This is a genomic window from Isoptericola maris (assembly GCF_048065335.1).
Taxonomy (GTDB): domain Bacteria; phylum Actinomycetota; class Actinomycetes; order Actinomycetales; family Cellulomonadaceae; genus Isoptericola; species Isoptericola rhizosphaerae.
In genome coordinates, this window is sequence record NZ_JBLUNY010000001.1 from 55,896 (window position 1) to 169,952 (window position 114,057).

A 114,057-nucleotide genomic window follows, 5' to 3' on the forward strand; every position below is an offset into this window, starting at 1 on the left:
ATCGCCTCGATCTGCGAGGCGCTGCCCGCCGACGCCGTCGGTGAGGTGTTCCTCGAGGTTCCGCACCGCGAGGACCGCTGGACCCTCGCTGCGCCGGCCGGGGTGCGGGTCACCTGGCTGGCTCGCGAGGAGGCCGAGCACGGCACGCACCTCGTGCCCGCCGTCCAGGAGGCGGCCGACCGCATGCTGGCGATGGGCGTGCGGGCGACGGCCGGCGAGGCGCCCGCGACTCCGGACCTGGAGGACGTCGACGTCGACCACGGCATCCTCTGGGAGGTGCCGGTGGACGCCTCGGGCAGGCCGCTGGCGCAGGACACGGTGCTGTACGCCTGGCTGGCAGGCGAGGCGGGCGTCATCAAGACGCTGCGTCGCTACCTGGTCGGCACCAAGGGCGTGGACCGCAGGTCCGTGGCCTTCATGGGCTACTGGCGGCGCGGTCGCGCCGAGTGCTGAGCCGGTCGCGGACCGGTCGTGCCGCTCACCGCTGGTAGGTCCCGGTGAGCGTCGCCCGCGCGAGCGTGTGGAAGTAGGCGTTGAACGCGGCGTGGACGTTCGTGTTCTCGGGCGTCAGCTCCAGGGAGTCCACGTCGAGGGCGTGCACGGCGAAGATGTAGCGGTGCGCGTGGTCCCCGGGAGGGGGGCCGGCGCCCTCGAAGCCCTGCGCGCCGCCGTCGGACGTGAGTTGGAACGCGCCGTCGGGCAGGCCCGAGCCGTCGGCCGCTCCCGCGCCGCGAGGCAGCGAGGTCACCGAGGTCGGCAGATCGAGGACGTGCCAGTGCCAGTAGCCCGACGGCGTGGGGGCGTCCGCGTCGAAGCAGCTCACCACGAACGACCTCGTGGCCGCGGGGAAGCCGGACCAGGACAGCTCCGGCGAGATGTTGCCGCCGTCGACCGCGTGGTCCGACGACATCGGTTCGCCGGGCGAGACCTCCGGGCTGGTCAGCTCGAACGTCGCGGGGACGGGCAGGAGCGAGTAGGGGTCGGGGGGCACGGGGCGGGTGAAGTCCATGCCACCACTGTGGTGGTGACCGCGGCTCGCGGCAACGCGGCCGAGACGGCGACCCGGGTGCTGAAACGGGTGCCGCGACGGGTGCTCGGCGTCCGCGGTCCGTGGTAGCGTCAATCCAACAAACCGACCGGCCGGTACGGCTGGCCCCGTGTCGCGACGCCGCGACGCGAGATCGACGACGACGTTCGAGAGGTGGCGCGGTGCGCAGGTTCGCAGGGAAGGTCGCGCTCGTCACGGGCGCGAGCCGGGGCATCGGCCTCGCGGTGGCGCACCGGCTCGTGGCCGAGGGCGGGCAGGTCGTGCTCACGGGGCGCAAGCCGGAGGCGCTCGAGGAGGCGGTGGCGGCGCTCGGCGCTGACAACGCCTCCGCCGTCGCCGGCAAGGTCGACGACGCCGCGCACCGCGAGCAGGTCTTCGCCCACGTGGTCGAGCGGTACGGGCGCCTTGACCACCTGGTCAACAACGCGGGGATCAACCCCGCCTGGGGCCCGGTGCTCGAGGTGGAGCCGTCGGTCGTGCGCAAGATCCTCGACGTCAACGTGGTCGCCGCCCTCGAGTGGACGCGCGACGCCGTCGCCGCCGGTCTCCGGTCGTCGATCGTCAATACCGCCTCGATCTCCGGCACCTCCACGAGCCCCAACATCGCCTTCTACGGCGTCTCGAAGGCCGCGCTGATCAACCTCACCGGACAGCTCGCCCAGGAGCTCGCGCCCCGGTTGCGTGTCAACGCCGTCGCCCCGGCCGTCGTCAAGACGCACCTGTCGCGTGCGCTGTACGAGGGGCGCGAGGACGACGTGGCGGCCGGCTACCCCCTGGGCCGCCTCGGTGTGCCCGACGACGTGGCCGGGGCGATCGCGTTCCTGCTCTCCGACGACGCGGCCTGGATCACCGGCCAGACACTCCGGATCGACGGTGGCGCGTCCATCGTGCCCGTCGGGTGAAGGATGGACCCATGAAGACCACCCACGTCGCCGACTCGGTCCTGCAGGCCGCCCTCGACCTCTTCGCCACCCAGGGCTATGCGACCACGAGCGTCCAGCAGATCGTCGAGGCCGCCGGCGTCACCAAGGGCGCCATGTATCACTACTTCCAGTCGAAGGACGATCTCCTCTTCGCGATCTACGACCGCATGCTGTCGTTGCAGAAGCGGCACCTCGAGGAGATCGTCGCGCGCGGTGGCGCCACGACGGACGTCCTGCGCACGGTGTGCGTCGACGTCGTCGAGACCTCCATCGACCTGCTGGCCGAGGGCACCGTGTTCTTCCGGAGCATGCACATGCTCAAGGACCCTCGGCGCAAGGACGTCATCCAGCGGCGGCGCGAGTACCACGACGAGTTCGCCGCGCTCATCGCCCAGGGCCAGGCCGAGGGAGCCCTGCGGACCGACGTCCCGCGGTCCGTGCTCATCGCCCACTTCTTCTCCGACGTGCACTACCTGTCCTACTGGTACTCGCCGTCGGGTCCCGAGACCAAGACAGAGGTCGCGAACCAGCTGACCGACCTCTTCCTGCGCAGCATCACCGTGGAGAACTGATGACCGAGACCATGCGCGCCTGGCGCGTCACCCGCAACGGCGAACCGACCGAGGTCATGAGCCTCGACGAGGTCGACCGCCCCGAGCCCGGGCCGGGGGAGGTGCTCGTCCGCACCCGTGCCGTGGCCGTGAACTTCCCCGACGTCCTGCTCGCCCGTGGTACCTACCAGGTGCGCCCGGAGCTGCCCTTCGTGCCGGGCATCGAGCTGTGCGGCGATGTCGTCGCGCTCGGCGAGGGGGTCGACCGCTCCGGCCGCGTGGCCGTGGGCCAGCGCGTCGTGGGGTCGGCCATCGGGGTGCTGTCCGAGTTCGCGGTGCTGCCGGCGGAGTCGTGCCGGCTCGCCCCGGACTCGCTCGACGACGCCCAGGCCGCAGCACTCACCATCGCCTACCAGACCGCCTGGTTCGGGCTGCACCGCCGTGCGGGGCTGGCGTCCGGCGAGACGCTCCTCGTCCACGCCGCCGCGGGCGGCGTGGGCACCGCCGCCTGCCAGCTCGGCGCGGCGGCCGGTGCGATGGTGATCGGTGTCGTGGGCAGCGAGGCCAAGGCCGACGTCGCCCGCACGGCCGGGGCCGAGCACGTCCTGGTCCGCTCCGGTGATCTGGCAGCTCAGGTCAAGGAGCTGACCGGCGGCGCCGGCGCCGACGTGGTCTTCGACCCGGTCGGTGGCGCGTCGTTCGAGGCGTCGACCAAGTGCATCGCGTTCGAGGGCAGGATCGTCGTCGTCGGTTTCGCGAGCGGCGAGGTCGCCCCGGTCCGCGCGAACCACGCGCTGGTGAAGAACTACGGCGTGCTGGGGCTGCACTGGGCGCTCTACCAGCAGCGCGATCCCGCCCTCGTCGACGCGGCGCACGCGGAGCTGACCCGGCTGGCGGGCTCGGGCGCCGTGGTGCCCGTCGTGGCCGACGTCGTGCCGTTCGACCGTGCGCCTGACGCGGTCCGCCGCCTCGCCGAGGGCGCCACGACGGGGCGCCTGGTCGTCCGCGTGGCCGCCTGACCCGGCTCGGCCCACCCAGATCCACTCGTGCGAAGGAGCACCGTGACCACTGACCTCACCGACCGCGTCGCGATCGTCACGGGCGGTGCCCGGGGGATCGGCGCCGCCTACGTCCGGGCGCTGCACGACGCCGGCGCTCGCGTCCTCGTCGCCGACCTGCTGGAGACGGAGGGGGCCGCGCTCGCGCACGAGCTGGGGGAGCGTGCCCGGTTCGCGGTCCTGGACGTGACCGACGAGGACGGCTGGACGCGTGTGGTCGACGACACGGTCGCGAGCTGGGGCGCCGTGGACGTGCTGATCAACAACGCCGGGATCGCCAACGCCGGCCCGATCGAGCACTACCCACGCACGAAGTGGGACGCCGTCATCGCGGTGAACCTCACCGGGACCTATCTCGGCTGCCGAGCGGTCGTCCCGGCGATGAAGGCCGCGGGCCGCGGCTCGATCATCAACATCTCGTCCGTCGAGGGGATGCGCGGCAGCACCCACCTGCACGGCTACGTGGCCTCGAAGTTCGGGGTGCGGGGTCTGACGAAGTCGCTGGCCGTCGAGCTCGGCGCGGACGGGATCCGCGTCAACTCGGTGCACCCGGGCTTCATCGACACGGAGATGACGGCGAAGATCGACCCGTCCGGGCTGCCGATCCCGCTGCGACGGGACGGGCGTGCCGAGGACCTGACGGGCACGGTGCTCTACCTGGCCGGGGAGGCGTCCGCCTACGTGACCGGGGCGGAGATCGTGGTCGACGGCGGCATGATCAACGGCGTGGGCCACCTCTGACCTTCTGGTCTGCGCTCTGACCTGCGCAGACGCTGTCCCTGAGCCACCCACGTCACAGCCGTGCAACAACTGTCAGAATGACATACCGTCCAGTCGGTTTATGCGCTAGTGTGTGACGCACCCGACACGAAGAGGTGCCGATGTCCAGCAACACTCCGCGACTCCAGGTCGACGGACTCACGGTCGCGTTCGGTGGTCTCACCGCGCTCGACGACGTCAGCTTCACCGTGGGCGACACCGAGACAGTGGCGCTCATCGGTCCGAACGGCGCCGGCAAGACGACGGTGTTCAACGCCGTCTGCTCGCTGGTGAAGCCCCGCGCCGGAAACCTGCGCATCGACGGCCGGCCCGCGCCCACGGCCCCGACCGGGCTGGCCGCGCGCGGTGTCTCGCGCACCCTGCAGGGACTCGGCCTGTTCGCCGGGATGACGGTCCTCGAGAACGTGCTCGTGCCGCTGGTCGGTCCTGAAAGGCCGTCCGTCTCGCCCGCCGAGGCGGCATCGGCGGTGCTTGAACGGCTCGGTCTGTCGGCGCAGGCGGGCACACCCGTCGACGCCTTGCCGTACCCGGAGCGCAAGCGTGTCGCGCTGGCGAGGGCGCTCGTCACGCGGCCGCGCCTGCTGCTCCTCGACGAACCCGCCGGCGGCCTGGGTGCCGAGGACATCGACGACCTCGCGGAGATCGTCCGCGGGCTCTCCTCGGACGGTTGCTCGGTGCTCCTGGTGGAGCACCACGTGGACTTCGTCATGGACGTCGCGGACCGCGTCGTCGTCCTCGACTTCGGGCGGGTGGTGGCCTGCGGGACACCCGACGAGGTGCGGTCCGACCCGGCCGTCGAGGCCGCCTACCTGGGGCTGGAGGCTGCGGCATGACCACCCCGACCGAGACCCCCGCGTCCACGACGACGCGCACGATGCTCGCGGTCGACGGCCTCACGGTCGGCTACGCGGGCGCCCCGGTGATCGACGGCATGCGCCTCGAGGTCCCCCACGGCGCCGTCGTCGCGCTGCTGGGTGCGAACGGGGCCGGCAAGACGACGCTGCTGCGGACGATCTCCGGCCTCGTCCCGCCGCGCGCGGGACGGATCGAGCTGGACGGGCAGGATCTCTCGGCACTCAGCGTCGAGGACCGTGTCCGGCAAGGGCTGGCCCAGGTGCCCGAGGGTCGCAGCGTCGTCTCCGAGCTGACGGTCGAGGAGAACCTGCACCTCGGCGCGCTCTGGAAGATCCCGGGCCGCGCGGCACGGCGCGACGCCGTGGCCGAGGTGTACGAGACCTTCGAGCCGCTCGCGCGCCGCCGGCGCAGCATGGGCCACCAGCTGTCCGGCGGCGAGCGGCAGATGCTCGCCCTCGCCCGGGCTCTCGTCGCCCGCCCGCGCGTGCTGCTCCTCGACGAACCGTCGCTCGGCCTCGCGCCGCGCGTCGTCGCCCAGCTGTTCTCGATCCTGCGGGACACCGCGGGACGCACCGGGCTGACCGTGCTGCTCGCCGAGCAGAACGTCACCAGCGCACTCTCGATCGCCGACCGCGGCGTCGTGCTCGGCCTGGGGGAGATCGTCGCCGACGCCCCGGCTGCCGAGATCGCCGCCGACCCTGCCCTCCGGCACGCCTACCTGGGGTTCTGATGGATCGTCTCGCCTTCCTCCTCGCCACGGGCCTCGCCCGCGGCCTCGTCATCGCGCTCTTCGCCCTGTCGCTGGTCATCATCTGGCGTGCGGCCCGCATCGTGAACTTCGCCCAGGCCGCCATGGCGATCGTCGCGGTCTACGTCGCCTTCGCCGTGACCCAGGCCACCGGATCCTTCTGGCTCGGCCTGGCCGCAGCGCTCGTCACCGGCGCGCTCGTCGGCGCCGTCGTCGAACGCTGGCTCATCCGGCTCGTACCCAGCGGCACGCCGCTGCCCGGCATGATCGTGGCGATCGGGCTGGTGATGATCCTCCAGTCCGCCATCAGCATCATCTTCGGCCCGAAGCACCGGCCCATGGCCGCGCCCTTCAGCGAGCAGCCGTTCACCGTCGGCGGCGTCGCCGTGCTCTCGCCCTACGACCTGTTCATCCTCCTCGTCGCGCTCGGCGTGGTCGCCGCCCTCGGCCTGCTCTTCAACGGCACCACGCTCGGGCTGCAGATGCGTGCGTCGGCGATGGCGCCGGAGGTGTCCCGGCTGCTGGGGGTCCGGGTGCCGCGCATGATCACCCTGGGCTGGATGCTGTCGTCCGGCGTCGCGGCCCTCGCCGTGCTGCTCCTCGTCCCCACCGAGCTCGGGCTCAACGCCCACAGCGCGGACATCCTGTTCGTCCACGCCTTCACGGTGGCGGTGCTGGGCGGGCTCGACTCGCCGAGCGGCGCGCTCGTCGGCGGGATCGTCGTCGGGATCCTCATCAGCCTGGTCACCGGGTTCCTCGGCGCCGGGCTCGCGCCGATCGCGGTGCTCGTCCTGCTCACCGTCGTCCTCCTCGTCCGGCCGGGCGGCATCTTCGCAGCCAAGGAGGCGCGAACCGCATGACCGCCATCATCAGCTCTCGGACCCGCGGGATCGTGCTGCGTGCACTCGCGCTCACCGTTCTCGCGCTGGCCGCGACGTTCCTGCTCGACTCGTACCGGAACTACCAGCTCGCCGTGGTCGCCGCCGTCTTCTGCGCGACGGCCGGGCTCACGCTGCTGGTGGGCCTCACCGGACAGCTCTCCCTCGGCCATGCCGTCCTGATGGCCTGCGGCGGCTACGGCTACGCCCTGGCCGCGGGACTCGCCGCCGAGGCGGACCTCAGCGGGATCCTGCGCTTCGCTCTCGGGATCCTCGGAGCGGTGGTCGTCGCCGGAGGCGTCGGTGGGCTCCTCGGGCTCGCCGGAGCACGGCTGCGCGGTCCATACCTGGCAGGCCTGACGCTGGCGCTCGTCATCGCGTTGCCGGCCTTCGCCTCGCAGGTCCCCGGCCTGGGCGGCGACCAGGGCCGCAGCGTCCCCTTCGAACCCGTCCCGGACTGGCTCGCCCCGGTGCTGTTCAGCACCGAGCAGTGGCACGCGTGGATCGCCGTCCTCGTCGCGGCCGTCGCGGTCACCCCGCTGGCCGTCCTGCGGTCCGGGAAGGCCGGCCTGCGCATGCGGGCGGTCCACGGCGACGAGGTCGCCGCACGCCTGGCCGGCATCTCACCCGGCCGCGTCAAGACGAACGCCTTCGTCGCGGGTGCGCTCTCGGCCGGTCTCGGTGGTGCGGTGCTCGCGATCGCCACTCAGACGGTCAGCCCGGGGGGCTACGACCTCGCCTTCTCGCTCCTGCTGCTCGTGGCCGTCGTCATCGGCGGGCTCGGCAGCATCGGGGGAGCCGCCGTGGGCGCCGTGCTGGTGGTCCTGCTGCCGTGGCTCATCGACACCCTCACCACGTCGGTGGGCCTGCCCGCCGACCTCGAGCAGCGGCTCTCCGGGAACCTCGTGGTCCTCGTCTTCGGAGCGTTGCTCGTCCTCGTCACCGTCGTCTGGCCCGGCGGGCTGTCTCATGCCTTCGCCGGACGCTTCGCTTCCCTGTCCGCGCGGCTCCGCCGGCGGTCCGACCAGCACGCCCCGCAATCACTCACAGAGAGGTGACTCCCATGCGGACCACTCACACCACACCGCGCAACCGCGCTCGTACCGTCGTCGCGGCCACCGGTGCCGTCGCCGTCGGCCTCACCCTGTCCGCCTGCGGCGGTGCCGACGAGGCGACACCCGGTGTCTCCGAGGACACCGTCACCGTCGGCACCCACCAGCCGCTGACCGGCCCGGCCGCCGCCGGGTACTCCTCGATCTCCGCCGCCACCAGCGCGTACTTCGACTACGTCAACGCCAACGGTGGTGTCCACGGCCGCTCCATCGAGTACATCGTCAAGGACGACGGCTACAACCCGGCGAACACGCAGACGGTGGTGCGCGAGCTCGTGCAGCAGGACGACGTCTTCGCCGTCCTCAACGGACTCGGGACCCCGACGCACTCGTCGGTGCTCGACTTCCTCAACCAGAACGAGGTCCCGGACCTGTTCGTGTCCTCCGGGTCGACCGCGTGGAACGACCCGGAGGCCTACCCCTACACCTTCGGCTACAACGCGGACTACCTCGTCGAGGGCTCGGCGCTCGCCCAGTACGCCAGCGACGAGCACCCCGACGAGAAGGTCTGCCTGCTGGGCCAGGACGACGACTACGGCGAGACGATGCTCGCCGGTGCGCAGATCGTCCTCGGCGACGACGGAGTGGCCGCGTACGAGACGTACGAGACCTCCAACCAGGACGTCACCGCGCAGATCGGTGCCCTGCAGTCGGCCGGCTGCGAGGTCGTGATGCTCGCGACCGTGAACGGCTTCTCGGCCCTGGCGGTCGGCACCGCCGCGCAGATGGGGTTCATGCCCACCTGGATGGCCTCCTCGGCCGGGGGCGACTACCCGACGCTCGTCGAGTTCCTCGGTGAGGACGTCGCGCCCCAGCTCCTCCAGGGCTTCGTGTCTGTGAACTACCTGCCGTTCAGCCCGGACGGTGAGTGGGTGGAGCTCTTCCAGCAGATCAACGACGAGTACAACGACGGAGCGTCGTTCGACGGCAACACGGTGTTCGGCATGGGCGTCGCGTACGCCTTCACCGAGGCGCTCGCCAAGGCCGGCGAGGACCCGACGCGGGAGGCCCTGGTCGAGGTGCTCGAGTCCGGTGAGCTGGTCGGCAACGGGATCGTCCCGCTCGCGTACTCCGCCGAGAACCACGCCGGGTACGACGCCGCGGGGATCACCATGGTCGACGGCGGCGTGCAGGACTTCGTCGGGACGACCTACCGCCTCGAGGGGGAGTCCGTGACGCCGATCGAGCCCGAGCAGATCGCGCTCGAGGACGACGGCATCCCGGTCGAGTGACCTGACGCGGCCTCTCCGGGCAGCGCACGACGGCCCGCCTCCCTCGAGGGAGGCGGGCCGTCGTCGTGGTGCGAGCGGGTCAGGCGCGGAGCTGCGCTCTGCCCAGCGACGCCAGGTGGACCTCGTCGGGGCCGTCGGCGATGCGCAGGGCGCGCGCACCGGCGAACATCTCCGCCAGGGGCTGGTCGGCGGAGAGGCCGGCCGCGCCGAAGATCTGCATGGCACGGTCCAGGATCTGCTGGACCGCGCGCGGCACCGCGATCTTGATCGACTGGATCTCCGTCATCGCCTTCCGGTTCCCCACGGTGTCCATCAGCCACGCGGTCTTGAGCACGAGCAGGCGCAGCGCCTCCAGCTCGACGCGGGCCTCGGCCGCCCACTGGCGCACCACGCCCTGCTCGGACAGCGGCACGCCGAACGCCGAGCGGCTCCGTGCGCGCTCGGCGGCAAGGGCGACCGCTCGCTCGGCGGTGCCGAGAGCACGCATGCAGTGGTGGATGCGCCCCGGGCCGAGGCGGGCCTGGGCCATCGCGAAGCCCCCGCCCTCGGTGCCGAGCAGGTTCTCCACCGGGACGCGGACGTCGTCGAACACCACCTCGGCGTGGCCGCCGTGGTCGCGGTCGTCGTAGCCGAAGACCGTGAGCGGACGGACGATCCGCACCCCGGGCGTGTCGCGCGGGACGAGGATCATCGACTGCTGCTGATGCCGCGAGGCCTGCGGGTCGGTCTTGCCCATCACGATGAGCAACCGACAGTCGGGGCTCATGGCACCGGTCGACCACCACTTGCGACCGCTGATCACGTACTCGTCGCCGTCGCGCCGGATCCGGGTGCCGATCTGCGAGGCGTCCGACGACGCGACGTCGGGCTCGGTCATGCAGAACGCGGAGCGGATGTCCGCCTCGAGCAGCGGGGCCAGCCAGCGCTCCTGCTGCGCCGGCGTGCCGAACTTCTCCAGGAGCTCCATGTTGCCGGTGTCCGGGGCGGAGCAGTTGAGCGCCACCGGTGCGAGCCGGGTGCTCCAGCCGGTGAGCTCGGCCAGGGGGGCGTACTGGAGGTTGGTCAGCCCGGCACCGAGCTCGGACGGCAGGAACAGGTTCCACAGGCCCTCGGCGCGCGCCTTGGCGCGCAGCTCGGCGACGACAGGTCGGAAGGTCCAGTCGTCGGGGCTCGCGGCGAGCTGGGCGTCGAGGACCGGCTCGGCCGGCAGCACGTGGGTGTGCACGAACGCGCGGACCTGCTCGGTCAGCTCGGCGGTGCGGGTGTCGGGGGAGAAGTCCATCAGGTGCTCCTGGGTCGGGCCGCCGCACGGGCGAGGCCGTCGGCGGCGAGCGGGGCGACGAGGTCGCCGATGGTGTCGAACCCGTCGCCGACGGTCTCGCCGGCGCGGTAGCGGTAGTGGATCCCCTCGAGGATCACCGCGAGCTTGTACGCGGCGAAGGCGCGGTACCACCACAGGTCCGGCGGCGTCGTCCCGGTGCGGGCCGCATAGGCGTCGACGAGCTCGTCGAAGGTGGGGTAGCCGACGTCGGGGACGACGGCGCTCGCGGCGACCGCTCCCGCGGAGAGCGAGCGGATGTCCCAGTAGAGCCCGAGGAGGCCGAGGTCGACCAGCGGGTCACCGAGGGTGGCCATCTCCCAGTCGAGCACCGCGGCGATCGTGGGGCGGTCGGGCGTGCCGCTGACGAGGGCGTTGTCCAGCCGGTAGTCGCCGTGCACGATGCCGGTCCGCCCCGAGTCGGGGACGTGGGTCGCGAGCCGTTCCTGCAGCTCGTCCAGGGCGGGCAGGTCGCGCGACCGGGACGCGTCGTACTGCCGGCGCCAGGTGGTGAGCTGCCGGGCGAGGTACCCGTCGGGTCGGCCGAAGTCAGCCAGGCCGACCGTCCTCGGGTCCACGGTGTGCAGGTCGGCGAGCGTCTGGGCGAGCGTGATGCCGAGCCGGTAGAGGCCTGCGGCCGTGAACCCGGAGTTCTGCTCGGGACGGGACAGCACCTCGCCCTCGACCCGTTCCATGACGAAGAAGGTCGTCCCGGTGACCTCGCACCGCTCGGTGTCGTCGACGACGTCCACGGTGGCGGGCACCGGGACGTCGCTGGTGCCCAGGGCGGAGATCACCCGGTGCTCGCGGCGCATGTCGTGCGCGCTCGAGAGCACGTGGCCCAGCGGTGGTCGGCGCAGCACGAGGGGCAGCGCGGCACCGTCGATCCGGTACGTCAGGTTGCTCCGTCCGCCGGCGATGACCTCGGCGGTCAAGGGGCTCTCGGGGCCGGACGCCAGCTCGGGGTGCTCGCGTGCCAGCCAGGTGCTCAGGCCGGTACGGTCCAGGCCGGGCACGTCGGTCATCGATGACCTCGCCTTCCTGCTCAGGCCCGACGTCGGTGCCGGGTGCGAGGAGCATACCGCGCGGTCGGTATGTGAGCGAACCGGGCGCCGGTCGCCCGACGTCGCCACCGTGCTCGAGCCTCTCGAGGAGGCCGCCGCCACCCCGACGGCGTGGCCGCGCTTCGTGGACGACTGCGACGCCGTCGTGGCGGAGGCTGCGCGGCGGGGGCGGGACCGGGGTGACGGTGCTCTGGTTCCGGAGCGACGAGGGGCCTGAGGGCTTCTACCGGCGGATGGGATTCGAGCCCGCCGGCGAGCTCTTCGGCCAGGCGCTGGGCGTCAAGGAGGTCCCTGTCGCGGTCGGGGACGCCTAGGAGAGCAGCTGCTGCTCGACGGCGGAGCGGACCCCGTCGGGGACGGGGACGGGGCGTTCGGTGGTCGCGTCGACGAACACGTGGGTGAACCGGCCGACGGCTACGGGCTTCTCGTCGCCCGCGAGCAGGATGGGCAGGTCCCAGGTCACGCTCGTCGTCCCGAGGCGTTCGACACCGATCGCGACCTCCAGGTCGGCCGGGTAGGCCACCGGCGCGGTGAACTCGCACGACGACGCGACGCAGTACCCGCGGACGACCCCGGCGGGGTCGAGGCCCGCCTCGCGGATCATCCACGTGTTCACCGCGGTGTCCATGGCCTGGTAGTAGACCGTGTTGTTGACGTGGCCGTACTGGTCGTTGTCGTTCCAGCGCAGGGCGAAGGGGTGGTGGACGCGGGGCATCGGGTCTCCTGTGTGTGGTCTCGGTTGTTCGGTCAGGCCACGCGCAGCAGGTGGCGGAAGGCCGAGCGTGCGGCGTCCGGGCTCGGGGGCTCGCCCGTGATGAGGTCGGCGTACGTGAACGACTCCGACACGCGCACGCACAGGTAGGCGAGAGCGTGCGGGTCGATCGCGCCGTCGAACGGCTGGTCACCCAGGTGGGTGCGGATCAGCCACTCGGTCGTGGCGAGGTAGCGCTGCTGGATGGGGCTCGCCTTGGTGGTGAGCAGCCGCAGCGCGCGGGCGGGCTCGCGGGTCAGGAAGACGCGGAAGTAGTGCGCCTCGATCAGGTCCGTCGCGAACCGGGAGAGCAGCGCGGCCACGTGCTCGGCGCCGCCGGCGTCGTGGGCGGCGCGCTCGGCCTGGAGCAGCGTCGGGACGGCGAGGGACCACAGCACCTCGGTGAGCAGGGCGTCGCGGTTGCCCACCCAGCGGAACACCGAGGTCCGGTCGACGCCCAGGTCTGCCGCGAGGCCGCCCATGTCGATGCGCTGACCTGAGACGAACGTCTCACGCGCACGCTCGAACGTGCGCAGGGCGTCGCCGTGCACGCTGGGCTCGAGGCGCGCGGAGAGCCTGGTCGGTGCGGCCTGCAGGCCCACGGAGGCGATCTGCGCGGTCGTCGTCAGCATGCGGGCAGCCTAGCGCCGCCGACCGAGGTGCGTGCAACATCTGGCAGAATGATGCACACTGACGCCACAGATCGACGTTGATCGGAGCAGAGATGACCCTCACCACCCCGGCAGCCCCTGCCGGCCTCACCGTGCCGGGCGTCCTGGACGCGGACTTCTACGGCTTCCAGGACCTCCTGACACCCGTCGAGCAGGAGGCCGTGGGCCGCGTCCGCGACTTCATGGAGAGCCAGGTGCGGCCTCTCGCGGACGACTACTGGGAGCGCGCGGAGTGCCCGGTGCACCTCTTCAAGCCGTTCGCGGAGCTCGGCTCCGTCGGCGCTGCCTGGCCGGAGACGGCCCAGTTCGAGAACTCCGCCGTCTTCCGGGGCTGGGTCGGCATGGAGCTCGCTCGTGTCGACTCCTCCTTCTGCACCTTCATCGGTGTCTCCAGCGGCCTGGCGATGAGCTCGATCGGTCTGGGCGGTTCGCCGGAGCAGCGCGAGCAGTGGCTCCCGCCGATGGCGCGCGGGGACCTCATCGGCGCCTTCGGGCTCACGGAGCCGCTGTCCGGCTCGGACACCGCCCGGGGGCTGCGCACCACCGCGACCCGCCACGGCGACACCTGGGTGCTGAACGGCTCCAAGCGCTGGATCGGCAACGCCACGTTCGCCGACGTCGTCGTCGTCTGGGCCAAGGACACGGCCGACGACCAGGTCAAGGGCTTCATCGTGCGCAAGGGCACGCCCGGTTTCACCGCCACGAAGATCGAGCGCAAGCAGTCGCTGCGCATCGTGCAGAACGCGGACATCACGCTCGACGGCGTGGAGGTCGCCGAGTCGGACCGCCTGCAGGGGATCGACAGCTTCAAGGACCTCGCCAACGTGCTGCGTGTGACGCGCGACGGCGTCTCCTGGCAGGCGCTGGGCACCATGATCGGCGCCTACGAGGCCGCCGTGCGGTACACCAAGGAGCGCGAGCAGTTCGGCAACCCGATCGCCTCGTACCAGCTCGTCCAGGACAAGCTCGCCACGGCGCTGGGCAACATCACGGCGAGCCTCGGCATGTGCGTGCGCCTTGCGCAGATGCAGGACGAGGGCACCCAGCGCGACCAGCACGCCGCGCTGGCCAAGGCGTTCGTCACCACGCGCATGCGCGAGACCGTCGCCCTGTCCCGCGAGGTCTGCGGCGGCAACGGCATCACCCTCGACACCGGCGTGGTGCGCTACTTCGCCGACGCGGAGGCCGTCTACACCTTCGAGGGCACCCGGGACATGAACCACCTCATCGTGGGCCGCTCGATCACCGGCCACGCGGCCTTCGTCTGAGAAAGGATCCACATCATGACCGAGGCCTACATCGTGGCCACTGCCCGTTCGCCGATCGGACGGGCCTACAAGGGGTCGCTGCGTGAGATGCGCGCCGACGATCTCGCCACACAGATGGTCCGCGCGGCACTCGACAAGGTGCCGTCGCTCGACCCGACGCGTATCGACGACCTCATCCTCGGCTGCGGGCTGCCGGGCGGCGAGCAGGGCATGAACATGGGCCGCATCGTCGCCGTGCTGTCCGGGCTCGACGGGGTGCCCGGCACCACCGTGACCCGCTACTGCTCGTCCAGCGTGCAGTCCACCCGCATGGCGTTCCACGCCATCAAGGCGGGCGAGGGCGACGTGTTCGTCTCCGCCGGCGCCGAGTCCGTCAGCCGAATGGTCAAGGGCTCCAGCGACTACATCGAGGGCCAGGACCTGGAGAACCCGCGCTTCGCCGGGGCCACCGAGCGCACGGCCAAGCGTGCCGTCGGGGAGGTGCCGGTCTGGACGGACCCGCGCGCCGATGGCGAGCTGCCCGACGCCTACATCGCCATGGGGCAGACGGCGGAGAACCTGGCTTCCGTGCACGGCATCAGCCGCGCCGAGCAGGACGCCTTCGCGGCCCGTTCCCAGCAGCGTGCCGAGCAGGCGATCGCGGACGGCTTCTGGTCGCGCGAGATCACCCCGGTGACCCTGCCGGACGGCAGCGTCGTCGCCGCCGACGACGGCCCGCGGCCCGGGACCACCGTGGAGAAGCTGGCAGGGCTGGACCCGGTGTTCCGTCCCGACGGCACCGTGACGGCAGGCAACGCCTGCCCGCTCAACGACGGCGCCGCGGCGCTCGTCATCGTCTCGGGGCGCGTCGTCGAGGAGCTCGGCCTGCAGCCGATCGCCCGGATCGTGTCCACGGGCGTGACCGGGCTGTCCCCGGAGATCATGGGGCTCGGTCCGGTCGAGGCGAGCCGTCAGGCGCTCGCGCGGGCCGGGCTCGGCATCGACGACATGGACCTCGTCGAGATCAACGAGGCGTTCGCCGCGCAGGTCATCCCGTCGGCCCGCGAGCTCGGCATCGACGAGGCCAAGCTCAACGTGCACGGCGGGGCCATCGCCGTCGGGCACCCGTTCGGCATGACCGGTGCTCGCATCACCACCACGCTCCTGAACGGTCTGGAAGCGACCGGCGGCCGCTACGGGCTGGAGACCATGTGCGTCGGTGGGGGACAGGGCATGGCGATGGTGCTCGAACGCGTCTGAGGCGGGTATCGCGATCGCTGGCACGGGCTGGACGTCGTGCCGATCACCGGCCCTCGAGTTCCCGCGTCCGCGCTCTGAGCACGTCAAGTTCGCAGCCCGGGGCGTCCGGGTCGAAGCCGTGCTCGATCAGCCAGCGCGACGCCAGCAGGCTACGCAGCGACCACCAGGCGCGGATCGCGCCCCGGTCCGCGCCGTCGCCGTAGCCGGCGAGCAGGTCGTCCACGCGTTCCTCGTGCCCGAGCGTGAGGGTGGCGAGGTCGAACATGGCGTCGCCGGGCGCCGCCTCGGACCAGTCGATGACGCCGGTGACCTCGTCGTCGTCGACGAACACGTGGGAGATCTGCAGGTCGCCGTGGACGAACACCGGTTCCCACGGCCGCAGCGCGGCCTCGGCGATCTCGCGGTTGCGCCGGATCGTCTCGGCGGGCAGGACGGCGTGGGCGAGCAACCACGCGCACTCCCGGTCGAGATCCGCCGCCACGTCGTCGGGCTGACGGCCCGGCCACGGTGGCAACGGCGCGTCGTGCAGCCTCCGGACGGCGGCGCCTGCCGCGGCCCACGCCGCAGGTGACGCCGTGGACGGTTCACCGAGAGCACCGAGCGCGGTGCCGGGCACGGCGGCGATCGCCAGCACGGGCCTTTGGTACCAGAGGACCGCCGGGGTCGGGACCGGTGCCATCGCCATGGCCCGCATCTCGACCTCGGCGTGCGCCGGGTCGCCGTCGACCTTGAGGAACGTCTTGCCGACGCGCAGGGTCGCGCGCTGGTTGTGGGCGACGACGACCTCGACCGCTTCCATTCCGCCATCCTGACGAGAACGACCGCCGATGTCGCCGGATTTACGCTCGCCTCAGAGCCAGTCCCCGTCGCGCATGAGGGTCCGCCCAGTCATCTCGTCCACCTCGCGCCACGCCTGGATCCGTAGCGGTCGCAGGACGAGGTAGACGTAGCCGTCCGGGTCCCTGCGGGGGTCCCAGTCCGCCTGGGCGGCATATCCCTCGGCGAGTTCCGCCGGCGCGTCCGCCACCGGCACGGCCTGATCGAGCACGGCGTCGACGAGCACCACGTCGCGGGTCTCGCCCAGAGCGAGCCGGGTCGTGGCGGTGGCGGCGATGCTGCGCGCCGTGCGGGACGATCCTGGCAGGGCCAGGACCACCTGTCCGTCCAGCCAGACCAGCGACAGCGGGACCATGTATGGGTGTACCGCGCCGTCGTCGTCTGACGACGCCGTGGCGACCCAGGCGTCGCGGGCCGGGCTCCGCAGCATGGCCAGGGTGTCGACGAGGCGCTGTTCACGGGTGCGGGGGGCCGGCTGTGGGAGGTGTGGCATGGGGGGGGTCATCCTACCCGACCCGATCCGGGTCGGGCAGGACGGACTCTCACGCCTCCGGGACGTACAGCGCCAGCGTCTGCGCGATGAGCGCGGGCTTCTCGGCGCCCTCGAGCTCGATCGTGACGGTGGAGGCCAGCCGGATGCCCTGCCCGGCGGGTTCAGCGCCGGTGATCTCGACGGTCGCTCGCACGCGCCCGCCGGCCGGCACCGGGGTGAGGAAGCGGACCTTGTCGAGGCCGTAGTTCACGGCCATCGCGGTCTGTCCGACCTCGACGAGCTCGCCGGTGAGCTTCGGCAGCAGCGACAGGGTGAGGTATCCGTGGGCGATGGTGCCGCCGAACGGCCCGGCGGCGGCGCGCTCGGCGTCCAGGTGGATCCACTGGTGGTCCTCGGTAGCGTCCGCGAACGCGGTGATGCGGGGCTGCTCGACGGCGAACCACTCGCCGGTGGCCTTCTGGCCGACGGCGTCGGCGAGCGCGGCGGGGTTCTCGATCTGGATGACGTCGCTCATGCTCGCGGACCTCCCGCCACGTACAGCACCTGGCCGCTGGTGAAGGAGGCCTCCTCGGAGCAGAAGAACGACGCCGCGGCGGCGATGTCCTCGGGCTGCCCGACGCGTCCCACGGGCACCTCCTTGGCCATGTGCGCCAGGAAGTCCTCCAGGGGCACGCCGACCCGCTCGGCGGTCTCGGCGATCATGTCGGTGGCGATGACGCCGGGCGCGATGGCGTTGGCGGTGACACCGAACTTGCCGAGCTCGATCGCCAACGTCTTGGTGAAGCCCTGCATGCCGGCCTTGGCGGCGGCGTAGTTGGCCTGGCCGCGGTTGCCGAGCGCGGAGGTGCTGGACAGGTTGACGATCCGGCCCCAGCCGGCGTCGATCATGTGCTTCTGCACGGCGCGTGTCACGAGGAACGCGCCACGCAGATGGACCCCGAGCACGGCGTCCCAGTCGTCGGTGGACATCTTGAACAGCAGGTTGTCGCGCAGGATGCCCGCGTTGTTGACCAGGACGGTCGGCGCGCCGAGCTCGGCGACCACGCGCTCGACGGCGGCGGTGACGGACTCCTCGTCGGCGACGTCGACGCCGACGCCGATCGCGCGGTGACCGTCCGCGGTGAGCTTCGCGGCGGTCTCGGCGGCGACGTCCTCGAGCAGGTCGAGCACGGCCACGGCGTAGCCGTCGGAGGCGAGTCGGGCCGCGGTGGCGGCGCCGATGCCGCGGGCGCCGCCGGTGACGATCGCGACGCGTGCGGTGGGGGAGGTCATGCGGTCTTCCTCTCGTCGAAGGTGATCAGCTGGCGCAGCTCCTCGCCGGCGGCGAGGCGGTCCAGCGCGCGGGGCAGCTCGTCGAGCCCGATGCGGGCCGAGACGAGTCGTTCCAGCGGCAGTCGTCCTGCTCGCCAGAGTTCCACGTAGCGGGGGATGTCGCGGCTCGGGACGGCCGAGCCGAGGTAGGAGCCGACGACGGTGCGCGCCTCGGCGGTCAGGCTCAGCGGGGAGATGCTGGCGCGTTGGTCCGGGCCGGGCAGACCGACGGTGACGGTCGTGCCGCCGGGGGCGGTCAGGGCGTAGGCGGTCTCGAAGGCGCGGGGGTTCCCGGCGGCCTCCACCACGACGGGGGCACGGAGACCTTCGTCGAGAGCCTCGGCGGGGGTGAGGGCGCGGGCGCCCAGCTCACGGGCGAGGTCGAGCTTGGCGGGCACGGTGTCGACGCCGACCACCTCGTGCCCGAGCGCCCGGGCGACCAGCAGTGCGGCCATGCCGACACCACCGAGCCCGACGACGGCGACGGTCGCGCCCGCGGCCGGTCGGCCCGCGTTGAGCACGGCGCCGCCGCCGGTGAGCACCGCGCAACCGAGCAGCGCGGCGACGTCGGCGGGGACGTCGTCGGGCACGGGGACCACGGACGTGGCCGACACGACGGCGTGGGTGGCGAACGCGCTCACACCGAGGTGGTGGTGCACGTCGGCGCCGTCGCGGTGCAGGCGGCGCACGCCGCCGACGAGCTCGCCGGCCGCGTTGGCGGCGGAGCCCACGGAGCAGGGCAGCCGGCCGTCGGTGGCGCACTCCGCGCACTCCCCGCAGCGGGGCAGGAAGGTCATGACGACGCGGGTGCCGACGGCGATCCCGGTGCTGTCGAGCCCGGTGCCAACGCCGTCGCCCGCGGCCTCGACGATCCCGGCGGCCTCGTGGCCGAGCAGCATCGGCGTGGGGCGCACCCGGTTGCCGTCGACGACGGACAGGTCCGAGTGGCACAGGCCGGCCGCCTCGATGCGGACGGCGATCTCGCCGGGTCCGGGCGGGTCGAGCTCGAGCGGCCCGACGGTGAGCGGGCGCGACTCGGCCCAAGGTGCGGGTGCTCCGCAGCGTTCCAGCACGGCGCCGATGATCTGCACGGTACGACCTCCTCGTCGTCGGGTGTCCGGGAACGGGCACTCCTCACAGCATACCGACCGCGCGGTATGGAGAAAACCTGGACGCCGTCGCAGGTGTGTGACGACCACGAGTCGCCGCACCTGGGCGCTCGCGTCGCTGGGTGGGTTGCGTGCTTGTTCGCCAGATCGCAGCGTGCATGTTCGGTAGAACGGTGCGTGTTTGACCAGTAGAATACTACGCATCTGTCCAATAGGGTCTGTATAGCCTGGTCAGGAGGCATCGATGGCATACCTTCCCCGCGTGGTCGACGACACCCTGCGAGAGATGCTCGGGGGTACTCGTGCGATCGCGATCGAGGGCCCTCGTGCCGTCGGGAAGACAGCCAGCGCGGCGCGGGTTGCGGCGAGTGTCGTGGGCCTCGACGATCCGGACACGCGCATGATCGTCTCGGCGGATCGGCGCCGCTATCTGGCCGGGCTCGATTCTCCGGTCCTCGTCGACGAGTGGCAGCGCGATCCGCCCGTCTGGGATGCCGTGCGCCGGATCGTCGATGACGACCCGCAGCCTGGGAGGTTCGTCCTCACCGGGAGCGCGAATCCGCGCGATACCCACATCCACTCCGGGGCGGGGCGGTTCATCCGCTTGCGGATGCGGCCGTTGTCGTTCGCGGAACGGCACCCGGGCATGGCCACGGTCTCGCTCCGCGACATCTGGGAGGGTGGCGACGAGATCTCCGGCAGGTCTGACGTGACATTGGCGGACTATGCCCGGGAGATCGTCGACTCGGGTTTTCCCGGCATCAGGGCAGAACCACCGACGGTTCGCCGCAGGGCCGTCGCTGACTACGTGTCCCACGCGCTGGAGCACGAGGTTCCTGAGCTCGGAGGGGTTCGCCGCCGTCCGAGGTCTCTCCATGAGTGGCTCCGCGCCTACGCGGCCGCGACATCGACGACCGCTACCTTCGAGGCCATCGCGGCCGCGGTCGACCGCGCTCAGCCACCCAGCCGGACGACGATCAATGACTTCCGTGACGTCCTCCAGCGGCTGTGGCTCCTCGATGAGGTGCCTGCCTGGAATCCCGGAACCATCCGTCTGAACCGCTTGGGTCGCGTGCCGAAGCATCACCTGGCCGATCCGGCTCTGGCGGCTGCCCTGTTGCAGTTGAGCGCAGGCCGGCTGATCGAGGGACGCTCTCTCGGAGGGGCGCAGGACTCGCTCAGGGACGGTCCTCTCTTCAGCACCTTCTTCGAGTCGTTGGTCGTCCAGAGCATCCGCACCTACGCCGCTGCACTTGAGCTCGAGGTCTCCCATCTGCGGATGCATCGCGGTGAGCGGGAGATCGATCTCGTCCTTCATGCGGGCGACGGACGTGCGATCGCCATCGAGGTCAAGCTCGGCCAGGCGGCCGACGATCACGACGTCCGCCACCTCAACTGGTTGTTCGAGCAGATGGGCGAGGACCTCGTCGCTCGCATCGTCGTCACGACCGGGCCCGCGGCGTATCGGCGAGGCGACGGTGTGGCCGTCGTCCCGTTGAGCCTGCTCGGGCCGTGACTGTGCCCCGAGTGGCGTGGCGTCGGCGTCCTCCCGACCAGGGCCAAGGCGCGTCACGGTGTGGGCCGGCGTAGCCGCTGTCGGCGGCTCCGCCTACCCTGATCGCCGTGACGATCCTGGGCGACACGCTGACCATGCGCCGGCTGTCCGGCACCGGAGCGTGGACGCTGCTGCGCGGCGACAACGCGCCGGTGGCGCTCGCCGTCCTGGGCGGTCACCTGGGGGACCAGCGGCGTCGGATGCCCGCTCCGGAACTGTTCGAGGCGGTGGACGCGGACCTGGCGGAGCTGCGCAACCACGGCTTCCAGGTACCGCGCACGGGCGCCCAGTACTGCCGCGACTGGCTCACGGCCGGGTACCTGGTCCGCCGTCCGGGCGAGGCCCGCGAGGAGCTGTTCGAGCTGAGTGAGGCGGCGCTGACCGCGGTGCGCTTCGTCGAGCAGCTCGCCGCGCCCCGGGCGAGTGCCACCGAGTCGCGCCTGGCGACGATCGTCGAGCGGTTGCACCGCCTGGCGGTGGACACCGACCCGGACACCACACGCCGCATCGCCGCCTTGCAGCGCGAGCGGGACCGCATCGACGCGCAGATCGCAGGGTTGCTGGCGGGGCAGGACGACACCTTGCCCGAGGACCGCGCGGCCGAGGCGGCCGCGGACATCCTCGCCCTGACGGCGGAGATCCCCGAGGACTTCGCGCGCGTGCGCGGCGCACTGGAGCACCTCAACCGGGACGTGCGCACCAAGCTCGTCGAGGAACCGAGCTCGCGCGGTGCGGTGCTTGACGACGTCTTCCGTGGCGTCGACCTGCTGGCCGAGTCCGATGCCGGACGCACCTTCACCGCGTTCTACGCCCTTGTGCTCGACGCCGAACGCACCGCCGCGTTCGAGGCCGACGTCGAGGATGTGGTCACCAGGCCGTTCGCGCGCCGCCTGGATGCGAGTCAGCGAGACCAGCTGCGCCGGCTGCTGCCCGCCCTGCAGGACGCGGGCGGCGAGATCCACCAGGTGATGACGTCCTTCAGCCGGAGCCTGCGCCGGTTCGTGCAGTCCGAGGAGCTCGCCGAGGACCGCCGCGTGCACCGGCTCGTCCGAGAGACCGTGGCGATGGCGCACCGGTTGTCGGGCGACGTCGCCCCGTACCGGAAGCTCGACGTCGAGCTCGACCTGACCGCGGTGAGCGTCTCGCGGCTGGCCGGGATGCGGCTGCACAACCCGGCCGACTCCGAGACCGTCGAAGTCGTGACCAGCGCTGAACCACAAGAGGCCGACCTGGCCGCGCTGCGCGCCGCCGTGCGGGCGTCGGAGATCGACCTGGCCGAGCTCACGGGCAACGTCAACGACGTCCTTGCCGTGCGTGGTCCGTCCACCATCGCCGAGGTCCTCGCCGACCGGCCCGCCACGCAGGGCGTGGCCTCCGTCGTCGGGCTGCTGGTGCTTGCCGAGCAGCACGGCACCCGCACCGGTGAGTACCGCACCGAGCGCGTCACCTGGGAGCCGGTGAGCCCGGGCCCCCGGCGTGGCGCCCACCTTCCGCAGTACCTGTTCGAGGAGCCGCTCACATGACCGAACTCGACACCACTCTCGCGGCGCCGGGGGCGTACGACGGCGCCGGCCCGCCCGCCGTCGAGCCCCTGTGGGACGGCGACCCGGGCACCCTGCGCGAGGACTCGCGCCGCGCGCTGACCGCGCTCGTCAAGGGACCGTACGTCTCCGCGGAGCGGCACTCGGCGATCTGGCGCGCGCTCGTGGCTGACACGCCGGCGATCCGCTCGCGCCTGGCCGACCTGTTCCTCGACCTGGTCGTGGACCCCGCGCTCGGGGTGGCGTTCGTGCGTGGGGCACAGACCGATGCGGGGACGGCACCCCAGGTGGTGCGCACGCTGCCGTTGACCTTCATCGACACGGTGCTGCTGCTGCACCTGCGTGGCGAGCTCGTCCGGTCTGGTGGTGCTGGCCGGGTCATCGTCGGTCGTGACGAGGTGTTCGAGCACCTGCACGCCTACCGCGCCGCGGCATCCACCGACGAGGCCGGGTTCGCGAAACGGATCAACGCCTCATGGACCAAGCTGGAAAAGCAGAACATCCTGCTGGCCACCTCCACCACGGGCCGCTACGAGGTCTCCCCGGTTCTGCGGCTCATCTTCGGGCCGGAGGAGATCGCGGCGGTCCGCGCCGAGTACAGCCGACTGCTGGACGACGACGCGGAGGGCCGGCCGTGAGCGAGACGACCACTGCCCCTGCGGTCGACGCGGCCCTGACGCCCACGCCCCACCCGGGCCAGTGGCGCCTGGAACGGGTCGAGCTGGTCAACTGGGGCACCTTCCACGGGCATCACCGCATCGACGTGGCTCGCCAGGGCTTCCTGCTGACCGGAGCGTCCGGGTCGGGCAAGTCCTCGCTGGTCGACGCCATCACGGCGGTGCTGACCCCGCGGGGCAAGACCCGCTTCAACGCCGCCGCGGCGGACGCCACCACCAGGGCCGGGGACCGCACCGTGCTGTCGTACGTGCGGGGCGCCTGGCGCCGCGGCACCGACGCCGACACCGGGGAGATCGCCACGCAGTACCTGAGACCCGGCGCCACCTGGAGCGCGATCGCGCTGCGCTACGGCGACGGGACGCACGACGCCGACGGCGCACCGCGGACGGCCACGTTGATCAAGCTGTTCCATGTCAAGCGCGGCGCCAACAGCCTCGGGGACGTCCAGGACGTGCACGTGCTCAGCCCGGAACCGGTGGACGTGCTGGACGTGGCGGACCTGGTCTCGTCCGGCCTGGACGTGCGGGGCCTCAAGAAGCGTCTGCCCGGTGCGCACGTCGACGCTGAGCACTCCCGGTTCGTCGCCCGGTACTCGCGGCTGTTCGGCATCAGCGGCGACCGCGCCGTCCTGCTGCTGCACAAGACGCAGTCCGCGAAGAACCTCGGCAGCCTGGACGACCTGTTCCGCACGTTCATGCTGGACGAGCCCGCGACGTTCGCCACCCGCGACCGCGCCGTCGAACAGTTCACCGACCTGTCGCGGGCTCACCAGGCCGTGGTCGAGGCGCGCGAGCAGATCGCCGTGCTGGATCGGCTGCCGGATGCTTCGACGTCCTACGACGACGCCGGTGCGGCCCAGCGCGACGCCGACGAGCTGGCCGCCGCGCTGGAGGACTTCACCCAGACCTGGAAGCTGGACCTGGCCCGGCAGGCTGCCGACACCGCCGCGGACGACGTCGCCCGGGCGACGATCGCCCGCGACGCCGCCCGCGCTGGGCGCGAACAGGCGGACCTGCGGCGTCGGGAGGCTCAGGGCACGGTGGACGATCGTGGTGGTGCCGAGCTGTCGGCACTGACGACTCGCATCGAGGCGCAGGAACTGTCGCTACAGGTCGTCACCCGCGGGCGGGACCGGCTGGCGCGCGACCTGGACCGGGTCGGCATCGCGGCCCCGACGTCGGCCGAGGACCTGCACGAGCTGCAGCGAGCCGCCCAACGGGAGGCCGCCGACGCCGACGCCGCCGACGCCGAGCACCAGGCCCGCGCCGAGGAGCTGTGGACGGCGCGGACGACGGCGGCCGGCGAGCTGCACCGGATCGAACGGGAGATCCAGGCGCTGCGCGGCAACCGCTCCAACATGGGCCACGACCTGACCACGGCCCGTCAGCTGATCTGCCGCGCCACCGGACTGCCCGCATCCGCCCTGCCGTTCGCGGCCGAGCTGCTCCAGGTGCGCCCCGAGCACTCGGACTGGACCGGAGCGATCGAGCGCGTCCTGCGCCCACTCGCCACCGTGCTCCTCGTGCCCGCCGCGCACCTGCCCGCCGTGCGCGCCGCGGTCGACGCCACCCACCTCGGGACGCGCCTGCGCTACGAGGCGGTCCCGGCCGCCGTCGAGCCGCCCAGGCGACCGTCCGGGGACGACTCACTGGTCTACCGCGTCCAGGTCGCGGACTCCCCGATGCAGGCGTGGCTGCACCGGGAGCTGGCCCGGCGCTTCGACTACGCCTGCGTGGAGGGTCCGGACGAGCTGGCCGAGCACGAACGCGCCGTCACTCGTACCGGGCAGGTGCGGCGGGGTCGTGGCTCCTTCGAGAAGGACGACCGGTTCGCCGTCCACGACCGCTCGCGCTGGTTGCTCGGCTTCGACAACGCCGACAAGGTCGACCACTACCTGGAGCTGCTGCGCGCGGCGAAGGAACAGGTCGGTCAGGCCGACGTAGCGCTCGGTGAGCTGGGCCGCGCCCAGGAGTCCGTCAAGGCGCGACGCCGAGTCCTGGCCGAACTCGACGACGTCGCCTGGTCGTCCCTCGACGTCGATGCCGCGCAAACCGAGCTGACGGCGGCACGGGAGGCACGCGCGGCGCTGCTGGCCGCGCAGGGCGATCTACGCTCCGCCCAGCACCTGCTGAACCTTGCCGTCGAGACTGCGGGTCAGGCGCTCGCAGTCGAGCAGTCCGCCGCGCAGAACCTGGCCGCCGCGCAGGCCGGGCTCGACCACCTCACGGCAGCGATCCGCGAGATGGAAGCCGTCGACCACCACGAGGTGCCGCCGTCGGTCCACGCCCGGCTGGAGGCCGTCTTCTACGAGCACCAGAGCACGCGACGGGTGACGCACGCCTCGATCGACGCCGTGTCGCGGCGGGTCAGCCAGGAGCTGTCCCGGCGCTCCGCGGAGGCGACCCGGGCCCGTGCGGCGGCCGAGGTCGCGATCGGGCAGATCGCCGGGGACTTCGCGCGGCGTTGGCCCGCCCTGACCGGAGACCTCACGGCGACCGTCGAGGATCGCGGCGGGTTCCTCGAGCTGCTCGGGACGTTGCGTGCGGACCGGCTGCCGGACTTCGAGCACCGCTTCTTCGACATGCTGCGCCAGCAGTCGCAGCAGAACATCGGCCTGCTCGCCAACGAGATCCGCCGTGCCCCTGCCGAGATCAAGCGTCGTGTCGAACCGATCAACTCCTCGCTGATGCGCAGCGAGTTCGCCCCCGGCTCCTACCTGCAGATCTCCGTGGAGGACGCCAAACCCGCTGCGGTGCAGGAGTTCCTGCGCGATCTGGCGACGATCGCGTCCGGGGCGCTGGGGGAGGACGAGGACCGGGCCGAGGCCGAGCGCCGGTTCGAGGTGCTCGCCCGGGTCATGCACAGGCTCGGGTCGTCGGAGTCCGCGGACCGGACCTGGCAGACCCTGTGTCTCGACACGCGGCGGCACGTGCGGTTCACCGGGGTGCAGGTCGACGCCGAGGGTACGCAGCTCGACGTCTACGACTCCGGAGCCGGCCGGTCGGGCGGGCAGAAGCAGAAGCTCGTCGTGTTCTGCCTCGCCGCCGCGCTGCGCTACCAGCTCGCCCGCGACGCCGAATCGGTCCCGTCGTTCGGGTCGGTGGTCATGGACGAAGCGTTCGACAAGGCCGACGCGGCCTTCACCCGCATGGCGCTCGACATCTTCCGCGAGTTCGGCTTCCACATGATTCTGGCCACCCCGCTCAAGCTGCTGCAGACGCTGGAGGAGTACGTCGGCGGCATCGCCGTCGTCCAGTGTGCCGATTCACGTGAGTCCAGCGTGTCCGCGGTGGCGTTCGACGACGTACCCCCGTCGTCGTGACGGGCAGGGCCGACCCCGGCGCCGCGCGGCGGGCGGCCGCCAAGGTCTACGACAGGCGGTTCGCCGCATGGGCCGTGGTCGACGTCGACGCGGAGTGCGGCGTCGATGCGGGCGTCGTGCCCGAGTCCGGCGGCGAACCAGCATCCGAATGGCTCATCGACCGCCCGTTGCACCCGCCGTCGGAGCGCGCGGCGCTCGCCGACACGACCGGCACCGCTTCCTGGATCGCCGCGTGGCGTGAGGCCGACCCGGGCAGCGATGCCGACGCGCACGGTCGTGCTGACGGTCACGTCGTGTGGGCGTCGCGACGCTGGGCCAGCCTGGGCACCCAGACCGTGCCCGACCGGCTGCGTCTCGGTACGCCAGGTGCCGTCGCCCGGTTCGCCGGGCGCTCGAGGCACTGGAAGCGGGCCGTTGCGTGCGCTTCGGCGCTGCTCGGGCTGCTGCGGGCGGCCGCGGACAAGGATGCACCGAACCGGGATGCCGCCCGTGACGCCGTCCGGCGCGTACTCGGCATGGTCGTCGACCTCGACCCGGCCGACACAGAGCGCCTGGTCGGCGTCCTCGGCTGGGTGCTGGAGCACGAGACGGCCGGGCTGTTCGTCCGCCAGGTGCCGGTGCGCGGCGTCGACACCAAGTGGCTGGAGCGCCATCGCCGCATCGTCGACCCGCTGTATGCCGCGGCGACCGGGCGCGCCGGGCTCGACCTGGCGCAGCGACCGGTGCAGCTGCGGGTTCGGTTTCTCGACCCGGCACTCGCGCCGAGCGGTCTGCGCGACGTCACCGCTCCCGTGGCCGAGCTGGCCGGTCTCGCCGTCGCACCGCGCGTCGTTGTCGTGGTGGAGAACCTGGAGTCCCTGCTGGCCCTGCCGGACCGCGCGGGCGTGGTCGCCGTGCACGGCCAGGGGTATGCGGCCCGTCACCTGCATCGCACCGGCTGGGTGGCGGCGGCCGACATCGTCTACTGGGGTGACATCGACACCGATGGGTTGAAGATCCTGTCGGCCGTGCGGAGCCACCTGCCGCAGGCACGGTCGATCCTCATGGACCGGACCACCTTGACAGAGCACCTCGATCTTGCTGTTCCCGAGCCTCGGCCCCGTCGGGCGGTCCCTGAGCATCTGACCGATATCGAAGCGGATGCCTTCGCGGCGCTGGCAGAGCTGGGTGACGTCCGCCTGGAGCAGGAACGCATCCCGTGGGGCACGGCGGTGGCGGCCCTGGACGCCGCACTCAGGTCGAAGGACGCCGGCAGTCACCCGATCATGTAGGCGATGCCGTCGCCACGGTCTGCGGCCTGGGCGACGAACGTCTGAGCCTGACCCAGGAAGTTCTTGAGGTCGGTGCGACGGTATCGAAGGTGCCCTTCGGGCTCGTCGTCGGAGGAAGCGTACTGGTCGATGTCGCGGTCGGTGATCGTCGCAAGGTCTTGAGACGCGGTGCGGACCCCGGCGGGTTCGATGGTGCGCAGCCAGGGGATCGACCCCATCGGGACGTGGGTCATGTGCCCCTCGAAGAGACGGAAGGACGGACGCGCGGGCCGTCCGCGCCGCGGGCCGGTGAGGTCCTGGAACTCCGGCCAGGCCTTGTCGAGGTACAGCAGGTTCGGGCTGGCCTCAGGGTCGCCCAGTCGGCTCCATGCGGCGAAGAACGGATCATCAGGCAGCGAGAGGCGTGGTTCGTGGACGACGATCTCGGCATCGTCGGCGGGCCATGCGGACGCGTAGTAGCGGATTCCCATGCCTGCGACCATGGCCGGGAGGGATCTGTCGCCGCTACCCCCGGATCAGATCTGTGGAAGACGTGCCGCGGCCCGCATCACCTGAAGGGCTTGGCGCCCTGCCGGTGAAGTGTCGATCCTGGAAAGGGTGAGTGCGTCGACGCGCACCTACGGGGTGAGGGTGGCCAGATCGATCTCGACGTCGAACGGCAACGGCGTGCGCAGGGAGCCGCGGGCGACCTGTGTGCGTGTGTAGGCGCCGGTCGTGGCGTCCAGCTCGTAGACGGACACGACCGGTGCGCCGTCCTCGTCGTCGACGAGCCACATGCTGCGGATGCCGGCGGCCGCGTACTTGAGCGGCTTCATGTGCCGGTCACGTTCGGCGGACTCGGGGGAGACGACCTCGACGACCAGCTCGACCGTCTCGGCCGGGATCCAGGTCTGGTCGCCCTTGTACGGTGAGGTCGAGACGATGACGTCCGGCTCGGGGCGGTTGCGCTCGTCCAGCACGACGGTCATCTCGCGATCGACCCGGTAGTTCTCGGGGGCCTGTGCCCGGAGCGCGCTGCGCAGCGCGTCGACGACCTCCATGTGCCAGCGGCGCTGTGGCGACATCGTGAAGATCAGGCTCCCGTCGATCAGCTCGGTGTGGCGGGGCGCGTCGGGAAGGTCGTCGAGGTCGGCCGCGAACCAGCCCTCGGGGCGAGGCGGGATCATCCAGTCGGGCAGCGTGCTCATCGTCGGCCTCCTTCCGCTGGTCGTCTGGAGTCCACGGTACCGGAGCAGCCCTGTCGACGAGCGCCCCGCAGGTCGTCCCGGAGATGCCAGTGCCAAGAGCCTTCACCCAGTTCTGCAAGGTGCCGCGAGCGATGCCGAGATCGGCAGCGATCGCCTTGAAGGTCGCCCCGGGCGTCGACTCGTACAGGTCGACCGCCTGACGGCGGAACTCCTCGGAGTAGTTCCGAGGCGCTGAGCAGCGCGGTTGACACCGGTCGCGCGCGGGCGTGTACTGATCCCAGGTTCGAACAAGTGTTCGAGTCTCTGCCGGACGTCCAGACCGACAGCTCGACCGCCGGGAGGGAGGCCGCATGAGCGTCGTCCCCGAGGTCCGTCCCGAGGCGCGAGAGCACCGGACGGCCCACGACGACCGGCACGCCCGCGCGCTGGCCGCGCTGCGGGCCGCCGAGCACGGCCTCGTCCGCCGCCCGCAGCGGGCCCCGGCATCCGGTACGTCGCCCGGCACGCCGTCGTCCCCGGTGCCCGCCCGTGAGGCCCCGAGCGCTCCTGTCGACCCGTCGCCGACCCGCCCGGTCCACCCCGCGCTCGCTCCGCTCCTGCCGGGCGGCGGGCTGCCGAGCGGCGGCGTCCTCACCGTGCAGGGCTCCACCAGCCTGCTGCTCACCCTGCTGGCCACCACCTCGCACGACGGCGCCTGGGTGGCCTTCGTGGGCGCCCCGGCCGTCGGGATGCTCGCCGCGGACGACGCCGGGATCTCGCTCGAGCGCACCGCCGTCGTCCCCGACCCCGGCCCGGACGCCCCTGCGGTGCTCGCCGCGCTGCTCGACGGCATGGACGTGGTCGTCGTCGGCCCGCGCGCCGCCCTGCTGCCCGCCGACCGCCGCCGGCTCGCCGCCCGCACCCGGCAGCGCGGCGCCGTCCTGGTCTCCACGGGGCACTGGCCCGGGGCGCACGTCGTGCTCGACGCCCGGGGCGGGGCCTGGGCAGGCACCGACGCCGGTGCCGGGTGGCTGCGCCGACGCACCCTGTCCGTGCTGCGCACCGGGCGCGGGTCCGCGGCCCGGCCCGTGGAGATCGACGTCGAGGTGCCCGTCTGCGGTGACATCCCGGCCACGTCCGCGCCGACCGCGCCCGCCGCCGGTCGCGAACCCCGGCTGAGGATCGCATGAGCACCCGCACCGCGGTGCTCTGGGTGCCGGACTGGCCCGTCGTGGCCGCACTGGCCGCCGCGGAGCTCGACGCCCACGTGCCGGCCGCCGTCCTCGGCGCCCGCTCGCGCGGCGGCTCGACGGCGGGACGCAGCGTCGTGGCGACCTCCGCCGTCGCGCGCGCCGCCGGGGTGCGCCGCGGGATGCGTCGACGGCAGGCCCAGGGGCGCTGCCCCGACCTGGAGCTGCTCGAGGTCGACGACGCCCGCGACGCCCGCGCCTTCGAACCGGTGGCCCAGGCGGCCGAGACGGTCGTGGCGGGGATCGAGGTCGCCCGCCCCGGACTGCTCCTGCTGCCCGCGGACGGCGCCGCGCGCTACCACGGCTCCGAGCGGGCGCTCGCGGAGACTCTCGAGGCCGCCGTTGCCGCGCGCACCGGTCACGAGTGCCAGGTCGGGGTGGCCGACGGGCTGCTTGCCGCCGTCCTCGCCGCCCGCGCCGACGCCGTCGTGCCGCCGGGGGAGTCCGCGGCCTACCTGGCCGGGCGGCCGGTGGGCGAGCTGGTGCACGCCGTCTGCGAGGCCGGTGCCGTGGCCACCGTGCGCGAGGCGGCGGGGCTGTGGTGGCGGCTCGGGCTGCAGACGCTCGGCGACCTGGCGGCGCTGCCCGCCACGAGCGTGGCCGGCCGGTTCGGGGACCTGGGGACCTGGGCGCACCGGCTGGCCCGCGGCGAGGACGAGCGTCCGCCGGCCCGTCGTCGCATCGAGGAAGACCTTGCCGTCGAGACCGAGCTCGACCCCCCGGCCGACCGGGTGGACGTCGCGGCCTTCGCCGCGCGGCGGCTGGCCACCGAGCTGCACACGCTGCTGACCGACCGCGGGTCGTCCTGCGGACGGCTCCGCATCACCGCGCGCACCACCGAGGGCGAGCTCGAGCGCCTGTGGCGCACCGACGCCGCCGCGACCGGCGGGCTCAGCGCCGCACGGATCACCGACCGGGTGCGCTGGCAGCTCGAGGGCTGGCTCACGGCCTCGGCCCTGCGCCGGACTGGCACCGACGGCACGCCGGAGGTCGCCCCGCTGGTGCACCTGACGCTCGGGGCCGAGGACGTCGCGCCGGCCGGGACGCACCAGCCGCGCCTGTGGGGCGCCGACGCCGGCGAGGACGCCCGCGCCCGCCAGGCGCTGGGGCGCGTGCAAGGGCTGCTGGGCTCCCAGGCCGTGCTCACCGTGCGGCTCCAGGGTGGGCGGGACGCCCGCAGCAGGGTCCAGCTCGTGCCCTTCGGGGAGGAGGCAGCCCTGGAACGTGATCCCGGCCTGCCGTGGCCCGGCGCGCTGCCGAGCCCGGCACCGGCCGTCCTGCTGCCCGACCCGGCGCCCGCCTGCGTGCTCGACGCGACGGGCCGCGCCGTCGTCGTCGACGTCCGGCTCGCCGCGAGCGGTGATCCCGCGCTGGTGCGCTGGGAGCAGGACGGGCTCACCGAGGTGCACGAGGTCGTGGGCTGGGCAGGTCCGTGGCCGCTCGCCGAGCGGTGGTGGGCGCCGGACGGCGGTCGTCGCCGCGTCTACCTGCAGGTCGTGCTCGACGACGGCCGCGGGCTCCTGCTGGCCCAGCTCGACGGCGCGTGGCAGACGGAGGCTGTCTATGACTGAGCCGGAGGTGCAGCGGAAGGTGGGGTCCGAGGAACGAGGAGCGCGCCAGGAGCGGAGCCGCAGGCTCGGTCAGGAAAAGTATGACTGAACAGCCGAGGTACGCGGAGCTGCACGCCCACTCGGCGTTCAGCTTCCTCGACGGCGCCTCCCACCCCGAGGAGCTGGCGGCCGAGGCGGCCCGGCTGGGGCTGCAGGCGCTCGCGCTCACCGACCACGACGGGCTCTACGGCGTCGTGCGGTTCGCCGAGGCCGCACGGTCGGTCGGCCTGCCCACCGTCTTCGGTGCCGAGCTCCACCTCGAGGCCCCCGTCCCCGGCGGTGCGCCGGTGCTCGACCCGCCGACGGGCGTCCCGGACCCCCGTGCGACCCACCTGCTCGTCCTGGCGCGCGGCGCCGACGGCTACCGGAACCTGTCCCGGGCCGTCGCGACGGCCCACCTCGACGCCGGGGTCAAGGGCCACCCCCCCGACCCGCTCCGCCCCCTCGGGGGCCCCGCGGTCCGGCCCTGGCTCGTGCTCACGGGGTGCCGCAAGGGTGCCGTGCGCCGCGCCCTCGAGGAGGTCGCCCCGGACGGCGGACCGCCCGGTCCGGCGGCGGCGCGGGCAGAGCTCGACCGGCTCGTCGCGGCCTTCGGCCGGGACAACGTCGCCGTCGAGATCACGGCCACCGGTGATCCTCGGGACGCCGACCGGCACTCCGCCCTCGCCACGCTGGCGACGGAGGCGGGCCTGCCGCTGGTCGCCACGACGAACGCCCACTACGCCCGCCCGCGCGACGCCGACCTGGCGGGGGCGCTGGCGGCCGTGCGCGCCCGGTCCTCGCTGGACGGCATGGACGGATGGCTGCCCGGCGGCCCGACGGCGCACCTGCGGTCGGGTGCGGAGATGCTGCGCCTGCACGCCCGGCATCCCCAGGCGGTGCGTACCGCCGCCGAGCTGGCGGCCGAGTGCACGTTCGACCTGCACCTCGTCGCGCCGAACCTGCCGCCCTACCCGGTGCCGGACGGCCACGACGAGGCGAGCTGGCTGCGCGAGCTGGTGCAGCGTGGCGCGACGGCGAGGTACGGCGCGCGAGGGGCTGAGCGGGTCCCGGGTGCGTGGGAGCAGATCGACCACGAGCTGCGCGTCATCAACCAGCTCGACTTCCCGGGGTACTTCCTCGTCGTCTACGACCTGGTGGAGTTCTGCCGGCGCGAGGGCATCCTGTGCCAGGGCCGGGGGAGCGCGGCCAACTCCGCCGTCTGCTACGCGCTCGGGATCACCGCGGTCGACGCGGTGCGGCACGGCCTGCTGTTCGAACGGTTCCTCGCACCCGAGCGGGACGGGCCGCCGGACATCGACATCGACATCGAGTCGGTGCGGCGCGAGGAGGTCATCCAGCACGTCTACTCCCGGTTCGGCCGCACGCACGCCGCCCAGGTCGCCAACGTCATCTCCTACCGGCCGAGGTCTGCGGTGCGCGACGCCGCCCGCGCGCTCGGGTACGACGCCGGGCAGCAGGACGCGTGGTCCACGTCGATCGAGCGGTGGGGGTCGTTGCGCGGCCCCGACCCGACCAGCCCGGCGGCGGACGCGAAGGCCCGGGACGCCCGCGCGTCCGACGGCGCGCCGGCCACCCGGCGTCAGGAGAAGAAGGCCCGGGTCGCCGCCCAGTGGGGGCACCAGGGGTCCGGCCGGGTCGTCGACCCGCTGGCGGTCGACGCCGGCGAGGTGCGGCGGGCCGACGACGGGCACGACGTCGTGCCCGCGCAGGTGCCGCCGTCGGCCGAGGAGACCGGGGAGATCCCCGGGCAGGTGATCGATCTCGCGGACCGGTTCCTGCGCCTGCCGCGGCACCTCGGCATCCACTCCGGCGGCATGGTCATGTGCGACCGCCCCGTCATCGAGGTCTGCCCGGTCGAGTGGGCCCGGATGGAGGGCCGCACGGTGCTGCAGTGGGACAAGGAGGACTGCGCCGACGCCGGTCTGGTCAAGTTCGACCTGCTCGGCCTCGGGATGCTCACGGCGATCCGGTACGCCTTCGAGTCCGTCCACGAGCACACGGGGGAGCGTCTCGAGCTGCACACCCTGCCGGAGGAGGACCCTCAGGTGTACGACCTGTTGTGCGCGGCGGACACCGTGGGGGTGTTCCAGGTGGAGTCCCGTGCCCAGATGGCCACGCTGCCCCGGCTGCGGCCGCGCTGCTTCTACGACATCGTCGTGGAGGTCGCCCTCATCCGGCCCGGCCCCATCCAGGGCGACTCGGTGCACCCGTACATCGAGCGGGCGCGCGGGCGGGAACCGGTGACCTACCTGCACCCGCTGCTGGAGCCGTCGCTGAAGCGGACCCTGGGTGTGCCGCTGTTCCAGGAGCAGCTCATGCAGATGGCGATCGACGTCGCAGGGTTCACCCCGGCCGAGTCGGACCGGCTCCGCCGGGCGATGGGCTCCAAGCGGTCCGTGGAGCGCATGGAGGCGCTGCGGGAGCGGCTCTTCGAGGGGATGGCCGAGCGCGGCGTCCCGCCGGACGTGCGCGAGGTGATCTACGACAAGCTCAAGGCGTTCGCGGACTTCGGGTTCCCGGAGTCGCACGCGTACTCGTTCGCGTTCCTCGTGTACGCCTCCGCCTGGCTGAAGGTGCACCACCCGGCGGCGTTCTACGCGGGGCTGCTGGCGGCGCAGCCGATGGGCTTCTACTCGCCGCAGTCCCTGATCGCGGACGCCCGCCGGCACGGGGTGACGGTGCTGCGACCGGACGTCAACGCCTCCGCGGCGCTGGCGGGCGTCGAGGCCACGGGGGCCGGGGCGCTCACGGTCCGGGTCGGGCTGTCGGCGGTGCGGGGTCTCGGCACCCAGGTGGCGGAGCAGACGGCGGCCGAGCGTGCCGAGGGAGGTCCGTTCCGTGACCTGCGGGACCTCGTGCGCCGTGTCGACCTGTCCACCGCCCGGCTCGAGGCGCTCGCCACGGCCGGGGCGCTGGAGTCGTTGGGCGTGACGCGGCGGGAAGGGCTGTGGGCGGCCGGCGCGCTCGGCCAGGAGGGGCCGGGCACCCTGGAGGGGGTCGTCGCCGGGGTCGAGGCGCCGCCGCTGCCGGGGATGAGCCCTCTCGAGATCGACGTCGCGGACGCCTGGGCCACCGGCGTCACCCCCGACTCCACCTCCCCGCTGGAGCACGTGCGCGCCGGGCTGGACCGTCAGGGTGTGCTGACCGTGGAGCAGGCGATCACGACGGAGCCGGGCCGCCGGGTCGCCGTCGGCGGGGTGGTCACGCACCGGCAGCGTCCCGGGACGGCGGGCGGGGTCACGTTCCTGTCCCTGGAGGACGAGACGGGGCTGCTCAACGTCATCTGCACGCCAGGCCTGTGGCGGCGGTTCCGCACGGTGGCCCGTGGCGCGCCGGCGATGGTCGTGCGCGGCCGGGTGGAGCGGGCCGACGGCGCGGTCAACCTGCTCGCGGAGCACCTCGCGGCCCTGCGGCTGCCGGTGGCGACCCGGTCGCGAGACTTCCGTTGACCGCGGCGTCCGAGGAGGGTTCTCCCGCGGCGGAGCGTCTCGGTGTCGGTGCTCCGCCCTAGGCTCGGGACATGGCCGAGGTGAGGGTCGAACCCGCGACCGAGCGCCGGTTCGACGACGTCACGAGGATGCTCAACCCGCGAGGGCGTGAGCAGGCCTGCTGGTGCCTGCACTGGCGCATGCCGAGCGGGCTGCCGACCGACGGTCGCGAGGAGCACCTGCGCGAGCTGTGCGCGCACCAGCCGCCCGGGCTACTGGCCTACCTCGACGACCCGGACGCCCCCGGCGCGCCCGGAGAGACCGTGGTCGGCTGGGTCGGTCTCGCGCCGCGATCCGCCGTCGGATCCCTGCAGCGCTCGCGCGTCCTGCCGCGCGGGGAACCGGCGGACTGGCCGACGACCTGGGTGGTGATGTGCTTCGTCGTGCGCCCCGGATACCGGCGACGCGGCGTGGCGCGTGCCCTGCTGCGCGGCGCGGTGGAGCACGCGCGGTCCCAGGGCGGCCAGGTCGTCGAGGGCTTCCCCGTCGAGGCCGCCCCCGGAGTCAGGATCCCGGTCAGCGCGGCGTTCGTCGGCACCGTGGGGCTCTTCGAGTCCGAAGGGTTCGAGCGGGTCGGCGACACCGCGGCGACGAGCGGCAGGCTGCCCCGCTGGTGGCTGCGGCGCGAGCTCGTCGGCGGCTGAGCAGGACGCAGGCGGGTCCGGCGGTCGTCGCCGAGCGGGCGAGGTACTACGGCGTGGTCCCCGGGTACGTGCTGACGATCGACGTCGAAGGCCTCGAGGCGATCTCCCACGCCGGTGGCGCGCACGGCGCCGACGGCTACTCCGCGGTCCTTTCGGATGCCTCCACCGGGGACGCGGTCATGCTCTCCGCCGTCCCGGGAGACCTCTCGGCGGCCACGTGCCCCGACCTGCCGGTGCTCACGATGAACGGGTCGGTGGGGGACGGACCGGTCGAGGTCGTGCGGGTGTCCGGGACAGGTGTCGGCCCGGAGCTGCTCCGTGCGGCCCTGGAGTCGGTGCGCGTGCCCACCGCCGGCGAGCTGGACCTCCTGCTGCCGCCCGGTGACGGCGCCCCGGACAACAGCGTGGGGGTCGGGGGCTGGCCGGCCGGACGCGCCGTCCGGCCTGCCGACTTGCAACCGGGCACCGATCCGCGTTCCGATGGCCACGTGCGCGCGCTCGGGTCCTCGCCGACCGACGAGCCCGAGCGCACGCGAGCATGAGACGCCGCGATCCCGGGACGATCCGGGAGAAGGGATGACCCATGACCGCCACGATCGACACCACGACGGACCTCTACCCGAGCAGGCTCGCCGAGCCGGGCGAGGTCGTCGAACGACAGCACCCCACGGTGTGGGGCACGGCCGACGACGGCCCGTTCGACACCGCCGCGCTGGAGGCGCACGAGCAGCGCGGGTTCACGATCCTGCAGGACTTCATCACCCCGGACGAAGTGAAGCAGTACACCGCCGAGCTGGACCGGCTCTCGTCCGACACCTCCCTGCAGGGCGACCCGCGCGTCGTCACCGAGCGTGCCTCGGGCGAGGTGCGCTCCATCTTCGAGGTGACGAAGCTCAGCGAGCAGATCGACGCCCTGAGCCGCGACCCCCGGCTGCTGGACCGTGCCCGCCAGCTCCTGGGCTCGGACGTGTACCTGCACCAGACCCGGGTCAACTACATGCCGGGCTACAAGGGCACCGGGTTCTACTGGCACTCGGACTTCGAGACGTGGCACGCGGAGGACGGCATGCCGGCTCCGCGCGCCGTCAGCTGCTCGATCGCCCTCACACCGAACTACCCCTACAACGGTGGCCTGATGGTGATGCCGGGCTCCCACCGCAGCTATGTGCCGTGCGTGGGCGAGACCCCGGCGGACTACCACAAGGACTCGCTCAAGGAGCAGAAGATCGGCGTGCCCAGCGAGGAGGCCATCACCGAGCTCGCGTGGAAGCACGGCGTGGACCAGTTCACCGGTCCGGCCGGCTCGGCGCTGTGGTTCGACTGCAACATCATGCACGGGTCGGGCAACAACATCACGCCGTTCCCGCGCTCGAACATCTTCCTGGTGTTCAACAGCGTCGAGAACGCGCTCACGGAGCCGTACGCCGCGCCGGCACCGCGCCCGACGCACATCGGCAGCCGAGACTTCACGCCGCTGCGGTAGTCCGGGAGCCGGGCTGGCCCGGGCACCAGGTGCCCGGGCCAGGTCGGCCGCCGGTCTCCGACGTCGGTCGTCTCACCACGCCTGCGCGAACACGTCGGCGAAGATCTCGTCGGCGTCCACGTCCAACCCGCGTGCGGCGAACCAGTCGCAGACGTTGCGGCAGTCGCGGTGCAGCAGGTCGGCGCCGAACGGGTTCGCGACCAGGTCCACGACCTGGGGCAGGTCGATGATCACGATCCGTCCACCCTCAGCGCCGTCAGCGCCGTCCACGAGGATGTTGTACGGCGACAGGTCGCCGTGCGCCCACCCGAGCCGGGCGAGGACGCCCATGGCCCGGTGCAGCTGGTCGAACCAGTCGGCGAGAACCTCGGGGCTGGGGCGCTCGCGGGCGAGCCGGGGCGCCGCCTCGTACGCGCCGTCGTCGGACCGCCCGCCCACGAACTCCATGAGCAGCTCCGTGCCGTCTACCTGCACGGGGTAGGGGACCGGCGCGCCGGCCTCCCAGAGCTGGCAGAGTGCCGAGAACTCGGCGTCGGCCCACTGCGTGGCCGCGACCGCACGGCCCCACGCGGACCGGCGGTCCTCCAGGGCTCGCTGGTCACGGGTGCGTCGCGTCCGCCGGCCTTCGGTGTAGGTGGTGTCCCGGTGGAACTGCCGGTTCTCCCGGCCGCGGTAGCGCTTGGCGGCGAGCAGGCTGTGCCGGCGGGGATCGTCCGGCACAGCACGCTCGACGAGGTGGACGTCGGCCTCCTTGCCGGTCTTGAGCACGCCGAGCTCGGTGTCGAGCGCGGCATCGGCCACCACGACCCAGTCGGGTCGCGGGTCCGGTCCGCGCTGGCCCTTGGCGACGGCGGACCAGGTCGACCAGCGCTGGTCGGGCCCGGGCTCGACAGAGGGCGGGGTCAGGAGAGTGTCAGGGGTGTGCTGGTGCACGGAAGGCTCCTCGAGGAGTAAGGAGCGGCCGACGGCGGCTCCTCAGCAGGGGGTGGCGGTCGCCCGTGCCGGAGACGCCGGCCGGGCGTGCGTGACGACGGTGTCCATGGCCTCTGCCCCCCGTTCCGCCGGGCGCACCTGCTGCGCCGTTCACCACGAGGCTGCCAGCGCCTCACGGTGCCGTCCAGCGAATATCCGCCGCTACCGTGGACGCATGGGATTCGAGCCGGTCGCCGACGGCGTCCTGGTCCGTACGAGCCGGCGTCTCGCCACCACCTCGACGCTGGTCCTCGGGCACCGGACGGCGGAGGGCAGGGCCGCGCTCCTGGTCGACCCGGCATGGGATCCGGTCGAGCTCGCGGCCATCGCCGAAGAGGTCGCCGGCCTCGGTGCGCGCGTCCTGGCCGGCTTCGCGACGCACGCCCACCACGACCACCTGCTCTGGCCCCCGGGCCTGGACGGTGCGTGGAGATGGGCGACCCCGACGACGGCACGGACAGCGCTGCGTGAGCGCGACCGGCTGCTGGCCGAGGCCCGCCAGGACGCAGCGCGCTACGGCGGATCTGACCACACCCCCCGGGTGCTCGACCTGCTGGGCCGGGTGGAGTCGTACGGCGATCGCGCGACGCTCCCCGACCTCGGCGGCCTGCTGCCGGAGGTACGGGTCGTCGAGCACGACGGCCACGCCCCGGGCCACGCGGCGCTGTGGCTCCCGGACAGCCGGGTGCTGCTCGCCGGCGACATGCTGAGCGATGCCGAGCCGCCGCTGCCGGCCGACGAGATCACCGGCCGGACGGACGTCGCGAGCTACCGTGCCGGCCTCGACCGGCTGACACCGTACGTCGCCCGGGCGGCGGTGCTGGTGCCCGGCCACGGCACGGTCACGACCGAACCGATGCTCCGGCTCGAGACGGATCGCCGTCTCCTCGAGTCCGGCTCCTGAGGGACGGGACCGGAGCCGACGGCGCTCAGGAGGGCAGCAGTGACTCGCCGGCCGACAGGACGAGCTCGGTCGCCGAGCTCCAGGCCGACGCCGTGTCGAAGCCCATCTGGTCGAGCATCGCCCACGCGACACCGAGCACCGCGTAGGCGCTGACCGGGGTCATGAGCGCCCACTCGCGCCAGGATCCGGCGTCGCCGAGCAGCGGCACCGAGATGTTGCCCCGTGGGCTCCACATGTCGTCGAACGGCAGCCACCGGTGCCGCCGGATCCAGCGTGGAGACTTGATCCGCACAGGCCAGAGCAGCGGGACGCCGCGGGTGGTGAGCATGTCCCCGACGATGTGCACCGCGCAGCCGAGGCCGACGCAGAACGGCATCCAGTACCACTCCTCGGGGGCGAACACGGCGACGAACGCCGCCAGGGAGACCGACAGGCTCCACGTCCACCACCGCCGTTGGCCGGTGAGCTTGAGCGCCCGCACGGCGAACGCGATGAGGAGGACCGCCATGATCCCCGGCCCGATGAGCACCTCGCCGAACTGCTCGGTACGGACGGTCACGAGGCCCATCGCCCAGGCGATGAGGGTGAACACGGCGACGCCGACGATCGAGTGCGTCGCGTTGCGGTGCCCACCCGAGACTGTGGCCACGAACTTGGTCACGCCCTCCGACACCGGTGGCAGGGAGTGCGAGATGGTCCCGTTGTGGTGGTCCGCGTCGGGCAGCAGCGCGGCTCCCGCGCACACCAGCGCGCCGGTCATGACACCCACGTCCGAGACGGGGTACCAGCCGAACGCGATCGGCGTCGAGGCGGTGACGGCCACCCAGGCGGCCGCGCCCGAGGCGGCGTGGTGCCCACCCATCATGGTGTGCGTGCTCCTTCGTCCGGTCTGCTCCCGATGACCGTTTGGTCCGGGTCCGGAGGAACGCTACACGGAGCCGCCGACGCTCCTCGACCGCTGCGCCGCCAGGACGCCCGCGACGTCGGGGGGACGCCATCCCTCCGGCTTGAGGACCTTGCCGTCGGCGCGCCGCACCGGGTGGCCGTCCGCACCGAGCTTGGCCATGTTGGACGCGTGGATGGCGGCGAACACCTCGTCGCCGGGGATGCCGCACTCCAGCTCGAGTCCGTGCAGGACGTACCGCAGGTCGCCGGTCGCGTCAGCGGTCCCGACGAGGTCCGCCCCGTCCGTGGGGCCGTCCACCACCGTGGCGACAGCCTGCTCGACGACGTCGCGCGCCCGCTGGCCGAGGACGGCGCCGGTGAGCTCGGCGAACTCCTCGGCGACGAGCCGGTATCGCAGGCGCAGCCGGTCCTCGGGCAGCGCGAGGTCGGGGACGCCGTCGTTGACGGGCACGCCGAAGGCCTCGTGGAACTCGCGGACCATCTGCCGTTCGTTCGTCATGGCGCGACGCTAGCGGACGTCGGCAGGCGGGGTGTGGCCGACCGCCTGCGCCCCCGGAGCAGCGATGCCGGACAGGATGCGGGCGGAGTTGACCAGCCCGAGGTGGCTGAACGCCTGCGGGAAGTTGCCGAGCTGGCGGCCCGACTCGACGTCGTACTCCTCGGAGAGGAGTCCCAGGTCGTTGCGCAGGCCGACGAGCCGTTCGAACAGGGCGCGGGCCTCCGCCCGGCGTCCGATGCCGTACAACGCGTCGACGAGCCAGAAACTGGCGACGAGGAAGGTGCCCTCACCGCCCGGTAGCCCGTCGACGTGGTCGTCGGCGTGCGTGAGGTAGCGCAGCAGCAGCCCGTCACGCCCGAGCTCGCGCTGCACGGCGTCGACGGTCCCCACCACGCGTGGGTCGTCCCACGGCAGGAAACCGACGCGTGGGATGAGCAGCAGCGACGCGTCCAGCCCCGTCGAGCCGTAGTACTGGGTGAAGGTGTTGCGCTCGGCGTCGTACCCGTTGCCCAGAACGTCGTCGCGGATTATCTCGCGCAGGACCTTCCACTCGTCGGCCGGCCCGTCGAGCCCGTAGTTCTCCACGGCGCGCACCATGGAGTCGACCCCGGCCCAGGCCATCACGCGCGAGTGCACGAACGGCCGGCGGGGCCCCCGCACCTCCCACAGGCCGTTGTCCAGGTCCTCCCAGTGCCCCTCGAGGAAGTCCAGCAGCAGCTTCTGCAGGCGCCACGAGTCGACGTCTTCGGTGAGCCCGGCAGCCCGGGCGACGTGCAGCCCGCCGAGGGTCTCGCCCCACACGTCGAGCTGGAGCTGGCCGGCGGCACCGTTGCCCGTCCGCACCGGTCTGCTGCCCGCGAATCCGGGCAGCCATTCGAGCGTCGTCTCCGGGATCCGGCGGCGCCCGTCCAGGCCGTACATGATCTGCAGGTCGGCAGGGTCGCCGGCCACGGCTCGGAGCAGCCAGTCCCGCCACGAGCGTGCCGCCGCGGTGTGCCCGGTGCCGAGCAGCGCGATGAGCGTGAAGGTGGCGTCACGTAGCCAGCAGTACCGGTAGTCCCAGTTGCGAGGGCCGCCCGGCTGCTCCGGCAGCGAGGTGGTGGCCGCGGCGGAGATGGCGCCCGTCGGGGCGAACGTCAGAGCCTTCAGGGTGATCAGGGATCGGCGCACCGGTTCCTGCCACTGGCCGTCGTAGCGGGTCTGACCGATCCAGTCCGCCCAATAGTCCAGCGTGTGCACCAAGGACTCGGCGGCGTCGACCGGGGCCGGGGCCGGCAGGTGCGAGGCGTGGTGGGTCAGGACGAGCGGGACCCGGTCACCGGCGGCGACCTCGAACCGGGACAGGACCGCGCCGTCGGCGACGTCGGCCCTGACGGGGGCGGCGAGATGGAGGGCGTCCGGGCCTGCCACGATATCGATGCTCGGGTCGTGCCCAGCCAGGACGGTGTCGGCCCCGCTGATCCACGGAGCGACGCTGCCGTAGTCGAAGCGTGGCACGAGCAGGCTCTCCACGGTGACGCGCCCACGCAGCCCGCCCACGATGCGCACCACGTCGGCCGCGTCGCCACGGGGCGGCATGAGATCGGTCACTCGCACATGGCCCTCGGGCGTCTCCCACTCCGTCTCCAGCACGAGCGACTCGCCGCGGTAGCGGCGCCGGGTGCACGGCCCGCCGGACGCCGGCGCCACCCGCCAGAAGCCGTGTCGCTCGTCCCCGAGCAGCGCAGCGAAGCAGGCGGGGGAGTCGAGGTCCGGCAGGCAGAGCCAGTCGAGCGACCCGTCACGACCGATCAGGCCCACCGTGCGGAGGTCTCCCACGATGCCGTAGTCCTCGATGCGCCGGTCCATGGCGTCCCACGCTAGGCCCGCCACGTGACTTGCGCCACGGCGGGACGGATTGCAGGTCGGGGCACCTCTCGTGCTATGTTTTTCACCGCACCGAAACGGGCCGTGCGGCCCGCGGAGGTCCACCTGTCCGGGTGGCGGAATGGCAGACGCGCTAGCTTGAGGTGCTAGTGCCCTTTATCGGGCGTGGGGGTTCAAGTCCCCCTCCGGACACTCGTTGAGACAGCGACGACGAAGGCCTCCCGGGTCCACAACCGGGGGGTCTTTTGTCGTTCCCGGCTGCATCCTCGGTTCGAGATGTTCCCTTGGTGCTCCCGTGGGAGCACTCCCCGTTCCCCTTGCTGTTCCCACCGGCGTCCACCTTGCCCTGCCTGACGGCGTTCTCCCAGGCTGGAGCGCTGTCCGGAGGGGGACTGGCGCCGCCCCAGGCCGAAGCTTGGCGGACGTGCCTGGGAGCCGGCACGCCACCTCGACGAGCCCCTGCTCGTCGGTGACCGCCGCTTCGGCACACCTTCACGATCCGTACGCGGAGCTCGCCGAATCAGGGGCGTGCGTAGGGCGGCTGGGGACTGGCTCGCCCGACTCCTCGAGGTCGGCGACGACGTCGCGCGCCAGCTACCGGATGCCGGAGAAGGCGGCGTCGGACACGGCCTCTAGGCAGGAGAGCGACGGCAGCTCGAACACGGTGCCCACGTACTCCTGATCCACTGGCGACCACGCGACGCGATAGGTGTAGTGCTCTGCGACGCTCACTGTTCCTCCTTCGTGGAGTCCATGTCCTCGAACTGGTCGGTCGCTTCGAGGTCCCGTCGGACGCTGGATTGCCTAGTGGTTGCGCTCCGGTTCGCTCTCTGCGAGGTAGATCTCTACCCGGTCGGTGGTCCAGATGGGTACGCCGGTGCCGAAGAAGTCGTTGTCCTCGGTCCACACCGGGCAGTCCAGCAAGAGAGCGACGGCGAGGAACGGCCAGTCGTCCGGGTCGCGTTTCTCGATCCGTGCCAGGGCCGCGCTCTGCTTGGCGGCGTAGAAATCCTCCTCGACCGTATGCACCACCGGCTCGAGCGCGTCCAGGACGGTGAGGGCTGAAGCGAGTTGCTCCGCGTTCCAGCCACGCTTCGTGAACACGGCCGGCAGGTGTCGGCGAGCGTCGTCGTAGGCGACCTGCGGAGTGTAGAACGCGACGTGTCCGGCGTGCTCGGTGATCAGTAGGCGCGCCTTCTTGCCCAGCACGGCGCGCATGAGGATGTTCGCGTCCAGGACGATGCTGCGATCGATCTGCACTACCGCTTCGCCTCTCGACGAGCGGTCTTGAAGTCGTCCATCAAGTCATCGACGTCCAGACCCTGCTCGTCGATCAACGCGTCCAGCTTCGCTGCTGCCGACTGGAGCGCAGCGACGTCCGCCGACAGGTCAGCCTTCGCCGGGATGAAGAACCCCACCGTCTGCCCGTGACGTGTCACGGCGACGGGGGAGTCCGAGGCGATGTAGTCAGCGAGGCTCGAGCGGAACTCGCGGATCCCCACCTTGGTCGTCGTCATGGCCGCCTCCTTGTGTATCACTGTGTACACAAGTGTAACTCACGATCCCGATCGTCAGGATGTGGCCGCCGATGTGGTTCGCCGACCGGACGAGGTGGACATCGGATCCAACGTTCCCGCGGGGAACGCTCCAGAGCCGCTCGGAACCATGGAGAGCCACCGCGCACGGGACTGCTGCACGGACGGGTGTCAGCTTGACCTGGCTTGCCCACCGGTGGCCGGTAGGGATGCCGCCGTGCGCGAGCTCGATCCGAGACAGCGCGAAGCCTTGGTCCCGAGGTGGGGCCTCGGGGCCGGGGCTCTGTCGTGTCTCAGGCTGAGGCGAGACGGTCGGAGACGAGACGGTTGAGCGAGATGCGCTCCTCGGCTGCCTGCTCGACCAGGCGGCGGTGGGTCCGCGGTGGGATCCGCACGCGGAACTCGCCGGAGTAGCTGCGCTCGGTCAGCGGCTGGGGGGCGGGCTCGCCCGACTCTTCAAGGTCGGCGACGACGTCGCGCGCCAGCTGCTGGATGCCGGAGAAGGCGGCGTCGGACACGGGCTCGAGCCAGGAGAGCGAGGGCAGCTCGAGCACGGTGCCGACGTACTCCTGGTCCTCGGGCGACCACGCGACGCGGTAGGTGTAGTGCTCTGCGACGCTCACTGTTCCTCCTCTGTGGAGCTCATGTCTTCGAGCTTGTTGATCGCCTCGAGGACCTGTCGGACCTGGTACGCCTTGGCCTGGCCCTTGCTGTTCTGGATGTTGACCCGGGGTCGCCCGGCCAGGATGTCTTGTAGACGTGGTGGGACGAGCCGCGCTGCCGCGGCTCGCCGAAGTAGTGCTCGCACACGCTGGCGAGGTCGTCGAAGCTGACGTTGGTCGGACTGTTCCGCATCTGGGCCAGTCGCTTGTCGTGCTTCGTCACGAGATGACGGTACCAATAGTGGTACCAGCCTGTCGACGGGCCCGACAATGTGCCGTGGTCCGAACACCGGCGCAGCCATCGTGAGCGGTTCGGCGTTCCCGTCGGGAACGCGTGAGGGCCACTCAGAGCCCGGTGAGGGCCATCGATGACTGGGTTTGCGCTGTTCAGCGGCCATCGCCGCTGGTCCCGCGTACACCCGCGCGGGTTTCAAGTCCCCCTCCGGACACTCGTTGAGACAGCGACGACGAAGGCCTCCCGGGTCCACAACCAGGGGGCCTTCTGTCGTTCAGGGGACGTTGTGGCCCGGCTGGGCGGTGCTCGGTTCAGTTGTTGGCGTCGGCCTCCTGTCGTTCGGTGATGGCACCCGGCGGTGCCGCTGAGCGGGCTGCCTCCCGCCCTGAGAACGTGCTCCACGAGGGTGCGGAGTAGCGCCGGGTCCTGCGGTGGCGCCGGCGTCGGGCGAGCTGGTGCCGGCAACCTTTGTCCTGCACTCTGCTCATCGCCCAGAGCTCGACAACTCGACGACCGAAATCGGCGTCGGCACGCTCATTCGTACGCGCGACAGCGCTGGACGAGGTGGGAGAGTTTCCCCGTGGATATTCGGAAGGTCATCGCGACCGCTCGGTACTGGGTCATCAGCTACTCGCAGGTCGACGCGCGCCGCAGCGAGGTGCGCCTCGACGCGGAACACGCACTCGACGCGCTGAAGGGGAACCTTGTTGCCGCGAACCTCGAGGGTGAGATCGGGTGGCGCGTGCTCCCCCTCGGCGCGAACGACGCCTCGGCGCTGCGCGCCGTGTCCCGTGCCGTGACGCTCGCGCCCATCGAGGCAGAAGACCAAGAGGCAGTACGGCAGCTCGTCGACGAGGTGCCCGAAGCGCTTGCCGAGGCGGAGGCGGTGTCCGGCGCGCGCCGGCTGCTGGCGACATCAGCGGTGCGGCAGGCTGGTGCAGAGGCGGTGGAGTTTCTCACCGAGTACGTCACCTGGGGACTGGAGTCCGGGCTGCCCGGGGTTCTGCGTCGCCTGGAGCCTGGCTCCGAGCCGGAGGACATCACGGTCGCCGACGCGCTGTCCCCGCGGGTGGGACTGGGTTCGATCTGGCGCGGCCTGGGCGCCGCCGAGCTGATCGATGTGAGCGCGCTTCCTGCTGCGAGCGGCACGACGGTGTCGGCCGCCGACGCTGACCTCACCCAGCTGCGCCCCGTGCTCGCCACCGGTGCCGCGACCCATCTCGTCGTCTTCAGCACGGCGCCGCACCGCGCGGCTGATCTGATGACCGCCCTGCAGCCCTGACGAGGAGGCAGACCCGACTGCTCACACTCTGTGATTGCGGTGCCACCTGCGAACGGGCCAGTGCATGACGGCGTTGCCGTCCCAGTGCAGACGATCAGGTCGTTAGCCGGCCGGTGAGGGCCTGGGCGGCCCGCGGGAGCGCTTCGTGGCGCGCGGAGCCGGTCAGGGGGAACAGTCCGGGGTGCCCTGAGGCGTTGAGCTTCGCCGTGATGGCGTCGAGCACGACCGGGCGTGCTGGTACTCGTCGATCAGGACGACTTGGTCCTCATCGATCATGATGGCCGGGTCGCGTGTGACGGCGTCTCGGGTGTCGAGGTCGTCGAGGTCGAGGATCCGGCGTGGCACCATCTCGTTCGACAAGTTCACCAGGGAAGTTGCGCCAGATCCTCCACTGCCGGGCCCTGGACTCGACCTGGAGGTCGCAGTGCACAGCGGTTGCTGAGCCGGGCCCGCCTCGACCCGGAGGCGCATCGGCAGGCTCACCGATGGCGGTGTCCCCGTGGGGCTCCTGCGCTCCCCGTCGCTGCCGAGTCCGGGCAATCCGCCTCGGTGGATGTGTCTCGCCTCGGTCGCTGGTCGGCGCGGGGCTCAGATCCCGCGCTCTTCACTGACCGAGTTGGCCCCGTCGACGGTGATCAGCTGACCGCTGATGTAGGACGCGCCGTCCGCGGCGAGGAAGGCGATCGCGTGCGCGACCTCGTCGGCAGTGCCGGAGCGCCCGACGGGCGTCGCCGCGCCCATGGCGGACTCGCGGCTCGACGCTGACGCCGTGTCGATCCACCCCGGCGCGACGGCATTGACCACGACACCGCGCGAAGCGGTCTCGATCGCCACCGCTCGAGTGAGCCCGACGATTCCTGCTTTGGCCGCGTGGTACGCGACGTCGCCCGGGTAGGCGGCAACCGGTCCCGACACCGACGAGACGTTGACGATCCGGCCGTAACCGGCGGACTGCATCTCTGCGACCACCGCGCGGATCATCAAGAACGTCGTGGTCAGGTTGCGCTCCAGCGATGCGTGCCAGCGAGCGACCGCGCCGGCTGGATCCCGGTCGGAGATCGACGTCATCCCAGCGTTGTTGACGAGTACGTCGACGTTGCCGTAGGTGGTCTTCGCGTGTCCGACGACGGCGTCGACGCCGCTCTGGTCCCTGAGATCGGCGACCACTCCCTCCGCCTCGCCGCCTGAGGCTCGCAGCTCGTCGACGCGGTCGAAGATGCGGCCGGTCGTCGAGGTGACGACCACACGCATTCCTGCGGCGCTGAGAAGACGGGCCGCAGCGAAGCCGATGCCGTGCTCGCTCCCGGCGCCGGTGACGATGGCAACACGCTGACGGGGCAATGCCATGGTGGGACCTCGTTCTTCATCTCGAACGGGACGAGCGGACCCCGGTGAGTCGCCCGACGAAGCTCTGCTCCTGGCGGACGACCACCCGATCTCCCGTGGTGGTGGGTGATCTACCAAGCACAGACCCTGTGGTAAGGACCGTGTCAAGGGCTGCGAGCGAACTTCTCCATCAGGGCGGGTCAGGGCCGGGCGTCGAGCCCCAGGTGGTGGCGCATCGTTGCCGCGGCGTCGCCCAGGTGGCCGAGCTGCTCCGGTGAGAGCGCGTCGACGAACTCCTCCTTGATCGCGCGCAGGTGGGGCATCGTGCTGGCGTGGAAGGCGAGCTCGCCCTCGTCGGTGAGCACGACCCATGACCCTCGGGCGTCCTCCGCGCAGGGTTCGCGACGCACCAGGCCCCGTCGTTCCATGCGGCCGAGGTGCCCGGACAGGCGGCTGCGTTCCCACTCGATGTGCGCGGCGAGCTCGGAGGACCGCATCGCGCGACCCTCCGCCTCGCTCAGCGCGAGGAGCACCCGGTAGTCCCCGCCCGAGAGCTGGGAGTCCTCGTGGAGCCGGGCCTCGATGCGAGCACGCACGATCTCGAAGGTCTCGACGTGCGCCCGCCAGACCGCGAGCTCGTCGTGCGTGGGGACCTGTCGCCGTCGTGGACTAATCACGGACCCTCCTCGGTTGTTGACACGTGAATCATATGCGCCCGGCGCAACCTCACCGCGAAGGAGTGGAAGACCATGGACGTCTCGCAGATCGAGTTCGGCATCGACAGCTTTGGGGACCGGCCGCGTGACGACCGGGGTGAGATCGTCTCGCACGGCGAGGCGATCCGCGCGGCGGTGGCCGAGGCGGTCCTGGCCGACCAGGTCGGGATCGACGTGGTCGCGCTCGGGGAGCATCACCGGCCCGAGTACGCGATCTCGAGCCCGGAGACCGTGCTGGCCGGTATCGCGACGGCGACGAAGCGCATCCGGCTCGCCTCGGGGGTGACGGTGCTGTCCTCGGACGACCCGGTGCGCGTGTTCCAGCGGTTCGCCACCGTTGATGCACTCTCCCACGGTCGCGCCGAGGTGATCCTGGGCCGAGGTTCGTTCACCGAGTCCTTCCCGTTGTTCGGGTACGACCTCAAGGACTACGACATCCTGTTCGAGGAGAAGGTCAACCTCTTCCACCAGCTCCTGGACGAGCAGCCGGTCACCTGGCAGGGAACGACCCGTGCGCCGCTGCACGACGCCGACGTCTTCCCGAAGACCGATTCGGGCCGGCTCCAGACGTGGGTGGGCGTCGGCGGGACGCCGCAGTCGGTGCTCCGCACGGCCCACTACGGGTTCCGACTCATGCTGGCGATCATCGGTGGCGCCCCTGACCGGTTCGCGCCCTACGTGGACCTGTACCGGCGAGCCCACGAGAAGCTCGGCACGAACCCGCAGCCGGTCGGGATGCACTCGCCCGGCTTCGTCGCCGCGACGGACGAGGAGGCCAAGGAGCTGTTCTACCCCGGCTACCGGGAGATCCGCGACCGGATCGGCGCGCTGCGCGGCTGGCCGCCGCTGCGAAGGTCCGAGTTCGACGCCGAGGTGGCCGGCGGATCGCTGTACGTCGGTTCGGTCGAGACGGTCGCGGCCAAGATCGCCCACGCGGTCCGAGCACTGGATGCCGGCCGGTTCGACCTGATCTACTCCGCCGCCGGTACCGTCTCCGCCACCGCGCGGCTGCGTTCGGTCGAGCTCTACGGCACGCAGGTCATCCCGCGCGTCCGCGAGCTCCTGGCCGAGACGCCGGTCGCGGCAGGAGCGGCACGATGAGCGCGCCTACGACGTCGATCGGGATCCTGGGCGCCGGGAAGGTGGGTACCGTCCTGGCCCGGTTGGCCGTGGCCGCCGGCTTCCGGGTCCTGATCTCCGGCTCCGGCGACCCAGAGAAGATCGCCCTGACCACGGAGGTCCTCACCCCCGGCGCTACCGCGGCGTGGTCCGCCGAGGTAGCGGACGCCGCCGACCTGGTGGTGCTGGCCCTGCCGCTCAGCAGGCACCGTGACCTCCCCGTCGCGGAGCTGGACGGCAAGCTGGTCGTCGACGCGATGAACCACTGGTGGGAGATCGACGGGCCGCGGGAGGCGGTCCTGCCGCCGGACACCTCCTCCAGCGAGGCCGTCCAGCAGTTCCTGTCGGGCGCGCGGGTGGTCAAGGCGTTCAACCACATGGGCTACCACGACCTGGAGGGCGAGGCGCGTCCCGCAGGTCCGGGGCGCAAGGCGATCGCCGTGGCCGGAGACGCGCCGACGGACCTCGCCGTCGTGTCGGAGCTCGTCGACGCCCTCGGCTTCGACGCGCTCGCCATCGGCGAGCTCGCGGCGGGAGTTCGGCTCGAGCCCGGGACCCCTGCGTTCGGCGCGAACGTCGACGTCGAGAACCTGCGCGCCCTCACCAGCAGTCCGGCGACCCCCGTGCCGGCCGACGAGCCGCGCGATCGGGAGGCCGCGTGGCCCGGTTGACCGTGTTCCGACCACACGGTGTCCACTGGGCTGGCGTCCCGAGATGATGCGCGGACGGTACGGCACCAGGACCGTGCCGGGCACACCACGGTCAGAACACCGAGGAGAGGTTGTCGCATGACTGAAGCACTGACGGACACGACGGGTGCGGGGGTCACCGTCGGGGTCGAGCTCGCCGACCCCGTCAGCGCCTACACGATCACGGTCGACGACGGACCCGTCGCCGGCAGGGCGGAGTTCATCGACCCACCCGACTCGGACCGTGAGCGCATCATCTTCCACACCGAGGTCGACCAGGACTTCGCCGGACGAGGACTGGCCAAGATCCTGCTGGCGGAGGCGCTCGCGGACAGCATCCGTCACGGCCTCACGATCGTGCCAGTGTGCCCGCTGTTCGGCCGCCACCTGGCCCGGCACGGCGACGAGTTCGTCGCCGCGGGCGGCGCGTTCCGCACGCCGACGCGCGCGGACCTGTCCGCGGTGACCCTCGCCGTCCGGCACCGGCCGTGACCGCCCACCTGCCCTGCAGGACGCCGTGCCGCGGCATAGCGTGACGTCGGACGCTGCGCGGGACCGGGCACCCACGGAGGTGAGCACATGCAGTCGATGATCCCCGACTACCTGGAAGGGGCGCTGTCCAGCGTGGCAGCGGACGACTCGGGCCAGACCGCAAGCTACATCCCCGAGCTCGCGGCGGCGGATCCCGATCGGCTCGGCGCCGTCTTCGCCACCATTGACGGAGAGGTCTACGGTGCGGGCGACGTCGACGTGGAGTTCACGATCCAGTCGATCTCGAAGCCCTTCGCCTACGCGCTGGCACTCTTCGACCGTGGGTTCGACGCCGTCCTCGCCAAGGTCGGGGTCGAACCGTCCGGTGAGGCGTTCAACGAGATCTCCCTGGACGCGACCGGACGTCCGCTCAACCCGATGATCAACGCCGGCGCCATCGCGGCGCACGCGCTCGCCGGCCCGGAAGGGTCGGCCCCCGCCGCACGCGTGGAGCGCGTGATCGACGGTCTCTCGGCCTTCGCGGGCCGACGGCTGCGGGTCGACGAGGCGGCGTGCGCCTCGGAGATGGAGCACGCGCACCGCAACCTGGCGATCGCGCACATGCTGCGCAGCCACGAGATCCTCACCGAGGACCCGCGGGACGTGGTGGTCGGGTACCTGCGGCAGTGCTCGGTCCTCGTGACGGCGCGGGACCTGGCCATGATGGCTGCCACGCTCGCCAACCGGGGGGTCAACCCGCTCTCGGGGGAGCGCGTGGTCGGCGAGCGAGTGGTCCGGCAGGTGCTCAGCGTCATGGCTACCTGCGGGATGTACGACGCCGCGGGGGACTGGGCGACGCAGGTCGGCATCCCCGCCAAGAGCGGCGTCGCCGGCGGGCTCATCGGCGCTCTCCCGGGCCAGCTCGGCATCGCGACCTTCTCGCCCCGGTTGGACGCGCACGGCAACAGCGTCCGAGGGGTGTCGTTGTTCGGGCGGTTCTCCTCCGACATGGGGCTGCACGTGATGGAGGTGCCGCCCGCCGCGCGCGCGGTCGTGCGGTCCAACCGCGTCCGCGGCACCGCGGGCGAGGCTGTCCGCGTCCTGCGGCTGCAGGGCGGGATCCGGTTCGCCGGGGCGGAGCGGTTCGTCCGGGAGGTCATGGAGCACCCGCCGGCCGAGCCGAGGGTCGTCGTCGACGTCTCCGCGGTCTACTCCCTCGACGACGTCTCGCGCCGGATGCTCCTCGAGCTCGTGCGCCGGCTCACCCTGGACGGTCGGGACGTGTACCTGGTCGATCCGGAGGTGATCGTCCCGGACCCCGACCCCGGCGAGGGCGGTCGGGTCACGGTCGTGGACGAGATCGGCGAGGTCCCCGTCTCGCGGGACGACGTGGACGAGCACGGTGCTCCGCCCGCGAGGCACGAGGCCGACGCATGACCGTCGAGGCGCAGCCCCGGGAGCGTTCTACGGACAAGGTCGGCGCGACAGAGCGGGACGGTCGCGCCGCACGCCAGCGGGCGCCGCGCCGTCGGGCGGCCGACTGGGACCCGCGGGTGCGGGACCAGCGACCCGTCGACCGGCTGCGTGCGCAGGAAGGGGTCCGTGACCCACAGCTCCTGCCACTGAGGTATGCGCGGATGGCGTCGTCGCCGTGGGCCTACCTGCGCGGCGCCGCGGCCGTGATGGCCGCCGACCTCGCGACCGCGCCCCACTCGGGTCTCATGGTCCAGATGTGCGGTGACGCGCACGTCCTCAACTTCGGCTTCTGGGCGTCGCCGGAGCGGCAGCTGCTTTTCGACGCGCGCGACTTCGACGAGACCCTCCCGGGGCCGTTCGAGTGGGACCTGAAACGCCTCGTGACGAGCGTGCACGTCCTTGCACGTACGGAACGGCTCGTTGCGGGGTGCGACGAGAGCTCGGCGGCCGCCGCCGTGGAGGGGTACCGCACGGCGATGCGCCGGTATGCGCGCATGGGGGAGCTGGACGTCTGGTACGACCGGATCCCGCCTGACGTGCCACTGAAGCGGCTGTCTTCGCAGCACGCCGAGGCCGCCGTCCGGATCATCGAGAAGCAGTCGCGGAAGCGGACCCACCATGGTGCGGTCAAGCAGCTCGTCACCGAGGAGGGCGGACGGCGGCGGATCATCCTGGACCCCATGAAGCGCGTGGACGACGGCCTGACCCGCGAGCAGCGGGTCGTCGCGTACGAGCAGGTCTACGACACGTACCTGGCGTCCATCCCGGCCCACCTGCGCCGTCTGGTCGGCCGCTACACCCGGGTCGACTCCGTGCGTCAGGTCGTCGGCGTGGGGAGCGTCGGGATGCGCGTCTGGCTGCACCTGCTGGAGGGCGACAGCGGGCGCCAGCCGCTGTTCTCGCAGGCGAAGCAGGCCACGGCGTCGGTGTACGAGGAGTTCCTCGGTCCGAGCGAGTTCTCGAACCACGGCGAGCGTGTGGTGGTGGGCCAACGTCTGATGCAGTCCGCCAGCGACATCTTCCTCGGCCACATGCGCGTCGACGGCTTCGACTACTACGTGCGGCAGTTCCGCGACATGAAGATCATCCCGCGCGGGGACCAGGTCTCCGGCTACCTGCCGCAGTTCGCTTTCGCCTGCGGGCACGCCCTGGCCAAGTCCCACGCGCGCAGCGGTGACCCGGCCGCGATCGCGGCGTACATGGGACGAGGGCCGGCCTTCGCCGACGGGATCCTCGGCTTCGGGCGGGCCTATGCCGAGCAGACGGACGCCGATCACGCCGAGCTGGTGGCCGCCGTGGGCAGGGGAGTGGTGCGCGCCGCCGAGCGGGCCTGGTGAGCGGGCCGGTTGGCCGGGTCACCCGATCGGGACCCGGAGACCCAGCCCGCTCCGTTCGCGTACGTAAAGATCACCGACGCGAGGGCACGTGCGGTCGGCGACGATGGCTCCATGAGTGACACGGACCTGAGCACCACCACCGACGGCGCTGCGCGCGGCGGCCTGCGGCCGGCGACGATCGAGCGGATCGAGAACGGTCTGGTGGTCGTGCTGGCGGTCGCCGGGACGCTCGCGATCGAGCCGGGGCTGTGGTGGTTCCCCCTGGCTGTCTTCCTGGTGTTCGACCTGTCGATGGTCGGATACCTGCGGTCGCCGGCCGCCGGCGCCGCGACCTACAACGCCGTCCACACCTATGTCTGGCCGCTGGGCCTGGCCGTCGCGGGGCTTGCGGCCGGTGCCGGTGCTCCGACGCTGTCTCGGTGGCTGGCTCTGGTCGCACTCGCCTGGGCTTTCCACGTGGGCCTCGACCGGGCGCTCGGGTACGGCCTGAAGCTGGCTGACACGTTCACGCACACCCACCTGGGCTGGATCGGCAAGGACGCCGGCACGAACGTCCGGTGACGCGACGTCGTGCGGCCGGCCGGCAGGGTCGGTTTCGAACCGACGGCGACCACCTGGTGCCGTCGGACCGCCGTGTTCTGGTCGCTGCGCCCGTCAGGTGACCCCTCTGGTCGCCGTGCCTCGGATCGGCGACAATGACCTCCAGGGGGGCTGGCTCGAATCCGGTCTGCGGCGACGGCGGACCGAGCGGACGGAGGCGGAGCTGGTGAGGTTCCTGGGACGGCGCACCGAGGTGGCGGTCGTCGAGCAGTTGCTCGCGGACGCGCGTGCGGGCCGCAGCGGGGCTCTCGTGGTGCGTGGCGAGGCCGGCATCGGCAAGACGGCGCTGCTGGAGCACGCTGGTGACGCGGCCGTGGCATCCGGGTTCAGGGTGGACCGGGCGACCGCCGCCGAGTCGGAGGTGCAATTCGCGTTCGCCGGCCTGCACCAGCTGTGCGCGACCGCGCTGGAGCGTGTGCGCGTGCTGCCCGACCCCCAGCGCGAGGCGTTGGGGGTGGCGTTCGGGCAGGCGACCGGCCCGGCGCCGGACCGGTTCCTGGTGGGGCTGGCTGTGCTCAACCTGCTGGCGGAGGTCGCCGAGGAGCAGCCCTTGCTGTGCCTGGTGGACGACGTGCAGTGGTTGGACGAGGCGTCTGCCCAGGTGCTCGAGTTCGTCGCCCGCCGGGTGGGCGCCGAACGGCTCGCGCTGGTGTTCGCGGTCCGTGACGACGGCGGTGGGATGCCGAGCCCGATGGTCGGGCTGTCAGAGCTACGGCTGGGCGGGCTGGCGGAACCCGAGGCCCGCACGCTGCTGGCCTCCGGTGTCCCGTCGCCGCTCGACGAGCGCGTGCGCGAGCGGATCATCGCGGAGGCGCGCGGGAACCCCCTGGCCCTGCTGGAGCCGCCCGGCAACGGGCACTCCGCGTGGTTCGCGGGCGGGTTCGAGCGACCCGACGCCCTCGACGTCCCGCGCCGGATCGAGGAGACCTTCCGACGACGTGCGCACGGCCTGCCCACGCAGACCCAGCTCCTGCTCCTGGTCGCGGCGGCGGAGCCGACCGGGCAGACGACCCTCTTGTGGCACGCCGCCTCCCGGCTCGGGATCGCTCGCGAGGCGGCGAACCCCGCGCAGGACGCCGGTCTCGTGGAGATCGACACCCGGGTGCGCTTCCGCCACCCGTTGGTGCGCTCCGCGGTCTACCAGGCCGCCACGGGCGACGACCGCCGTCGGGCCCACCAGGCACTGGCCGAGGCGACCGACCCCGACGTCGACCCCGACCGTCGCGCCTGGCACCGGGCGCAGGCGGTCCATGGCACCGACGAGGACGTCGCGGCAGAGCTGGTGCGATCCGCGGGGCGGGCGCACGCCCGGGGCGGGGTGGCCGCTGCGGCAGCCCTGCTGGAGCAGGCGGCCGCGCTGACGCCCGAGCCGGCCGTCCGCGCTGCCCGGGCGCTGGACGCCGCGCAGGCCAAGCACGAGGCCGCCGAGTCCCAGGCCGCCACCGGGCTGCTCGCCGTCGCCGCGGCCGGCCCGCTCGACGCCCTCGGCCGCGGGCGCCTCAAGCTGCTCCGCGCCCAGATCGCCTTCCACACCACGCGCGGCAGCGACGGCGCGGGGATGCTGCTGGACGCTGCCAGGACCCTGGCCCCGCTCGACCCGCAGCTTGCCCGCGACACCTACCTGCAGGCGCTCGAGGCGTCGTTCCACTCCGGGCGCCTCGGGGGCGACGGGACGATGGCGGCGGTCGCGCGCGCCGCCCGTGCGGCGCCCCCGACGTCGTCGCCCGCTCGGCCGGTCGACCTCCTGCTGGACGGGCTGACCACCATGTTCACCCACGGGTACGCCGCGAGCGTGCCCACGTTGCGCCGGGCGCTCGACACGTTGCGCGGTGGCATCGATCCCCAAGGGCCGGACGGCGGCGAAGGGCTGGCCGGCGGCGTCGGCCTGGACGAGGGCAGCCGCCGCCGGCTGTGGCTGGCCTGCCAGGTCGCGGCCACGCTGTGGGACGACGACACCGTGTACGTGCTCGCCGAGCTCGACGCGCGCCTCGCCCGCGAGGCCGGGGCGCTCTCGCGACTTCCGGCGGCTCTCAACGCCCTGTCCTCGGTGCTGGTGCTCACGGGCGACCTGGGGCGTGCGGACGAGCTCATCGCCGAGGAGAGCGCGATCCGGGGTGCGACCGGCGCTCCGCCGCTGCCCAACGCCCGGCTCATCCTCGCCGCCTGGCAGGGGCGCCAGGCAGAGACGACCGCGCTGCACGCCACGATGGTGGCCGAGGCGACGCGGAGGGGGGAGGGCGCGACGCTCGGGCTGGCCGACGTCGCCATGGCAGCGCTGCACAACGGGCTCGGGAACTACGGCGAGGCTCTCGCCGCCGCGAGAGCGCCGGTGGAGCGCGGGGAGCTGACCTTCGCCAGCATCGCGCTGCCTGAGCTCGTGGAGGCCGGCGTCCGTGCCGGCGAGCCGGCACAGGCGGGCGCGGCGCTGGAACAGCTCAGGGAGCGGGCTCAGGCGAGCGGCACCGCGTGGGGGCTGGGTCTGCACGCACGGTCGCTGGCGTTGCTGAGCACCGGGTCGGACGCCGAGGAGCACTACCGAGAGTCGGTCGACCAGCTAGCACGCAGCCGGATGGCCACCCACCTGGCCCGCGCTCACCTGGTCTACGGCGAGTGGCTGCGCCGCGAAGGACGGCGCCAGGACGCGCGCGAGCAGCTGCGCACCGCGCACGAGATGCTGACACGCATGGGAGCTGACGCGTTCGCCGCCCGCGCCGCCCGCGAGCTGGGCGCCACCGGCGAGCATCCGCGCAGGCGCACGGAGAAGGCCGCCGACGACCTCACCGCCCAGGAGCTGCACGTGGCTCGCCTGGTGGCCACCGGCGCTACTTCTCGCGAGGTGGCCGCGCACCTCTTCCTCAGCCCACGGACCGTCGAGGCGCACCTGCGGGCCATCTTCCGCAAGCTGGCCATCACCTCGCGCCGCGAGCTGCGCGACCTCCACCTGGCGTGACCGCGGCGCCGCCGTGACCGCGCCGTCACGAAGCTCCTTGACTCTGTGGCGGGAACACGGTGTCGCATGCTGCCATGCACAACAGCGACCGGGACCGCTCGTGATCGTGGCGGAGTCCCTGACCAAACGCCACGGCGCCACCACGGCGGTCGACGGCGTCGACTTCGCCGTCCGTCCCGGTGCCGTCACCGGGTTCCTCGGCCCGAACAGCGCCGGCAAGTCGACGACGATGCGGATGATCGGGGGGCTCGACCACCCCTCGGGCGGCCGGGTGACCGTGGACGGCACGCCGTACGCGCGCCTTCGTCACCCGCTGCACCGCGTCGGCGCGTTGCTCCGCTCTCGTCCTGGTCGGCTGGGTGGCGGTGCTGCTCGCGTTCGCCGGGCTGCTGCTGCGCCGTCGGGACGCATGAGCCCGGCGACCCCGGTCGCTCACCCGGGCCCACCCGACTCTGCGCCCGACGGCGGGCCCGAGCAGCCCGCCGTCCGCCGGCGCCGACGTCGGTGGCCGTGGGTGGTCGGCGGCGTCGTCGGGGTCCTGGCGGCGACCGTGACGGTGCTCACCCTGGTGTTCCAGCTCGGCCTGCCGTGGTGGAACGGCGAGGACGACCACAACCACGTGCACGTGGCGGCCGACGGCACCCGCCAGCCCTACCAGGTGCACCTGCCGCCGCAGCACGACGGCGGCACCGCGCTGCCCGTGATGATGGCCGTCCATGGGTGCGGGATGACCGGGTACGGGTGGAACTCGATGAAGGGATCCACCCAGTTCGACACGCTCGCCGACCGGGAGGGCTTCATCGTCGTCTACCCGACCCAGCGCATGTTCGCCAACAGCATCAACTGCTGGAACTCCGACGACCCGCGCAACCAGGTCCGGGGCAGCGGTGAGGCGGCGCTGCTGGCCGGTGTGGCCCGCGACGTCGTCGAACGCTACGGCGCCGATCCCGGGCGCGTCCACGTCTCCGGCGCCTCCTCCGGCGCGGGCACCGCCGTGATCCTCGGTGTCACCTACCCGGACGTGTTCGCCACCGTCACCTCGGTGGCCGGCGGCGAGTACGGGCTGAACCAGGTCGACCCGGACGACCCGGACGCCACTCCGCCGTCGGTCACCGGACGGCAGGCATGGGCGCAGATGGGCGAGCGGGCCCGCGCCGTGCCGCTGCTGATCGTGCAGGGCGGAAGCGACGACGTCGTGCCGACCGTCGTCGGTGAGCGGCTGGTGGAGCACTGGCGCACGGTCGTCGACCTGGTCGTCGACGACGCGCTGGACGGCAGACCGGAGCTCGTCGCCGACACCGTCGTCCACCCGGCCGCCGGGGACCGCTACGCGTACGAGCGGACCGCCTACCGTGACCCGGACGGTCAGGTGCTGATCGAGCACGTGTACGCCGACGAGCTCGCCCACGCCTGGTCCACCCCCGGCGCCACCGGCATCTTCACGGACACCGCCGGCCCCGACGCCACCGACATCGCCTGGCGGTTCGCTCAGCTCCACGACGCCCCCTGACCGGGCTGCTGCTGGCATCCTGGCGGCCGCGATGCGCATCGGTGATAATCACTTCGACCGGCGCGTACCCGGAGGGTGGAGGCGAACCTGGTGGACCTCCTGGGCAGACGTGCCGAGCGCGAGGCCGTCGAGAACGTGCTGGCCGAGGTGCGGGCCGGGCGGAGCGGTGCGCTGGTGGTGCGTGGTGAGGCAGGCATCGGGAAGACCGCGGTGCTCGAGCACGCTCGGCACACCGCGGCCTCGGCAGGGTTCCAGGTCGAGTTCCAGGTCGGTGCGGAGTCCGAGACGCAGTTCGCGTTCGCCGGCCTGCACCAGCTGTGCGCGCCGTTGCTGGATCGTGCGGGGGCCTTGCCCGATCCGCAGCAGGTCGCTCTGGGCGTAGCGTTCGGGCTGCACGGTGGCGCGACGCCGGACAAGTTCCTGGTCGGGCTGGCGACACTCAACCTGCTGGCCGAGGTAGCCGAGGACAGGCCGTTGGTGACCCTCGTCGACGATGCGCAGTGGCTGGACCGGGCATCCGCGCAGGTTCTGGCGTTCGTGGCTCGGCGCCTGGTGGCTGAACGCGTCGCACTCATCTTCGCGGTGCGAGAGCACACCAGGAGTGAGACCCACCCGCTCGCCGGGTTGCCCGAGCTCCGCCTCCACGGGCTCGGTGAGGCCGACGCGCAGGAGCTGTTGACCGCAGCCGTCCGTACTCCGCTCGATGCCAGGGTGCGCGACCGGATCGTCGCCGAGGCGCGCGGCAACCCGTTGGCGCTGCTGGAGCTCCCTCGGAGCGCGCCGCTGGCGCAACTGGCCGGTGGATTCGGGCTGCCGGACGCCATGAGTGTTCCCCGCCGCATCGAGGAGGGCTTCCGGCAACGCTCGCGGGACCTGCCGACCGAGACGCAGCAGCTGCTGCTGGTCGCCGCGGCCGAGCCGACCGGCGACGCAGCGATGTTGTGGCGCGCGGCCGCCGAGCTGGGGATCCCGTCTTCCGCGGCTGCGCCCGCGGAAGAGGTCGGCCTGCTGGAGATCGGTCTCCGGGTGCGGTTCCGGCACCCGCTGGTGCGGTCGGCGGTCTACCACACGGCCACACCACCGGACCGTCGTCGCGCACACGCGGCACTTGCTGCCGCCACGGATCCGCAGGCCGACCCGGACCGGTACGCGTGGCACCGCGCGCAGGCGGCGCTGGGCGCCGACGAGGACGTCGCCGCCCAGCTGGAGCGCACAGCCGACCGGGCCCGCTCCCGCGGGGGTATGGCCGCCGCGGCCTCGTTCCTGCAGCACGCCTTCGAGCTGACCCCGTCGTCAGCGCGCCGTACGGCACGCGCACTGAAGGCCGCCTCGACGCTGCACGAGGCCGGAGCGTCCCAGGACGCTCGAGAGCTGCTGGCGCTGGTCGATGTCGAGCCGCTGGACGCGTTCCAGCGAGCCCGCCTCGCACTGCTGCGGGCGCGGATCGAGTTCCACGTGACACGTCACGGCGACGCGGCTCGGATGCTGCTGGACGCGGCTCGGATGCTCACGCCGCATGACGTCGCGCTGGCCCGTGAGACCTATCTGCACGCTCTCGATGCCGCGATCATCACGGGTGGGAGCCCTGGCTACGGGGTGCGTGAGGTCGCCCACGCAGCCCGGGCAGCGCCGCCCGCACCCGGGCCGCCGGGGCCCTCCGACCTGTTGCTCGACGGGATGGTGACGATCTTCACCCAGGGCTACGCGGCGGGTGTGCCCGTACTGCGCCGCGCACTGGAAGCGTTCCGCGCCGACGAGTTCCGCGCGGGCCGCGCCCGGGGTGACGACGATCGCCGCTGGTTGTCGCACGCCAGCCGCACCGCGAGCGTGCTCTTCGACGACACGAGCCTTCATGCGTTGGCCACGCGCCACGTACGACTCGCTCGCGACGCCGGTGCGCTCGTCACCCTCCCCGCCGCGCTCCTGTTCCAGTCCGTCGCGATGACGGTCAGCGGCGAGCTCGAGCGCGCCGGTGAGCTGGCCGCCGAGCAGTCAGCGATCGCCGCCGCGACCGGGGCCGTTCCGCTGCCTGACGCGCAGCTCGTCCTCGCTGCCTGGCGCGGCCGTCCGGACGAGACCGTAGAGATCTACACGACCGTCACCCAGGACGCTGCCGAACGTGAGCGCGGCACCGAGGTGTCCCTCGCGCAGTACGCGTTGGCGGTGCTGCACAACGGTCTGGGCGACTACACCGCCGCGCAGGAGGCTGCGGCGCGCGCGTGCGAGTCGGACGCCCTGAATCCGAGCAACCTGGCGCTGCCGGAACTCATCGAGGCGGCATGCCGTGCCGGCCGGCCGGAGCAGGCCCTGGAGGCAGCGGACGAGCTCGGCTCGAGAGCACGAGCCAGCGGCACCCCGTGGGCGCTGGGGCTCGCCGCCCGTTCACGGGGTCTGATCACGTCGGGTCCCGGCGCCGAGGAGCACTATCTCGAGAGCATCGGACAGCTCGGCCGCAGCACGATGACCGGCCATCTCGCCCGCACCCACCTCGTCTACGGCGAGTGGCTGCGCCGCGAGGGCCGCCGCCTGGACGCCCGCGAACAGCTGCGCACCGCCCATGAGCTGCTGGCGGACATGGGTGCGGAAGCGTTCGCAGAGCGCGCCGCCCGCGAGCTGCGCGCTACCGGCGAGCATGCCCGCAAGCGCAACCCCCGGCCCACCGACGCCCTCACCGCGCAAGAGCTGCACGTCGCGCGACTGGTGGCCACGGGCGCCACCTCCCGAGAAGCCGGCGCACAGCTGTTCCTCAGCCCTCGCACCATCGAGGCCCACCTGCGGAACATCTTCCGCAAGCTCGGCGTCACCTCTCGTCGACAGCTCAAGGACGTGCGACTGGGCTTGCTGCACGGCGAGGCGGCAGGGTCGAGGTGATCATCCGCAGCGTGGGCATCAGGCCGAGGGGACCTGGGACGAGGGTGGACGGGTCTCGTGGACGCCCCGGCGTCCGTGGCAGGATCGGCCCCGTGACACCGCAGACGCTGCACCTGTCCGATTCGTCCCGCCGTGCGTTCGACGTGGACGCCGAGCGCCCCGTGCGGGTGCACGTGTGGCGTTCCGCGATGCCGGAGGCCCCTCTGGTGCTGCTGTCCCACGGCACGGGCGGGGCGGCCGACGACCTCGCGTGGTGGGTCGCCGGGCTGCACGACGCCGGGTTCGACGTCGCCGCGGTGGACCACCACGGCAACAATCACCACGACGGCTATCTGGCCGAGGGCTTCGCCTGGTGGTGGGAGCGTCCCCGCGACCTCTCCTTCGTGCTCGACCACCTCGAGGCACGGGGCCCCGTCGGCGCGTGCGGCTTCTCGTTCGGGGGTTACACCGCCGCGGCGGTGTGCGGCGCGCGGGTGTCGGCCAACGCCTACCGGGCGCTGGTGACCGGCCAGATCGAGTCGCCGCCCACACCGGAGTACCCCGGGGTCGCCGAGGACCTGGCGACCCGCTACGACGAGTCCGACGCCGAGAGATGGGTCGGGCTCGCCGCGGCCGACCTTCGGGACCCCCGGGTGCGGGCGGGCTTCCTGCTCTGCCCGTCGGTCGGGCCGCTGATCACCGCCGAGAGCCTGGCGGCGGTCGACGTCCCCGTGGCGGTGCGCTGGACGGCCGCCGACGAGATCGCCCCACCGGCAGGCAACGGCCTGCGCTACACCGAGCTGATCCCCGGGGCCGACGGCGGCACGGTGGGCGCCCCGACCGCGGGCCACTACGGATTCGTCCGGCCCGATCAGGACGACCCGCAGGCGAAGGCCGACGTGGTGGCGGCGTCCGCCGCCTTCTTCGCGCGCGAGCTGCGCGGATGACGATCCCCGGTGGCCTCTTCTCGCTCGACGGCCGTACCGCCGTCGTGACGGGCGGCTCCTCCGGTATCGGCCGGGCGATCGCCACGGCTCTCGCGGGGGCGGGCGCCGCCGTCGTCGTCGTGGCTCGCGGACGTGCCGCGCTGGACGACACCGTCGCAGAGCTCACCGGCTCGGGGTGTCGGGCCGCAGCCGTCCCGGGCGACCTGTCCACCCGCGAGGGGATCCGCGCCGTCGTCGACGGCGTGGTCGAACCCTTCGGCGAGCCCGACGTCGTGGTCTCCAGCGCGGGGGTGAACCTGCGCCCGCCGATGCACGAGATCGACCAGGCCGTCTGGGACACCACGATGACGGTGAACCTCGAGGCACCCTTCTGGCTGGGGCAGCGGTTCGGTCCGGGCATGGCCGACCGGGGCTACGGGCGCCTGATCCACGTGAGCTCCCAGCAGGCGCACCGGGCGTTCGTCGCCAGCGGCGCCTACGGCGTATCCAAGGGCGGCCTGGAGTCGCTCGCGCGCTCCCAGGCGGAGGCGTGGTCGCCGTGGGGGGTCACGGCGAACACCCTCGTGCCCGGATTCGTCCTCACACCGCTCAACCGGCGCCTCCAGCGGGAACCCGGACGCGTCGCGGCGCTCGCGGACCGCACCCTGGTCGGCCGGAACGGGGTGCCGGACGACTTCGCCGGCCCGGCCGTGTTCCTGGCCAGCGCGGCCTCGTCGTACGTGACGGGCCAGTCGATCCACGTCGACGGCGGGTTCTCCGTGCACTGAGCGGCCCGGGGCAGCACACTGGCAGCACCCGAGGCGGAGGGAGCGGTCGTGAGACAGCCCACGGAGGACGTCCCGCAGTGGCTGCGCACGGCGGGCGGCTGGTCATGGCGGCTCGTGGCCGTCGTGGTGGCCGTCGCGCTGGTGGTGTTCGCGACGGCGCAGGTCCGTGTCGTCTTCGTCGCGGTCTTCCTGGCGCTGGTGCTGACGTCCGTGTTCCGACCGTTGGCGGACCTCTACGCCCGGGTCATGCCCCGGGCGCTGGCGACCGCGCTGGCGCTCCTGAGCGGAGTCGTCGTGTTCGGCGGTCTGATGGCCTACGTCGTGGCCTCGGTGGCGGGGCAGTGGACGCGTCTCGCCGGTGAGTTCGACACCGGTGTGCAACAGATCCTCGACTCCTTGCAGAACCTGCCGTTCGGTCTGTCGATCACGGGCGAGCAGCTCAACGAGTGGATCGACGCCGGGCAGGAGTGGCTCGGCGACAACGCCCAGAACCTGGCCGGCCAGGCGGCGGAGCGTGCCGGTTCGGTGGTGGAGGGCTTCATGGTCTTCGCCCTGGCGATCTTCTGCACCGTGTTCTTCGTCTACTCGGGCGGCACCATGTGGCGGTGGTTCCTCGGCCAGGTGCCCGCCCGGCAGCGTCGCCGGTGGCAGGAGGCGGCGGGAGCCGGGTGGTACACCTTCTCGGGCTTCGCACGCGGGACCGTGATCATCGCGTTCATCGACGGTGTCCTCGCCTTCGTCCTGCTGCAGATCCTCGGTGTGCCGCTCGCCGCCCCGTTGGCGGTCCTCGTGCTGATCGGCGCGTTCATCCCCATCATCGGTGCGCCCCTGGCCATGATCATCGCCGCCGTCGTGGCGCTCGCCGCCCAGGGGTTCGTCACGGCGCTGATCGTCACGCTGGGCATCGCGGCCATCGGCCAGCTCGAGGGGCACGTGCTGCAGCCGCTCATCATGGGCAAGCAGGTGTCGTTGCACCCGGTCGTCGTGGCGGTGGCGGTGCTCTCCGGCACGGTGCTCGCCGGGATCCTCGGCGCCGTCGTCGCGGTCCCGCTCGTCGCGGTCGTCTGGACCGTCTTCTCCACCCTCCGCGGCAGCCCTCCCGTCCTGCTGCCGCCTGCCGGCGGGGACGAGTCCAGACCGGACCCGCCGGCGACGGTCGAGCAGACCGTGGCGGTCGACCCCGAGGGTGACGTCGCCGAGGAGCAGATGCCTCCACAACCACCGCAGCCTGACTGACGGGCGCTCGTCCCGGGCCGTGCGGGCCTGGCAGTATGCGCGCATGGAACCGTTCGTCCTCCGTGACGCGCACGTCACGCTGTCCGTCCCCACCCTCGCGGACATCGATCAGGTGGCCGAGGCGTGCACAGACCCCGAGGTCGCCGCCTGGACCACGGTGCCTTCGCCCTACACGCGGCAGGACGCGGAGGGGTTCGTGACGCGGATGGTCGCGGACGGGTGGGCGCGGGACACGATGTTCACGTGGGCGGTGCGCCCGCCCGGTCAGGTCGACGGCACGGTGCTGGGCATGATGGGGGTGAGCGTCAGGGCGGGTGATCCCGGTGCCGACCGTTCCGGCGAGATCGGGTACTGGACCGCCCCCGAGGCTCGCGGCCGCGGCCTCACGGTCGCAGCCGCACGGCTTGCTGCCGACTGGGCGCTCAGCGAGGAGGGGCTGGGGCTGGTCCGCCTGCAGTGGCAGGCGTACGCGGGGAACTGGCCCTCGCGGCGTGTGGCGTGGCGGCTGGGCTTCCGGTTCGAGGGGACGTTGCGCCGCTACGGGATGCAGCGCGGCGTCCTGCGCGACTCGTGGATGGCGTCCCTGCTGGCCGACGACCCGCGTGATCCGGCAGAGCCGTGGCCGTCCGAGGCGCCCGTGCCGGGAGCCGGGCGATGACCCCGCGGCGCACCGCCGTCATCGGTGCGGGGCCGTCCGGTCTGGCCGCTGCCCGTGCTCTCGACCGGGCCGGCCTGGACCTCGTGGGCTACGAGGCACACCACGACGTCGGTGGCCTGTGGGACATCGACAACCCGCGATCGACGGTCTACGAGTCGGCGCACCTCATCTCCTCGCGGACCACCACCGAGTTCTGGGAGCTCTCGATGGACTGCGACGCAGACTATCCGTCCCATCGTGAGCTCCTGCGCTACTTCCGCACGTACGCGGACACCTTCGACCTGCGCCGGCACTACCGGTTCGGCACACGGGTCACCGCGGTCGAACCCGTGGACGGCGACGCCTCGGGGGCACGCGGCTGGGAGGTCGTCGCCACCAGGCCCGACGGCGGCACGAGCGTGGAGCGGTACTCGCACGTCGTCGTCGCGAACGGGACGCTGGCCGAGCCGAACGTACCGACCTTCCGGGGACGCTTCTCCGGCGAGCTGCTGCACTCGAGCGAGTACCGCAGCGCCGACGTCTTCGACGGCAAGCGGGTGCTGGTCGTGGGTGGTGGGAACTCCGGCTGCGACATCGCCGTCGACGCCGTGCACCGCGCCGCGGCGGTCGAGGTGTCGGTGCGGCGCGGTTACTGGTTCGTCCCGCGCTACCTGCTCGGTCGGCCGACCGACACCCTCAACCAGGGTCGGCCGCTGCCGGCGCGGATCAAGCAGGCCGTGGACTCGAGGCTGCTGAGGCTGCTCAACGGTGACCCGCAGCGGTTCGGTTTCCCGGCGCCCGACCACAAGATCTACGAGTCGCACCCCGTGGTGAACTCCCTGGTCCTGCAGCACGCCGGGCAGGGGGACCTGCGCGTGCGGGCGGACGTGGCGGGCTTCGACGGCGACACCGTGCACTTCGTCGACGGCACCGCCGGGCGGTACGACGTCGTGCTGCTGGCCACCGGCTACCGGCTCGACTACCGGTTCCTCGACCCGGCGCACCTGGCGTGGTCCGGACCGGGCTCCGGGACCGCGCCGAGACTCTTCTGCAACATCGTGCCGCCCTCGCTCAACGGGCTGTTCGTCGTCGGCATGCTGGAGGCTTCCGGCATCGGCTGGCAGGGCCGGGCCGAGCAGGCCGACCTGGTGGCCCGCTATCTCGCTGCCGAGGCCGCAGGGGACGAGGGCGACGCAGCCGCCGGACGGCGGGCCGAGGCGTTCCGTCGTCGGCTCGGCGAGCCGTGGCCCGACCTCACCGGCGGGTACCGCTACCTCGGGCTGGAGCGTATGAGCTATTACGTGAACAAGGACGCCTACCGCCGGACCGTGCGCCGGCTCGCCGACGAGCTGACAGGGTCGACGCGATGAACATCGACGACGTCGCCGTGGACTTCTCACCGGCCTCGATGGTGGCGCTGAGCGTGGTGCTCGGCCTCATCATGCTGGGCATCGCGCTGGACACCTCGCCGGCCGACTTCCGGTCCCTGCGCCGTGCGCCGCGCGCCGCGGTGCTGGCGCTGGTCGCGCAGCTGGTGCTGCTGCCTGCGGTGACCTTCGTCCTGACGCTCGTGCTCGGCGTCCAGGCTTCGATCGCGTTGGGCATGATCCTGGTGGCCTGCTGTCCTCCGGGCAACGTCTCGCAGGTCCTCACGCACCGCGCGGGCGGCAACGTGGCGCTGTCGGTGTCGCTCACCGCGGTGGGCAACGCGCTGTACATCGTGGCGATGCCGTTGAACATCGCCCTGTGGGGCAGCCTGCATCCGACGGCGCGCGAGATCCTGACCGACGTCCGTCTCGACGCCGGCGCGATGCTCCTCGACATCCTGCTGGTCATCGGTCTGCCGTTCGCCGTCGGGCTGCTGTTCCGCGCCAGGTGGCCCGCGGCAGCCGACCGTGTGCACCGTCCGGTGCGCTGGGTCAGCCTGGTGGCGCTGGTCGGGTTCATCGTGGCGGCGCTGGCCGGGAACTTCTCCGTCTTCGTCGCATACGTGGGCATGGTGCTGCTGGCGGTGTTCCTGCACGACGCGGTCGCGCTCGCTCTCGGCTACCTCGCCGGGCGGGCCGGTCGCCTCGGCGTCCGCGAGGTGAAGGCGGTGACCTTCGAGGTGGGTATCCGCAACGCCGGGCTCGGGCTCGGCCTCGTCTTCGCCTTCTTCGACGGGATCGGCGGCATGGCCGTCGTGGCGGGCTGGTGGGGCATCTGGGACATCGTGGCGGGCCTGGCGCTGGCCTCGGTGTGGGCACGACGCAGCAGGGTCCGCACGACGCAGGGGGCGGCAGCATGAGGCGCGTCCTGGTCACGGGGGGCTCGGGCTTCCTCGGCTCCCACGCCGTCGCGGCGCTCGCGGCGCACGACGGCGTGGCAGCGGTCGTGTCCGCCGACCTGCGTCCGGCCTCCCGGGTGCCCGACGGCGTCACGGAGGTCACGCTCGACGTGACCGATGCGCCGGCGGTGCGGCAGGCCGTCGTCGACCACCGGATCGACACGGTGGTGCACCTCGCGGCGATCGTGAACCCGGGCACCCTGGACGAGGCGGACGAGCGCCGCGTCGACGTCGACGGCACCCGCCATGTGCTTCAGGCCTGCGTGGCCGGCGGCGTGGAGCGGTTGGTGGTCTCGTCGTCGGGCGCCGCCTACGGGTATCACGCCGACAACCCCGTACCACTGCGTGAGGGGGACGCGCTGCGCGGCAACGACGAGTTCACGTACTCCCGGCACAAGCGGCTCGTCGAGGAGATGCTCGCGACGTTCCGTGCGGAGCACCCGGGGCTCGGGCAGGTGGTCCTGCGGATCGGCACGATCCTCGGGCCGGGGGTGGCCAACCAGATCACGGCGTTGTGGGACGCGCCGCGTCTGCTCCGGGTGCGGGGGAGCGAGAGCCCGTTCGTCTTCGCCTGGGTCGACGACGTCACCGGAGCGATCGTCGCCGGCGCCACCGGGCGAGCCACGGGGGCGTTCAACGTGTGCGGCGACGGCGTGATGACGATCGCGGACATCGCCGCCCGGCTCGGCAGGCGGACGCTCGACGTCCCGGCGCCCGTGCTGGCCGGCGCACTGCGGGTGGGCAGGGCCCTGCGTCTGACCGTCCATGGCCCGGAGCGCGTCGGCTTCCTGCGATATCGGCCCGTGCTCGACAACATCCGTCTCAAGGAGGTTCTCGGCTACGTGCCGCTTCGCTCGAGCCGGGAGGCATTCGACGCCTGGGTCGCACAACGGGCGTGACGCGGCGACGCCGGCCCCCTGACCGCACGAGGGTGCGGGCAGGAGACCGGCGCCGGTGGATCTGGCTTGCTCAGGCTGCCGAGCAGACCGCGTTCAGCGAGCTCGCGTCCCCGCTGCCGATGAACCCGGCGGAGGTCGAGGCGCCCGCGGCGAGGCTGCCGTTCCAGCTCGCGTTGGTGAAGACGTTGCCGGAGACCTCGGCGCTCCACGCCTGATCGACGGTCGCACCGTCCACCGTGACCTCCCAGCCGGTGAGGGCCTCGGATCCTGCGGTCACGACCAGGTCGGCCTGGAAGCCGCCGCTCCACGTGTTGACCACGCTGACCTCGGCGGTGCAGTCGCCGGTGGGCAGCGGCTCCTCGTCGTCCTCCTCGGCAGCGGTGGTGAACGAGGTGGAGGCCGTCGTCGCCGAGACCTCGCCCGTGTTGTCGTTGCGCGCCTGGACCGCGACCTCGTACGTGGTCTCGGGGTCCAGACCCGTCAGGTCCACCATCGGCGAGCCGTCGGTGGCCGCCAGAACGTCACCCGAGGCCGGGTCGACGACGTCGTAGCCGGTGACGCAGCCGCCCGGCGCCATGCCCCACATGACGTGCGCGCTGGTGGCGCGGATGTCGGAGGCCATGACGTCACCCGGCACGGCGGGCGCCTCGTCCGGGCAGGCCTCGGGCTCGGGCTCCGGGTCGGTGCCGTCGCCACCGATCCCGGTCACCTCACCGTTGCCGCCGTCGAACGCGACGTCGGAGCAGCTGTAGAAGTTCTCGTTGCTGTCCGAGCGCACCCAGTGGGTGAAGATGATGTGGTCGCCGCTGCGATCGCTCGGCAGCGCCACGTCCCAGTAGTAGTAGTTCTCCCCGCCGGGGCCGCCGGTGGCGGGCGGGTCGGTCACGGTGTCGATCAGCTCGAGATCGCTCCATGCCAGCGGGCTTCCCGGGTCCCAGCCCTGCTCGGTGACGTAGACGTCGAACCGTCCCGGGTGCTCGGCCCAGTTGTTGTGCTGGAACTCGTACGTCGCGCCGGCTGTGAGATGCGTCGTCGGCCAGTCGTCCCGCACGGCGTTGAAGCTCGAGAAGTCGTACGGGCCGTTGCCGCCGCCGTCACAGATCTGGCCGTCGGGGATGTACCCCTCGGTGCGGCCGGCACCGTTCGAGTCCAGGTTGCCGAACCAGTTGTAGAACGACGCCGTGCCGTCCGCGGCATAGGCGTCGGCGCACGCCGGGTTCTGCGGGTTCACGGCACCGGAACCGGTGAGGCCGTCGACGTAGCAGAGGTACTGACGGCTGCCGGGGAACACCTCGGCGCCGTGGGCCTCGGCGGGGGCGGGCTCGGTGGCCACCACGAGGCCGGTGGCGCCCACCAGCGCCGCGACGGCCAGGGCTGCGATTCTTCGCATGTCGAGCTCCTTCACTCGTTGCGGTAGTCGGACAAGCAGACTCTGCCCGAGCGGGAGCCTCCGGCTGTAGGGCCTAAACGTTTAGGCTCCGTCTGTCCGCTGGCCGGGCGCACGCTCGGGAATGCCGCCACCGACGCCTGCGGTGGGTACCGTGGGGCCGTGACCCAGCCCAGCCCATCTCCAGCACGAGACGCTCGTCCCACCGCCGAGGACGAGGTCGTCGGCATCTGCCAGGACCTGCTGCGGATCGACACCTCGAACTACGGCGAGAACCAGGGACCGGGGGAGCGCAAGGCGGCGGAGCTCGTCGCCGGGCTGCTGGCCGACGTCGGGCTGGAGCCCGCGCTGTTCGAGTCCGCCCCCGGGCGGGCGTCCGTGGTCGCGAGGTTCGCCGGCCAGGACCCCTCGCGTCCCGCCCTCGTGCTGCACGGCCACACCGACGTGGTGCCCGCCGCCGCAGCGGACTGGTCGGTCGACCCGTTCGCCGGCGAGGAGATCGACGGGCTGCTCTGGGGCCGTGGCGCCGTGGACATGAAGGACATGGACGCCATGATCCTGGCGGTGGTGCGGCAGATGGCGCGAGAAGGCCGCCGGCCGGCCCGCGACGTCGTCATCGGCATGTTCGCCGACGAGGAGGCGGGCGGCGTCCTCGGCGCCCGCTGGCTGGTCGACCACCATCCCGAGATCTTCGAGGGCGCCACCGAGGCCATCAGCGAGGTCGGCGGGTTCTCCGTGGACGTCGGTGGACGCCGGGCCTATCTCGTCCAGACGGCGGAGAAGGGGCTCGCCTGGTTGCGGCTGGTGGCCGACGGCCGCGCGGGTCATGGTTCGCAGGTCAATCACGAGAACGCCGTCACCGAGCTCGCCGCCGCCGTGGCGCGGATCGGCAAGCACGCCTGGCCGTACACGCTCACGCCCACCGTGGAGCGGCTGCTGAAGGGCGTGAGCGACCTGACCGGGCTGCCGTTCGACCGTGAGGGCGGCGCGGACCCGGACCAGGTCGACGCGCTCGTCGCGGCGCTGGGGCCGGCCGCGAAGTTCGTGGGAGCCACGGTGCGGCACACCACCAACCCGACACAGCTCGACGCCGGGTACAAGGCCAACGTCATCCCCGGCTCCGCGACGGCGACCCTCGACATGCGCACGGTGCCCGGCCACGACGCCGAGGCCATGGGCGTCCTGCGCGAGCTCGCCGACCCGCACGTGCGGATCGAACCGATCCACACCGACCGGTCGCTCGAGGTGCCGTTCAGCGGCGGCCTGGTGGACGCGATGGTCGACTCCCTGCACGCCGAGGACCCGGGCGCCGCCGTGCTGCCCTACACGCTCTCCGGCGGCACGGACAACAAGTCCCTGGCCCGCCTCGGCATCACCGGCTACGGGTTCGCGCCGCTGCAGCTGCCGGGCGACCTGGACTTCGCCGGGATGTTCCACGGCGTCGACGAGCGGGTCCCCACCGACGCCCTCAAGTTCGGCACCCGGGTCCTGGACCGCCTGCTGGCGACCTGCTGAGCCGTCAGGCGCCCAGCTGGGCCAGCGACCGTCGCGTCGACGCCACGTAGCCACCACCGAAGAGCACCGCGTGGACGGCCAGCGGGTAGAGCTGGTGGAGCGGCACGCGTCCGGCAGCGCCCGGGCACAGCGGGTGGACCTCGGCGTACCCGGCCAGGATCTCGTCCAGGTGTGGTGCGCCGAACAGGGCCAGCATCGCCAGGTCCGCCTCCCGGTGCCCGCCGTGCGCCGCCGGGTCGACGAGCACGGCCTCGGTGGCGCCGCCGGCGTCCGACCAGAGGACGTTTCCCGACCACAGGTCCCCGTGCAGCCGTGCGGGCGGCTCGGCCGGTCCGGCGAGGCGGGGCAGCCGCTCGCACACCCGCTCGAACGCGGTCTCGTCGTCGGGCCCGAAGACCCCGCGGCGTCGGCCCTGCGCGAGGACCGGTCGCAGGCGGGCGTCGGCGTAGAACGTGGACCAGTCGGTCCACGATCCGGCCGCCATCTCCAGCGGGTCGTCGAGCGGTCCGACCCAACCGGCACCGGCTCCCGGCGGCAGCGCGCCGAAGCCGTCGGCGCCCGCGTCGTGCAGCACCGCCAGGCGACGGCCGAGGTCCCGCGCCGCGTCCGCGGTGGGTGTGGCCGGTGTGACCCGCTCGAGGTCGAGGTGACCGGGCCCGACCTCGACCACACGCGCCACCCGAGGTCCGCCGCCCACGGCGAGCCAGCGCAGGCCGGCCGCCTCCGTGGCGAAGAATCCCTCCGGTGCGTCCGTGCGGGACTTGCGGAACCCGGCCATCTCAGAGGGTCGAGGTCGCCCGGATGACCTTGCGGCGCAACCACACCCGTCGCTCGCCCCCCAGGTACAGGCGGGTGCGGGCGAGCTCCCAGCGGCCGTACTCCGCTTCCTCGGTGAGCAGCTTGCGCGCGTCGGGCACGGACGTGCCCCGGTCGATCGTGAGCACGCGGTACTCGTACTGCCCGTGCTTGCGCCAGCTCGATGCCATTCGTCGCCTCCCAGGTGACCGTCCGGCGATTTCGTGTGCCCATTGTGCCCCGTATGGCGCTACCGTCAGAGCATGACCGCTGATCCGCGTGCCGCGTTGGACCGCTTCGTCGCCGCTCTCGAAGGGCACTACCACGCCGTGTCCTCCCGCCGCGGCGAGGAGGACCCGGCCGTCGACGACGCCTACGAGGTGCTCGCCGACGCGTTCGAGGTGTACGAGGACGCCCTGGCGCAGGTGTACACCGAGGTGACGCCCTTCTACCTCGACGACGACGATGACGACGACGAGGATGACGACGAGGACGGTGACGACGACGGCGAGCTCGACGTCGACGTGCCCGGCGGGCGCTGAACCGGCCGGCTACCAGCGCTCGGGATAGCCGGGGACGACGGCGGAGACGTCGTCGAGCGCCGCGTGGACCTCGCTCGGCAGGACCAGGTCGACGGCCTCCAGCGTGCCCTCGAGCTGTGCAGGGGTGCGGGCACCGACGACGGCGGACGCCACCGTGGGCCGAGCCAGCAGCCAGGCGAGGGCGACCTCCAGCGGCGCCCGACCGAGACCGTCGGCGGCGGTGACGACGGCCTCGGCGACCGCCGCGGCGTCGCGGTCCTCCAGGTACTGCCCGACGAAGTCGGCGAGATGGTCCGAGGCTGCGCGTGAGCCCACGGGGACCGAGCGCCGGTACTTGCCGGTGAGCATGCCGCGGCCCAGCGGCGACCAGGCGAGCAGGCCGAGGCCCAAGGCTTCCGCCGCGGGGACGACCTCGCGCTCCACGCCGCGCTGCAGCAACGAGTACTCGGTCTCGAGGGCGGCCATCCCGATGCCGTCGCCCGCCTCGAGGAGGGTGGCGGCGCGCGCCGACGCCCACGCGGGGAAGTTCGACAGGCCCACGTACCTCGCGCGGCCGGAGGTGACGGCGAGCCGGAGCGCCGAGACCGTCTCCTCGAGCGGCGTCGTCGCGTCCGGGCACGCCACCAGGAAGAGGTCGACGTGGTCGACGCCGAGGCGGACCAGCGAGGCGTCGAGGTCCGCCAGGAGCGACCCCCGGGACGCGTCGCGCCGTGGGCCGGCGGGCCCTTGGCGCACGCCGCCCTTGGTGCACAGCACGAGCTCGTCGCGCGGCACGGACCCGGCGAGCTGCTCCCCGAGGACGCGCTCGGCGTCGCCGTCACCGTACGAGGCGGCCGTGTCGACCAGCGTGCCGCCGGCGTCGACGAACGAGCGCAGGATCGCCCCCGCGTCCCCCGCGTCCGTGTCCCGCCCCCAGGTCATCGTGCCCAGCCCGAGCGTGGAGACGCGCAGTCCCGAGGCGCCCACCTGCCGTCGTTCCATGCGCGGAACCCTACCGGCGCCGACCCCCGACCAGGGGGTCCCGCGCCGGAGGGCTCCTGCGCGCGGGTAGTGTTGCCGCCCGTGAGTGCGTGGGAAGCGATCCTCCTCGGTCTGGTGCAGGGTTTCACCGAGTTCCTGCCGGTCTCGTCCAGTGCGCAGCTGCGCATCGTGGGCGAGCTCGTCGGCGGTGCCGACCCGGGAGCCCTGTTCACGGCGGTGTCGCAGATCGGTACGGAAGTCGCCGTGCTGCTGTACTACCGCCGCAAGATCCGCGACATCTGCGTGGCCTGGTGGGTGTCGCTGCGCGGTGACCACGGGTCCGGCTGGCGCGCCCGGATGGGGGCCCACGACATCGATGCGCGGATGGCCTGGTACATCGCGCTGGGCTCCGTGCCGATCGTCGTCCTCGGCGTGCTGTTCGACGACGCGATCGAGACGTCGCTGCGCAACCTGTGGATCACGGTGGTCACGCTGGTCGTCTTCGGTGTGCTGCTGGACGTGGCGGACCGGCTCGGGGCGCGCGTGCGGCCCGTCGACGACATGACCCCCCGGCGGACCATCGGGCTCGGGCTGGCCCAGGCGCTCGCCCTGATCCCGGGCGTCTCCCGCTCGGGCGGCACCATCACCGCCGGGCTCGCGATGGGCTTCACCCGCAAGGCGGCGGCCGACTACTCGTTCCTGCTCGCCATCCCGGCCGTGCTGGGTTCGGGGTTCTACCAGCTCGCGAAGGCCGCGGGAGGCGACCCCGCACCGGGGTCGGCCGGCTGGGGTGCCACCCTCCTCGCCACGATCGTCGCGTTCGCCGTCGGCTACGTCGTCCTGATCGGGTTCCTCAAGATCGTCTCGACGTACTCGTACCGGCCGTTCGTCTACTACCGCTACGCCCTGGCGGCGTTCGTCGTCGTCCTGCTGCTCACCGGCGTCCTGGAGGCGGACGCCGGTGCCGTGACCACCGGCTGACGCCGGTAGCCTGGCCCCGTGCTTTCCTGGCCCTCCCCTCAGATCCCCGAGCTGCCCGCGCCCACGGACGGTCGTCGGCCCGTCGTCCGGGTCCACGACTCCACCTCCGGGACGCTGGTCGATCCGGCCCCCGGCGCCGTGGCCCGGTCTTTCGTGTGCGGGGTCACCCCGTACGACGCGACGCACCTGGGGCACGCCGCCACCTACGTGGCGTTCGACCTGCTGCACCGTGCCTGGGCCGACGCCGGCAAGCAGGTGACGTACTGCTCGAACGTCACGGACGTCGACGACCCGCTGCTCGAGCGCGCCGACGCCACCGGGGTCGACTGGCGCGACCTCGCCCGTGACCAGACCGCTCTGTTCGCCGAGGACATGACCGCACTGGGCGTGGTCCCACCGGCCCCGTGGACCGGCGTGGTCGAGTACGTCGAGCCGATCGCCCGCGCCGTGGCGCAGATGCTCGCCGACGGCACGGCGTACCGCGTGCCCGTGGAGCCGGGCGCCGGCGGCGCGGCACCGGAGCTCGGCGACGTCTACGCGGACCTGAGCGCGGACCCCGCCTTCGGGACCGTGTCCGGCCTCGACGAGGCGACGATGGCGGAGCTCTTCGCCGAGCGCGGAGGGGATCCCGACCGGGACGGCAAGAAGAACGCGCTCGACCCGCTGCTGTGGCGCCGCGAGCGCGTCGGCGAGCCCGCCTGGGACGGCGGCGTCCTCGGCACCGGGCGTCCCGGGTGGCACGTCGAGTGCTCGGTCATCGCGCGCGACGGTCTCGGCCTGCCCTTCGACGTCCAGGGCGGGGGCGCGGACCTGCTGTTCCCGCACCACGAGATGTCGGTCTCGCACGCCCGCATGCTGGCCGGTCCGGACGCCGCGCCGACGGCGCACGTCCACGCGGGTCTGGTGGCCTACGAGGGTCACAAGATGAGCAAGTCCCGGGGCAACCTCGTGCTCGTCTCGGCGCTGCGGCGCGAGGGCGTGGACCCCATGGCCGTCCGCCTGGGTATCCTCGCCCAGCACTACCGCTCCGAGTGGGAGTGGACCGACGCGACGCTCGAGGTGGCCCGAGGGCGCCTGGACCGCTGGCGCGCCGCCGTCTCCGGCAACGGTGCGCCGTCGGCGGACGCGCTGCTCGCGGAGCTCCGCGCGGCGCTCGCCGACGACCTCGACGCGCCGCGGGCGGTGGCGGCGGTCGACGAGTGGGCCCACCGGGCGCTGGCGCCGGGGCGTGACACGTCCGGCGACGAGGAGGGCGCACCCGGGGTCGTCGCCCGAGCGGTCAATGCGCTCCTCGGGGTGCGACTGTGATCCCGGCGGTCTGAACCGCCGGACCGGCCCGGGGCCGGCGTCAGCCCTTGTCCGGGCTCCCGTGGCCGGGACCGCCCCGGCCGGGCCCGTGGTCCCGTCGGCGCAGGTAGCGCTCGAACTCGCGCGCGATCGCGTCGCCCGAAGCCTCCGGGAGGTCGGCCGTGTCCTTGGCCTCCTCGAGCTGCTGGACGTACTCCGAGATCTCTGCGTCCTCGCTGGCCAGCTCGTCGACGCCGTGCTGCCACGCCTCGGCGTCCTCCGGCAGCTCGCCGAGCGGCACGGTGGCGGCCAGCAGCTCCTCGACCCGTGCCAGGATCGCCAGCGTCGCCTTCGGCGACGGCGGGTTCGCGACGTAGTGCGGCACCGCCGCCCACAGCGAGACCGACTGGAGCTCGCGCGCCGTCGCCTCGTGCTGGAGCACACCGACGATGCCGGTCGGGCCCTCGTACGTGCTGGGCTCGACGTCGAGAACGGCCTGCAGGCCGGGGCTGTCGGTGGTGGCGGTGAGCGGGATCGGGCGGGTGTGCGGCACGTCCGCCAGCAGCGCGCCCAGGGTGACGACGGTCTGGACGTCGAGCTCCTCGGCGATGTCGAGCAGCTCGCGGCAGTACGACCGCCAGCGGAACGACGGTTCGATGCCGTGGACGAGCACGACCTGGCGGTCCGGCAGGTCGGCCACCGAGACCGTGGTCGTCGGCCACGTCACGTCCCGGGACCCGTCCGCTCCCGTCGTCACCATCGGACGGTTCACCTGGAAGTCGTGGTACTCCTCGGGGTCCAGCTCTCGCAGCGGTGACGAACCCCACACGTCGGCCAGGTGCTCGAGGGCGCCGGTCGCGGCGCTGCCGGCGTCGTTCCAGCCCTCGAAGGCAGCGATCATGACGGTCTGACGTGCGGCGTGGCGGCCGACCGGCTGCTCGGTGCTCATTCGACAACCCTATACAGCCGAGCGGCCTCGACGGCGGTCGTCGTGCGCCGGGGCCGCGGGCCGTCCGTACGATGGTGCGGTGCCGAATCCTGCCCCGCCTGCCACGCTGCCCGCCGCCGTCCTGTGGGACATGGACGGCACCCTCGTCGACACCGAGCCCTACTGGATCTCCGCCGAGCAGGAGCTGGTCGCCGAGCACGGTGGTACCTGGACCCACGCGCAGGCCCTGCAGCTCGTCGGGAATCCCCTGGCGGTGTCGGCCGGGGTGCTCCGGGAGGCCGGGGTGGACCTGCCCGTGCCCGAGATCGTCGACCGGCTGCTGACCAGGGTGACCGCCCAGGTGCGCGACGACGTCCCCTGGCGCCCCGGTGCGCGCGACCTGCTCGACGTGCTCGGTGCCGCCGGCGTGCCGTGCGCCCTGGTGACGATGAGCTACGCGGTGCTGGCCGAGGCCGTCACGGCCCACGTGCCGGGGGCCTTCGTCACTCTTGTGACGGGCGACCAGGTCGAGCGGGGCAAGCCCGACCCGGAGCCCTACCTCGTGGCAGCACGACGGCTCGGCGTCCGGCCGTCCGACTGCGTCGCGATCGAGGACTCGCCGGCGGGCCTCGCCTCCGCGCTCGCCGCCGGGACGCGCACCCTGGGCGTGGAGGCGGTCCTGCCGATCGAGGCTCGCGAAGGGCTCAGCCGGGCGGCCTCACTGGCAGACGTCGACCTGACGTTCCTGCGGCGGCTGGCCGCGGGCGAGGTGCTCGACCTCGTCTGACGTCCGTGGTCCGGGGATCAGAGGTCCAGGCCGAGGCGTTCGCGCAGCGCGCCCTCGGGGATCGGCGGGGGAGTACCGCCGAACTCCGGGCAGATGTCCTGGTGGGCGCACCAGCCGCACAGCTTGCTGGGCCGCGGCACGAACTCCCCGCGACGGGCCGCCGTGGTGATCGCGTCCCACACGCCGCGGATCTTGGTCTCCGTGACCTCGAGCTCGCGCTCCTGCGGCTCGGCACGCAGCACCTGGCCGTCACCGAGGTAGACGAGCTGCAGCATCTTCGGCAGCACGCCGCGCTCGCGCCAGACCACCAGCCCGTAGAAGCGCATCTGGAAGAGCGCCTTGTTCTCGAACCCTGGTCGCGGCGACCGGCCCGACTTGTAGTCCACCACCCGGATCGCGCCGTTCGGGGCCACGTCGAGGCGGTCGACGATCCCGCGCAGCAGGGGGCCGTCCTCGAGCTGGCTCTCGACGTACAGCTCACGCGCCTCGGGCTCGAGCCGGTTCGGGTCCTCGAGGGTGAAGTAGGTGCCGAGGAGTCGCCCGGCACCGTCCAGCCAGGTCTCCAGCGGCTGGTCCGCCGCGTCGCCGTCAGGCAGGAACAACCGCGCATAGCGCGGCTCCGCCTCGACCAGCCGGTCCCACTCGCCCGGGAGCAGGTCCAGGGCGGCCTCGCGCGTGCGCTCACCCAGCGGGGCGTCGTACAGCCGCTCGAGCACGGAGTGCACCAGCGTGCCGCGCGCGGCGGCGGACGACGGCGGTTCCGGCAGCCGGTCGACGGCGCGGAACCGGAACAGCAGCGGGCACTGCATGAAGTCTCCCGCCCGGGAGGGGGAGAGCGCCGGCGGGCGCCGCGCACGGACGTCCGGGGCGTCGGCAGGGGTGGCCACCGGGTCCGGGGTGCGGTCCGCCGTCGTCGTCATGGCTGCCACCCTACGGCCGGCCACCGACGCCGGTGCGGGCCGTCCACAGGCCCGCACCGATAGCCTGAGCCGGTGCCTCCCCGTTCCTCCGGCTGGCGGATCGGCCGCGTCGCCGGCGCACCTGTGCTCGTGACGCCGTCGTGGTTGCTCGCCGCCGTCGTCCTGACCGTCCTCTTCGCGCCCACCGTGCGCTTCTGGGCGCCCGCCATGGGCACGCCCGGGGTGCTGGTCGTGTCGTTCGTGTTCGTGCTCCTCCTCTTCGGCTCAGTGTTCTGCCACGAGGTCGCGCACGCGCTGGTGGCGCGCTCCCGCGGGCACCGCGTCGACGAGCTCGCCCTGACGCTCTGGGGCGGCCACACCGCCTACTCGGGCGGTGCGCACCGCCCGGGGGACACCGCGCTGGTGGCCGTGGTCGGGCCGCTGACCAACCTCGCGCTCGCGCTCGCCTTCTGGGTGGGGTTCCAGGCGCAGAGCGTCGAGTCGGTCCCGGCGCTCCTGCTGTACGCCGGGGCCTTCTCGAACGCGTTCGTCGGCGCGTTCAACCTCCTGCCCGGTCTCCCGCTCGACGGCGGCCAGGTGCTCGAGGCGGCGGTCTGGAAGGCGACGGGCTCACGCACCCGCGGCACCGTCGTCGCCGGCTGGATCGGCCGCGTCGTCGGCGTGGGCGTGGTGGTCGGGGTGCTCCTGTGGCCGCTGACGTCCGGGAGCCGGCCCGACGTGGTACAGGTCATGTGGGCGGCGCTCATCGGGGCGTTCCTGTGGTCCGGAGCGACCGAGGCCATGCGGACCGGACGGCGACGCGAGGCCCTCGCGGGCCTCACCGTGCGATCGCTGGCGACACCCGCCGTCCTCGTCACGCAGGGTTCCGGCGTGGCCGACGTCGGGCGCGCGGCCGAGGGCCGGGGCGAGACGGTCGTCGTGGTGGTGGACCGGTCGCACGCGCCGGTCGGCTGGGTGGACCCCCGGGCGGTGGCCGCGGTCCCGGCGGACCAGGTCGCCGCCACGACCGTGGACGCCGTCGTCGTGCCGTTCCCGGCGGGCTCTGCCGTCCGGGCCGACGCCTCCGGACCGGAGCTCCTGCAGCACCTCGCCGGGACCTCCGGCGGGTCGAGGGTCGTCCCCGTGGTCGACGACGGCCGGGTGACCGGCGTGCTGGACGTCGCGAGGGTGGCCGCGGCGTTGCGCCCCGGCAGTCGTCAGTAGACTCGGCGCTCGTGACTTCTACTGCCGCCACCGGTGCCGACGAGCGGCGTGGTCCGCTGCACGTCGGCGACAAGGTCCAGCTCACCGACCCCAAGGGCCGGATGCACACGATCACGCTCGCCGAGGGAGCGACGTTCCACACCCACAAGGGTTACTTCCGCCACGACGACCTCATCGGCCGGCCGGAGGGCTGGGTGGTGACCAACACCGCCGGCGTCGAGTACCTCGCGCTCCGGCCGCTGCTCAGCGACTACGTGCTCTCCATGCCGCGCGGCGCCGCGGTCGTCTACCCGAAGGACGCCGGCCAGATCGTCCAGATGGCGGACATCTTCCCGGGTGCGCGCGTCGTCGAGGCGGGCGTGGGCTCCGGGGCGCTCACCCTGTCGCTCCTGCGGGCCGTCGGTGACGCGGGCGAGCTGCACTCGATCGAGCGGCGCGAGGACTTCGCGGCGATCGCCCGCGGCAACGTCGAGACCTTCTTCGGCGGCGAGCACCCCGCCTGGCACCTGCACGTGGGCGACCTCGCCGACCGGGTGGACGACGTCGTCGAACCGGGCACCGTCGACCGCGTGGTGCTCGACATGCTCGCCCCGTGGGAGAACGTCGACGCGGTGGCGCGTGCCCTCGTGCCTGGCGGGGTGCTGATCTGCTACGTCGCCACGGCCACCCAGCTCTCGCGGACCGCGGAGGACCTGCGGGCCGACGGCCGGTTCGCCGAGCCGACGGCATGGGAGTCGATGGTGCGCGGCTGGCACCTCGAGGGTCTCGCGGTGCGCCCGCAGCACCGCATGATCGGTCACACGGGGTTCCTCGTCACCGCCCGGCGGCTGGCGGACGGCGTCGAGCCGCCCGAGCGCAAGCGGCGGCCGGCCAAGGGGTCCTCCGTGGGCACGACCGACGCGGAGTGGACGGAGTCGGACCTCGGCGAGCGTCCCGTCTCCGACAAGAAGGCACGGCGGGTCCGGCGGGAGGTCGGGCAGGCGCCCGAGGAGTGAGCCGCCGCGGCCCACGATGCGCCCCGGCCGTGTCACAGGCTGGTCACGACGAGGGCCGGATCGTGTGAACACGGCGACCGGTCCGTGAAATGACCGACGCGATCGCGGTGTTGCCCCTTAGTGTGCTGTGTCTCGGGGGTTCCTCCTCGCCGGTGGAGGACACCGCCCGGGCCGCACGAGAGGGGACGCGATGACTGACCACCCTGTCCGCCCGGAGTCCGACCGGCCCGCGCCGTCGGGCCGAGACACGCAGCTGGCGCTGCTCGCGGCCAAGAACGAACGGCTCGCCGAGGCGTTGCGCGCGGCACGCGAGCAGATCGTCGAGCTGAAGAAGCAGATCGACGACCTGGCGAAGCCCCCCGGGACGTACGCCACGTACCTCGCGGGGCACGACGACGGATCGGTCGACGTGATCTCCTCCGGGCGCAAGATGCACGTGCAGGCGAGTCCTGGCCTGGACCTCGACGCGCTGGCGCCGGGCCAGGAGGTCAAGCTCAACGAGGCCATGACGGTCGTGGCGGCCGGTGGCTACGAGCGCATCGGCGAGCTGGTGACCGTCAAGGAGGTCCTCGACCCGGAGCGGGTCCTGGTCGTGGGACGCGCCGACGAGGAGCGTGTCGTCCGGCTCGCGGGGTCCGTGCTCGGGGCGCCGCTGCGGGTGGGTGACGCCCTGACCGTCGACATGCGCAGCGGGTTCGTCTTCGAGGTCGTGCCCAAGTCGGAGGTCGAAGAGCTCGTGCTCGAGGAGGTCCCCGACATCGCGTACGAGGACATCGGTGGCCTGGGTCCGCAGATCGAGCAGATCCGCGACGCGGTCGAGCTGCCGTTCTCCCACCCCGACCTCTATCGCGAGCACGGCCTGCGCCCGCCCAAGGGCGTGCTGCTGTACGGTCCGCCCGGTTGCGGCAAGACCCTCATCGCCAAGGCGGTCGCCTCGTCGCTGGCCACGATGGTGGCCGAGAAGCGTGGCGGGGACCCGAGCGCGAAGAGCTTCTTCCTCAACGTCAAGGGACCGGAGCTCCTCAACAAGTACGTGGGCGAGACGGAGCGGCACATCCGCCTGATCTTCGCGCGGGCCCGGGAGAAGGCCACGCAGGGCATGCCCGTGGTCGTCTTCTTCGACGAGATGGAGTCGCTGTTCCGCACGCGGGGGACCGGGCTCTCGTCGGACGTCGAGACCACGATCGTGCCGCAGCTGCTCGCCGAGATCGACGGTGTCGAGCGGTTGGACAACGTCATCGTGATCGGGGCGTCGAACCGCGAGGACATGATCGACCCCGCCATCCTGCGGCCGGGCCGCCTCGACGTGAAGATCAAGATCGAGCGTCCCGACGCGGAGGGCGCCACCGAGATCTTCGGCAAGTACCTCACCGCGGACCTGCCGATCAACGCCGACGACGTCGCGGAGCACGGGGGCGACCCGCGCCAGGCCGTCGAGGCGATGATCGGGTCGGTCGTCGAGCGGATGTACTCCGAGGACGAGGAGAACCAGTTCCTCGAGGTCACCTACGCCAGCGGTGACAAGGAGACGCTCTACTTCAAGGACTTCAACTCCGGGGCGATGATCGAGAACGTCGTCGACCGGGCGAAGAAGTCCGCGATCAAGGACCTGCTGGCCACGGGCAAGCGGGGCATCCGCGTGGAGCACCTGCTGTCCGCCTGCGTGGACGAGTTCCACGAGAACGAGGACCTGCCCAACACCACCAACCCGGACGACTGGGCGCGGATCAGCGGCAAGAAGGGCGAGCGGATCGTCTTCATCCGCACGATCGTCACGAAGAAGGGTGAGAGCGCCACCCCGCGCACCATCGACACGGTGAGCTCGACCGGTCAGTACCTCTGACCTGCGGCGCTGTCGCGGCTCTCCCGTCCACCGTGCGTCGGTGGACGGGAGAGCGGGGTGGCCGTGCGGACGCCTAGGCTGGGGTGGTGACCGTGCGACGCGTGATGGGGATCGAGACCGAGTACGGAGTGCTGGCCCCGGGACGCCCGATGGCCAACCCGATGCTGATGAGCTCCCAGGTGGTGACCACCTACCGGGCATCGGTGCAGGACGGCCGGCCCGGGCACCCGCCGGCGCGCTGGGACTACGACGACGAGGACCCGCTGGCGGACGCGCGCGGATTCCACCTCCAGCGCGCGTCGGCGCACCCGTCGCTCCTCACCGACGACCCCACGGCGCCGGCGCCGTCCGGACCGACGGCGGGCCCCGAGGACCTCGAGCGTCCCGAGACCGAGGAGTACGACGACCCGAGCGCCGCGAACTGCATCCTGACGAACGGTGCGCGGCTGTACGTGGACCACGCCCACCCCGAGTACTCCTCGCCCGAGGTCACCAACCCCCGCGACGGCGTGCTGTGGGACGTCGCGGGGGAGCGCGTGATGCTCGCGGCGACCCGGCGCCTCGCCCAGGTGCCGGGGTCGGAGGTGGTCCTGTACAAGAACAACGTCGACGGCAAGGGCGCGAGCTACGGCACCCACGAGAACTATCTCGTGGACCGGGGCGTCGCGTTCGGCACGCTGGTCGAGCTGCTCACCCCGTTCCTGGTCACGCGGCAGGTGTTCACGGGCTCAGGACGCGTGGGTCTGGGGCCGTCGGGCGAGGACCCGGGCTTCCAGCTCTCCCAGCGGGCCGACTACATGGAGGCCGAGGTCGGGCTGGAGACGACCCTGCGCCGCCCCATCGTGAACACCCGCGACGAGCCCCACGCCGACCGGACGCGGTGGCGACGGCTGCACCTCATCGCGGGCGACGCCAACCACCTCGAGGTCGCGACGTACCTCAAGCTCGGCACCACGTCGCTCGTGCTGTGGGTGGCGGAACACCTGGACGAGCTCGCCGGAGCGGGGGTGCCGGCGCACGCCGAGCTCGCCGCGCTGCGGCTCGCGGACCCGGTGCGCGACGTGCAGCGCGTCTCGCGCGACCTCGACCTCACCGTGCCCCTGGAGCTCGCGGACGGGACGACGGCGACGGCGCTCGAGGTCCAGGAGCGGTACGTCGACGTGGTGCACCGCTCGCTCGCGGCGCTCGGCTCCGACGACGACACCGACGACGTGGTCGCCCGGTGGCGCTCGGTGCTGGGACGGCTCGGCACCGACCCGGCCTCGTGCGCGCGGGAGGTCGAGTGGGTCGCCAAGCTGCGGCTGCTGGACCGCCTGCGTGTCCGCGACGGCCTGGCGTGGGACCACCCCCGCCTGCACGCCATGGACCTGCAGTGGGCGGACGTGCGACCGGAGCGCGGCGTCTACCACCGGCTGGTCGCGGCGGGTGCGGTCGAGCGGCTGGTGACCGAGGAAGAGGTGACGCGCGCCGTCCACCACCCGCCGGTCGACACCCGGGCCTGGTTCCGTGGCGAGGTCATGGAGCGGTATCCGGACGAGATCTCTGCGGCGAGCTGGGACTCGGTGATCTTCGACGTGCACGGCGCGGCGTCGTTGCAGCGGGTGCCGATGCTGGACCCGACGCGGGGCACGGCGGCGCACATCGGTGCGCTGCTCGACGCGAGCCCGGACGCCGCCACGCTGCTGGAAGGGCTGCGGGGCGACACGTGAGCGGTGCGGGTGCGCCGTCCCCGTCACGGCATAGGCTGACCACACCCTCGCAGGGAACCACGAAGGAGGCGGACCATGGCAGGTCAGGAACGCATCAACCCGCAGCGGGACGACAGAACGCCCGACGACGACGCGGATGCCCCGGAGCCTGTCGCTCCGCAGACTTCCGAGCGGGACGCGGAGGTGGACTCGCTGCTGGAGGAGATCGACGAGGTCCTCGAGTCGAACGCCGAGTCGTTCGTGCGTGGCTTCGTGCAGAAGGGCGGGCAGTGAGTGTCGACGAATCCTGACGCGTCGGGCCGGCTCCCGGACGCCTTCCTGCGTCCGGGGTCGAGCTCGTTCGTGGAGTTCCTGGACGCGCACGCCCCGGAGCTGCTCCCGGGCAGGCGGCTGGCCGCCGGCACGGGAGCCGTCACGACGACGGCGGACCTCGCCCCGCACGCCACCACGATCGTCGCGCTGACGTTCGGCACGTCGCAGGGCGGCCGCGGCGTGGTGCTCGCCGGTGACCGCCGGGCCACGATGGGCAGCATGATCGCCAGCCGGGAGATCGAGAAGGTCTTCGCGGCCGACGAGTACTCGGCCGTGGGGATCGCCGGGTCCGCCGGGATCGCGGTCGAGATCGTGCGGTTGTTCCAGCTGGAGCTCGAGCACTACGAGAAGATCGAGGGCTCGTTGCTCTCCCTCGACGGCAAGGCGAACCGGCTGGCGACGATGATCCGCGGCAACCTGCCGATGGCCCTCCAGGGGCTCGCCGTGGTGCCGCTGTTCGGCGGGTACGACCTCGACCAGCAGATCGGGCGCATCTTCAGCTTCGACGTGACCGGCGGCCGGTACGAGGAACGGGACCACCACTCGGTGGGCTCGGGCTCGGTCTTCGCCCGCGGCGCGCTGAAGAAGCTGTGGCGGGCCGGCCTGGACGCCGACGGCGCGGTCTCGGTCGCCGTCGAGGCCCTATACGACGCGGCGGACGACGACAGCGCGACCGCCGGACCCGACACCGTCCGCAGGATCTGGCCGGTCGTGGCGACCGTGACCGCCGACGGCTACCGCAGGGTGGACGACGACTCGCTCGCCGCCGTCGTCGGCCGGATTGTCGCCGAGCGCAGCGAAGGGAACCTGCACGCATGAGCATGCCGTTCTACGTCTCGCCCGAGCAGCTGATGAAGGACCGGGCGGACTTCGCGCGCAAGGGCATCGGCCGGGGCCGCTCCGTCGTGGTGCTCGCCTACGCGGGCGGGATCGCGTTCGCGACGGAGAACCCGTCGCGGGCGCTGCACAAGATCTCGGAGATCTACGACCGCATCGCCTTCGCCGCGGTCGGCAAGTACAACGAGTTCGAGAACCTCCGGGTCGCGGGCGTGCGGTACGCCGACCTGCGCGGCTACTCCTACGACCGCTCGGACGTGACGGCGCGCGGTCTCGCGAACGCCTACGCCCAGACGCTCGGCACGGTCTTCACGACGGAGTCGAAGCCGCTCGAGGTCGAGCTCGTCGTGGCGGAGGTCGGCGCCTCTCCGGCGGACGACCAGGTCTACCGGTTGTCCTACGACGGGTCGGTGGCGGACGAGCACGGCTTCGTCGTGATGGGTGGCCAGGCCGAGCAGCTCACCACGCGCCTGCGTGAGTCGTGGCGGGAGGGCATGGAGCTCGGCGCGGTGCTGCGGCTGGCCGTGGCGACGCTCGGCACGGTGGCGCCGGACGGGTCCGTCGCGGCGGAGGGCTCGGAACGTGCCATCCCGGCATCCGGCCTCGAGGTCGCGGTGCTCGAGCGGGACCGGCCCCGGCGCGCCTTCCGGCGCCTGCACGGCGGATTGCTGGCCGATCTGCTGGCCGACGGCGACGACTGAGAGGCGGCCATCATGGAACGACGGATCTTCGGCCTGGAGACGGAGTACGGCGTCACGTGCGCCGCCGACGACGGGCGTGGGCTCAGCGCGGACGAGGTGGCGCGCTACCTCTTCCGCAAGGTCGTGGCGTGGGGCCGGTCGTCCAACGTGTTCCTGCGCAACGGGTCGCGGCTCTACCTCGACGTCGGATCGCACCCGGAGTACGCGACCGCCGAGTGCGACGACGTCCGCCAGCTCGTGGCGTACGACCGTGGCGGCGAGCGCATCCTCGAGGGTCTGGTCGCCGACGCCCAGCAGCGACTGGAGCACGAGGGCCTGCCGGGCAAGGTCCACCTGTTCAAGAACAACACCGACTCGGCGGGCAACTCCTACGGGTGTCACGAGAACTACCTGGTGCGCCGGCAGGGCGACTTCTCGCGCCTGAGCGACGTGCTCGTGCCGTTCCTCATCACCCGGCAGGTGCTCACGGGTGCGGGCAAGGTGCTGACCACCCCGCGTGGCGCCACCTACTGCCTCTCCCAGCGCGCCGACCACATCTGGGAGGCGGTCTCGAGCGCGACGACGCGGTCGAGACCGATCATCAACACGCGGGACGAGCCGCACGCCGACGCCGAGCACTACCGCCGGCTGCACGTGATCGTCGGTGACTCGTCGATGTCCGAGGCCACGACGATGCTCAAGGTGGGTTCCACCGACCTGGTGCTGCGCCTGGTCGAGGCCGGCGTCCCCGTCCGCGACCTCACCCTCGAGAACCCCATCCGTGCGATCCGTGAGATCAGTCACGACTCGTCGGGCCTGCAGCCGGTCCAGCTCGCGAACGGCCGGTCGGCGACCGCGGTCGACCTCCAGTGGGAGTACTTCCAGCGGGTCCGCGAGCACGTGGAGTCGCACCTCGAGGCGACCCCGCAGGTGAAGCAGGTGCTCGACCTGTGGGAGCGAGGGCTGCGTGCGCTGGAGAGCGGCGACCTGACGCTGGTCGAGCGTGAGCTCGACTGGGTCATCAAGAAGCGTCTCATCGAGCGCTACCAGGCCAAGCACGGGCTCACGCTCGACGACCCGCGCATCGCACGGCTGGACCTCGCCTACCACGACATCTCGCGGACGGAGGGCCTGTACAACCTGCTCGCGGCGCGCGGGATGGTCGATCGCGTGGTGACCGACCTCGAGATCTTCGAGTCCACGGCCGTCCCGCCGCAGACGACGCGGGCGAAGCTGCGCGGGGACTTCGTGCGCGCCGCTCAGGAGGCCCGGCGGGACTACACCGTCGACTGGGTCCACCTGAAGCTCAACGACCAGGCCCAGCGCACCGTGCTGTGCAAGGACCCGTTCCGCAACGTCGACGAACGCGTGGAACGGCTCATCGAGTCCATGTGACGCGGTTCGGGCGCCAGGCGGTGGCGCCGGGCAGCCCGGGCGGCCCCTGTTGCCGTGGCAGACTGTCCCGGTGCCGTTCCGCCCACCTCGCCCGATCGCGACCCTCGTGGCCGGCGCCGTCGGCGCGGCTCTGGCCCTCGCGGGCTGCTCGTCGCCGCTCGTGGACGACCTGACCCCGTCGTCGGCGCCGTCCCAGGTGCCGGTCGACGTGTCGGGCCCGGAGGGTGAGCCACCGGTCGTGGACTACCCGAAGCCTTACGACATCGTCCGTTCCGGCTCGCGGACGTTGCGCCCGGGCTCGGGCGAGCCGCTCGAGGACGGCGGCCCCGTGCTGCTGCACATGTACGCCGAGGACGGCCGCGACGGCAGCGTCATCTCGTCGACCTACCTCGACGCTCCCGCCTGGTACACCTTCGACGCCGGGTCGTTGGGGCAGAACCTGTACGAGTCGCTGCGCGGCAAGCGGGTCGGGGCGCGGGTCCTGGTGGTCGAGCAGGACGACGAGGTCCCCGTGGTGCTCGTCGTGGACGTGCTGCCCACCCGCGCCTCGGGGACCGACGCCGAGCCGCAGGAGGGTCACCCGCGGGTGCTGCGGGACACGGACGGCACGCCGATGGTCCGCGTCCCGGACGCGGAGCCGCCCGGCGAGCTCGTCGTCCAGCCGCTGATCCGTGGGTCCGGGCCGCAGGTCGACATCGGCCAGGTCGTGACCGTCCGCTACGTGGCCGTGCGATGGAGCGACGGGTCGGTCGTGGACTCGAGCTGGGAGCCCGGGGTGGCGCCGCAGTCGGCGACCATCGGCATCGGCCGGCTCGTCGAGGGCTGGGACCAGGGCCTGCTCGAGCAGGCGGTCGGCTCGCAGGTGATGCTCGTCGTGCCCCCGGAGCTCGGCTACGGTGGCACCGGCAGCGAGCTGGCCGACGAGACGCTCGTGTACGTCGTCGACATCCTCGACGCGCGATACCAGGTCGCCGAGGACGTCCCGGAAGAGGACGCCGAGGACGGCGAGGATGCCGAGGCGACCGAGGACCGGACCACTGAAGGGTGATCAGCACATGACCGTGGCCGTACGGGTGATCCCGTGCCTGGACGTCGACGCCGGTCGCGTCGTCAAGGGCGTGAACTTCACGAACCTGCGCGACGCGGGCGACCCGGTCGAGCTGGCGGACCAGTACGACGCCGAGGGTGCGGACGAGGTGACTTTCCTCGACGTCTCGGCGTCCTCGGCCGGGCGCGACACGATGGTGGACGTGGTGCGCCGTACCGCGGACCAGGTCTTCGTACCGCTCACGGTGGGCGGTGGCGTGCGCACCACCGACGACGTGGACCGGCTGCTGCGGGCGGGGGCCGACAAGGTCGGGGTGAACACGGCCGCGATCGCCCGGCCCGAGCTGCTGGCGGAGATCGCTGACCGGTTCGGCAACCAGGTGCTGACGCTCTCGGTCGACGCGCGCCGGGTGACGGGAGACACCACCACCGAGTCCGGCTACGAGGTCACGACCCACGGCGGTCGCCGGGGGACGGGGATCGACGCTGTGGAGTGGGCCGAGCGGGCCGCCGGTCTCGGCGCCGGCGAGATCCTGCTCAACTCCATGGATGCGGACGGCACGACCGCGGGCTTCGACCTCGAGATGCTCGCCGCGGTGCGCGGGCGGGTGTCCGTCCCGCTGATCGCCTCGGGCGGTGCCGGGATGCCGGAGCACTTCGTCGCGGCGGCCCGGGCCGGTGCCGACGCGGTGCTGGCCGCGAGCGTCTTCCACTTCGGCACGCTGTCCATCGCCGAGGTGAAGACCGCGATGCGCGAGGCCGGCATCGAGGTGCGCTGACCGCGGACGCTCTGTCGGAGGGGGAGGCTAGGATCGATTCGATCCCCGACGACTGCGAGGTCTGCTGTGCCCGAACCCGCCCGACAGGCGACCCTGACCGGGTCGCGGCTCCGCCGCGGCACCGCGCTGGTCTGGCGCGGCATGCGGAGCGAACCGCGGCTGTACGTGCTGGCCGTGCTCGCCTCGGCCGTGTTCGGAGCCGCGACCGTAGCGGTGAGCCGCGCGGTGGGCTGGGCGACCGATGCCGTGGTCGTCCCGGCGATCTCCGGTGACCCGGCGGCGCGGGGTGACATCTGGCTCGCCGGCGGCGTGCTGGCGGCCGTCGCGCTGACGCTGGCGCTGTCGGTGGCCGGTCGGCGCATCTGGGCGGGCTGGGGCGTGGCCGGCATCCAGGCGGACCATCGCCGTGGCGTCACCCGGCAGTACCTGCGCCTGCCCATGTCGTGGCACCGGTCGCACCCCACCGGGCAGCTGCTGAGCAACGCGAGCGCCGACGTCGAGGCGGCGACCGGCGTGTTCAACCCGATCCCCTTCGCCTTGGGCGTGGTGGTGATGATCGCGGTCGCGACCGTGATGCTCTTCACCATCGACCCGTGGCTGGCCACGGCTGCGCTCGTCGTGATCCCGGCGGCCATCGCGGCGAACCTCGTCTTCCAGCGGTACATGTCGCCCGCCGTCACGCGCGCCCAGCAGCTGCGTGCCGAGGTTGCCGACGTCGCCCACGAGTCCTTCGAGGCGGCCCTGCTGGTCAAGTCCATGGGGTCGGCGGACCGTGAGGAGAGCCGCTTCGCGCAGCGGACCGACGCGCTGCGGGCCGCCAACGTCCGGGCCGGCCAGATCCGCGCGGTCTTCGACCCGGTGATCGAGCTGCTGCCGAACCTCGGCACGCTGCTCGTGCTGGGAGTCGGCACCTGGCGCGCCGCCAGCGGAGCCGTCGACGTCGGCGAGGTCGTCACCGCCAGCTACCTGCTGACGATGATGGCAGTGCCGGTTCGCGCGTTCGGCTGGGTGCTCGGCGAGATCCCGCGCGCGCTGGTCGGGTACGAACGGATCAGCCGGGTGCTGGACGCCCGCGGCACGATGTCCGCGGGCAGCGGCACGCTGCCCGTCGGAGAGGCTGGCCTGGCCGTCCGCCTGGAGGACGTCGGCGTCGACGTCCCCTCGGCGGGTCGCACCGTGACGCTCCTCGACGCCGTGAACCTCGACGTGGCGCCCGGCGCGACCGTCGCCGTCGTCGGCTCCACCGGCGCCGGCAAGACGACGCTCGTCTCGCTCCTGAGCCGCCTGAGCGACCCCACCCGCGGCCGGGTCCTCCTGGACGGCACGGACCTGCGTGACCTCGCCGAGGGCGAGATCCCGGCGCAGGTGGCGTACGTGGCGCAGCAGACCTTCGTGTTCGAGGACACCGTGCGCTCGAACGTCACGCTCGCCGACGAGGTCTCCGATGAGGTCGACGAACGGGTCTGGGAGGCACTGCGCCTGGCTCGGCTCGACGACGTGGTCCGCGCCCTGCCCGACGGCCTGGACGCGCCGCTCGGCGAGCGGGGTGCCAACCTCTCCGGCGGGCAGCGGCAGCGCCTGGCCATCGCCCGCGCCCTCGTACGGCGACCTCGCCTGCTCGTGCTCGACGACGCCACCAGCGCCGTCGACCCGCGCGTCGAGCAGCAGATCCTCGCGGGGCTCACCACCAGGACCGCCAGCGGTGCACGGTCGGTCACGGTGGTGATGGTGGCCTACCGGATGAGCTCGGTGACGATGTCCGACGTCGTCGTGCACGTCGACGGCGGGAGGATCGTGGACGTGGGCAGCCATGACGAGCTGATCGCCCGCGACGACGGATACCGCGAGCTCGCGACGGCCTACGAGCGGGAGAGCGCACGGCGCGAGCGCGAGCTCGTCGACGAGCGGGCTGCGGGCGTGGACGTCCACGAGCCGTGGGAGGACGACGAGAAGGAGGCCGTGCGATGAGCGACTCACGGATCGCGTCGAGCAGCGACCTCGGTGTACTCGCGACCCTGCGCCGCGGGGTGCAGATCTCGCCGCAGATCGTGCAGGGCCTGTGGCTCACGCTCGCGCTCGCGGTGCTGGCGGCCGCCGGGCGCGTGGTCGTCCCCCTGGCGGTGCAGCGCACCGTCGACGACGGCATCCTCGCCGACGGCGGTCCGGACGCGAGCCGCGTGCTGCTGATGTCGGCCGCCGCCGCGGGTGCCATCGTCCTGGCCGGGCTGTGCACCGCGGTGGTCAACGTCCGCTTGTTCCGGGCCACGGAGTCCGGCCTCGCGACCCTGCGGGTGCGCGCCTTCCGGCACGTGCACGACCTGTCCACCCTCTCCCAGGGATCCGAACGCCGCGGCGCGCTGGTCTCGCGCGTGACCAACGACGTCGACACCATCTCCATGTTCGTGCAGTGGGGCGGGATCATGCTCATGGTCTCCACGCTGCAGCTCGCGGTGGCGACCGTGCTGATGGCCGTCTACTCACCCGTCCTGACGGTGGTCGTGTGGGTGTGCTTCGTCCCGCTGTTCCTGGTCATCCGCTTCGCCCAGAAGGCGGTGGGCCGCCGGTTCACGCTGGTCCGCGAGAAGGTCGGTGCTCTGCTCGGGGCCGTCTCGGAGGCCGTGGTCGGCGCCGAGACGGTGCGGGCCTACGGGGTGGCGGCCCGCACGGGTCGACGCATCGACGGTGCGGTCGAGGCCGCGCGACGTGCCCAGGGGCGCGCGATGACGCTGGTGGGGATGGTCTTCTCCTCCGGGACGTTCCTCGCCAACCTGGTCCTCTCGGTGGTCGTGGTGGTCGGTTCCTACCTCGGCATCGGCGGGGGCCTGACGGCGGGCGAGCTGATCGCCTTCCTGTTCCTGGTCCAGCTGTTCACCGGTCCGGTCCAGATGGCCACCGAGATCCTCAACGAGCTGCAGAACGCGGTGGCCGGGTGGCGTCGCGTCCTGGCCGTCGTCGAGACCCCGCTCGACGTCACCGACGCGGCGGACGACGGCGCCGACGACGAGGTCAGCCCGCGCGGGGACGCGCAGGTCACGCTGCGCGGCATCCGGTACCGGTACCCGGACGGTCCCGAGGTGCTGCACGGCGTGGACCTCGAGCTGCCGGTCCGCACCAAGGTCGCCGTCGTGGGCCAGACCGGCTCGGGCAAGACGACGATCGCCAAGCTCGTCGCACGCCTCATGGATCCCACCGAGGGCCGGGTCGAGCTGGACGGGACGGACCTGCGCGAGATCCCGCTGGCACGGCTGCGCGAGCGGGTCGTGCTCGTGCCCCAGGAGGGGTTCCTCTTCGACGGGACCGTCCTGACCAACGCGGCCTACGGTCTGCGCGAGCTGCCCGCCGACCCGGAGTCGCCCGAGGTGCGGGCGCGGGTCGCGGCGGCGTTCGACGCGCTGGGGCTGGCCGACTGGGTCGCCGACCTGGCCGACGGACTGGACACCGACGTGGGCCAGCGCGGCGAGGACCTCTCGGCCGGCGAGCGCCAGCTCGTCGCGGTCGCACGGGCCTATCTCGCCGCGCCGGACCTCCTCGTCCTGGACGAGGCGACCTCCGCCGTCGACCCCGCCACGGAGGTGCGGATCGCCCGGGCGCTGGACGCGCTGACGTCCGGGCGCTCCACGATCACGATCGCGCACCGGTTGTCGACGGCGGAGGCGAGCGACCTCGTGGTCGTGGTCGACGACGGTCACGTCGTCGAGGTCGGCCCGCACGCCGAGCTCGCGGCGGCCGGCGGCGTCTATGCGCGGATGCACGCGAGCTGGGTCGCCCAGACCCGCTGAGACGCACCGCGGGCACGACCGCACGCGTGGAAGGATGGCACCGTGCTGAACCAGACCACGCTCGAGCCTACCGTCGCCGACCGTCTCAAGAGGGACGACCACGGCCTGGTCGCCGCGATCGTCCAGCAGCACGACACCGGCGAGGTGCTGATGCTCGGCTGGATGGACGACGAGGCGCTCCGCCGCACCCTGTCCGAAGGGCGGGTGACGTTCTGGAGCCGCTCCCGCGCGGAGTACTGGCGCAAGGGCGACACGTCGGGTCACTTCCAGCACGTCCGGTCCGTCGCGATCGACTGCGACGGCGACGCCCTGCTCGTGCGTGTCGACCAGGTGGGCGCCGCGTGCCACACCGGCGCGCGCACCTGCTTCGAGGCCGGCGGCGAGCTGCCCGCTGTCGTCGGCTCCCGACCCGACGAGCCCCGCTCAGACGAACGCACCGACGACGACGAGGAGAACCGGTGACCACGCCCTCCACCACCACGCCCGCACCAGGACGAGCCGCCGCCCCGACGGCCGACGAGCTCGTCTGGGGTGCCACGTGGCCGGGCCTGGAGACGTTCCGCGACCTCGCCCGCGACCGGCGGGTGATCCCGGTGGTGCGGCGTGTCCTGGCCGACGACGTCACGCCGGTCGGGCTCTACCGCACCCTCGCGCAGGGACGGCCGGGGACGTTCGTGCTCGAGTCCGCCGAGGCGGGCGGGGCCTGGGCGCGTTGGTCCTTCGTCGGTGTCGAGTCGCGCGCCACGCTGCTGTCCGACGGCGGCCGGGCGCTCTGGCGGGGGGACGTCCCGGCGGGCGTCCCACGCGAGGGTGACGTGCTCGACGTCCTCGGTGCGGCACTCGAGGCGCTGCGCACCGAGCCGATCGACGGCCTGCCGCCCCTCACGGGCGGGTTCGTCGGGGCGATGGGCTGGGACATCGTGCGGCACTGGGAGCCGACCCTGCCCGCGACGGCGCCCGACGAGCTCGACGTGCCGGAGGTCGCGATGTCGCTGGCCACGGCCATGGTCGCGATCGACCACCACTCGGGCGCGGTGTGGCTCGTGGCCAACGCCATCAACGGCGACGGCACGGACGAGCGGGTGGACGAGGCGCACGCGGACGCCGTCGAGCGGCTCGACGCCCTGGCGCGCCGGCTGGCAGCCTCGGCCCCCCCGGTGCGCACCGTGGTGGCGCCGGACGTCGCCGAGCCCGAGCTCGAGTTCCGGTCGACGCGCGAGGAGTTCGAGGACGCCGTCCGCGCGGGCCAGGAGGCGATCCGTGACGGCGAGGTCTTCCAGGTGGTGCTCTCCCAGCGCCTCGACCTCGACTGCCCGGCCGCCCCGCTGGACGTCTACCGGGCGCTGCGCACGATCAACCCGAGCCCGTACATGTACTACTTCCAGCTCCGCGACCACCGGGACCGCGACTTCGCCGTGGTGGGCTCGAGCCCGGAGACGCTCGTCAAGGTCGACGCGGAGCACGTGACCACCTACCCCATCGCGGGGTCGCGGCCGCGCGGTGCGACCGTCGAGGAGGACGTCGCCCTCGCCGACGAGCTGATCGCCGACCCCAAGGAACGGGCCGAGCACCTCATGCTGGTCGACCTGTCCCGCAACGACCTGGTCAAGGTCTGCGAGCCGACGTCGGTCGAGGTGGTGGAGTTCATGTCCACCCGCCGCTTCAGCCACATCATGCACCTGTGCTCCACGGTGGTGGGCCGGCTCAGGCCGGGGGCGAGCGCGCTCGACACGTTGCGGGCGACCTTCCCGGCCGGCACCCTGTCCGGTGCGCCGAAGCCGCGGGCGATCGCCCTGATCGACGAGCTGGAGCCCGCCTCGCGCGGGATCTACGGCGGGACGTGCGGCTACCTGGACTTCGGCGGCAACATGGACATGGCCATCGCCATCCGGACCGCCTTCCTGCGGGACGGGCGCGCCTCGGTGCAGGCCGGCGGCGGGATCGTCGCGGACTCCGTGCCCGCGCTGGAGTACGCCGAGTCCCGGAACAAGGCGGAAGCGGCGGTCCGGGCCGTCCAGCTCGCCGCGCGGTTCGCCGACCTGGGGGGCGCATGAGTCTCGCGATCCGCTCGAGGTCTCGCGCCGTCGTGGTCCTGCTGGCGCTCGGCGGGGCGGCCTTCGCGGTGTCCGCACCGGTGTGGTTGCGCACCACGGTCGCGACGGCGCTCGAACCCGAGGTCGTGGTCGAGGTGGCCGGCACGACGGCGGCTCCGGCGGTGAGCGCGGCCGCGTTCGTCGTCCTGGCCGGCGCCCTCGCGTCGACGCTGGCGGGGCGGGTGGCGCGATGGGTCGCGCTCGCGGCGGTCGGCCTGGCGGGTGTGACGGTCGTGGTCGGTGCGGCAGCCGTGCTCCGGGACGTGCGGGCGCCGGCGGTGTCGGCCGCCGCGGACGCCGCGGGTGTGACGACGCTCACCTCGCCCGTCGAGGTGACGCCGTGGCCGTGGTCGGCGCTGGTGGTCGGTGGTGCGGTCGTGGTCGCGGCCGCGCTCGCCGCGCTGGGCACGTCCTCGTGGTCAGGCGGCGGCAGCCGGCACGAGCGGCCCCCGGCCGGCCGGGGGGTCGCCGCAGGGCCGGTGGACGGGGGTCCCGACGCGCAGGCCGACTGGGACGCCCTCTCGCGGGGCACCGACCCGTCCGCCGACCGGTAGTCTGACCCTCAGCACCACGCGACGAAAGGTATGCCCGCCCATGACCGACAACAGCCCCGCCGAGCCGATGTACCTGCCGACGGCGGTCCCGCCCACCAACCACGGCCACACCGTCGCGGCCTGGACCGCCATGATCGGCATCATCGCCGGTGCGCTCGTGTCGGCGGTCGGTTGCCTGCCGGGCGTGCCCTTCCTGCTGTTCTGGGCCGGCCTCGTGATCGTCGCGGCCTCCTGCGTGGCCGGGGTGGTCCTGCGCAACATGGGTTACGGCCAGGCCAAGGACGGCGTCGAGCCGAGGCGCGCACCGACGTCGCACTGAAGCGTCCCGCCCGCGCGAGGAGCAGCTGGGACGGCGCCCGTATCTCGACCGGAGGTGCGGGCGCCGTCGTGTCCGAGCCTGCGGCGCCGACGTCACGGAGCCATAACGATGTGGGTGGGGCCGCGGGGTGAACCGCGTGGGCGTGGTGGCGTGCCCGTCTCGTACCTCGGGCGGTGGTCGGCCTGCGGGTGTGGCGGGCCTACCATGGCAGCAACACGACCGAGGGAGGGGAGAGCATGACTGTCCTGGAGGACATCGTCGCGGGTGCCCGCGAGGATCTTGCCGTGCGGCAGGCCCGTACCTCGCTCGACGAGCTCAAGGAACGCGCCGCCAAGGTGCCGGGTGCCCTCGAGTGCTGCAGCCGGCTGCTGTCCGAGGACAAGGTCGCCGTCATCGCCGAGGTGAAGCGTTCGAGCCCGAGCAAGGGTGCTCTCGCTGACATCTCCGACCCGGCCGCGCTGGCGGTCGAGTACGCGGCGGGCGGCGCCAGCGTCATCTCGGTGCTGACCGAGCAGCGGCGTTTCGGCGGCAGCCTCGCCGACCTCGACGCGGTGCGGGCACGGGTCGACGTGCCGGTGCTGCGCAAGGACTTCGTGGTGACTCCGTACCAGGTGTGGGAGGCACGGGCGCACGGCGCCGACGTCGTCCTGCTCATCGTCGCAGCGCTTGAGCAGACGGTCCTGACGTCGCTCGTGGAGCGCGTGCACTCGCTCGGCATGACGGCACTCGTCGAGGCGCACACCGAGGACGAGGTGCGGCGTGCGCTGGACGCCGGCGCCCGCGTCGTGGGCGTCAACGCCCGGGACCTCAAGACGCTCGAGGTCGACCGGGACACGTTCGCGCGGCTGGCCCCGCTGATCCCCGACGACGTGGTCCGCATCGCGGAGTCCGGCGTGCGGGGTCCGCACGACGTCATGGACTATGCCCGTGCAGGAGCGCACGCCGTGCTCGTCGGCGAGGCCCTCGTCACCGACGGTGAGCCGCGCCGCTCGGTCGCCGACCTCGTGGCGGCGGGGCAGCACCCTGCGCTCTGGTCGGTACGGCCCGCAGCACAGCCTTGAGCCGTGGCCCGAGCCGCTGTACCGATCTGACACCCCGACGCCACGAAGGAGCGCCTGTGCCTGAGCAGCCCGAGCAGCCCGTGCGAGACGCGCTGACCGAGACACTGGCCCATCAGGTCACCGAGAAGCTCGCCGACGTCCAGGGCCCGTACTTCGGGCAGTTCGGCGGCAGGTACGTCCCCGAGGCGCTGATCGCCGCGCTCGACGAGCTGGAGACGGAGTTCCGCAAGGCTCAGGGGGACCCGGGGTTCGCCGCCGAGCTGTCCCAGCTGCACCGCGACTACACCGGGCGCCCGTCGCCGCTGACCGAGGTACCGCGGTTCGCGGCGCACGTCGCCGGGCCGGACGCCGACGGGGAAGCACCTGTGCGGGTGTTCCTCAAGCGCGAGGACCTCAACCACACCGGCTCCCACAAGATCAACAACGTGCTCGGGCAGGCGCTGCTCGTCAAGCGCATGGGCAAGTCGCGGGTCATCGCGGAGACGGGGGCCGGCCAGCACGGTGTCGCCACCGCGACGGCGGCCGCGCTCCTCGGCCTCGAGTGCGTCGTCTACATGGGCGAGGAGGACACGCGGCGCCAGGCGCTCAACGTCGCGCGCATGGAGCTCCTCGGTGCGACCGTCGTCCCCGTGACGATCGGGACGCGCACCCTGAAGGACGCCATCAACGAGGCGCTGCGGGACTGGGTCACCAACGTGGACCACACCCACTACCTGCTCGGCACCGTGACGGGACCGCACCCGTTCCCGGAGATGGTCCGCGAGTTCCACCGGATCATCGGCGAGGAGGCGCGCGAGCAGGTCCTCGAGCGCGTCGGCCGCCTGCCCGACGTCGTCGCGGCGTGCGTGGGCGGCGGCTCGAACGCCCTCGGCCTGTTCAACGCGTTCCTGGACGACGACGGCGTGGCGCTCTACGGGTTCGAGGCCGGGGGAGAGGGCATCGAGTCCGGCCGCCATGCGGCGCGGTTCTCCGGTGGCGCCCCCGGAGTGCTGCACGGCGCGCGGTCCTACCTGCTCCAGGACGACGACGGGCAGACCCGCCCGAGCCACTCCATCTCGGCAGGGTTGGACTACCCGAGCGTCGGGCCCGCGCACTCGTGGCTGCACGACATCGGCCGCGCCACGTACGAGCCGGTGACGGACGCGGAGGCGATGGAGGCCTTCCAGCTCCTGTGCCGCACGGAGGGGATCATCCCGGCGATCGAGTCGGCGCACGCTCTGGCGGGCGCCCTGCGGGTCGGCCGTCGGCTCGCCGAGGCGGGCAGGTCGGACCAGGTGCTGCTCGTCAACCTCTCGGGCCGGGGCGACAAGGACGTGGCCACCGCTGCCCGATGGTTCGGGCTGCTGGAAGACGACGCGGCGGAGGGCGACCAGTGAGCATCGTGACGACATCGAGGACCGCAACGAGGCTGGACGAGCTCGCCGACGCGGGGCGCGGCGCCCTCGTCGGCTACCTTCCGGTCGGGTTCCCGGACGTCGCCCGTTCCGTCGAGGCGGTCACGACGATGGTCGACGCCGGGGTGGACGTCGTGGAGATCGGCGTGCCGTACACGGACCCGGTGATGGACGGGCCGGTCATCCAGCGGGCCGCCGAGGCTGCGCTGGCCGGCGGCGCCCGGCTGCGCGACGTGCTCACGGTCGTCGAGGCCGTCGCCGAGCACTCGGGCGGCAGCGTGCCGACGCTGGTGATGTCGTACTACAACCCCGTGCTGCGGTACGGGGTCGAGGCCTTCGCCCGGGACCTCGCCGCGGCGGGCGGTGCCGGGATGATCACCCCGGACCTCATCCCGGACGAGGCTGCGGAGTGGGTCGAGGCCGCCGACGCCCACGAGCTGGACAAGGTCTACCTGGTCGCACCGAGCTCGACGCCCGAGCGGCTGCGCCTGACGGCAGGGGCGTCCCGCGGCTTCGTCTACGCGGCCTCCACGATGGGTGTCACGGGCACACGGGAGTCCGTCGGGCAGCGTGCCGAGGAGCTGGTGGCCGCGACCCGGGCCGCCGGCGCCCGCCACGTGTGCGTGGGGCTCGGCGTCTCGACGGGCGACCAGTCGGCCGAGGTCGGCCGGTACGCCGACGGCGTCATCGTCGGCTCGGCCCTGGTCCGCACCCTGCTGACCGACGAGCCGTGGGCAGACCGTCTCGACGCCCTCGGTAAGGTGACCGGCGAGCTCGCGGCCGGAGTCGCGCGCGCCCGCACCACCGAAGGAGCCTCGTGACCGTCATCGGCCAGCTCGCGGCCTCGATCCCGAGCCCGGACCAGCACACGTGGCATCTCGGGCCCGTGCCGATCCGGGCGTACGCGCTGGCGATCCTCGCGGGCATCGTCGTCGCGGCCTGGCTGACCATGCGCCGGTGGAAGGCCCGCGGCGGCGACCCGGACGACGTCCTGGAGATCGCCTTCTGGGCCGTCCCGTTCGGGATCGTCGGCGGGCGGCTCTACCACGTGTTCTCCACGCCCGACCCGTACTGGGGAGAGAACGGCGACCCGGTCAGCGCGCTGTACATCTGGGAGGGCGGGCTCGGCATCTGGGGGGCCGTCGCGCTCGGCGCCGTCGGCGCCTGGATCGGCTGCCGGCGGCTGGGTGTGCGGCTGTCGACCTTCGCCGACGCCCTCGCGCCGGGCCTGCTGATCGCCCAGGCGATCGGACGCCTCGGCAACTGGTTCAACCAGGAGCTCTTCGGCGCGCCGACGGAGCTGCCCTGGGGGCTCGAGATCGACGTGGCCTATCTGCCCGTCGATCCGGCCACCGGTCTGCAGTACGCCGAGGGAACTCTGTTCCATCCCACGTTCCTGTACGAGATGCTGTGGAACCTGGCGGCCGCCGCTCTTCTCATCTGGCTCGACCGCCGGTACAGGCTCGGTCATGGGAGGGTATTCTGGGCTTACGTCGCGATCTACACCCTGGGAAGGGTGTGGATCGAGATGCTCCGCATCGACACCGCCGAGGTGGTGCTCGGGATGCGGCTGAACGTCTGGACCTCGCTCGTCGTGGGCCTCGGTGCCCTCGTCGCGTTCGTCGTCGTCGGCCGGTTGCATCCCGGTCGCGAGGACGGTGTCTCGCTGCCGGGCTCCTCCGAGGACCCGGCCGCACACGAGACCGACGGTGACCTCGGAGGCACGGCCGAGGCCGCTGCCGACGAGGACACCGACACGACCGACACGGAAGCGTCGGCCGCCGGACCTGACCAGGGTCCGGCACCGCGCGCCTGAGGCAGCGCCGACCGGGTCACCCACCCGGGGAGCGTCGCCTGGCATGTCCGACGGGCCGACGACGTCCCGAACACCTTTGAAGCAGACGCGCCCGCGTGCGGGCGCACAGGAGGACGGTGTTGATGACCACGCCGCAGCACTGGGTCGCGCCACCCGAGGCGCAGGGCCTTTACGACCCCGCGACGGAGCACGACGCGTGCGGTGTCGCGTTCGTCGCGACCCTGCGCGGGACGCCGGGACGCGACATCGTCGACGCCGGCCTCACCGCGTTGCTCAACCTCGACCACCGCGGTGCGGTGGGCGCCGAGGAGAACAGCGGTGACGGAGCCGGGATCCTCACCCAGATCCCCGACGCCTTCGTCCGGGACGTCGTGGCCGTCGAGCTGCCGCCGGCCGGCCGCTACGCCATCGGCATGGCGTTCCTTCCGCAGGACCAGGCGGAGGCGGACGCCGTCGCGCGCCGCTTCGAGGCCATCGCCGTCGAGGAGAAGCTCGACGTGCTCGCCTGGCGCGACGTGCCCGTGACCGCGGACCTCGTGGGACCGACCGCCCGGGCGTCGATGCCGACCTTCCGTCAGGTCCTCGTCGCCGACCCTGCGCGCGAGCTGGCCGGGATCGAGCTGGACCGGCGGGCGTACCGGTTGCGCAAGCGGTCCGAGAACGAGCTGGGCCTGTTCCTGGCGTCGCTGTCCGCTCGCACCGTGACGTACAAGGGCATGCTGACCACGTCGCAGCTCGAGCCCTTCTTCCCCGACCTCTCCGACCCGCGGTACGCGTCCGAGATCGCGCTGGTCCACTCCCGCTTCTCCACGAACACGTTCCCCTCGTGGCCGTTGGCCCAGCCGTTCCGCATGATCGCGCACAACGGTGAGATCAACACCGTGCGCGGCAACCGGAACTGGATGGCGGCGCGGGAGGGCACCCTCGCCAGCGAGGCCCTCGGCGACCTGAAGCCGCTCCTGCCGGTCTGCACTCCCGGTGCCAGCGACTCGGCCAGCTTCGACGAGGTCCTCGAGCTGCTGCACCTGTCCGGCCGCTCGCTGCCGCACTCCGTGCTGATGATGATCCCGGAGGCGTGGGAGAACCACGCGGAGATGGACCCGGCGCGCCGGGCGTTCTACCAGTACCACGCCAACCTCATCGAGCCGTGGGACGGACCGGCCTGCCTGACGTTCACCGACGGCACGCTGATCGGGGCGGTGCTCGACCGCAACGGGCTGCGTCCGGGCCGCTACTGGGTCACCGAGGACGGCCTGGTGGTGCTCGGCTCGGAGGCCGGTGTGCTGGACATCGACCCGGCGACGGTCGTCCGCAAGGGCCGGCTCGAGCCCGGCCGCATGTTCCTGGTCGACACCGACCAGGGCAGGATCGTCGAGGACGACGAGGTCAAGTCCCAGCTGGCCGCGCAGCGGCCCTACGCCCAGTGGGTGGCCGAGCACACGATCACACTGGACTCGCTGCCCGAGCGCGAGCACGTCGCTCACTCGCCCGCCTCGGTGCAGCGTCGCCAGCGTGCCTTCGGCTACACGGCCGAGGAGCTGAAGATCATCCTGACGCCGATGGCCGGCACGGGCACCGAACCGTTGGGCGCCATGGGGTCGGACACCCCCGTGGCCGTGCTCTCGAAGCGCCCGCGCCTGCTGTTCGACTACTTCACCCAGATGTTCGCCCAGGTGACCAACCCGCCGCTGGACTCCATCCGGGAGGAGCTGGTCACGGCGATCGACTCCACCATCGGGCCGGAGCCCAATCTGCTGGACGGCTCGTCGGTGCACGCCCGCAAGCTCGACCTGCCGTTCCCGGTGCTGGACAACGACGAGCTGGCCAAGATCGTCCGGATCGACCGCGACCCCCGCCTGGAGGGTGAGTTCCGGGCAGCCATCGTGCGTGGCCTCTACGAGGTCTCCGGCGGCGGCGCGGCACTCCAGGCGCGGCTCGACGAGATCTTCGCGGAGATCGACGCCCAGATCGAAGCCGGGGTGACGCACGTGGTGCTGTCCGACCGCGACTCGGACGCCGAGCGGGCACCGATCCCGTCCCTGCTGCTCACCAGCGCCGTGCACCACCACCTGCTGCGCCGGCACACCCGGACCCGGATCTCGCTGGTCGTGGAGGCGGGCGACGTGCGAGAGGTCCACCACGTCGCGCTGCTCATCGGCTACGGGGCGGCCGCGGTCAACCCCTACCTCGCCATGGAGACTGTCGAGGACCTCGCCCTGCGCGGCTATCTCGACGTGGGCCCGGAGCAGGCCGTGCGCAACCTCATCAGGGCGCTGGGCAAGGGCGTGCTCAAGGTCATGTCCAAGATGGGCATCTCGACGATCATGTCGTACCGCGGCGCGCAGGTCTTCGAGGCCATCGGACTGTCCCAGGAGCTCGTCGACGACTACTTCACCGGCACCACGAGCCGGCTGGGCGGGATCGGCCTCGACGTGATCGCCGCGGAGACCGCGGCTCGCCACACCGAGGCCTACCCGGCGTCCGGGAACCACACGCCGCACGAACGTCTCACCACGGGCGGCGAGTACCAGTGGCGCCGTGACGGCGAGGAGCACCTGTTCGACCCCGAGACGGTGTTCCGGCTGCAGCACGCCACCCGCACCGGCCGCATGGAGATCTTCCGGAAGTACACCCGGCGGGTCGACGAGCAGTCCGAGCGCCTGATGACCCTGCGTGGTCTGCTCCGCTTCGACCCGGACCGCGAACCGATCCCTCTCGACGAGGTCGAGCCGGTCAGCGAGATCGTCAAGCGGTTCAACACGGGTGCGATGTCGTACGGCGCGATCTCCCAGGAGATGCACGAGACGCTCGCGGTCGCGATGAACGAGCTCGAGGGCCGGTCGAACTCGGGCGAGGGTGGCGAGGACTCCGAGCGCCTCTACGACCCGCGCCGCCGGTCGCGCGTGAAGCAGATCGCCTCGGGCCGCTTCGGCGTGACGAGCGAGTACCTCACGCAGGCCGACGACATCCAGCTCAAGCTCGCGCAGGGCGCCAAGCCCGGCGAGGGCGGGCAGCTGCCGGGACCCAAGGTCTACCCGTGGGTGGCCCGGACACGGCACTCCACGCCCGGGGTCGGGCTGATCTCGCCCCCGCCGCACCACGACATCTACTCCATCGAGGACCTCGCCCAGCTGATCCACGACGCGAAGAACGCGAACCCCAGCGCGCGGGTCCACGTCAAGCTCGTCTCGGAGTTCGGCGTGGGCACGGTCGCGACGGGCGTGTCCAAGGCGCACGCCGACGTCGTCCTCATCTCGGGGCACGACGGCGGCACGGGCGCCAGCCCGCTGACCTCGCTCAAGCACGCGGGCACCCCGTGGGAGATCGGTCTCGCCGAGACCCAGCAGACGCTGGTGCTCAACAACCTGCGCGACCGGATCACCGTGCAGGTCGACGGTCAGATGAAGACCGGCCGTGACGTCGTCGTCGCCGCGCTGCTCGGCGCCGAGGAGTTCGGCTTCGCCACCGCGCCGATGGTGGTCTCGGGCTGCATCATGATGCGCGTGTGCCACCTGGACACCTGTCCGGTCGGCGTGGCCACGCAGAACCCGGAGCTGCGTCGCCGGTTCACCGGGAAACCCGAGTTCGTCGTCAACTTCTTCGAGTTCATCGCGACCGAGGTGCGTGAGCACCTCGCCTCGCTGGGCTACCGGTCCGTCGAGGAGGCGGTCGGTCAGGTCCAGACGCTCGACACGCGCAAGGCGGTCGACCACTGGAAGGCCTCGGGTCTCGACCTGGCTCCGGTGCTGGAGCGCGTCGAGCACCCGGCAGGGTCGGCCCTGCACCGCACCCGCGAGCAGGACCACGGCCTCGACAGGGCGCTGGACCGGCAGCTCATCGCGCAGGCACGGGCCGCGCTGGAGGACGCCCAGCCGGTCCGCATCGAGGTCCCGGTGCGCAACGTCAACCGGACGGTCGGCACGATGCTCGGCCACGAGGTCACCAAGCGGTACCGCGGTGAGGGACTGCCCGACGACACGATCGACGTGACCCTGACGGGCTCCGCGGGGCAGTCGTTCGGTGCGTTCGTCCCGCGCGGGGTGACGCTGCGGCTCTTCGGCGACGCCAACGACTACGTCGGCAAGGGTCTCTCCGGCGGACGGATCGTGGTGCGGCCCGACCGTGCGGCCGTGCTCGACGGGGCGGCGAACGTCATCGCCGGCAACGTGATCGGCTACGGCGCGACGAGCGGCGAGGTGCTGCTCCGAGGCCGGGTCGGCGAGCGGTTCGGCGTCCGCAACTCCGGCGCGACCCTGGTCGTCGAGGGTGTGGGCGACCATGGTTGCGAGTACATGACCGGCGGAGAGGTCGTGGTGCTCGGCCCGACCGGCCGCAACTTCGGCGCGGGGATGTCCGGGGGTGTGGCCTACGTGCTGAACCTGCGTGACGTCGCGATGAACCCGGCGGCGGTCGCGGCCGGCGAGCTGGTCGTCGGGCCGCTCGAGGACGACGACTGGGCGCGGGTGCAGGAGCTGCTGGCGAAGCATCACGAGGAGACCGGCTCGCCCGTCGCGGCCGAGCTGCTCGCGGACGAGGCCACGCGCGGACGCTTCTCGCGGGTCCTCCCGCCCGCCTGGGCGAACGTCCGCACCGCGTTGGCCGAGGCGGAGTCCGCCGGGACGCCGCTGGGCGAGGGCGACGACTTCGACCCCTCCCTCTGGGAGCACATCATGGAGGTGGCACGTGGCTGACCCGCGCGGATTCCTGAAGGTTCGAGAGCGTGAGCTCCCGCCGAACCGCCCTGTCGAGGTACGCCTGCGTGACTGGAAGGACGTGCACGAGCACCGGAAGGAAGGTGAGCCGCTCCTCGGTGGTCGGTTGTCCGAGCAGGCCGGCCGCTGCATGGACTGCGGCATACCGTTCTGCCACCAGGGGTGCCCGCTCGGAAACCTGATCCCCGAGTGGAACGACCTCGTGCGGCAGGACCAGTGGGCGGACGCGATCGAGCGGCTGCACGCCACGAACAACTTCCCGGAGTTCACGGGGCGCGTGTGCCCCGCTCCGTGCGAGACGAGCTGTGTGCTGGGCATCAACCAGCCGGCCGTGACCATCAAGAACATCGAGGTCTCGATCATCGACGAGGCCTTCGAGCGCGGGCTGGTGCACCCCCAGGTGCCTCAGCGGCTCACCGGTTCGACGGTCGCCGTCGTGGGCTCCGGCCCCGCCGGTCTGGCCGTCGCGCAGCAGCTGACCCGTGCCGGACACACCGTCGTCGTCTACGAGCGCGACGACGCGATCGGCGGCCTGCTCCGCTACGGCATCCCCGACTTCAAGCTCGAGAAGACGCACATCGACCGTCGGCTCGCCCAGATGGAGGCGGAGGGCACCCGGTTCCGCGCCGGTGTGGAGATCGGCAGGGACATCACGTGGGACGCCTTGCGTCGCCGCTTCGACGCGATCGTGGTGGCGACGGGCGCCACCGTGCCCCGCGAGCTGACGGTCCCGGGCAACGACCTGGCCGGGGTGCACCCGGCCATGGAGCTCCTCACGCCGTCGAACAAGGCCGTGGCAGGCCGGCCCGTCGAGGACGCACCCGACGCGCAGGGCAAGCACGTCGTCGTCATCGGCGGCGGCGACACCGGTTCGGACTGCGTCGGCACGTCGCTGCGGCAGGGTGCGGCAAGCGTGACGACGCTCGCGATCGGCAAGAAGCCGTCGACCGAGCGCCCGCCGCACCAGCCGTGGCCCACCGACCCGATCGTCTTCGAGGTCTCGACCTCGTACGAGGAGGGCGGTGAGCGGACGTTCCTCGCCTCGACCGTGAAGTTCCTCGGCGACGAGGACGGTGCGGTCCGGGCGCTGAGGGTCGCGGAGACGGAGTACCTGGCCGACGGACGTCGCGTGCCGAAGCCCGGCACCGAGCGCGACATCCCGGCTGACCTGGTCCTCGTCGCGATGGGCTTCACCGGTCCGGAGACGGACCTGCTGGTCGAGCAGACCGGCATCGAGACCACGAGCCGCGGCCTGGTGCGCCGCGGTGACGACTACGCGACCACACTGCCGGGCGTCTTCGTGGCCGGCGACGCCGGCCGCGGACAGTCGCTCATCGTGTGGGCGATCGCCGAGGGGCGGGCGGCCGCGGCCGCCGTGGACACGTTCCTCCAGGGGAGCACCGAGCTGCCGGCCCCGGTGGGCCCGCGCACCGTTGCCCTGAGAGAATGAGCACGAACCCGGGCGTCGTGTGGCGTCCGGGACGGCCCCGGTCGGTACCGGGGCAGTACGACGACGAGGCTGGAGACATGCGCAGAGCGAAGATCGTGTGCACCATCGGACCCGCGACAGCATCCCCGGAGAAGCTCCGGGAGCTGGTGGACGCGGGTATGGACGTGGCCCGGATCAACCGGAGCCACGGCGAGCAGTCGGAGCACGAGGCCGTCTATCACGGTGTGCGCGCGGCGGCGAAGGACGCGGGGCGCAACGTCGCCGTCCTGGTCGACCTGCAAGGCCCCAAGATCCGGCTGGGCCGGTTCGGTGGCGACGAGAAGCACTTCCTGAACGAGGGCGACACGCTCACCATCACGACCGAGGACGTCGTGGGCACCCGGGAGCTGGTCTCCACCACGCACAAGGGGCTCCCGCAGGACGCCCGGGTGGGCGACCCGATCCTCATCGACGACGGCAAGGTGCGCGTGCGCGTCACCGCGGTGGAGGGCCCTCGAGTGGTCACCACGGTCGAGGTGCCGGGTCCGGTGTCGAACAACAAGGGGCTCAACCTGCCCGGCGTCGCGGTCTCGGTCCCGGCCCTGAGCGAGAAGGACACCGACGACCTGCGGTGGGCGCTGCACATGGGTGCGGACATCATCGCGCTGTCGTTCGTGCGCAACGCCGCGGACTACGAGGACGTCCGCAAGATCATGGACGCCGAGGGACGCGTGGTCCCGGTGGTCGCGAAGATCGAGAAGCCGCAGGCGGTGGACAACCTCGAGGAGGTCATCGCGGCGTTCGACGGCTTCATGGTGGCCCGCGGTGACCTGGCGGTCGAGATGCCGCTGGAGCAGGTACCGCTGGTCCAGAAGCGCATCGTGGAGCTGGCACGCCAGAACGCGAAGCCGGTCATCGTGGCGACGCAGGTGCTGGAGTCGATGACCACGAGCCCGCGCCCGACGCGTGCCGAGGCATCCGACTGCGCCAACGCCGTGCTGGACGGCGCCGACGCGGTCATGCTCTCGGGCGAGACGTCCGTGGGCGACTACCCGATCCTCACGGTGCAGACGATGGCCTCGATCATCGAGGCCACCGAGGAGATGGGGCGCGAGCGCATCGCCCCGCTCGGCTCCGCGCCGCACACCCGGGGCGGGATCATCACGCGCGCTGCCGCGGAGATCGGCAACTCGCTGGGGGTCAAGTACCTGGTGACGTTCACGCAGTCCGGTGACTCGGCCAAGCGGATGTCGCGCCTGCGCTCGGGCATCCCGCTGCTGGCCTTCACCCCCGAGGAGTCGGTGCGCAACGTCCTGGCGCTGACCTGGGGCACGACCACGTACGCGGTGCCGGAGGTGGGTTCGGTGGACGCGATGGTCGGTCAGGTGGACCAGACGCTGCAGGCCAACGGTCTGGCCGAGGTGGGCGACCGCGTCGTCATCGTCTCGGGTGCACCGGTGGGCGTGCCGGGAACGACGAACTCGATCCTCGTGCACAAGGTGGGTACCCACGGTGACGGTGGCGCCGTCGCCGAGTGACCCCACGGCTGTGACCAACGGCACCGGGAGACCGGTGCCGTGAGGACGACGAGAGCCCGGACCGCTCCTGCGGTCCGGGCTCTCGTGCTGCGTGCCCCGAGCGGGATTCGAACCCGCACTGGATCGGGTTTGAGCCGATTGCCTCTGCCGGTTGGGCTACCGGGGCGCGGTCGGCAGCGGCCTTATCGAACCACACGGGCACGCCCGGTGCCCAACCGGCCGCGACCGGGTAGGGTGCGCACGGTCACACCGCGGTGGGTGTGGTGAAAGCACACGGCTGGTGCTCGCGGGGTCTACGATGGTCCCTGTGACCGACGAGAAGCTGCCGCTCGACCTGCCCCCGCTGATCGACGCCGAGCCGGAGGCGTCGCCTCCCGAGCCCCCGGCGAAGCCTTCGCGGCGAGCCGTCGTCGCCGAGGACGAGGCGCTGATCCGCATGGACGTCGTCGAGACGCTGCGCGAGGCTGGCTTCGACGTCGTCGGTGAGGCCGGGGACGGCGAGACGGCTGTCAACCTGGCCACCGAGCTCAAGCCCGACGTCGTCGTCATGGACGTCAAGATGCCGGAGCTGGACGGAATCTCCGCGGCCGAGCGGATCGGCAAGGCGCACGCCGCCCCCGTCGTGCTGCTCACCGCGTTCTCCCAGACGGAGCTCGTCGAGCGCGCCCGCGACGCCGGCGCGATGGCCTACGTGGTCAAGCCGTTCACGCCGGCGGATCTGCTGCCCGCGGTGGAGATCGCGATCTCCCGCTACCAGCAGATCGGCGCGCTGGAGTCCGAGGTGGCGGACCTCCAGGAGCGTTTCGAGACCCGCAAGCGTGTGGACCGCGCCAAAGGCCTGCTCATGACGAAGATGGGCCTGAGCGAGCCGGAGTCGTTCCGCTGGATCCAGAAGACCTCCATGGACCGCCGCCTGACCATGCGCGAGGTCGCGGACGCGGTCATCGACCAGGTGGGCGCCTGAGACACGTTGTGCGACTCCCTGGTGACGGCTATGGTCACCAGGGAGTCGTGATCTTTTCGTGACCTTTGCGCAGCGAGGGGAACGTACGAAGTGTCGGAGGGAGTGTCGATGCGTGCAGCGGTCGCAGTTCGGCCCGCGACGGAGGACGATCTGCTGGAGGTCGCCGAGCTGGCGGCGAGCGTCGCCCCGGACGGTACGACCACAGCCGCCGCCGACCCCGGCCGGCTGTGCGAGCACCTCAGCGTCCTCCTGGCCGCCGGGGGAGAGGTGCTGGTGGCGGTCGAGGACGACGCCGTCGTGGGGTTCCTCCTGGTCCGTGTGCTCGGCCCGCGCTTCTACGCGCTGACGCCGAGCCTGTACATCGACGCTATCCTCGTCGCCCCCCGGACCCGGCGGCACGGTGTCGGTCGGTCGCTGCTCGTCGCGGCCCTCGACCTGGCCGCCCGCGCCGGCGCCGAGAACATCTACTGCGCGCCCGCGCCCGGTGCCCGGGAGATGCACAGGTTCCTCGCCCGTCTCGGGTTCGCCCCGGCGGCCGGCCACCGTGTCGTCGCGGTGCCGGTCCTGGAGCGCCGCCTGGCCCAGGGAGCGTCGCCGGGCGCGACCGTCGTGCGTCGCCGTGACGGCGGCCGCCGGCGCCGGGACGCGACGCGCGCGGCCATCGAGGACCTGGTGGCCAGGCGCCGACGCGCCCGCGAGGCGGGACTTCCCACCGGTCCCGTGGACCTGCGCGCCTTCCAGGTCGAGCACGCCGCGGCCGAGGCCGCCCGCCAGGCCGGACCGGCCGCCGAGCAGGCGTCCCACGTCTCCTGACGGGTCGCCCGCCGCGGCACGGCCGGACGCGCCGGTCTAGACCGTGCCGAGCAGCATGCAGGTGAGCCGCGCCGTCGCGACCCGCCGTCCGTCGTCGTCGGTGATGACGACCTCGTAGGAGGCGGTCGACCGTCCGAGGTGCGACGCCGTGGCGACACCGTGCACCTGACCGCCGCGCACGCCTCGATGGTGCGTGACGTTGAGCTCGAGGCCGACCGCCGCACGACCCGTGCCGGCATGGCTCTGCGCGGCCACCGAGCCGAGCGTCTCGGCGAGCGACGCTGTCGCACCGCCGTGCAGGAGTCCGGCCGGCTGGGTGTTCCCCGCCACCGGCATGGTGCCCCGCGCCGTCGCCGCGGTCACCTCGGTCAGGACGATGCCGGTGCGCTCGATGAGGGTGCCGGCGGCCGCCCGCTGCCAGGCGGCGGCATCCTGCGGGAAGGCGTCTGTGTCAGTCATGGAGGATAGGTTGGCACCCGTGACGACCTCAGCGCGAACCGGTGGCCGACTGCTCCTCATCGACGGCCACTCGATGGCCTACCGGGCGTTCTACGCCCTGCCCGACACGCTGGTGACCTCCAGCGGCCAGGTGACCAACGCCGTGTACGGCTTCTTCTCGATGCTCACCAACCTGCTGCGCGACGAGGAACCGACGCACGTCGCGGTCGCCTTCGACGCCGGCCGCGTGACGTTCCGCACGGAGAGGTTTGCCGAGTACAAGGGGAACCGTGACGCGACGCCCGAGGTCTTCCGGGGCCAGGTGCCGCTGATCAAGGAGGTCCTCGAGGCGCTGCGCGTCCCCGCGCTGGAGCGTGAGGGCATCGAGGCGGACGACATCCTCGCGACCCTCGCACGCCAGGGTGCGGAGGCCGGGCTCGAGGTCCTGATCTGTTCCGGCGACCGTGACGCGCTGCAGCTCGTGACCGACGGCGTCACGGTGCTCTACCCGAAGAAGGGCGTCTCGGAGCTCGCGCGGATGACCCCGACGGCGGTCGAGGAGAAGTACAAGGTCCGTCCCGAGCGCTATCCCGACCTGGCCGCTCTGGTGGGGGAGACGAGCGACAACCTGCCCGGTGTCCCCGGTGTGGGCCCCGGCGTCGCCGCCAAGTGGATCAACCAGTTCGGCGACCTCGACTCGCTGCTGGAACGCCAGGGCGAGGTGACCGGCAAGCGGGGGGAGGCGTTGCGCGAGCACGCCGTCCAGGTGCGCCTCAACCGAGAGCTCAACGCGTTGCTGACCGACGTCGCGCTGCCGCTGGCGATCGATGACCTCGCCGTCGTGGGCTTCGACCGCGAGGCGGTCCACAGCGTCTCCGACGCGTTGCAGTTCGGCGCGCTGCGCGACCGGCTGCTCGCGGTCGACCCCGCGGGCGGCGATCTCGAGGAGGTGGCCGCGCCCGGCGTCGCGGTCGCGGTGCACGAGGGCCCGTTCGCCGACTGGGTCGCGCGGCATCCCGGCAAGCTGCTGGGTCTGGACGTGACGGGGGTGGCCCGGCCCGCCCGAGCGGACGCGTGGCAGGTGGCCGTGGCGACGGGTGGCACCGACGGGACGGCGAGCGCGGTGGTCCTCGACCTGGCCGAGCTGGACACCGCCGACGAGCGCGCCCTCACCGGCTGGCTGGCTGACGAGTCGGCGCCCAAGGCGGTGCACGGGGCCAAGGCGGCCTGGCACATGCTCGCGGCGCGCGGGCTCGAGCTCGCCGGCGTGACGTGGGACACCGAGCTCGCTGCCTACCTCTGCTACCCGGACCAGCGCGGGTACGACCTGGCGGACCTGGTCGTCCGGCACCTGCACCGCGAGCTCGCGGTGGCGGACGACGCCGCGCAGGGAGCGCTCGACCTCGATCTCTCCGAGGGCTCCGGTCCGGGAAGCGAGGCTGCGGCCCGCGCGGTCGCCGTCGTGGATCTTGCGGGCGCACTCGCCGACGGGCTCGACGACCGGGGCGCGCGCAGCCTCCTGCACGACGTCGAGATGCCTCTGGCCGGCGTGCTGGCGCGGATGGAGGACACGGGGATCGCCGCGGACACGACGTTCCTCACCGAGCTCGAGCAGCACTTCGCCGACGCCGTCGCACGATCAGCCGCGGAGGCGTACGACGTCATCGGCCGCGAGGTGAACCTGGGCAGCCCGAAGCAGCTCCAAGAGGTCCTGTTCGACCAGCTGGGCATGCCGCGGACGAAGAAGATCAAGACCGGGTACACCACGGACGCCGCGTCCCTGCAAGACCTCTTCACCAAGACCGAGCACCCGTTCCTGGCGCATCTGCTGGCCCACCGGGACGCGGCGAAGCTGCGGACCACCGTGGAGGGCCTGCTCAAGTCGGTGCAGCCGGACGGGCGGATCCACACCACGTTCCAGCAGACGATCGCCGCGACCGGCCGGCTGAGCTCGATGGACCCGAACCTGCAGAACATCCCGATCCGTACGGAGTCGGGCCGGCGGATCCGTCGGGCCTTTCGGGTCGGTGAGGGGCACGAGGTCCTCCTCACCGCTGACTACAGCCAGATCGAGATGCGGATCATGGCGCACCTGTCGGGCGACGAAGGGTTGATCGCCGCGTTCCGCTCGGGCGAGGACCTGCACCGTTACGTGGGCTCGCGCGTCTTCGACGTCGAGCCGGCCGACGTCACCGCCGAGATGCGCGCGAAGGTCAAGGCGATGAGCTACGGCCTGGCGTACGGGCTGAGCGCGTTCGGTCTGTCCCAGCAGCTCAGCATCGCCACGGGTGAGGCGCAAGGACTGATGGACGACTACTTCACCCGCTTCGGGGGCGTGCGCGACTACCTGGCGGGGATCGTGGAGGAGGCTCGTGCCACGGGATACACCGCGACGATCCTGGGCCGGCGTCGATACCTCCCGGACCTGACGAGCGACAACCGGCAGCGACGGCAGATGGCGGAGCGGATGGCCCTGAACGCGCCGATCCAAGGCAGCGCGGCCGACATCATCAAGCTCGCCATGCTCGGGGTGCAGCGCGAGCTCGACGAGCGCGACCTGCGGTCGAGGCTGCTGCTGCAGGTGCACGACGAGCTGGTGGTCGAGGTCGCGCCGGGCGAGCGTGACACCGTCGAGGACGTCCTGCGGTCGAGGATGGGGGCCGCCTACTCGTTGGACGTGCCGCTCGACGTCTCGGTCGGGGCGGGCGAGACCTGGCACGACGCCGGGCACTGACGGGCCACGGCCGCGCAGGTCAGTCCTTGGTCGTGACGAAGACCGCCGTGCCGGGCAGGTATGCGCCCCGCACCGGTCCCCATCCGCCCCACGTCTCGGTGTTCCAGGCGGGCCACTCGGGCTCGACGAGGTCGCGCAGGCGCAGCCCGGCGGCCACGACGTCCCGGACGTGGTCGCCCACGGTCCGGTGGTGCTCCGCGTAGACGACGCGGCCCGACGCGGTGGCCTCGACGTAGGGACGTCGGTCGAAGTACGAGCGGTGCGCCGTCAGCCCGTCGGGGCCGGGGTCGTCGGGGAACGCCCAGCGCAGGGGGTGCGTCACCGAGAACACCCACCGCCCGCCGGGCCGCAGCACGCGCGCCGCCTCCGCGTGCACGCGGTTCGCGTCGGCGACGAACGGGATCGCGCCGAACGAGGTGAACACGACGTCGAAGCTCACGTCGGCGAACGGCAGCGCGCGGGCGTCCGCCTCCACGACGGGGACCCGGGTGCCGGTGCGCGCGTCCAGGCGCGCCGCAGCATCCATCATGGCCGGAGCGACGTCGGTCGCGACCACGCGCGCACCCTGCCCGGCGAGCCACCGCGAGCAGTGCGCCGCACCGGCGCCCACCTCGAGGACGTCCGCGCCGCGCACCTCGCCGAGCAGGCGGGCCTCGGCCTCGGTGAGTCCCTCGGGGCCCCACCGGAACCCGGCGTCGCCGAGGAACCCGCCGTGGTCCTCGAGGTACTCGTCGGCGTGCGCGTCCCACCACTCGCGGGCCGCTCCGTCGTCGTCGGGGGCATCTCGGTAGCCGAACCAGGTCGCGGTCACGCCCTCATCGTGCCACCGGAGGACCTGTGACGGACGCGGCTCGGCCGCGGTGCCGTCCGCATTGACCCTTCCATACCGCGCGGATAAGATGATCCGCGGTGCAGTGCGCCCGTGGGGCTGGCCCCTGCGTGGCCGGCGAGTCCGTCGGCCTGGTCGACAGCCGCACGATACACCTGCACCGCGACCCCTGTCCGCACTATGCCCTGTCCGCATCGGAGCAACTACTCAATGACCATCTCCACCACGAAGTCCGCCCCGCAGGTCGCCGTCAACGACATCGGCACCGAGGAAGACTTCCTTGCCGCCGTCGACGCCACCATCAAGTACTTCAACGATGGTGACATCGTCGAAGGCACGATCGTCAAGGTCGACCGCGACGAGGTCCTCCTCGACATCGGATACAAGACGGAGGGCGTGATCCCGTCCCGGGAGCTCTCCATCAAGCACGACGTGGACCCGGGCGAGGTCGTCACCGTCGGTGACGCCGTCGAGGCTCTCGTCCTCCAGAAGGAGGACAAGGAGGGTCGTCTGATCCTGTCCAAGAAGCGCGCGCAGTACGAGCGCGCCTGGGGCACGATCGAGAAGATCAAGGAGGAGGACGGCGTCGTCACCGGCACCGTCATCGAGGTCGTCAAGGGTGGCCTCATCCTCGACATCGGCCTGCGCGGCTTCCTCCCCGCCTCGCTGGTGGAGATGCGCCGTGTCCGCGACCTCGCGCCGTACGTC

Annotated in this window: 105 protein-coding genes, 2 tRNA genes and 1 pseudogene (2 of these 108 running past the window's edge); 75 read left to right on the forward strand and 33 right to left on the reverse strand. The window is 72.4% G+C overall.

The features are described from left to right. Positions 1–453, forward strand: partial view of a siderophore-interacting protein gene (locus ACH5HR_RS00280; protein ID WP_416476394.1) — the end only. 459 nt of this gene lie to the left of the window's left edge; the window shows 453 of its 912 coding nt (coding positions 460–912); its start codon lies off the left edge, out of view; it ends in the stop codon at positions 451–453. A gap of 25 nt (positions 454–478) precedes the next feature. Here ACH5HR_RS00280 and ACH5HR_RS00285 read toward each other — a convergent pair whose 3' ends face one another. Then, positions 479–1,009, reverse strand: a complete 531-nt coding sequence (locus ACH5HR_RS00285; RefSeq protein ID WP_416475621.1) for a YbhB/YbcL family Raf kinase inhibitor-like protein — start codon at positions 1,007–1,009, stop codon at positions 479–481. Between the two features lie 200 nt (positions 1,010–1,209). Here ACH5HR_RS00285 and ACH5HR_RS00290 point away from each other — a divergent pair, with 200 nt between their 5' ends. The 9 genes from ACH5HR_RS00290 to ACH5HR_RS00330 all read left to right on the forward strand — a co-directional run bounded on the left by ACH5HR_RS00290 (position 1,210) and on the right by ACH5HR_RS00330 (position 9,185). Next, entirely contained in the window at positions 1,210–1,950 is a 741-nt protein-coding gene (locus ACH5HR_RS00290; protein ID WP_416475623.1) for an SDR family oxidoreductase, read from the forward strand. An 11-nt stretch (positions 1,951–1,961) separates the two neighbouring features. After that, positions 1,962–2,543: a TetR/AcrR family transcriptional regulator gene (locus tag ACH5HR_RS00295; RefSeq protein ID WP_402377274.1), complete on the forward strand. Its 582-nt coding sequence runs from the start codon at positions 1,962–1,964 to the stop codon at positions 2,541–2,543. Further along, the gene (locus ACH5HR_RS00300; RefSeq protein ID WP_416475625.1) at positions 2,543–3,541 is read left to right on the forward strand and encodes an NADPH:quinone oxidoreductase family protein; all 999 of its coding nucleotides are present in this window, start codon (positions 2,543–2,545) and stop codon (positions 3,539–3,541) included. Before ACH5HR_RS00295 ends, ACH5HR_RS00300 begins: the two co-directional genes overlap by 1 nt. Before the next feature lie 42 nt (positions 3,542–3,583). Continuing rightward, positions 3,584–4,321 (forward strand): glucose 1-dehydrogenase, encoded by a 738-nt coding sequence (locus ACH5HR_RS00305; protein ID WP_416475627.1) that lies wholly within the window; start codon positions 3,584–3,586, stop codon positions 4,319–4,321. 140 nt (positions 4,322–4,461) lie between these two features. Beyond that, on the forward strand, positions 4,462–5,193 hold the full coding sequence (locus ACH5HR_RS00310; RefSeq protein WP_416475629.1) for an ABC transporter ATP-binding protein: 732 nt from the start codon (positions 4,462–4,464) through the stop codon (positions 5,191–5,193). Next, a complete protein-coding gene (locus ACH5HR_RS00315; RefSeq protein ID WP_402377302.1) occupies positions 5,190–5,945 on the forward strand; it encodes an ABC transporter ATP-binding protein in 756 nt (251 codons plus the stop codon). Before ACH5HR_RS00310 ends, ACH5HR_RS00315 begins: the two co-directional genes overlap by 4 nt. Further along, positions 5,945–6,823: a branched-chain amino acid ABC transporter permease gene (locus ACH5HR_RS00320; RefSeq protein WP_416475630.1), complete on the forward strand. Its 879-nt coding sequence runs from the start codon at positions 5,945–5,947 to the stop codon at positions 6,821–6,823. Before ACH5HR_RS00315 ends, ACH5HR_RS00320 begins: the two co-directional genes overlap by 1 nt. Then, complete coding sequence (locus tag ACH5HR_RS00325; protein ID WP_416475632.1) at positions 6,820–7,899, forward strand: branched-chain amino acid ABC transporter permease; 1,080 nt, start codon at positions 6,820–6,822, stop codon at positions 7,897–7,899. Before ACH5HR_RS00320 ends, ACH5HR_RS00325 begins: the two co-directional genes overlap by 4 nt. Positions 7,900–7,904: 5 nt before the next feature. Continuing rightward, complete coding sequence (locus ACH5HR_RS00330; RefSeq protein WP_416475634.1) at positions 7,905–9,185, forward strand: ABC transporter substrate-binding protein; 1,281 nt, start codon at positions 7,905–7,907, stop codon at positions 9,183–9,185. A 79-nt stretch (positions 9,186–9,264) separates the two neighbouring features. Here the strand turns inward: ACH5HR_RS00330 and ACH5HR_RS00335 are convergent, their stop codons facing one another. After that, positions 9,265–10,467, reverse strand: coding sequence for an acyl-CoA dehydrogenase family protein (locus tag ACH5HR_RS00335; RefSeq protein WP_402377314.1), 1,203 nt, complete (start codon positions 10,465–10,467; stop codon positions 9,265–9,267). Continuing rightward, on the reverse strand, positions 10,467–11,528 hold the full coding sequence (locus ACH5HR_RS00340; RefSeq protein ID WP_416475636.1) for a phosphotransferase family protein: 1,062 nt from the start codon (positions 11,526–11,528) through the stop codon (positions 10,467–10,469). The genes ACH5HR_RS00335 and ACH5HR_RS00340 overlap by 1 nt, the downstream gene beginning before the upstream one ends. Positions 11,529–11,746: 218 nt before the next feature. Between ACH5HR_RS00340 and ACH5HR_RS00345 the strand changes: the two genes are divergently transcribed. Next, on the forward strand, positions 11,747–11,881 hold the full coding sequence (locus ACH5HR_RS00345; RefSeq protein WP_402377319.1) for a hypothetical protein: 135 nt from the start codon (positions 11,747–11,749) through the stop codon (positions 11,879–11,881). On the opposite strand, the gene ACH5HR_RS00350 is transcribed toward ACH5HR_RS00345, so the two are convergent. Both ACH5HR_RS00350 and ACH5HR_RS00355 read right to left on the reverse strand, forming a co-directional pair. Then, entirely contained in the window at positions 11,878–12,282 is a 405-nt protein-coding gene (locus ACH5HR_RS00350) for an acyl-CoA thioesterase (RefSeq protein WP_416475637.1), read from the reverse strand. The genes ACH5HR_RS00345 and ACH5HR_RS00350 overlap by 4 nt on opposite strands. 32 nt (positions 12,283–12,314) lie before the next feature. Further along, positions 12,315–12,950 carry a QsdR family transcriptional regulator gene (locus ACH5HR_RS00355; RefSeq protein ID WP_416475638.1) on the reverse strand — a complete coding sequence of 212 codons (636 nt, stop codon included), beginning with the start codon at positions 12,948–12,950 and terminating at the stop codon, positions 12,315–12,317. Positions 12,951–13,042: 92 nt separating this feature from the next. Here ACH5HR_RS00355 and ACH5HR_RS00360 point away from each other — a divergent pair, with 92 nt between their 5' ends. Then, positions 13,043–14,257 carry an acyl-CoA dehydrogenase family protein gene (locus ACH5HR_RS00360; RefSeq protein WP_416475640.1) on the forward strand — a complete coding sequence of 405 codons (1,215 nt, stop codon included), beginning with the start codon at positions 13,043–13,045 and terminating at the stop codon, positions 14,255–14,257. A gap of 15 nt (positions 14,258–14,272) precedes the next feature. Continuing rightward, positions 14,273–15,496 (forward strand): acetyl-CoA C-acetyltransferase, encoded by a 1,224-nt coding sequence (locus tag ACH5HR_RS00365; protein WP_402377327.1) that lies wholly within the window; start codon positions 14,273–14,275, stop codon positions 15,494–15,496. 43 nt (positions 15,497–15,539) lie between these two features. On the opposite strand, the gene ACH5HR_RS00370 is transcribed toward ACH5HR_RS00365, so the two are convergent. The 5 genes from ACH5HR_RS00370 to ACH5HR_RS00390 are packed head-to-tail and all read right to left on the reverse strand — an operon-like array spanning position 15,540 to position 19,228. After that, positions 15,540–16,295, reverse strand: a complete 756-nt coding sequence (locus ACH5HR_RS00370; RefSeq protein WP_416475641.1) for a phosphotransferase family protein — start codon at positions 16,293–16,295, stop codon at positions 15,540–15,542. A gap of 51 nt (positions 16,296–16,346) precedes the next feature. Continuing rightward, complete coding sequence (locus tag ACH5HR_RS00375; protein WP_402377329.1) at positions 16,347–16,826, reverse strand: pyridoxamine 5'-phosphate oxidase family protein; 480 nt, start codon at positions 16,824–16,826, stop codon at positions 16,347–16,349. Positions 16,827–16,875: 49 nt separating this feature from the next. Then, a complete protein-coding gene (locus tag ACH5HR_RS00380) occupies positions 16,876–17,340 on the reverse strand; it encodes a MaoC family dehydratase (RefSeq protein ID WP_402377332.1) in 465 nt (154 codons plus the stop codon). Then, entirely contained in the window at positions 17,337–18,098 is a 762-nt protein-coding gene (gene fabG / locus ACH5HR_RS00385; RefSeq protein ID WP_402377334.1) for a 3-oxoacyl-ACP reductase FabG, read from the reverse strand. Before fabG ends, ACH5HR_RS00380 begins: the two co-directional genes overlap by 4 nt. Continuing rightward, entirely contained in the window at positions 18,095–19,228 is a 1,134-nt protein-coding gene (locus tag ACH5HR_RS00390) for a zinc-binding dehydrogenase (protein WP_416475643.1), read from the reverse strand. The genes fabG and ACH5HR_RS00390 overlap by 4 nt, the downstream gene beginning before the upstream one ends. Positions 19,229–19,508: 280 nt before the next feature. Here ACH5HR_RS00390 and ACH5HR_RS00395 point away from each other — a divergent pair, with 280 nt between their 5' ends. The 5 genes from ACH5HR_RS00395 (at position 19,509) to ACH5HR_RS00415 (ending at position 27,613) form a co-directional block, all read left to right on the forward strand. Then, on the forward strand, positions 19,509–20,762 hold the full coding sequence (locus tag ACH5HR_RS00395) for an ATP-binding protein (protein ID WP_416475644.1): 1,254 nt from the start codon (positions 19,509–19,511) through the stop codon (positions 20,760–20,762). Between the two features lie 107 nt (positions 20,763–20,869). Continuing rightward, positions 20,870–22,324, forward strand: coding sequence for a DUF3375 domain-containing protein (locus ACH5HR_RS00400; RefSeq protein ID WP_416475646.1), 1,455 nt, complete (start codon positions 20,870–20,872; stop codon positions 22,322–22,324). Then, positions 22,321–22,980 (forward strand): DUF4194 domain-containing protein, encoded by a 660-nt coding sequence (locus tag ACH5HR_RS00405; protein WP_402377346.1) that lies wholly within the window; start codon positions 22,321–22,323, stop codon positions 22,978–22,980. The genes ACH5HR_RS00400 and ACH5HR_RS00405 overlap by 4 nt, the downstream gene beginning before the upstream one ends. Continuing rightward, positions 22,977–26,342 (forward strand): ATP-binding protein, encoded by a 3,366-nt coding sequence (locus tag ACH5HR_RS00410; RefSeq protein ID WP_416475647.1) that lies wholly within the window; start codon positions 22,977–22,979, stop codon positions 26,340–26,342. Before ACH5HR_RS00405 ends, ACH5HR_RS00410 begins: the two co-directional genes overlap by 4 nt. After that, a complete protein-coding gene (locus ACH5HR_RS00415; RefSeq protein WP_416475648.1) occupies positions 26,339–27,613 on the forward strand; it encodes a Wadjet anti-phage system protein JetD domain-containing protein in 1,275 nt (424 codons plus the stop codon). Before ACH5HR_RS00410 ends, ACH5HR_RS00415 begins: the two co-directional genes overlap by 4 nt. Here the strand turns inward: ACH5HR_RS00415 and ACH5HR_RS00420 are convergent. The 3 genes and pseudogenes from ACH5HR_RS00420 to ACH5HR_RS00430 all read right to left on the reverse strand — a co-directional run. After that, positions 27,598–28,083: a hypothetical protein gene (locus ACH5HR_RS00420; RefSeq protein ID WP_416475650.1), complete on the reverse strand. Its 486-nt coding sequence runs from the start codon at positions 28,081–28,083 to the stop codon at positions 27,598–27,600. The genes ACH5HR_RS00415 and ACH5HR_RS00420 overlap by 16 nt on opposite strands. Before the next feature lie 147 nt (positions 28,084–28,230). Continuing rightward, entirely contained in the window at positions 28,231–28,800 is a 570-nt protein-coding gene (locus tag ACH5HR_RS00425) for a Uma2 family endonuclease (protein WP_402377356.1), read from the reverse strand. An 88-nt stretch (positions 28,801–28,888) separates the two neighbouring features. Next, positions 28,889–29,152 (reverse strand): annotated as a pseudogene (locus ACH5HR_RS00430) (transposase); the annotation flags it as partial. Between ACH5HR_RS00430 and imuA' the strand changes: the two are divergent. The 6 genes from imuA' to thpD all read left to right on the forward strand — a co-directional run bounded on the left by imuA' (position 29,151) and on the right by thpD (position 37,257). Beyond that, positions 29,151–29,969, forward strand: a complete 819-nt coding sequence (imuA', locus tag ACH5HR_RS00435; protein WP_416475651.1) for a DnaE2-dependent mutagenesis accessory factor ImuA' — start codon at positions 29,151–29,153, stop codon at positions 29,967–29,969. The pseudogene ACH5HR_RS00430 and the gene imuA' overlap by 2 nt on opposite strands. Beyond that, the gene (locus tag ACH5HR_RS00440; RefSeq protein WP_402377362.1) at positions 29,966–31,600 is read left to right on the forward strand and encodes a DNA polymerase Y family protein; all 1,635 of its coding nucleotides are present in this window, start codon (positions 29,966–29,968) and stop codon (positions 31,598–31,600) included. The genes imuA' and ACH5HR_RS00440 overlap by 4 nt, the downstream gene beginning before the upstream one ends. Positions 31,601–31,680: 80 nt before the next feature. After that, positions 31,681–35,091, forward strand: coding sequence for an error-prone DNA polymerase (locus ACH5HR_RS00445; RefSeq protein WP_416475653.1), 3,411 nt, complete (start codon positions 31,681–31,683; stop codon positions 35,089–35,091). A gap of 71 nt (positions 35,092–35,162) precedes the next feature. Beyond that, positions 35,163–35,774, forward strand: coding sequence for a GNAT family N-acetyltransferase (locus tag ACH5HR_RS00450; protein WP_402377367.1), 612 nt, complete (start codon positions 35,163–35,165; stop codon positions 35,772–35,774). After that, a complete protein-coding gene (locus ACH5HR_RS00455; protein ID WP_416475655.1) occupies positions 35,744–36,316 on the forward strand; it encodes a hypothetical protein in 573 nt (190 codons plus the stop codon). The genes ACH5HR_RS00450 and ACH5HR_RS00455 overlap by 31 nt, the downstream gene beginning before the upstream one ends. Positions 36,317–36,357: 41 nt before the next feature. After that, positions 36,358–37,257, forward strand: a complete 900-nt coding sequence (thpD, locus tag ACH5HR_RS00460) for an ectoine hydroxylase (protein WP_416475657.1) — start codon at positions 36,358–36,360, stop codon at positions 37,255–37,257. A gap of 72 nt (positions 37,258–37,329) precedes the next feature. Here the strand turns inward: thpD and ACH5HR_RS00465 are convergent, their stop codons facing one another. Then, a complete protein-coding gene (locus tag ACH5HR_RS00465) occupies positions 37,330–38,190 on the reverse strand; it encodes a serine protein kinase RIO (RefSeq protein ID WP_402377375.1) in 861 nt (286 codons plus the stop codon). Positions 38,191–38,404: 214 nt separating this feature from the next. Between ACH5HR_RS00465 and ACH5HR_RS00470 the strand changes: the two genes are divergently transcribed. Then, the gene (locus tag ACH5HR_RS00470; protein ID WP_416475658.1) at positions 38,405–39,133 is read left to right on the forward strand and encodes an MBL fold metallo-hydrolase; all 729 of its coding nucleotides are present in this window, start codon (positions 38,405–38,407) and stop codon (positions 39,131–39,133) included. Between the two features lie 25 nt (positions 39,134–39,158). Here the strand turns inward: ACH5HR_RS00470 and ACH5HR_RS00475 are convergent, their stop codons facing one another. The 3 genes from ACH5HR_RS00475 to ACH5HR_RS00485 all read right to left on the reverse strand — a co-directional run bounded on the left by ACH5HR_RS00475 (position 39,159) and on the right by ACH5HR_RS00485 (position 42,386). Further along, complete coding sequence (locus ACH5HR_RS00475) at positions 39,159–39,998, reverse strand: metal-dependent hydrolase (RefSeq protein WP_402377379.1); 840 nt, start codon at positions 39,996–39,998, stop codon at positions 39,159–39,161. Between the two features lie 63 nt (positions 39,999–40,061). Further along, positions 40,062–40,538 carry a pyrophosphohydrolase domain-containing protein gene (locus ACH5HR_RS00480; RefSeq protein ID WP_402377382.1) on the reverse strand — a complete coding sequence of 159 codons (477 nt, stop codon included), beginning with the start codon at positions 40,536–40,538 and terminating at the stop codon, positions 40,062–40,064. Between the two features lie 9 nt (positions 40,539–40,547). Then, positions 40,548–42,386: a glycoside hydrolase family 15 protein gene (locus ACH5HR_RS00485; protein ID WP_416475660.1), complete on the reverse strand. Its 1,839-nt coding sequence runs from the start codon at positions 42,384–42,386 to the stop codon at positions 40,548–40,550. Positions 42,387–42,511: 125 nt separating this feature from the next. Here ACH5HR_RS00485 and ACH5HR_RS00490 point away from each other — a divergent pair. Beyond that, a tRNA-Leu gene (locus tag ACH5HR_RS00490) sits at positions 42,512–42,596 on the forward strand. Positions 42,597–42,998: 402 nt separating this feature from the next. Here the strand turns inward: ACH5HR_RS00490 and ACH5HR_RS00495 are convergent. The 5 genes from ACH5HR_RS00495 to ACH5HR_RS00515 form a co-directional block, all read right to left on the reverse strand. After that, on the reverse strand, positions 42,999–43,136 hold the full coding sequence (locus ACH5HR_RS00495) for a hypothetical protein (RefSeq protein ID WP_416475662.1): 138 nt from the start codon (positions 43,134–43,136) through the stop codon (positions 42,999–43,001). A 72-nt stretch (positions 43,137–43,208) separates the two neighbouring features. Beyond that, complete coding sequence (locus ACH5HR_RS00500; protein WP_416475664.1) at positions 43,209–43,664, reverse strand: PIN domain-containing protein; 456 nt, start codon at positions 43,662–43,664, stop codon at positions 43,209–43,211. Continuing rightward, positions 43,664–43,921, reverse strand: coding sequence for a type II toxin-antitoxin system Phd/YefM family antitoxin (locus ACH5HR_RS00505; protein WP_416475665.1), 258 nt, complete (start codon positions 43,919–43,921; stop codon positions 43,664–43,666). Before ACH5HR_RS00505 ends, ACH5HR_RS00500 begins: the two co-directional genes overlap by 1 nt. Before the next feature lie 311 nt (positions 43,922–44,232). Continuing rightward, positions 44,233–44,562: a type II toxin-antitoxin system HicB family antitoxin gene (locus tag ACH5HR_RS00510; protein WP_416475666.1), complete on the reverse strand. Its 330-nt coding sequence runs from the start codon at positions 44,560–44,562 to the stop codon at positions 44,233–44,235. Continuing rightward, complete coding sequence (locus ACH5HR_RS00515; protein WP_416475668.1) at positions 44,559–44,747, reverse strand: hypothetical protein; 189 nt, start codon at positions 44,745–44,747, stop codon at positions 44,559–44,561. Before ACH5HR_RS00515 ends, ACH5HR_RS00510 begins: the two co-directional genes overlap by 4 nt. Positions 44,748–45,416: 669 nt before the next feature. On the opposite strand from ACH5HR_RS00515, the gene ACH5HR_RS00520 reads away from it, so the two are divergent. Then, a complete protein-coding gene (locus ACH5HR_RS00520; protein ID WP_402372061.1) occupies positions 45,417–46,118 on the forward strand; it encodes a nuclear hormone receptor family protein in 702 nt (233 codons plus the stop codon). A 588-nt stretch (positions 46,119–46,706) separates the two neighbouring features. Here the strand turns inward: ACH5HR_RS00520 and ACH5HR_RS00525 are convergent. Both ACH5HR_RS00525 and ACH5HR_RS00530 read right to left on the reverse strand, forming a co-directional pair. Further along, complete coding sequence (locus ACH5HR_RS00525) at positions 46,707–47,465, reverse strand: SDR family NAD(P)-dependent oxidoreductase (RefSeq protein WP_402372058.1); 759 nt, start codon at positions 47,463–47,465, stop codon at positions 46,707–46,709. Between the two features lie 179 nt (positions 47,466–47,644). Next, the gene (locus ACH5HR_RS00530; protein ID WP_402372056.1) at positions 47,645–48,121 is read right to left on the reverse strand and encodes a MarR family winged helix-turn-helix transcriptional regulator; all 477 of its coding nucleotides are present in this window, start codon (positions 48,119–48,121) and stop codon (positions 47,645–47,647) included. 72 nt (positions 48,122–48,193) lie between these two features. Here ACH5HR_RS00530 and ACH5HR_RS00535 point away from each other — a divergent pair, with 72 nt between their 5' ends. From ACH5HR_RS00535 to ACH5HR_RS00610, 16 genes are all read left to right on the forward strand, one after another. Then, positions 48,194–49,261 carry an LLM class flavin-dependent oxidoreductase gene (locus ACH5HR_RS00535; RefSeq protein WP_402372055.1) on the forward strand — a complete coding sequence of 356 codons (1,068 nt, stop codon included), beginning with the start codon at positions 48,194–48,196 and terminating at the stop codon, positions 49,259–49,261. Beyond that, the gene (locus ACH5HR_RS00540; protein WP_416475671.1) at positions 49,258–49,950 is read left to right on the forward strand and encodes an NADPH-dependent F420 reductase; all 693 of its coding nucleotides are present in this window, start codon (positions 49,258–49,260) and stop codon (positions 49,948–49,950) included. The genes ACH5HR_RS00535 and ACH5HR_RS00540 overlap by 4 nt, the downstream gene beginning before the upstream one ends. A gap of 117 nt (positions 49,951–50,067) precedes the next feature. Beyond that, complete coding sequence (locus ACH5HR_RS00545; protein WP_416475672.1) at positions 50,068–50,460, forward strand: GNAT family N-acetyltransferase; 393 nt, start codon at positions 50,068–50,070, stop codon at positions 50,458–50,460. Positions 50,461–50,547: 87 nt separating this feature from the next. Then, complete coding sequence (locus ACH5HR_RS00550; protein WP_416475674.1) at positions 50,548–51,876, forward strand: glutaminase; 1,329 nt, start codon at positions 50,548–50,550, stop codon at positions 51,874–51,876. Beyond that, a complete protein-coding gene (locus ACH5HR_RS00555; RefSeq protein ID WP_416475675.1) occupies positions 51,873–53,252 on the forward strand; it encodes a DUF2252 domain-containing protein in 1,380 nt (459 codons plus the stop codon). The genes ACH5HR_RS00550 and ACH5HR_RS00555 overlap by 4 nt, the downstream gene beginning before the upstream one ends. Positions 53,253–53,363: 111 nt before the next feature. Next, on the forward strand, positions 53,364–53,813 hold the full coding sequence (locus ACH5HR_RS00560; RefSeq protein WP_402372047.1) for a DUF4260 family protein: 450 nt from the start codon (positions 53,364–53,366) through the stop codon (positions 53,811–53,813). Positions 53,814–54,018: 205 nt separating this feature from the next. After that, positions 54,019–56,802 (forward strand): ATP-binding protein, encoded by a 2,784-nt coding sequence (locus ACH5HR_RS00565; protein WP_416475677.1) that lies wholly within the window; start codon positions 54,019–54,021, stop codon positions 56,800–56,802. Between the two features lie 100 nt (positions 56,803–56,902). Then, the gene (locus tag ACH5HR_RS00570) at positions 56,903–58,312 is read left to right on the forward strand and encodes an extracellular catalytic domain type 1 short-chain-length polyhydroxyalkanoate depolymerase (RefSeq protein ID WP_402372044.1); all 1,410 of its coding nucleotides are present in this window, start codon (positions 56,903–56,905) and stop codon (positions 58,310–58,312) included. A 75-nt stretch (positions 58,313–58,387) separates the two neighbouring features. Continuing rightward, the gene (locus tag ACH5HR_RS00575) at positions 58,388–61,183 is read left to right on the forward strand and encodes an ATP-binding protein (protein WP_416475679.1); all 2,796 of its coding nucleotides are present in this window, start codon (positions 58,388–58,390) and stop codon (positions 61,181–61,183) included. A 92-nt stretch (positions 61,184–61,275) separates the two neighbouring features. After that, positions 61,276–62,109 carry an alpha/beta hydrolase family protein gene (locus ACH5HR_RS00580; RefSeq protein ID WP_416475681.1) on the forward strand — a complete coding sequence of 278 codons (834 nt, stop codon included), beginning with the start codon at positions 61,276–61,278 and terminating at the stop codon, positions 62,107–62,109. Next, positions 62,106–62,876, forward strand: a complete 771-nt coding sequence (locus ACH5HR_RS00585; protein WP_416475683.1) for an SDR family NAD(P)-dependent oxidoreductase — start codon at positions 62,106–62,108, stop codon at positions 62,874–62,876. Before ACH5HR_RS00580 ends, ACH5HR_RS00585 begins: the two co-directional genes overlap by 4 nt. Before the next feature lie 48 nt (positions 62,877–62,924). Further along, positions 62,925–64,112 carry an AI-2E family transporter gene (locus ACH5HR_RS00590; protein WP_416475684.1) on the forward strand — a complete coding sequence of 396 codons (1,188 nt, stop codon included), beginning with the start codon at positions 62,925–62,927 and terminating at the stop codon, positions 64,110–64,112. A 43-nt stretch (positions 64,113–64,155) separates the two neighbouring features. After that, positions 64,156–64,770 (forward strand): GNAT family N-acetyltransferase, encoded by a 615-nt coding sequence (locus tag ACH5HR_RS00595; RefSeq protein ID WP_416475686.1) that lies wholly within the window; start codon positions 64,156–64,158, stop codon positions 64,768–64,770. Beyond that, positions 64,767–66,119 carry a flavin-containing monooxygenase gene (locus ACH5HR_RS00600; protein ID WP_416475687.1) on the forward strand — a complete coding sequence of 451 codons (1,353 nt, stop codon included), beginning with the start codon at positions 64,767–64,769 and terminating at the stop codon, positions 66,117–66,119. Before ACH5HR_RS00595 ends, ACH5HR_RS00600 begins: the two co-directional genes overlap by 4 nt. Further along, positions 66,116–67,036: a bile acid:sodium symporter family protein gene (locus ACH5HR_RS00605; RefSeq protein WP_416475689.1), complete on the forward strand. Its 921-nt coding sequence runs from the start codon at positions 66,116–66,118 to the stop codon at positions 67,034–67,036. Before ACH5HR_RS00600 ends, ACH5HR_RS00605 begins: the two co-directional genes overlap by 4 nt. After that, positions 67,033–67,974 (forward strand): SDR family oxidoreductase, encoded by a 942-nt coding sequence (locus ACH5HR_RS00610; protein ID WP_416475691.1) that lies wholly within the window; start codon positions 67,033–67,035, stop codon positions 67,972–67,974. Before ACH5HR_RS00605 ends, ACH5HR_RS00610 begins: the two co-directional genes overlap by 4 nt. Before the next feature lie 70 nt (positions 67,975–68,044). Here ACH5HR_RS00610 and ACH5HR_RS00615 read toward each other — a convergent pair whose 3' ends face one another. Next, positions 68,045–69,364: a lytic polysaccharide monooxygenase gene (locus ACH5HR_RS00615; RefSeq protein WP_416475693.1), complete on the reverse strand. Its 1,320-nt coding sequence runs from the start codon at positions 69,362–69,364 to the stop codon at positions 68,045–68,047. Positions 69,365–69,523: 159 nt separating this feature from the next. Here ACH5HR_RS00615 and ACH5HR_RS00620 point away from each other — a divergent pair, with 159 nt between their 5' ends. Beyond that, positions 69,524–70,876 carry a M20/M25/M40 family metallo-hydrolase gene (locus ACH5HR_RS00620; protein WP_416475694.1) on the forward strand — a complete coding sequence of 451 codons (1,353 nt, stop codon included), beginning with the start codon at positions 69,524–69,526 and terminating at the stop codon, positions 70,874–70,876. A 4-nt stretch (positions 70,877–70,880) separates the two neighbouring features. Here the strand turns inward: ACH5HR_RS00620 and ACH5HR_RS00625 are convergent, their stop codons facing one another. Then, the gene (locus tag ACH5HR_RS00625; protein WP_416475696.1) at positions 70,881–71,654 is read right to left on the reverse strand and encodes a fructosamine kinase family protein; all 774 of its coding nucleotides are present in this window, start codon (positions 71,652–71,654) and stop codon (positions 70,881–70,883) included. Position 71,655: 1 nt separating this feature from the next. Further along, positions 71,656–71,862, reverse strand: coding sequence for a DUF5703 family protein (locus tag ACH5HR_RS00630; RefSeq protein ID WP_402372026.1), 207 nt, complete (start codon positions 71,860–71,862; stop codon positions 71,656–71,658). A gap of 72 nt (positions 71,863–71,934) precedes the next feature. Between ACH5HR_RS00630 and ACH5HR_RS00635 the strand changes: the two genes are divergently transcribed. After that, positions 71,935–72,213, forward strand: coding sequence for a primosomal protein (locus ACH5HR_RS00635; protein ID WP_402372025.1), 279 nt, complete (start codon positions 71,935–71,937; stop codon positions 72,211–72,213). A 9-nt stretch (positions 72,214–72,222) separates the two neighbouring features. Here the strand turns inward: ACH5HR_RS00635 and ACH5HR_RS00640 are convergent, their stop codons facing one another. Further along, the gene (locus ACH5HR_RS00640; protein WP_402372024.1) at positions 72,223–73,194 is read right to left on the reverse strand and encodes an aldo/keto reductase; all 972 of its coding nucleotides are present in this window, start codon (positions 73,192–73,194) and stop codon (positions 72,223–72,225) included. A gap of 81 nt (positions 73,195–73,275) precedes the next feature. On the opposite strand from ACH5HR_RS00640, the gene uppP reads away from it, so the two are divergent. Both uppP and mshC read left to right on the forward strand, forming a co-directional pair. After that, on the forward strand, positions 73,276–74,154 hold the full coding sequence (gene uppP, locus ACH5HR_RS00645) for an undecaprenyl-diphosphatase UppP (protein ID WP_402372022.1): 879 nt from the start codon (positions 73,276–73,278) through the stop codon (positions 74,152–74,154). Positions 74,155–74,172: 18 nt separating this feature from the next. After that, on the forward strand, positions 74,173–75,462 hold the full coding sequence (mshC, locus tag ACH5HR_RS00650) for a cysteine--1-D-myo-inosityl 2-amino-2-deoxy-alpha-D-glucopyranoside ligase (RefSeq protein WP_416475697.1): 1,290 nt from the start codon (positions 74,173–74,175) through the stop codon (positions 75,460–75,462). Positions 75,463–75,502: 40 nt separating this feature from the next. Here the strand turns inward: mshC and ACH5HR_RS00655 are convergent, their stop codons facing one another. Beyond that, on the reverse strand, positions 75,503–76,390 hold the full coding sequence (locus ACH5HR_RS00655; protein WP_402372020.1) for a PAC2 family protein: 888 nt from the start codon (positions 76,388–76,390) through the stop codon (positions 75,503–75,505). 79 nt (positions 76,391–76,469) lie between these two features. On the opposite strand from ACH5HR_RS00655, the gene ACH5HR_RS00660 reads away from it, so the two are divergent. Next, positions 76,470–77,156, forward strand: a complete 687-nt coding sequence (locus ACH5HR_RS00660; RefSeq protein ID WP_416475698.1) for an HAD family hydrolase — start codon at positions 76,470–76,472, stop codon at positions 77,154–77,156. Between the two features lie 17 nt (positions 77,157–77,173). On the opposite strand, the gene ACH5HR_RS00665 is transcribed toward ACH5HR_RS00660, so the two are convergent. Next, entirely contained in the window at positions 77,174–78,076 is a 903-nt protein-coding gene (locus tag ACH5HR_RS00665) for a RecB family exonuclease (RefSeq protein ID WP_402372017.1), read from the reverse strand. A gap of 72 nt (positions 78,077–78,148) precedes the next feature. Here ACH5HR_RS00665 and ACH5HR_RS00670 point away from each other — a divergent pair, with 72 nt between their 5' ends. The 23 genes from ACH5HR_RS00670 to pyk all read left to right on the forward strand — a co-directional run bounded on the left by ACH5HR_RS00670 (position 78,149) and on the right by pyk (position 107,571). Next, complete coding sequence (locus ACH5HR_RS00670) at positions 78,149–79,279, forward strand: site-2 protease family protein (protein WP_416475700.1); 1,131 nt, start codon at positions 78,149–78,151, stop codon at positions 79,277–79,279. An 11-nt stretch (positions 79,280–79,290) separates the two neighbouring features. After that, on the forward strand, positions 79,291–80,274 hold the full coding sequence (locus ACH5HR_RS00675; RefSeq protein ID WP_416475701.1) for a tRNA (adenine-N1)-methyltransferase: 984 nt from the start codon (positions 79,291–79,293) through the stop codon (positions 80,272–80,274). Positions 80,275–80,464: 190 nt separating this feature from the next. Continuing rightward, a complete protein-coding gene (arc, locus tag ACH5HR_RS00680) occupies positions 80,465–82,117 on the forward strand; it encodes a proteasome ATPase (protein ID WP_402372013.1) in 1,653 nt (550 codons plus the stop codon). 104 nt (positions 82,118–82,221) lie between these two features. Further along, positions 82,222–83,826, forward strand: coding sequence for a depupylase/deamidase Dop (gene dop / locus ACH5HR_RS00685; protein ID WP_402372099.1), 1,605 nt, complete (start codon positions 82,222–82,224; stop codon positions 83,824–83,826). A 75-nt stretch (positions 83,827–83,901) separates the two neighbouring features. Next, a complete protein-coding gene (locus ACH5HR_RS00690; RefSeq protein WP_402372012.1) occupies positions 83,902–84,099 on the forward strand; it encodes a ubiquitin-like protein Pup in 198 nt (65 codons plus the stop codon). Next, positions 84,100–84,957, forward strand: a complete 858-nt coding sequence (gene prcB / locus ACH5HR_RS00695; protein WP_416475703.1) for a proteasome subunit beta — start codon at positions 84,100–84,102, stop codon at positions 84,955–84,957. Then, a complete protein-coding gene (prcA, locus tag ACH5HR_RS00700) occupies positions 84,954–85,676 on the forward strand; it encodes a proteasome subunit alpha (protein ID WP_402372009.1) in 723 nt (240 codons plus the stop codon). Before prcB ends, prcA begins: the two co-directional genes overlap by 4 nt. Before the next feature lie 12 nt (positions 85,677–85,688). Continuing rightward, positions 85,689–87,050 (forward strand): Pup--protein ligase, encoded by a 1,362-nt coding sequence (pafA, locus tag ACH5HR_RS00705; RefSeq protein WP_402372008.1) that lies wholly within the window; start codon positions 85,689–85,691, stop codon positions 87,048–87,050. Between the two features lie 70 nt (positions 87,051–87,120). Continuing rightward, complete coding sequence (locus ACH5HR_RS00710; RefSeq protein ID WP_416475705.1) at positions 87,121–88,098, forward strand: FKBP-type peptidyl-prolyl cis-trans isomerase; 978 nt, start codon at positions 87,121–87,123, stop codon at positions 88,096–88,098. A gap of 7 nt (positions 88,099–88,105) precedes the next feature. Then, positions 88,106–88,876, forward strand: coding sequence for an imidazole glycerol phosphate synthase subunit HisF (hisF, locus tag ACH5HR_RS00715; protein ID WP_402372005.1), 771 nt, complete (start codon positions 88,106–88,108; stop codon positions 88,874–88,876). Positions 88,877–89,017: 141 nt separating this feature from the next. After that, positions 89,018–90,844: an ABC transporter ATP-binding protein gene (locus ACH5HR_RS00720; protein WP_416476396.1), complete on the forward strand. Its 1,827-nt coding sequence runs from the start codon at positions 89,018–89,020 to the stop codon at positions 90,842–90,844. Further along, positions 90,841–92,655 carry an ABC transporter ATP-binding protein gene (locus tag ACH5HR_RS00725; protein ID WP_416475706.1) on the forward strand — a complete coding sequence of 605 codons (1,815 nt, stop codon included), beginning with the start codon at positions 90,841–90,843 and terminating at the stop codon, positions 92,653–92,655. The genes ACH5HR_RS00720 and ACH5HR_RS00725 overlap by 4 nt, the downstream gene beginning before the upstream one ends. 42 nt (positions 92,656–92,697) lie before the next feature. Continuing rightward, entirely contained in the window at positions 92,698–93,117 is a 420-nt protein-coding gene (gene hisI, locus ACH5HR_RS00730) for a phosphoribosyl-AMP cyclohydrolase (protein ID WP_402372002.1), read from the forward strand. After that, positions 93,114–94,709 carry an anthranilate synthase component I gene (locus tag ACH5HR_RS00735; protein ID WP_416475708.1) on the forward strand — a complete coding sequence of 532 codons (1,596 nt, stop codon included), beginning with the start codon at positions 93,114–93,116 and terminating at the stop codon, positions 94,707–94,709. The genes hisI and ACH5HR_RS00735 overlap by 4 nt, the downstream gene beginning before the upstream one ends. Beyond that, positions 94,706–95,302: a Trp biosynthesis-associated membrane protein gene (locus ACH5HR_RS00740; protein WP_416475710.1), complete on the forward strand. Its 597-nt coding sequence runs from the start codon at positions 94,706–94,708 to the stop codon at positions 95,300–95,302. Before ACH5HR_RS00735 ends, ACH5HR_RS00740 begins: the two co-directional genes overlap by 4 nt. A 40-nt stretch (positions 95,303–95,342) precedes the next feature. Next, complete coding sequence (locus tag ACH5HR_RS00745; RefSeq protein WP_416475711.1) at positions 95,343–95,621, forward strand: HGxxPAAW family protein; 279 nt, start codon at positions 95,343–95,345, stop codon at positions 95,619–95,621. 236 nt (positions 95,622–95,857) lie between these two features. Beyond that, on the forward strand, positions 95,858–96,682 hold the full coding sequence (gene trpC / locus ACH5HR_RS00750) for an indole-3-glycerol phosphate synthase TrpC (protein WP_402371994.1): 825 nt from the start codon (positions 95,858–95,860) through the stop codon (positions 96,680–96,682). Positions 96,683–96,762: 80 nt separating this feature from the next. Beyond that, complete coding sequence (gene trpB / locus ACH5HR_RS00755; RefSeq protein WP_402372096.1) at positions 96,763–98,058, forward strand: tryptophan synthase subunit beta; 1,296 nt, start codon at positions 96,763–96,765, stop codon at positions 98,056–98,058. Then, a complete protein-coding gene (trpA, locus tag ACH5HR_RS00760; RefSeq protein WP_402371993.1) occupies positions 98,013–98,897 on the forward strand; it encodes a tryptophan synthase subunit alpha in 885 nt (294 codons plus the stop codon). The genes trpB and trpA overlap by 46 nt, the downstream gene beginning before the upstream one ends. Before the next feature lie 5 nt (positions 98,898–98,902). Beyond that, positions 98,903–99,892 (forward strand): prolipoprotein diacylglyceryl transferase, encoded by a 990-nt coding sequence (gene lgt, locus ACH5HR_RS00765; protein WP_402372095.1) that lies wholly within the window; start codon positions 98,903–98,905, stop codon positions 99,890–99,892. A 122-nt stretch (positions 99,893–100,014) separates the two neighbouring features. Further along, positions 100,015–104,583, forward strand: a complete 4,569-nt coding sequence (gltB, locus tag ACH5HR_RS00770) for a glutamate synthase large subunit (RefSeq protein ID WP_402371992.1) — start codon at positions 100,015–100,017, stop codon at positions 104,581–104,583. Further along, positions 104,576–106,054: a glutamate synthase subunit beta gene (locus ACH5HR_RS00775; RefSeq protein WP_402371991.1), complete on the forward strand. Its 1,479-nt coding sequence runs from the start codon at positions 104,576–104,578 to the stop codon at positions 106,052–106,054. The genes gltB and ACH5HR_RS00775 overlap by 8 nt, the downstream gene beginning before the upstream one ends. Positions 106,055–106,131: 77 nt before the next feature. Further along, positions 106,132–107,571, forward strand: a complete 1,440-nt coding sequence (pyk, locus tag ACH5HR_RS00780; RefSeq protein WP_416476398.1) for a pyruvate kinase — start codon at positions 106,132–106,134, stop codon at positions 107,569–107,571. A 92-nt stretch (positions 107,572–107,663) separates the two neighbouring features. Here the strand turns inward: pyk and ACH5HR_RS00785 are convergent. After that, positions 107,664–107,737, reverse strand: a tRNA-Leu gene (locus ACH5HR_RS00785). A gap of 132 nt (positions 107,738–107,869) precedes the next feature. Here ACH5HR_RS00785 and ACH5HR_RS00790 point away from each other — a divergent pair. Both ACH5HR_RS00790 and ACH5HR_RS00795 read left to right on the forward strand, forming a co-directional pair. Then, positions 107,870–108,535 (forward strand): ANTAR domain-containing response regulator, encoded by a 666-nt coding sequence (locus ACH5HR_RS00790; RefSeq protein ID WP_402371990.1) that lies wholly within the window; start codon positions 107,870–107,872, stop codon positions 108,533–108,535. A gap of 108 nt (positions 108,536–108,643) precedes the next feature. Beyond that, positions 108,644–109,348: a GNAT family N-acetyltransferase gene (locus ACH5HR_RS00795; protein WP_402371989.1), complete on the forward strand. Its 705-nt coding sequence runs from the start codon at positions 108,644–108,646 to the stop codon at positions 109,346–109,348. Positions 109,349–109,384: 36 nt separating this feature from the next. Here the strand turns inward: ACH5HR_RS00795 and ACH5HR_RS00800 are convergent, their stop codons facing one another. Continuing rightward, a complete protein-coding gene (locus ACH5HR_RS00800) occupies positions 109,385–109,807 on the reverse strand; it encodes a hotdog fold thioesterase (RefSeq protein ID WP_402371987.1) in 423 nt (140 codons plus the stop codon). Here ACH5HR_RS00800 and polA point away from each other — a divergent pair. Then, positions 109,806–112,520 carry a DNA polymerase I gene (polA, locus tag ACH5HR_RS00805; protein WP_416475715.1) on the forward strand — a complete coding sequence of 905 codons (2,715 nt, stop codon included), beginning with the start codon at positions 109,806–109,808 and terminating at the stop codon, positions 112,518–112,520. The genes ACH5HR_RS00800 and polA overlap by 2 nt on opposite strands. A gap of 19 nt (positions 112,521–112,539) precedes the next feature. Here the strand turns inward: polA and ACH5HR_RS00810 are convergent, their stop codons facing one another. Next, complete coding sequence (locus ACH5HR_RS00810; protein WP_402371983.1) at positions 112,540–113,331, reverse strand: class I SAM-dependent methyltransferase; 792 nt, start codon at positions 113,329–113,331, stop codon at positions 112,540–112,542. Between the two features lie 228 nt (positions 113,332–113,559). Here ACH5HR_RS00810 and rpsA point away from each other — a divergent pair, with 228 nt between their 5' ends. Next, positions 113,560–114,057: the 5' end (the start) of a 30S ribosomal protein S1 gene (gene rpsA / locus ACH5HR_RS00815; RefSeq protein ID WP_402371982.1), read on the forward strand. Its footprint extends 1,008 nt past the window's final position; the window shows 498 of its 1,506 coding nt (coding positions 1–498); the start codon lies at positions 113,560–113,562; the stop codon falls past the right edge of the window.

Bases quoted from the DNA above. Each gene is read 5' to 3' on its own strand.
- ACH5HR_RS00285 (WP_416475621.1), bottom strand. From the start codon at position 1,009: ATGGACTTCACCCGCCCCGTGCCCCCCGACCCCTACTCGCTCCTGCCC.
- ACH5HR_RS00295 (WP_402377274.1), top strand. From the start codon at position 1,962: ATGAAGACCACCCACGTCGCCGACTCGGTCCTGCAGGCCGCCCTCGAC.
- ACH5HR_RS00300 (WP_416475625.1), top strand. From the start codon at position 2,543: ATGACCGAGACCATGCGCGCCTGGCGCGTCACCCGCAACGGCGAACCG.
- ACH5HR_RS00310 (WP_416475629.1), top strand. From the start codon at position 4,462: ATGTCCAGCAACACTCCGCGACTCCAGGTCGACGGACTCACGGTCGCG.
- ACH5HR_RS00315 (WP_402377302.1), top strand. From the start codon at position 5,190: ATGACCACCCCGACCGAGACCCCCGCGTCCACGACGACGCGCACGATG.
- ACH5HR_RS00320 (WP_416475630.1), top strand. From the start codon at position 5,945: ATGGATCGTCTCGCCTTCCTCCTCGCCACGGGCCTCGCCCGCGGCCTC.
- ACH5HR_RS00325 (WP_416475632.1), top strand. From the start codon at position 6,820: ATGACCGCCATCATCAGCTCTCGGACCCGCGGGATCGTGCTGCGTGCA.
- ACH5HR_RS00330 (WP_416475634.1), top strand. From the start codon at position 7,905: ATGCGGACCACTCACACCACACCGCGCAACCGCGCTCGTACCGTCGTC.
- ACH5HR_RS00335 (WP_402377314.1), bottom strand. From the start codon at position 10,467: ATGGACTTCTCCCCCGACACCCGCACCGCCGAGCTGACCGAGCAGGTC.
- ACH5HR_RS00340 (WP_416475636.1), bottom strand. From the start codon at position 11,528: ATGACCGACGTGCCCGGCCTGGACCGTACCGGCCTGAGCACCTGGCTG.
- ACH5HR_RS00350 (WP_416475637.1), bottom strand. From the start codon at position 12,282: ATGCCCCGCGTCCACCACCCCTTCGCCCTGCGCTGGAACGACAACGAC.
- ACH5HR_RS00355 (WP_416475638.1), bottom strand. From the start codon at position 12,950: ATGCTGACGACGACCGCGCAGATCGCCTCCGTGGGCCTGCAGGCCGCA.
- ACH5HR_RS00360 (WP_416475640.1), top strand. From the start codon at position 13,043: ATGACCCTCACCACCCCGGCAGCCCCTGCCGGCCTCACCGTGCCGGGC.
- ACH5HR_RS00365 (WP_402377327.1), top strand. From the start codon at position 14,273: ATGACCGAGGCCTACATCGTGGCCACTGCCCGTTCGCCGATCGGACGG.
- ACH5HR_RS00370 (WP_416475641.1), bottom strand. From the start codon at position 16,295: ATGGAAGCGGTCGAGGTCGTCGTCGCCCACAACCAGCGCGCGACCCTG.
- ACH5HR_RS00375 (WP_402377329.1), bottom strand. From the start codon at position 16,826: ATGCCACACCTCCCACAGCCGGCCCCCCGCACCCGTGAACAGCGCCTC.
- ACH5HR_RS00380 (WP_402377332.1), bottom strand. From the start codon at position 17,340: ATGAGCGACGTCATCCAGATCGAGAACCCCGCCGCGCTCGCCGACGCC.
- fabG (WP_402377334.1), bottom strand. From the start codon at position 18,098: ATGACCTCCCCCACCGCACGCGTCGCGATCGTCACCGGCGGCGCCCGC.
- ACH5HR_RS00405 (WP_402377346.1), top strand. From the start codon at position 22,321: ATGACCGAACTCGACACCACTCTCGCGGCGCCGGGGGCGTACGACGGC.
- ACH5HR_RS00420 (WP_416475650.1), bottom strand. From the start codon at position 28,083: ATGGGAATCCGCTACTACGCGTCCGCATGGCCCGCCGACGATGCCGAG.
- ACH5HR_RS00425 (WP_402377356.1), bottom strand. From the start codon at position 28,800: ATGAGCACGCTGCCCGACTGGATGATCCCGCCTCGCCCCGAGGGCTGG.
- imuA' (WP_416475651.1), top strand. From the start codon at position 29,151: ATGAGCGTCGTCCCCGAGGTCCGTCCCGAGGCGCGAGAGCACCGGACG.
- ACH5HR_RS00440 (WP_402377362.1), top strand. From the start codon at position 29,966: ATGAGCACCCGCACCGCGGTGCTCTGGGTGCCGGACTGGCCCGTCGTG.
- ACH5HR_RS00445 (WP_416475653.1), top strand. From the start codon at position 31,681: ATGACTGAACAGCCGAGGTACGCGGAGCTGCACGCCCACTCGGCGTTC.
- ACH5HR_RS00450 (WP_402377367.1), top strand. From the start codon at position 35,163: ATGGCCGAGGTGAGGGTCGAACCCGCGACCGAGCGCCGGTTCGACGAC.
- thpD (WP_416475657.1), top strand. From the start codon at position 36,358: ATGACCGCCACGATCGACACCACGACGGACCTCTACCCGAGCAGGCTC.
- ACH5HR_RS00470 (WP_416475658.1), top strand. From the start codon at position 38,405: ATGGGATTCGAGCCGGTCGCCGACGGCGTCCTGGTCCGTACGAGCCGG.
- ACH5HR_RS00475 (WP_402377379.1), bottom strand. From the start codon at position 39,998: ATGATGGGTGGGCACCACGCCGCCTCGGGCGCGGCCGCCTGGGTGGCC.
- ACH5HR_RS00480 (WP_402377382.1), bottom strand. From the start codon at position 40,538: ATGACGAACGAACGGCAGATGGTCCGCGAGTTCCACGAGGCCTTCGGC.
- ACH5HR_RS00485 (WP_416475660.1), bottom strand. From the start codon at position 42,386: ATGGACCGGCGCATCGAGGACTACGGCATCGTGGGAGACCTCCGCACG.
- ACH5HR_RS00505 (WP_416475665.1), bottom strand. From the start codon at position 43,921: ATGACGACGACCAAGGTGGGGATCCGCGAGTTCCGCTCGAGCCTCGCT.
- ACH5HR_RS00525 (WP_402372058.1), bottom strand. From the start codon at position 47,465: ATGGCATTGCCCCGTCAGCGTGTTGCCATCGTCACCGGCGCCGGGAGC.
- ACH5HR_RS00535 (WP_402372055.1), top strand. From the start codon at position 48,194: ATGGACGTCTCGCAGATCGAGTTCGGCATCGACAGCTTTGGGGACCGG.
- ACH5HR_RS00540 (WP_416475671.1), top strand. From the start codon at position 49,258: ATGAGCGCGCCTACGACGTCGATCGGGATCCTGGGCGCCGGGAAGGTG.
- ACH5HR_RS00545 (WP_416475672.1), top strand. From the start codon at position 50,068: ATGACTGAAGCACTGACGGACACGACGGGTGCGGGGGTCACCGTCGGG.
- ACH5HR_RS00550 (WP_416475674.1), top strand. From the start codon at position 50,548: ATGCAGTCGATGATCCCCGACTACCTGGAAGGGGCGCTGTCCAGCGTG.
- ACH5HR_RS00555 (WP_416475675.1), top strand. From the start codon at position 51,873: ATGACCGTCGAGGCGCAGCCCCGGGAGCGTTCTACGGACAAGGTCGGC.
- ACH5HR_RS00560 (WP_402372047.1), top strand. From the start codon at position 53,364: ATGAGTGACACGGACCTGAGCACCACCACCGACGGCGCTGCGCGCGGC.
- ACH5HR_RS00585 (WP_416475683.1), top strand. From the start codon at position 62,106: ATGACGATCCCCGGTGGCCTCTTCTCGCTCGACGGCCGTACCGCCGTC.
- ACH5HR_RS00595 (WP_416475686.1), top strand. From the start codon at position 64,156: ATGGAACCGTTCGTCCTCCGTGACGCGCACGTCACGCTGTCCGTCCCC.
- ACH5HR_RS00600 (WP_416475687.1), top strand. From the start codon at position 64,767: ATGACCCCGCGGCGCACCGCCGTCATCGGTGCGGGGCCGTCCGGTCTG.
- ACH5HR_RS00605 (WP_416475689.1), top strand. From the start codon at position 66,116: ATGAACATCGACGACGTCGCCGTGGACTTCTCACCGGCCTCGATGGTG.
- ACH5HR_RS00610 (WP_416475691.1), top strand. From the start codon at position 67,033: ATGAGGCGCGTCCTGGTCACGGGGGGCTCGGGCTTCCTCGGCTCCCAC.
- ACH5HR_RS00615 (WP_416475693.1), bottom strand. From the start codon at position 69,364: ATGCGAAGAATCGCAGCCCTGGCCGTCGCGGCGCTGGTGGGCGCCACC.
- ACH5HR_RS00625 (WP_416475696.1), bottom strand. From the start codon at position 71,654: ATGGCCGGGTTCCGCAAGTCCCGCACGGACGCACCGGAGGGATTCTTC.
- ACH5HR_RS00630 (WP_402372026.1), bottom strand. From the start codon at position 71,862: ATGGCATCGAGCTGGCGCAAGCACGGGCAGTACGAGTACCGCGTGCTC.
- ACH5HR_RS00635 (WP_402372025.1), top strand. From the start codon at position 71,935: ATGACCGCTGATCCGCGTGCCGCGTTGGACCGCTTCGTCGCCGCTCTC.
- ACH5HR_RS00640 (WP_402372024.1), bottom strand. From the start codon at position 73,194: ATGGAACGACGGCAGGTGGGCGCCTCGGGACTGCGCGTCTCCACGCTC.
- ACH5HR_RS00655 (WP_402372020.1), bottom strand. From the start codon at position 76,390: ATGAGCACCGAGCAGCCGGTCGGCCGCCACGCCGCACGTCAGACCGTC.
- ACH5HR_RS00665 (WP_402372017.1), bottom strand. From the start codon at position 78,076: ATGACGACGACGGCGGACCGCACCCCGGACCCGGTGGCCACCCCTGCC.
- arc (WP_402372013.1), top strand. From the start codon at position 80,465: ATGACTGACCACCCTGTCCGCCCGGAGTCCGACCGGCCCGCGCCGTCG.
- dop (WP_402372099.1), top strand. From the start codon at position 82,222: ATGGGGATCGAGACCGAGTACGGAGTGCTGGCCCCGGGACGCCCGATG.
- ACH5HR_RS00690 (WP_402372012.1), top strand. From the start codon at position 83,902: ATGGCAGGTCAGGAACGCATCAACCCGCAGCGGGACGACAGAACGCCC.
- prcA (WP_402372009.1), top strand. From the start codon at position 84,954: ATGAGCATGCCGTTCTACGTCTCGCCCGAGCAGCTGATGAAGGACCGG.
- pafA (WP_402372008.1), top strand. From the start codon at position 85,689: ATGGAACGACGGATCTTCGGCCTGGAGACGGAGTACGGCGTCACGTGC.
- hisF (WP_402372005.1), top strand. From the start codon at position 88,106: ATGACCGTGGCCGTACGGGTGATCCCGTGCCTGGACGTCGACGCCGGT.
- ACH5HR_RS00720 (WP_416476396.1), top strand. From the start codon at position 89,018: ATGCGGAGCGAACCGCGGCTGTACGTGCTGGCCGTGCTCGCCTCGGCC.
- ACH5HR_RS00725 (WP_416475706.1), top strand. From the start codon at position 90,841: ATGAGCGACTCACGGATCGCGTCGAGCAGCGACCTCGGTGTACTCGCG.
- ACH5HR_RS00740 (WP_416475710.1), top strand. From the start codon at position 94,706: ATGAGTCTCGCGATCCGCTCGAGGTCTCGCGCCGTCGTGGTCCTGCTG.
- ACH5HR_RS00745 (WP_416475711.1), top strand. From the start codon at position 95,343: ATGACCGACAACAGCCCCGCCGAGCCGATGTACCTGCCGACGGCGGTC.
- trpC (WP_402371994.1), top strand. From the start codon at position 95,858: ATGACTGTCCTGGAGGACATCGTCGCGGGTGCCCGCGAGGATCTTGCC.
- trpA (WP_402371993.1), top strand. From the start codon at position 98,013: ATGGTTCGGGCTGCTGGAAGACGACGCGGCGGAGGGCGACCAGTGAGC.
- gltB (WP_402371992.1), top strand. From the start codon at position 100,015: ATGACCACGCCGCAGCACTGGGTCGCGCCACCCGAGGCGCAGGGCCTT.
- pyk (WP_416476398.1), top strand. From the start codon at position 106,132: ATGCGCAGAGCGAAGATCGTGTGCACCATCGGACCCGCGACAGCATCC.
- ACH5HR_RS00790 (WP_402371990.1), top strand. From the start codon at position 107,870: ATGGTCCCTGTGACCGACGAGAAGCTGCCGCTCGACCTGCCCCCGCTG.
- ACH5HR_RS00795 (WP_402371989.1), top strand. From the start codon at position 108,644: ATGCGTGCAGCGGTCGCAGTTCGGCCCGCGACGGAGGACGATCTGCTG.
- polA (WP_416475715.1), top strand. From the start codon at position 109,806: ATGGAGGATAGGTTGGCACCCGTGACGACCTCAGCGCGAACCGGTGGC.
- ACH5HR_RS00800 (WP_402371987.1), bottom strand. From the start codon at position 109,807: ATGACTGACACAGACGCCTTCCCGCAGGATGCCGCCGCCTGGCAGCGG.